This window comes from Streptomyces sp. NPDC048734 (assembly GCF_043198675.1).
Taxonomy (GTDB): domain Bacteria; phylum Actinomycetota; class Actinomycetes; order Streptomycetales; family Streptomycetaceae; genus Streptomyces.
On the sequence record NZ_JBICUZ010000001.1, the window covers coordinates 602,200 to 715,355 of the forward strand.

General features: G+C 72.5%; 101 protein-coding genes, 3 tRNA genes and 2 pseudogenes (2 of these 106 only partly in view). 40 read left to right on the forward strand and 66 right to left on the reverse strand.

Annotated elements, in window-relative coordinates; translation table 11 throughout:
- The 8 genes from ACGFQC_RS02590 to ACGFQC_RS02625 form a co-directional block, all read right to left on the reverse strand.
- Positions 1–32 carry the beginning of a 2-oxoglutarate and iron-dependent oxygenase domain-containing protein gene (locus ACGFQC_RS02590; protein ID WP_363088127.1) on the reverse strand. It extends 940 nt beyond the left edge of the window, so 32 of the gene's 972 nt are visible here — the first part of the coding sequence; its start codon is at positions 30–32; its stop codon lies off the left edge, out of view.
- 56 nt (positions 33–88) lie between these two features.
- Positions 89–1,309 (reverse strand): galactosyltransferase-related protein, encoded by a 1,221-nt coding sequence (locus tag ACGFQC_RS02595; protein WP_363088126.1) that lies wholly within the window; start codon positions 1,307–1,309, stop codon positions 89–91.
- 56 nt (positions 1,310–1,365) lie between these two features.
- A complete protein-coding gene (locus ACGFQC_RS02600) occupies positions 1,366–2,487 on the reverse strand; it encodes a VOC family protein (protein WP_363088125.1) in 1,122 nt (373 codons plus the stop codon).
- On the reverse strand, positions 2,484–3,407 hold the full coding sequence (locus ACGFQC_RS02605) for a sugar nucleotide-binding protein (RefSeq protein WP_363088124.1): 924 nt from the start codon (positions 3,405–3,407) through the stop codon (positions 2,484–2,486). Before ACGFQC_RS02605 ends, ACGFQC_RS02600 begins: the two co-directional genes overlap by 4 nt.
- Complete coding sequence (locus ACGFQC_RS02610; protein ID WP_363088123.1) at positions 3,404–4,468, reverse strand: ROK family protein; 1,065 nt, start codon at positions 4,466–4,468, stop codon at positions 3,404–3,406. Before ACGFQC_RS02610 ends, ACGFQC_RS02605 begins: the two co-directional genes overlap by 4 nt.
- Entirely contained in the window at positions 4,465–5,583 is a 1,119-nt protein-coding gene (locus ACGFQC_RS02615) for a sugar phosphate nucleotidyltransferase (RefSeq protein WP_363088122.1), read from the reverse strand. The genes ACGFQC_RS02610 and ACGFQC_RS02615 overlap by 4 nt, the downstream gene beginning before the upstream one ends.
- Positions 5,584–6,747 (reverse strand): sedoheptulose 7-phosphate cyclase, encoded by a 1,164-nt coding sequence (locus tag ACGFQC_RS02620; RefSeq protein ID WP_363088121.1) that lies wholly within the window; start codon positions 6,745–6,747, stop codon positions 5,584–5,586.
- Between the two features lie 223 nt (positions 6,748–6,970).
- Positions 6,971–7,324, reverse strand: a complete 354-nt coding sequence (locus ACGFQC_RS02625; protein ID WP_363088120.1) for a hypothetical protein — start codon at positions 7,322–7,324, stop codon at positions 6,971–6,973.
- A gap of 37 nt (positions 7,325–7,361) precedes the next feature.
- On the opposite strand from ACGFQC_RS02625, the gene ACGFQC_RS02630 reads away from it, so the two are divergent.
- From ACGFQC_RS02630 to ACGFQC_RS02640, 3 genes are all read left to right on the forward strand, one after another.
- A complete protein-coding gene (locus ACGFQC_RS02630) occupies positions 7,362–7,625 on the forward strand; it encodes a hypothetical protein (RefSeq protein WP_393287597.1) in 264 nt (87 codons plus the stop codon).
- A 642-nt stretch (positions 7,626–8,267) separates the two neighbouring features.
- Positions 8,268–8,942 carry an NUDIX hydrolase gene (locus ACGFQC_RS02635; protein ID WP_363088119.1) on the forward strand — a complete coding sequence of 225 codons (675 nt, stop codon included), beginning with the start codon at positions 8,268–8,270 and terminating at the stop codon, positions 8,940–8,942.
- A 1-nt stretch (position 8,943) separates the two neighbouring features.
- Positions 8,944–10,284, forward strand: coding sequence for an MFS transporter (locus ACGFQC_RS02640; RefSeq protein ID WP_363088118.1), 1,341 nt, complete (start codon positions 8,944–8,946; stop codon positions 10,282–10,284).
- 58 nt (positions 10,285–10,342) lie between these two features.
- Here ACGFQC_RS02640 and ACGFQC_RS02645 read toward each other — a convergent pair.
- From ACGFQC_RS02645 to ACGFQC_RS02655, 3 genes and pseudogenes are all read right to left on the reverse strand, one after another.
- Positions 10,343–10,537: pseudogene (locus tag ACGFQC_RS02645) on the reverse strand (hypothetical protein); the annotation flags it as partial.
- 115 nt (positions 10,538–10,652) lie between these two features.
- On the reverse strand, positions 10,653–12,107 hold the full coding sequence (locus ACGFQC_RS02650) for an FGGY family carbohydrate kinase (protein WP_363088116.1): 1,455 nt from the start codon (positions 12,105–12,107) through the stop codon (positions 10,653–10,655).
- 120 nt (positions 12,108–12,227) lie between these two features.
- Positions 12,228–12,533: a YtxH domain-containing protein gene (locus ACGFQC_RS02655; RefSeq protein WP_363088115.1), complete on the reverse strand. Its 306-nt coding sequence runs from the start codon at positions 12,531–12,533 to the stop codon at positions 12,228–12,230.
- Between the two features lie 159 nt (positions 12,534–12,692).
- Between ACGFQC_RS02655 and ACGFQC_RS02660 the strand changes: the two genes are divergently transcribed.
- From ACGFQC_RS02660 to ACGFQC_RS02670, 3 genes are all read left to right on the forward strand, one after another.
- Positions 12,693–12,765 (forward strand) — tRNA-Asn (locus tag ACGFQC_RS02660).
- Positions 12,766–12,770: 5 nt separating this feature from the next.
- A tRNA-Asn gene (locus tag ACGFQC_RS02665) sits at positions 12,771–12,843 on the forward strand.
- A gap of 168 nt (positions 12,844–13,011) precedes the next feature.
- A tRNA-Ile gene (locus ACGFQC_RS02670) sits at positions 13,012–13,088 on the forward strand.
- A gap of 624 nt (positions 13,089–13,712) precedes the next feature.
- Here ACGFQC_RS02670 and ACGFQC_RS02675 read toward each other — a convergent pair.
- The 4 genes from ACGFQC_RS02675 to ACGFQC_RS02690 form a co-directional block, all read right to left on the reverse strand.
- Positions 13,713–14,498, reverse strand: coding sequence for a class I SAM-dependent methyltransferase (locus ACGFQC_RS02675; protein ID WP_363088114.1), 786 nt, complete (start codon positions 14,496–14,498; stop codon positions 13,713–13,715).
- 94 nt (positions 14,499–14,592) lie between these two features.
- The gene (locus ACGFQC_RS02680; RefSeq protein ID WP_363088113.1) at positions 14,593–15,579 is read right to left on the reverse strand and encodes a transporter; all 987 of its coding nucleotides are present in this window, start codon (positions 15,577–15,579) and stop codon (positions 14,593–14,595) included.
- Positions 15,576–16,487 carry an ABC transporter ATP-binding protein gene (locus tag ACGFQC_RS02685; protein WP_363088112.1) on the reverse strand — a complete coding sequence of 304 codons (912 nt, stop codon included), beginning with the start codon at positions 16,485–16,487 and terminating at the stop codon, positions 15,576–15,578. The genes ACGFQC_RS02680 and ACGFQC_RS02685 overlap by 4 nt, the downstream gene beginning before the upstream one ends.
- Positions 16,484–16,927 carry a GntR family transcriptional regulator gene (locus tag ACGFQC_RS02690; RefSeq protein WP_363088111.1) on the reverse strand — a complete coding sequence of 148 codons (444 nt, stop codon included), beginning with the start codon at positions 16,925–16,927 and terminating at the stop codon, positions 16,484–16,486. The genes ACGFQC_RS02685 and ACGFQC_RS02690 overlap by 4 nt, the downstream gene beginning before the upstream one ends.
- An 82-nt stretch (positions 16,928–17,009) precedes the next feature.
- Here ACGFQC_RS02690 and ACGFQC_RS02695 point away from each other — a divergent pair, with 82 nt between their 5' ends.
- The 6 genes from ACGFQC_RS02695 (at position 17,010) to ACGFQC_RS02720 (ending at position 23,736) form a co-directional block, all read left to right on the forward strand.
- Positions 17,010–18,623 (forward strand): glycosyltransferase family 39 protein, encoded by a 1,614-nt coding sequence (locus ACGFQC_RS02695; protein WP_363088110.1) that lies wholly within the window; start codon positions 17,010–17,012, stop codon positions 18,621–18,623.
- Positions 18,624–18,827: 204 nt separating this feature from the next.
- A complete protein-coding gene (locus tag ACGFQC_RS02700) occupies positions 18,828–19,409 on the forward strand; it encodes a transposase family protein (RefSeq protein ID WP_363088109.1) in 582 nt (193 codons plus the stop codon).
- A gap of 841 nt (positions 19,410–20,250) precedes the next feature.
- Positions 20,251–20,502, forward strand: coding sequence for a type II toxin-antitoxin system Phd/YefM family antitoxin (locus ACGFQC_RS02705; RefSeq protein WP_363088108.1), 252 nt, complete (start codon positions 20,251–20,253; stop codon positions 20,500–20,502).
- Complete coding sequence (locus ACGFQC_RS02710) at positions 20,490–20,888, forward strand: PIN domain-containing protein (protein ID WP_363088107.1); 399 nt, start codon at positions 20,490–20,492, stop codon at positions 20,886–20,888. The genes ACGFQC_RS02705 and ACGFQC_RS02710 overlap by 13 nt, the downstream gene beginning before the upstream one ends.
- A 311-nt stretch (positions 20,889–21,199) precedes the next feature.
- Positions 21,200–22,882 carry an SWIM zinc finger family protein gene (locus tag ACGFQC_RS02715; protein ID WP_363088106.1) on the forward strand — a complete coding sequence of 561 codons (1,683 nt, stop codon included), beginning with the start codon at positions 21,200–21,202 and terminating at the stop codon, positions 22,880–22,882.
- A gap of 590 nt (positions 22,883–23,472) precedes the next feature.
- The gene (locus ACGFQC_RS02720) at positions 23,473–23,736 is read left to right on the forward strand and encodes an SHOCT domain-containing protein (RefSeq protein ID WP_363088105.1); all 264 of its coding nucleotides are present in this window, start codon (positions 23,473–23,475) and stop codon (positions 23,734–23,736) included.
- Positions 23,737–23,784: 48 nt separating this feature from the next.
- Here ACGFQC_RS02720 and ACGFQC_RS02725 read toward each other — a convergent pair whose 3' ends face one another.
- The 8 genes from ACGFQC_RS02725 to ACGFQC_RS02760 all read right to left on the reverse strand — a co-directional run bounded on the left by ACGFQC_RS02725 (position 23,785) and on the right by ACGFQC_RS02760 (position 32,004).
- A complete protein-coding gene (locus ACGFQC_RS02725; protein ID WP_363088104.1) occupies positions 23,785–24,447 on the reverse strand; it encodes a DUF305 domain-containing protein in 663 nt (220 codons plus the stop codon).
- 114 nt (positions 24,448–24,561) lie between these two features.
- Positions 24,562–25,008, reverse strand: a complete 447-nt coding sequence (locus ACGFQC_RS02730; protein ID WP_393287604.1) for a DUF6153 family protein — start codon at positions 25,006–25,008, stop codon at positions 24,562–24,564.
- Positions 25,009–25,315: 307 nt separating this feature from the next.
- Positions 25,316–27,061, reverse strand: coding sequence for a serine/threonine-protein kinase (locus ACGFQC_RS02735; RefSeq protein WP_363088102.1), 1,746 nt, complete (start codon positions 27,059–27,061; stop codon positions 25,316–25,318).
- Between the two features lie 277 nt (positions 27,062–27,338).
- Positions 27,339–28,514 (reverse strand): DUF475 domain-containing protein, encoded by a 1,176-nt coding sequence (locus tag ACGFQC_RS02740; RefSeq protein WP_363088101.1) that lies wholly within the window; start codon positions 28,512–28,514, stop codon positions 27,339–27,341.
- Positions 28,511–28,912: a universal stress protein gene (locus ACGFQC_RS02745; protein WP_363088100.1), complete on the reverse strand. Its 402-nt coding sequence runs from the start codon at positions 28,910–28,912 to the stop codon at positions 28,511–28,513. The genes ACGFQC_RS02740 and ACGFQC_RS02745 overlap by 4 nt, the downstream gene beginning before the upstream one ends.
- A gap of 49 nt (positions 28,913–28,961) precedes the next feature.
- Entirely contained in the window at positions 28,962–30,464 is a 1,503-nt protein-coding gene (locus ACGFQC_RS02750; protein WP_363088099.1) for a tripartite tricarboxylate transporter permease, read from the reverse strand.
- Complete coding sequence (locus tag ACGFQC_RS02755) at positions 30,464–30,997, reverse strand: tripartite tricarboxylate transporter TctB family protein (protein WP_363088098.1); 534 nt, start codon at positions 30,995–30,997, stop codon at positions 30,464–30,466. The genes ACGFQC_RS02750 and ACGFQC_RS02755 overlap by 1 nt, the downstream gene beginning before the upstream one ends.
- On the reverse strand, positions 30,994–32,004 hold the full coding sequence (locus ACGFQC_RS02760; protein ID WP_363088097.1) for a tripartite tricarboxylate transporter substrate binding protein: 1,011 nt from the start codon (positions 32,002–32,004) through the stop codon (positions 30,994–30,996). The genes ACGFQC_RS02755 and ACGFQC_RS02760 overlap by 4 nt, the downstream gene beginning before the upstream one ends.
- 97 nt (positions 32,005–32,101) lie before the next feature.
- Here ACGFQC_RS02760 and ACGFQC_RS02765 point away from each other — a divergent pair, with 97 nt between their 5' ends.
- The 3 genes from ACGFQC_RS02765 to ACGFQC_RS02775 all read left to right on the forward strand — a co-directional run bounded on the left by ACGFQC_RS02765 (position 32,102) and on the right by ACGFQC_RS02775 (position 36,070).
- On the forward strand, positions 32,102–33,745 hold the full coding sequence (locus tag ACGFQC_RS02765; RefSeq protein ID WP_363088096.1) for an ATP-binding protein: 1,644 nt from the start codon (positions 32,102–32,104) through the stop codon (positions 33,743–33,745).
- Entirely contained in the window at positions 33,742–34,419 is a 678-nt protein-coding gene (locus ACGFQC_RS02770; protein WP_363088095.1) for a response regulator, read from the forward strand. Before ACGFQC_RS02765 ends, ACGFQC_RS02770 begins: the two co-directional genes overlap by 4 nt.
- Before the next feature lie 496 nt (positions 34,420–34,915).
- Positions 34,916–36,070: a glutathione-independent formaldehyde dehydrogenase gene (locus ACGFQC_RS02775; RefSeq protein ID WP_363088351.1), complete on the forward strand. Its 1,155-nt coding sequence runs from the start codon at positions 34,916–34,918 to the stop codon at positions 36,068–36,070.
- A 181-nt stretch (positions 36,071–36,251) separates the two neighbouring features.
- Here ACGFQC_RS02775 and ACGFQC_RS02780 read toward each other — a convergent pair whose 3' ends face one another.
- From ACGFQC_RS02780 to ACGFQC_RS02810, 7 genes are all read right to left on the reverse strand, one after another.
- Entirely contained in the window at positions 36,252–37,292 is a 1,041-nt protein-coding gene (locus ACGFQC_RS02780) for a rod shape-determining protein (protein ID WP_363088094.1), read from the reverse strand.
- 198 nt (positions 37,293–37,490) lie between these two features.
- Positions 37,491–40,817 carry an SAV_2336 N-terminal domain-related protein gene (locus ACGFQC_RS02785; RefSeq protein ID WP_363088093.1) on the reverse strand — a complete coding sequence of 1,109 codons (3,327 nt, stop codon included), beginning with the start codon at positions 40,815–40,817 and terminating at the stop codon, positions 37,491–37,493.
- Positions 40,807–41,883: a MoxR family ATPase gene (locus tag ACGFQC_RS02790; RefSeq protein WP_363088092.1), complete on the reverse strand. Its 1,077-nt coding sequence runs from the start codon at positions 41,881–41,883 to the stop codon at positions 40,807–40,809. The genes ACGFQC_RS02785 and ACGFQC_RS02790 overlap by 11 nt, the downstream gene beginning before the upstream one ends.
- 45 nt (positions 41,884–41,928) lie before the next feature.
- Positions 41,929–43,626: a trypsin-like peptidase domain-containing protein gene (locus ACGFQC_RS02795; RefSeq protein WP_363088091.1), complete on the reverse strand. Its 1,698-nt coding sequence runs from the start codon at positions 43,624–43,626 to the stop codon at positions 41,929–41,931.
- The gene (locus ACGFQC_RS02800; RefSeq protein ID WP_363088090.1) at positions 43,623–44,012 is read right to left on the reverse strand and encodes a CU044_2847 family protein; all 390 of its coding nucleotides are present in this window, start codon (positions 44,010–44,012) and stop codon (positions 43,623–43,625) included. The genes ACGFQC_RS02795 and ACGFQC_RS02800 overlap by 4 nt, the downstream gene beginning before the upstream one ends.
- Before the next feature lie 154 nt (positions 44,013–44,166).
- On the reverse strand, positions 44,167–45,663 hold the full coding sequence (locus tag ACGFQC_RS02805; RefSeq protein ID WP_363088089.1) for a carboxyl transferase domain-containing protein: 1,497 nt from the start codon (positions 45,661–45,663) through the stop codon (positions 44,167–44,169).
- Positions 45,660–47,111: an acyl-CoA synthetase gene (locus ACGFQC_RS02810; RefSeq protein WP_363088088.1), complete on the reverse strand. Its 1,452-nt coding sequence runs from the start codon at positions 47,109–47,111 to the stop codon at positions 45,660–45,662. Before ACGFQC_RS02810 ends, ACGFQC_RS02805 begins: the two co-directional genes overlap by 4 nt.
- A 278-nt stretch (positions 47,112–47,389) precedes the next feature.
- Between ACGFQC_RS02810 and ACGFQC_RS02815 the strand changes: the two genes are divergently transcribed.
- The 3 genes from ACGFQC_RS02815 to ACGFQC_RS02825 all read left to right on the forward strand — a co-directional run bounded on the left by ACGFQC_RS02815 (position 47,390) and on the right by ACGFQC_RS02825 (position 50,066).
- Positions 47,390–48,319: a hypothetical protein gene (locus tag ACGFQC_RS02815; protein WP_363088087.1), complete on the forward strand. Its 930-nt coding sequence runs from the start codon at positions 47,390–47,392 to the stop codon at positions 48,317–48,319.
- A gap of 128 nt (positions 48,320–48,447) precedes the next feature.
- Positions 48,448–49,221 carry an IclR family transcriptional regulator gene (locus ACGFQC_RS02820; protein WP_363088086.1) on the forward strand — a complete coding sequence of 258 codons (774 nt, stop codon included), beginning with the start codon at positions 48,448–48,450 and terminating at the stop codon, positions 49,219–49,221.
- Entirely contained in the window at positions 49,218–50,066 is an 849-nt protein-coding gene (locus ACGFQC_RS02825; RefSeq protein ID WP_363088085.1) for an SMP-30/gluconolactonase/LRE family protein, read from the forward strand. Before ACGFQC_RS02820 ends, ACGFQC_RS02825 begins: the two co-directional genes overlap by 4 nt.
- 182 nt (positions 50,067–50,248) lie before the next feature.
- Here ACGFQC_RS02825 and ACGFQC_RS02830 read toward each other — a convergent pair whose 3' ends face one another.
- The 6 genes from ACGFQC_RS02830 to ACGFQC_RS02855 all read right to left on the reverse strand — a co-directional run bounded on the left by ACGFQC_RS02830 (position 50,249) and on the right by ACGFQC_RS02855 (position 57,353).
- Entirely contained in the window at positions 50,249–51,661 is a 1,413-nt protein-coding gene (locus ACGFQC_RS02830; protein ID WP_363088084.1) for an FAD-dependent monooxygenase, read from the reverse strand.
- Positions 51,662–51,923: 262 nt separating this feature from the next.
- Entirely contained in the window at positions 51,924–53,099 is a 1,176-nt protein-coding gene (locus ACGFQC_RS02835) for an MAB_1171c family putative transporter (protein WP_363088083.1), read from the reverse strand.
- The gene (locus ACGFQC_RS02840) at positions 53,096–54,424 is read right to left on the reverse strand and encodes an MAB_1171c family putative transporter (protein ID WP_363088082.1); all 1,329 of its coding nucleotides are present in this window, start codon (positions 54,422–54,424) and stop codon (positions 53,096–53,098) included. The genes ACGFQC_RS02835 and ACGFQC_RS02840 overlap by 4 nt, the downstream gene beginning before the upstream one ends.
- Positions 54,425–54,463: 39 nt before the next feature.
- Positions 54,464–54,973, reverse strand: a complete 510-nt coding sequence (locus ACGFQC_RS02845; protein WP_363088081.1) for a toxin — start codon at positions 54,971–54,973, stop codon at positions 54,464–54,466.
- A 344-nt stretch (positions 54,974–55,317) separates the two neighbouring features.
- Positions 55,318–56,748: an MAB_1171c family putative transporter gene (locus tag ACGFQC_RS02850; RefSeq protein WP_393287614.1), complete on the reverse strand. Its 1,431-nt coding sequence runs from the start codon at positions 56,746–56,748 to the stop codon at positions 55,318–55,320.
- On the reverse strand, positions 56,745–57,353 hold the full coding sequence (locus ACGFQC_RS02855; protein ID WP_363088080.1) for a toxin-antitoxin system, toxin component family protein: 609 nt from the start codon (positions 57,351–57,353) through the stop codon (positions 56,745–56,747). The genes ACGFQC_RS02850 and ACGFQC_RS02855 overlap by 4 nt, the downstream gene beginning before the upstream one ends.
- A 300-nt stretch (positions 57,354–57,653) precedes the next feature.
- On the opposite strand from ACGFQC_RS02855, the gene ACGFQC_RS02860 reads away from it, so the two are divergent.
- Genes ACGFQC_RS02860 through ACGFQC_RS02875 form a run of 4 tightly spaced genes read left to right on the forward strand, consistent with a single transcriptional unit; the run spans position 57,654 to position 62,399 of the window.
- Positions 57,654–59,012 (forward strand): extracellular solute-binding protein, encoded by a 1,359-nt coding sequence (locus tag ACGFQC_RS02860; protein ID WP_363088079.1) that lies wholly within the window; start codon positions 57,654–57,656, stop codon positions 59,010–59,012.
- Positions 59,009–59,950 (forward strand): sugar ABC transporter permease, encoded by a 942-nt coding sequence (locus tag ACGFQC_RS02865; RefSeq protein ID WP_363088078.1) that lies wholly within the window; start codon positions 59,009–59,011, stop codon positions 59,948–59,950. Before ACGFQC_RS02860 ends, ACGFQC_RS02865 begins: the two co-directional genes overlap by 4 nt.
- Positions 59,947–60,843 (forward strand): carbohydrate ABC transporter permease, encoded by an 897-nt coding sequence (locus tag ACGFQC_RS02870; RefSeq protein WP_363088077.1) that lies wholly within the window; start codon positions 59,947–59,949, stop codon positions 60,841–60,843. The genes ACGFQC_RS02865 and ACGFQC_RS02870 overlap by 4 nt, the downstream gene beginning before the upstream one ends.
- Positions 60,844–60,884: 41 nt before the next feature.
- Positions 60,885–62,399, forward strand: coding sequence for an alpha-N-arabinofuranosidase (locus ACGFQC_RS02875; RefSeq protein WP_363088076.1), 1,515 nt, complete (start codon positions 60,885–60,887; stop codon positions 62,397–62,399).
- A 61-nt stretch (positions 62,400–62,460) separates the two neighbouring features.
- Here ACGFQC_RS02875 and chvE (ACGFQC_RS02880) read toward each other — a convergent pair whose 3' ends face one another.
- On the reverse strand, positions 62,461–63,543 hold the full coding sequence (gene chvE / locus ACGFQC_RS02880) for a multiple monosaccharide ABC transporter substrate-binding protein (protein ID WP_363088075.1): 1,083 nt from the start codon (positions 63,541–63,543) through the stop codon (positions 62,461–62,463).
- Between the two features lie 546 nt (positions 63,544–64,089).
- Here chvE (ACGFQC_RS02880) and ACGFQC_RS02885 point away from each other — a divergent pair.
- Positions 64,090–64,749, forward strand: coding sequence for a DUF4360 domain-containing protein (locus ACGFQC_RS02885; protein WP_363088074.1), 660 nt, complete (start codon positions 64,090–64,092; stop codon positions 64,747–64,749).
- 48 nt (positions 64,750–64,797) lie between these two features.
- On the opposite strand, the gene ACGFQC_RS02890 is transcribed toward ACGFQC_RS02885, so the two are convergent.
- Positions 64,798–65,040 carry a DUF397 domain-containing protein gene (locus ACGFQC_RS02890; RefSeq protein ID WP_363088073.1) on the reverse strand — a complete coding sequence of 81 codons (243 nt, stop codon included), beginning with the start codon at positions 65,038–65,040 and terminating at the stop codon, positions 64,798–64,800.
- A complete protein-coding gene (locus tag ACGFQC_RS02895) occupies positions 65,037–65,891 on the reverse strand; it encodes a helix-turn-helix transcriptional regulator (protein ID WP_363088072.1) in 855 nt (284 codons plus the stop codon). The genes ACGFQC_RS02890 and ACGFQC_RS02895 overlap by 4 nt, the downstream gene beginning before the upstream one ends.
- Positions 65,892–66,018: 127 nt before the next feature.
- Here ACGFQC_RS02895 and ACGFQC_RS02900 point away from each other — a divergent pair, with 127 nt between their 5' ends.
- Positions 66,019–66,498, forward strand: coding sequence for an ATP-binding protein (locus tag ACGFQC_RS02900; RefSeq protein WP_363088071.1), 480 nt, complete (start codon positions 66,019–66,021; stop codon positions 66,496–66,498).
- Between the two features lie 34 nt (positions 66,499–66,532).
- Here ACGFQC_RS02900 and ACGFQC_RS02905 read toward each other — a convergent pair whose 3' ends face one another.
- The gene (locus ACGFQC_RS02905; protein WP_363088070.1) at positions 66,533–67,441 is read right to left on the reverse strand and encodes an NAD(P)-binding domain-containing protein; all 909 of its coding nucleotides are present in this window, start codon (positions 67,439–67,441) and stop codon (positions 66,533–66,535) included.
- Between the two features lie 86 nt (positions 67,442–67,527).
- On the opposite strand from ACGFQC_RS02905, the gene ACGFQC_RS02910 reads away from it, so the two are divergent.
- A complete protein-coding gene (locus ACGFQC_RS02910) occupies positions 67,528–67,890 on the forward strand; it encodes a helix-turn-helix domain-containing protein (RefSeq protein WP_363088069.1) in 363 nt (120 codons plus the stop codon).
- 620 nt (positions 67,891–68,510) lie between these two features.
- Positions 68,511–69,371 (forward strand): MerR family transcriptional regulator, encoded by an 861-nt coding sequence (locus ACGFQC_RS02915; protein WP_363088068.1) that lies wholly within the window; start codon positions 68,511–68,513, stop codon positions 69,369–69,371.
- Between the two features lie 283 nt (positions 69,372–69,654).
- Here the strand turns inward: ACGFQC_RS02915 and ACGFQC_RS02920 are convergent, their stop codons facing one another.
- Positions 69,655–70,299 carry a dihydrofolate reductase family protein gene (locus ACGFQC_RS02920; RefSeq protein ID WP_393287621.1) on the reverse strand — a complete coding sequence of 215 codons (645 nt, stop codon included), beginning with the start codon at positions 70,297–70,299 and terminating at the stop codon, positions 69,655–69,657.
- Between the two features lie 320 nt (positions 70,300–70,619).
- Between ACGFQC_RS02920 and ACGFQC_RS02925 the strand changes: the two genes are divergently transcribed.
- The 4 genes from ACGFQC_RS02925 (at position 70,620) to ACGFQC_RS02940 (ending at position 73,378) form a co-directional block, all read left to right on the forward strand.
- Positions 70,620–70,952 carry a hypothetical protein gene (locus ACGFQC_RS02925; protein ID WP_363086940.1) on the forward strand — a complete coding sequence of 111 codons (333 nt, stop codon included), beginning with the start codon at positions 70,620–70,622 and terminating at the stop codon, positions 70,950–70,952.
- A 411-nt stretch (positions 70,953–71,363) separates the two neighbouring features.
- Positions 71,364–71,921 carry a hypothetical protein gene (locus ACGFQC_RS02930; protein WP_363086941.1) on the forward strand — a complete coding sequence of 186 codons (558 nt, stop codon included), beginning with the start codon at positions 71,364–71,366 and terminating at the stop codon, positions 71,919–71,921.
- Positions 71,922–72,000: 79 nt separating this feature from the next.
- The gene (locus ACGFQC_RS02935; protein WP_363086942.1) at positions 72,001–72,537 is read left to right on the forward strand and encodes a hypothetical protein; all 537 of its coding nucleotides are present in this window, start codon (positions 72,001–72,003) and stop codon (positions 72,535–72,537) included.
- Between the two features lie 148 nt (positions 72,538–72,685).
- Positions 72,686–73,378, forward strand: coding sequence for an SMI1/KNR4 family protein (locus ACGFQC_RS02940; protein WP_363086943.1), 693 nt, complete (start codon positions 72,686–72,688; stop codon positions 73,376–73,378).
- Between the two features lie 50 nt (positions 73,379–73,428).
- On the opposite strand, the gene ACGFQC_RS02945 is transcribed toward ACGFQC_RS02940, so the two are convergent.
- Positions 73,429–74,196 carry an intradiol ring-cleavage dioxygenase gene (locus ACGFQC_RS02945; protein WP_363086944.1) on the reverse strand — a complete coding sequence of 256 codons (768 nt, stop codon included), beginning with the start codon at positions 74,194–74,196 and terminating at the stop codon, positions 73,429–73,431.
- A 242-nt stretch (positions 74,197–74,438) separates the two neighbouring features.
- Here ACGFQC_RS02945 and ACGFQC_RS02950 point away from each other — a divergent pair, with 242 nt between their 5' ends.
- Complete coding sequence (locus ACGFQC_RS02950; RefSeq protein WP_363086945.1) at positions 74,439–75,419, forward strand: arabinan endo-1,5-alpha-L-arabinosidase; 981 nt, start codon at positions 74,439–74,441, stop codon at positions 75,417–75,419.
- Between the two features lie 100 nt (positions 75,420–75,519).
- On the opposite strand, the gene ACGFQC_RS02955 is transcribed toward ACGFQC_RS02950, so the two are convergent.
- From ACGFQC_RS02955 to ACGFQC_RS02990, 8 genes are all read right to left on the reverse strand, one after another.
- A complete protein-coding gene (locus tag ACGFQC_RS02955; RefSeq protein ID WP_363086946.1) occupies positions 75,520–77,205 on the reverse strand; it encodes a histidinol-phosphate transaminase in 1,686 nt (561 codons plus the stop codon).
- Between the two features lie 199 nt (positions 77,206–77,404).
- On the reverse strand, positions 77,405–78,574 hold the full coding sequence (locus ACGFQC_RS02960) for an aldose epimerase family protein (RefSeq protein WP_363086947.1): 1,170 nt from the start codon (positions 78,572–78,574) through the stop codon (positions 77,405–77,407).
- Positions 78,575–78,634: 60 nt separating this feature from the next.
- Positions 78,635–79,879 carry a multiple monosaccharide ABC transporter permease gene (gene mmsB / locus ACGFQC_RS02965; RefSeq protein ID WP_363086948.1) on the reverse strand — a complete coding sequence of 415 codons (1,245 nt, stop codon included), beginning with the start codon at positions 79,877–79,879 and terminating at the stop codon, positions 78,635–78,637.
- Entirely contained in the window at positions 79,876–81,426 is a 1,551-nt protein-coding gene (gene mmsA, locus ACGFQC_RS02970; protein ID WP_363086949.1) for a multiple monosaccharide ABC transporter ATP-binding protein, read from the reverse strand. Before mmsA ends, mmsB begins: the two co-directional genes overlap by 4 nt.
- Before the next feature lie 32 nt (positions 81,427–81,458).
- Positions 81,459–82,568, reverse strand: a complete 1,110-nt coding sequence (gene chvE, locus ACGFQC_RS02975; RefSeq protein ID WP_363086950.1) for a multiple monosaccharide ABC transporter substrate-binding protein — start codon at positions 82,566–82,568, stop codon at positions 81,459–81,461.
- 159 nt (positions 82,569–82,727) lie between these two features.
- Positions 82,728–83,699, reverse strand: coding sequence for a hypothetical protein (locus ACGFQC_RS02980; RefSeq protein ID WP_363086951.1), 972 nt, complete (start codon positions 83,697–83,699; stop codon positions 82,728–82,730).
- Between the two features lie 191 nt (positions 83,700–83,890).
- Positions 83,891–84,895 (reverse strand): alcohol dehydrogenase catalytic domain-containing protein, encoded by a 1,005-nt coding sequence (locus ACGFQC_RS02985; RefSeq protein ID WP_363086952.1) that lies wholly within the window; start codon positions 84,893–84,895, stop codon positions 83,891–83,893.
- Positions 84,892–86,052 (reverse strand): mandelate racemase/muconate lactonizing enzyme family protein, encoded by a 1,161-nt coding sequence (locus ACGFQC_RS02990; RefSeq protein ID WP_363086953.1) that lies wholly within the window; start codon positions 86,050–86,052, stop codon positions 84,892–84,894. The genes ACGFQC_RS02985 and ACGFQC_RS02990 overlap by 4 nt, the downstream gene beginning before the upstream one ends.
- A 270-nt stretch (positions 86,053–86,322) precedes the next feature.
- Between ACGFQC_RS02990 and ACGFQC_RS02995 the strand changes: the two genes are divergently transcribed.
- A complete protein-coding gene (locus ACGFQC_RS02995; RefSeq protein WP_363086954.1) occupies positions 86,323–87,210 on the forward strand; it encodes a hypothetical protein in 888 nt (295 codons plus the stop codon).
- 599 nt (positions 87,211–87,809) lie between these two features.
- Here the strand turns inward: ACGFQC_RS02995 and ACGFQC_RS03000 are convergent.
- On the reverse strand, positions 87,810–88,259 hold the full coding sequence (locus ACGFQC_RS03000; RefSeq protein WP_363086955.1) for a MarR family transcriptional regulator: 450 nt from the start codon (positions 88,257–88,259) through the stop codon (positions 87,810–87,812).
- Between the two features lie 143 nt (positions 88,260–88,402).
- On the opposite strand from ACGFQC_RS03000, the gene ACGFQC_RS03005 reads away from it, so the two are divergent.
- A complete protein-coding gene (locus ACGFQC_RS03005; protein ID WP_363086956.1) occupies positions 88,403–89,425 on the forward strand; it encodes an NADP-dependent oxidoreductase in 1,023 nt (340 codons plus the stop codon).
- 157 nt (positions 89,426–89,582) lie between these two features.
- Here the strand turns inward: ACGFQC_RS03005 and ACGFQC_RS03010 are convergent, their stop codons facing one another.
- On the reverse strand, positions 89,583–90,737 hold the full coding sequence (locus tag ACGFQC_RS03010) for a serine hydrolase domain-containing protein (protein WP_363086957.1): 1,155 nt from the start codon (positions 90,735–90,737) through the stop codon (positions 89,583–89,585).
- 236 nt (positions 90,738–90,973) lie between these two features.
- On the opposite strand from ACGFQC_RS03010, the gene ACGFQC_RS03015 reads away from it, so the two are divergent.
- On the forward strand, positions 90,974–91,774 hold the full coding sequence (locus tag ACGFQC_RS03015; RefSeq protein ID WP_363086958.1) for an EI24 domain-containing protein: 801 nt from the start codon (positions 90,974–90,976) through the stop codon (positions 91,772–91,774).
- A 232-nt stretch (positions 91,775–92,006) separates the two neighbouring features.
- On the opposite strand, the pseudogene ACGFQC_RS03020 reads toward ACGFQC_RS03015, so the two are convergent.
- Positions 92,007–92,601, reverse strand: a pseudogene (locus tag ACGFQC_RS03020) (TetR/AcrR family transcriptional regulator).
- A 116-nt stretch (positions 92,602–92,717) separates the two neighbouring features.
- Between ACGFQC_RS03020 and ACGFQC_RS03025 the strand changes: the two are divergent.
- Positions 92,718–95,135: a glycoside hydrolase family 3 C-terminal domain-containing protein gene (locus ACGFQC_RS03025; protein ID WP_363086960.1), complete on the forward strand. Its 2,418-nt coding sequence runs from the start codon at positions 92,718–92,720 to the stop codon at positions 95,133–95,135.
- A 152-nt stretch (positions 95,136–95,287) separates the two neighbouring features.
- Here the strand turns inward: ACGFQC_RS03025 and ACGFQC_RS03030 are convergent, their stop codons facing one another.
- On the reverse strand, positions 95,288–96,259 hold the full coding sequence (locus tag ACGFQC_RS03030; protein WP_363086961.1) for an aldose epimerase family protein: 972 nt from the start codon (positions 96,257–96,259) through the stop codon (positions 95,288–95,290).
- A 15-nt stretch (positions 96,260–96,274) separates the two neighbouring features.
- Positions 96,275–97,162: an SGNH/GDSL hydrolase family protein gene (locus ACGFQC_RS03035; RefSeq protein ID WP_363086962.1), complete on the reverse strand. Its 888-nt coding sequence runs from the start codon at positions 97,160–97,162 to the stop codon at positions 96,275–96,277.
- A gap of 291 nt (positions 97,163–97,453) precedes the next feature.
- Here ACGFQC_RS03035 and ACGFQC_RS03040 point away from each other — a divergent pair, with 291 nt between their 5' ends.
- Entirely contained in the window at positions 97,454–97,948 is a 495-nt protein-coding gene (locus ACGFQC_RS03040) for a DUF3145 domain-containing protein (protein WP_363087358.1), read from the forward strand.
- A gap of 114 nt (positions 97,949–98,062) precedes the next feature.
- Here the strand turns inward: ACGFQC_RS03040 and ACGFQC_RS03045 are convergent, their stop codons facing one another.
- The 5 genes from ACGFQC_RS03045 to ACGFQC_RS03065 all read right to left on the reverse strand — a co-directional run bounded on the left by ACGFQC_RS03045 (position 98,063) and on the right by ACGFQC_RS03065 (position 103,000).
- Positions 98,063–99,355: a beta-ketoacyl-[acyl-carrier-protein] synthase family protein gene (locus ACGFQC_RS03045; protein ID WP_363086963.1), complete on the reverse strand. Its 1,293-nt coding sequence runs from the start codon at positions 99,353–99,355 to the stop codon at positions 98,063–98,065.
- Positions 99,356–99,441: 86 nt separating this feature from the next.
- Positions 99,442–99,690 carry an acyl carrier protein gene (locus tag ACGFQC_RS03050; protein ID WP_363086964.1) on the reverse strand — a complete coding sequence of 83 codons (249 nt, stop codon included), beginning with the start codon at positions 99,688–99,690 and terminating at the stop codon, positions 99,442–99,444.
- A gap of 82 nt (positions 99,691–99,772) precedes the next feature.
- Entirely contained in the window at positions 99,773–100,774 is a 1,002-nt protein-coding gene (locus ACGFQC_RS03055; RefSeq protein WP_363086965.1) for a ketoacyl-ACP synthase III, read from the reverse strand.
- A 16-nt stretch (positions 100,775–100,790) separates the two neighbouring features.
- Positions 100,791–101,705: an ACP S-malonyltransferase gene (locus tag ACGFQC_RS03060; RefSeq protein WP_363086966.1), complete on the reverse strand. Its 915-nt coding sequence runs from the start codon at positions 101,703–101,705 to the stop codon at positions 100,791–100,793.
- Between the two features lie 89 nt (positions 101,706–101,794).
- Positions 101,795–103,000, reverse strand: a complete 1,206-nt coding sequence (locus tag ACGFQC_RS03065; RefSeq protein ID WP_363086967.1) for a helix-turn-helix domain-containing protein — start codon at positions 102,998–103,000, stop codon at positions 101,795–101,797.
- 93 nt (positions 103,001–103,093) lie between these two features.
- Between ACGFQC_RS03065 and ACGFQC_RS03070 the strand changes: the two genes are divergently transcribed.
- Positions 103,094–103,753 (forward strand): pirin family protein, encoded by a 660-nt coding sequence (locus tag ACGFQC_RS03070; protein ID WP_363086968.1) that lies wholly within the window; start codon positions 103,094–103,096, stop codon positions 103,751–103,753.
- A gap of 6 nt (positions 103,754–103,759) precedes the next feature.
- Here the strand turns inward: ACGFQC_RS03070 and ACGFQC_RS03075 are convergent, their stop codons facing one another.
- A complete protein-coding gene (locus ACGFQC_RS03075) occupies positions 103,760–105,580 on the reverse strand; it encodes a protein kinase (RefSeq protein ID WP_363086969.1) in 1,821 nt (606 codons plus the stop codon).
- Between the two features lie 72 nt (positions 105,581–105,652).
- Positions 105,653–106,489, reverse strand: coding sequence for a serine hydrolase domain-containing protein (locus ACGFQC_RS03080; RefSeq protein ID WP_363086970.1), 837 nt, complete (start codon positions 106,487–106,489; stop codon positions 105,653–105,655).
- 111 nt (positions 106,490–106,600) lie between these two features.
- Here ACGFQC_RS03080 and ACGFQC_RS03085 point away from each other — a divergent pair, with 111 nt between their 5' ends.
- Positions 106,601–107,065: a MerR family transcriptional regulator gene (locus tag ACGFQC_RS03085; protein WP_363086971.1), complete on the forward strand. Its 465-nt coding sequence runs from the start codon at positions 106,601–106,603 to the stop codon at positions 107,063–107,065.
- Between the two features lie 72 nt (positions 107,066–107,137).
- On the opposite strand, the gene ACGFQC_RS03090 is transcribed toward ACGFQC_RS03085, so the two are convergent.
- From ACGFQC_RS03090 to ACGFQC_RS03100, 3 genes are all read right to left on the reverse strand, one after another.
- On the reverse strand, positions 107,138–107,998 hold the full coding sequence (locus tag ACGFQC_RS03090; RefSeq protein WP_363086972.1) for a DUF4429 domain-containing protein: 861 nt from the start codon (positions 107,996–107,998) through the stop codon (positions 107,138–107,140).
- Between the two features lie 57 nt (positions 107,999–108,055).
- Positions 108,056–109,273 (reverse strand): alpha/beta hydrolase, encoded by a 1,218-nt coding sequence (locus tag ACGFQC_RS03095; protein ID WP_363086973.1) that lies wholly within the window; start codon positions 109,271–109,273, stop codon positions 108,056–108,058.
- A 185-nt stretch (positions 109,274–109,458) separates the two neighbouring features.
- On the reverse strand, positions 109,459–110,106 hold the full coding sequence (locus ACGFQC_RS03100; protein ID WP_363086974.1) for a TetR family transcriptional regulator: 648 nt from the start codon (positions 110,104–110,106) through the stop codon (positions 109,459–109,461).
- A 112-nt stretch (positions 110,107–110,218) separates the two neighbouring features.
- Here ACGFQC_RS03100 and ACGFQC_RS03105 point away from each other — a divergent pair, with 112 nt between their 5' ends.
- A complete protein-coding gene (locus ACGFQC_RS03105; RefSeq protein ID WP_363086975.1) occupies positions 110,219–111,838 on the forward strand; it encodes an MFS transporter in 1,620 nt (539 codons plus the stop codon).
- 254 nt (positions 111,839–112,092) lie between these two features.
- The gene (locus ACGFQC_RS03110) at positions 112,093–112,401 is read left to right on the forward strand and encodes a small hydrophobic protein (protein ID WP_363086976.1); all 309 of its coding nucleotides are present in this window, start codon (positions 112,093–112,095) and stop codon (positions 112,399–112,401) included.
- Between the two features lie 116 nt (positions 112,402–112,517).
- Here ACGFQC_RS03110 and ACGFQC_RS03115 read toward each other — a convergent pair whose 3' ends face one another.
- Positions 112,518–113,156, reverse strand: partial view of a potassium channel family protein gene (locus ACGFQC_RS03115; protein WP_363086977.1) — the 3' portion only. Its footprint extends 126 nt past the window's final position; the window shows 639 of its 765 coding nt (coding positions 127–765); its start codon lies off the right edge, out of view — the gene reads right to left on this strand; it ends in the stop codon at positions 112,518–112,520.

Consider the following 113,156-nt stretch of genomic DNA (forward strand, 5'->3'; position numbering starts at 1 on the left):
GCGAGGTCCAGGACGGGAACGTGACGTGACATGGCTGTCTGCCTTTCTCACGGGAGGGAAGTCGACGGGGCCGCGGCTGGGGGCGGGCTCAGTCGGCCGGCGCGCCGGCCGGCTGCCGCAGGAAGCGCCCGGCGTCGCCGATCGGTGTGTCCGAAGGACTCCAGCTCAGTGCGGGGATGTGGGCGTTGACCAGTTCGCCGTCCTCGCGCAGCACCGCGGAGGACGGGTGGTACATGTGCAGCAGCGGGTCGTGGTAGTGGTCGAACGCGGAGTGGATGTCCATGCGGTAGGCGAAGTCGTTGTCCTCGCCGCCCCAGCCCTCGAAGCGTTCGTCCATGCCACCGATGCGGTGGAAGGCGCTGGTGCGTACCCAGACGCAGCAGCCCGGAGGCCGGCGCAGGACGAAGGCGCGCAGTCCTTCGGCGTCGCACTGGTCGTGGCCCTGCCACAACCGCTGGTCGATGGCCCGGGAGGTCGACGTCTCGTCCAGGCACCACATGTCGCGGTAGCTGAGATGGCCCATCACCCCGGGCCGCTGGAAACGGGCGGCGTTGCGGGCGACGAAGTCGCGGTCCGCGAGGGCGTCGGCGTCCAGGATGCACACGACCTCGGCGCGGCCGGGGGCGTTGACGACGCCCACGTTGACCGCCCAGGACTTGTTGAAGGTGCCCGGCTTGTACGCGAAGAGGTAGTCGTCGGTGTACGGCAGCACCGCGTCGCGCCAGCGGGGGGTCTCGTCCGTCTCCACGACCACGACCCGGTAGAAGCCGCGGGGCGCGGACTGGTCGCGCAGGGCCTGCAGACAGGCCAGCAGATTGCGCAGGCGCAGCCCGGGACCGCGGTCGCGGAAGGGGATCACCACCAGCACCTCGGGGGTGTCGTCGGCGCCGAGCCGGGGGCCGGGGGCGCGGGCGCCGAGGTCCTCGGGGGTGCGCGGGTCCTGACCGGTCGCGGTGTAGTCGCGGCCCAGGTGGTAGCCGAGGCGGGAATTGGCCTCGGCCTGCCAGGCCCGTTCGAAGAGTGCGGTCAGGGCGGGGGAGGGGCCCTGCTCCGCGGCCTTGACCAGATGCCGGGCCAGCGCGTGGTGCACACCGGGGTCCGCGGGCCGCTCCCGCAGCTCGGCGGCGAGACGGCCGACGGCCTCGTCCCCGGTCCGCCCGGCGGCCTCCACCACGGCCCTGCGGCGCTCCAGGCCGCGTTCCCAGTAGAAGACGCTGGCCTCCCGGGCCTGGGGGTCGGCGTCCACGGCGAGCGTGGTGACGACGGACGCGGCCAGCGTCTCCGGGTCGGTCGGGGTCAGGGTGTCCACGGGCGTCCTTTCCGTTGGTGGTCCGCCGTCGGTGCCGCGGCGGGACGTGGGCGCTGTCACCGGTCCCGCCACCGAAGACCGTGGGCGGCACGACGGCGCGCCGCGGTGCCGCGCTCGTAGGGGAGTTCACCGTCGGGCATGCGGACCACCTCGACGTACAGTCCGACGGCGGTGCGGACGTACACCCAGCGGTCGCCGGCGAGCGGACCCTCGTCGATGGTCTCGGGACCCCCGAGCACCTCGCAGCCGGGGTGCGCGGCCAGGTACGCGGCGGCGGCGTCGACGTCGTCGACGTACAGCGCCAGGTGGCTGCCGCCGACGTCGCTGTTGCGCGGGCGGCGGGCACGGGCACCGGGCAGGCCCTGGTAGCAGTCGAGTTCGATGTTGTCGGTGGGTCCTGCCCGCAGCGCCGACCGGTGCAGGACGCCGCCGGCCGGGACGCCGAGGGCGGCGGCGAGAGAGGGGTCGGTCAGGTCGTACGCGGTACGGCCGAGGGGCTCGGCGCCCAGCACCCGGACGAAGAAGTCCTCGGCGGCGTCCAGGTCGGCCACCCCGTAGGTGAGGTGGTCCACCCCCCGGACCGTGGGCAGGGCCCGGGGCGCGGCGGTGCCGTCGTCGCGGTTGGTCCAGGGCCCGGCGTGGGTGTGACGGCGGGCGGCGCCGGGTGCGTGGGGCGGTGTCGACCGCAGTTCGAGGGGGACGCCCAGGGGAGTGCGCACCCGGACCCAGCGCGCACCGGCCGACGGGCCGGGCACGTCCGCGGTGCGGACCGGACCGAGGGCGTGGCCGTGGCCGCGGGCGCGCAGTGCCGCCAGCGCCGCGTCGACGTCGTCGGCGTACAGGCCGAAGTGCGGGGCGCCCGGGTCGTGCGGACGGGGCGGCCGGGCGACGTGGTCGGGCGCCGTGTACCGGAAGAGTTCCAGGTTGGTGGTGGGGCCCAGGCGCACCAGGGCTATCTCGGCGGCCGCCCGGGGATGCACGTCGAGGTGCTCGCGCATCCAGTCGTCGTCGTGCGCGAGCGGGGGCAGCCGGTAGACGAGTTCGCCGCCGAGCACGTCGACCGTGTAGCCGACGGCGGCGTCCAGGTCGGGCACGGTGAGGGCGAAGTGGTCGATCCGGCGGGCGGTGGGCACACCGGCCACCGGACCGGTGACGTGCGCTGCCGTGTCCGCGCTCACGCGGTGCTCCTCTGCTGCGGGAGGACATGACGGGTGAGCAGGAGCCGGGTGGCCTCGTGGACCGGGCGCGGGCTCAGTGCCGAGGTCGCGGGGTGGGTGGCGAGCAGCTCGCTGGACAGGCAGGTGGACGGTGGCCGGTGGGCGTAGCGGCCGTCGGCGCGGGCCTCGGGGACGACCCGTGCGGCGGGCAGGCCGAGACCGGCGGCGATGTCGGCGGCCCAGTCGGCGCGGGAGACGCGGTCCGGGCCGGCCAGGTGCAGCAGCCGGGGTACGGCCGGGGCGGCGAGCAGGGCGCGGGTGGCCTCGGCGACGTCGTCGACCAGGATGGGAGTGGTCCACTGGTCGTGGGGGGCGCGTACCGTCTCGCCGGCCCGCAGCCGGTGGACGCAGGCGGCGAAGAAGTTCAGCCACTTGGGAGTGTCGGCGGCTTCCCAGCCGTAGATCAGGCTGACCCGCAGCAGGACGGCACCGGGGAGCGCGGACAGGATGTCCTCGGCCGCGAGCTTGGCGCGTCCGTAGGCGTTGGCGGGGTTGGTGGGGTCGGACTCGGTCGAGGTGACGGCGGTGCCGTCGAAGACGTTGTCGGTGGAGACGAGGACCACCCGGCGTTCGTCGGCCGCCCGGGCGACCAGGCGGGCCGCGCCGGCGTGGCCCGCCATCGCCTCCTGCGGGTGGCTCTCGCACCACGTGACGTCGGAGGGGCCGTGCACGAGGACGACGCTGTCGGCGCCGGTGCGCTCCAGGACGGCGTCGAACGCGCCGGGCACGACGACGTCCAGGGCGACCCAGGGGGGTGTGGTGGGGGCGCCGTCGTCGAAGGGCGGGGTGCGGGAGGCGAGCACGGCCTCGTGGCCGTGGAGGAGGAGGTCGCGGGCGATGGCACGGCCGACGAAGCCGCTGCCGACGATCAGGGCCTTCACCGGTCACCTCCGGTGCCCGCGGTCGCGGGCAGGGTGTGGGCGATCATCCTGGCCATGCCGATCAGGCAGTGGTCGTCGTCGGCCGCGCCCAGGGCGAGCATGTCGCGGATCTGCGGTTCGTCGATCCCGAAGCAGCCCAGGCGGGTGAGCTGGTCGCCCAGCAGGCGGATGAAGTGAGGGCCGACGGCCGTGGCGAACCCGCCGATGAAGAGGTACCGGCGGATACCGATCGCGGTGAAGACGCAGTTCACGGCCTGGGCCAGGGGCAGCAGGCAGGCGCTGAGCACCTCGGTGGCGAAGGGGTCCCCGGCGCGGACGGCCCGGGCGAGGGCCTCATTGGTGATGCCGCTCGGGTGGTGGGCCGCGGGCACGGCGAGCGCGGAGGCGGCGAAGCCGCGCGGGTCGTCGGCGGCGGCGCGGCGGGCGGCCAGCAGAACGCCGCGGCCCGAGGCGATGCCGCCGAGGTGGCCGCGTCCGCCGCATTCGCAGGGCACGGCGTCCTCGCGGGGATCGACGCGCCAGTGGCCGATCTCTCCGCCGTGTCCGGCGTCGTCGACGAGCACCTCGCCGTGCCGGAACACCTTGTGCCCGATGCCGGAGCTGACGGTGATGAGGCAGAAGGGATCGGTTTCGGTGGCGGCGTAGCGCCAGGCCGCGGCGGTGATGTCGTTGGCGACGACGACGGGGACGGGCAGCCGCCGCGCGAGGATGTCGCGGATGGGCAGCGGTGCGGCCGCGCCGCCCCACAGGGTGGGACCGGCGAGGACCGTGCCGTCCTTGGTCAGGGGCCCGGCGAAGGAGACGCCGACGGCGTCCGCGCGGGCTCCGTGCGGGGAGCGCAGGTACTGCTCCAGTTCACCGGCGAGCTGGTCGACGACCCGGTCCTGCAGGGCCTGGGGCGGCAGCGCGCGGTGGCGGTCGATGCCTTCGGTGGGTATGCGGCGCACGGACGCGGCGTCCAGAGCGCCGTCGGTGGTGCGGCCCAGGCGCAGGGTGGTGCCGCCGAGGTCGGCGACGACGTACTCGCGGGGACCGACCGTGGCCGGGGGTGCGGTGGTCACCGGCTGACACCTCCGAGGGCCGGGGCGGGTTCGCAGTGCTGCACGGTGCCGTTCTCCAGCACGATGGCGGTGGCGAGGTCGGTGCCCGCCGGGACGCGGGTGCCCGGCAGCAGGACGCAGTCGCGGACCCGGGCACCGGGTTCGACGCGTACGCCGGGATAGACCACGCACTGTTCGACGTGCCCCTCGTTGACCAGGTCGTCGGCCACGATGCTGGCGCGCACGCCTTCCCCGTGGCCGACGTACCGCCGGGGGACGTCGGGGCGGACGGTCTTCGGCAGGTCGGCCAGGGTGAGGGTGGGCGGGTCGGCGAGCAGACCGAGGTGGGCGCGGTGGTAGCGCTCGACGGTTCCGATGTCCTCCCAGTAGCCGGTGACCTCGTAACCGCGGATGCGTTCGCCGGCGGCCAGCATGGCGGGGATGACGTCCCGGCTGATGTCGTGCTGCCAGTCGGTGCCGTCGAGGCGTTCGAGGTAGCGGTGCAGGGTGGGTGCGTCGAAGACGCAGAACGCGGCGAACACCAGGTCGCTGGTGGGGTGCTGGGGCTTTTCCACGAACTCGGTGAGGTTGCCGGCCCCGTCGAAGCCCACCATGCCGAACAGGTGCACCCAGCGTCGTTCGATGCGCTGGTAGGAGACGGTCAGTGCCGCGCCGTCGGCGCGGTGCCGGCGGATCATGTCACCGTAGTCGAAGCGGTAGACGTGGTCGGCGTGCAGGACCATCACTTCGGAGGTGTCCGGGCCGAAGACGTGGGGCGCCTTGCGGATCAGGGCGTCGGCGGTGCCGCGTTCACCCGGCCAGGTCCGTTCCGGCAGGGCGTGCGGAAGCGGCCCGGTGGCTTCGCGGTATGCGGCGTCGTACGGTCCGAAGTGCACCCGGAAGCCCTCGGTGGTGCGGTTCCACACGGTGTGCAGGTCGTCCATGAGCTGCCGTTCCTCGTACTGCGACAGCAGCAGCACCTCGTGGAAGCCGGAGGCACGGGTGTTGGCGAGGCTGAAGTCGATGAGCCGGCTGGTGCCGCCGAACGGCACCAGGGGCTTGAGCCGGCCGTGTCCCAGGGGACCCATCCGGCGGCCCTCGCCACCGGCCAGCAGTACCGCGCGTACGCCGTCCACTCAGACCTCCCGGCCGGCGGAGAGGGGCGCCCGCACCGTGTGGCCGCCGATGTCGCGCAGCGCTTTGACGGCGGCGTCGAGTTCGTCGTGGGTGACGTCGTTGACGAAGCGGACGTTCCCGATGCCGTCGGGCAGCGGCAGCAGCTGCTTGCCGTCGCGGTGGCGCACCGTGTCGTCGAGGCCGTGGGTGATGAGTTCGGTGGTGCACACCGGGTGCCAGGTCGGCAGGCCGAGGTCGGCCATGACGTCGAGGACGCGGCGCAGCCCGGTCTCGTCGAGCAGGCCTCGCCGGTGGGCGAGGACGGAGCTGAGCGCCATGTCGATGCAGACCGCCTCGCCGTGCAGCAGTTCCGGCAGTGCTCTCATCTCGACGGCGGGGGAGAAGGAGTGGCCGAAGTCGACCAGGCGCTGCAGGTCGTGTTCCCAGAGGTTGGGCGCGAGTTCCTCCAGCATGCCGTCGATGGCCAGCCGCATGACCTCGGTGGCGACCCGGTCGCCGTCCGTCCCGGTGTCGGCCCGCATCCGGTCGCGGACCAGGCGGGAGCCGTGAGCGGCGAGGTGCTCGAACAGCTCGGCGTCCTTGACCATGGCCATCTTGAGGATCTCGGCGAGGCCGTTGCGCACGTGGCGGGCGCTGAGGGTGCCCAGGAACTCGCGGTCGATGAGGGTGACGGCGGAGGGGTGGTAGGTGCCCAGGCGGTTCTTGTGCTCGCGGAAGTTCACTCCGGTCTTCGCGCCGATGGCCGCGTCCACCATGCATATCAAGGTGGTGGGGACCCGGATGTAGGGGGTGGAACGGCGGTACAGGCTGGCGGCGAGGCCGACCAGGTCGGTCAGGACGCCGCCGCCGATGGCGATGACGGGCTCGCGGCGCCGGGAGACGCCGAAGGAGTCCATCGAGGAGACGATCTCGAAGACGGTCTCCATGCTCTTGACGCCTTCGTGGGCGTCGATGACGCACAGACCGTACTCGACGCGCTGGTTCTGGAAGTACGCGTGGATGCGCGGCCCGTACAGGCCGTACACGGTGCTGTCGACGACGACGAGCCGGCGTCCGGGCCGGGCCGCTTCGGGGATGCCCGCCTCGGCCAGCGCCGGATTGTCCGGATCGAGGAGCCCGGGGCTGAGGAGCACCTCGTAGGCGACTTCCTTGCTCGTGCTCACCCGCCACCTGTGCGGGGTGGCCAGGGCCGAGGGCCCGGGGTCCGGCAGTACGGCCTGTAACGCGGAATCGGACGGGAGCGTCATGTCGGTACGCCTCTTGTCTGCGTCAGGGCACCTCGGTGCCGACTGGGGAGTGCCGAGGAAACGGTCACGACACGCACCGTTCCACGGTGAACGGCGGTCCTGGCACCTCGTGAATGTCGGGCGGAGTGGGGGTGGGACGCTACACGCCGGGCGGGGCCGTGGCGGCTGCCGTGCGGCTGCCGAGCAGGCGCCACCAGGTGAGCGAGATGCTGTCGGGGTCCAGGCAGGGGGGCTGTGCCATGGACCGCTGGGCCTCGCGGAACGCGGCAACGGTCACGGCGATGTCGTCCGACTCGACGGTGAACAGGGCGAGATGAGTCCCGTCGTCGGCGGACTCCGCGTCCGGGCCGGCCAGCGGGGCGCACCGTTCGGCGGTGACGAATCCGGGCACCCGCAGGACCTCGTCGAGGTGGAAGTCGTCGTACCAGCGGTGATACTCAGCCTCCCGCCCCGGTGCCGGACGGGTGCTGACGATCAGCAGGAACCTCACCACTTTGCCTCTTTCGGGAAACGCCGGCCTGCGGTGTCTTGTGACGATCGTCGTCGGCCCACCGGGAAGTTCGGTGAAACCCTGTGACGCGGATTCCGATCCGAATCGTCGGTTCCGTACCGCGACGGTCCTGCCGGTTACAGTCCTTGCGCTGTTCGCAGAAGTGAATTCCATGGGTGACGGGATCGCTGATGGATCTTCGCGTCAATTCATTCAAGACAATGCCGCAGTCAATAGTCAAGAACGGAACCGTCGTATTTCAGCCAGCCCTCTCCGGGTGGTGAAGGTTGAACCAACGGTGTGACCACATCCTTCTCCGGGTCGCCCTGGTAAAGGTGCAGGACGGAGCGCCTACGGAGGTTTGGCCGATATGAAATCCCCGTATCGTTCATTCCTCGAACGAGGGCCACCATGCTCGTTTGTGATGGTTCGACAGGTCGAACAAATTCGCCTGGCATATTTCAGCCACTCATCCCCGGAAGCGTTGCGCAGGGTCGTGAGAATGGCTTTGACTGCTGGTGGGGCGGACTCAGGGGCAAGGGAGCCCGTCGAACGCGTCGAACCGTCCGCACCCCTTCCGTGGTGACCGCCCCGACTCGGCGGTTCGAACGGCATGCCCGCGTCCCGTCCGGTCGGCAGTCGGAGATCGTCCCCCTCTTCAGGGGCGCAACCGCGGCCGGCGCGGTGGCGGAGACATGCGCCGAGTCGGAAGACGTCGGACGTGCACAGAGGAGCGAAACATTTCGCAGAACCGTCCCGCAGGGGCTCACTGCCCCCTTCGGTATCCACTCGCCCCGCTCTCGGGTGGGGGCGGCCAGAACTTTCTGACGGGGAATCGTTCAGGAATCACCCCTGCGAGGTTCACCGCGCGGGCCGCATTATTCATTTACAACGGTGAATTCACTGTGAAATCCATCTTTCCGGGCGAGACGAGGTCGATACGGCGATGACGGACCCCTGGACGGACCCCCGTGAACCCCACCGCCCCGCCGCCCGCCGCCCCGCCGGTGCGCCCGAGCGCCTGAAGTCGCGGGTGGCCTACCGCAACGCGTGGATGACGGTCCGTGAGGACGTGCTGCGTCACCCCGACGGCTCGGACGGTCTCTACGGGGTCGTGGACAAGCCGGACTTCGCGCTGATCGTGCCACGCGAGCGGGACGGCTTCCACCTGGTGGAGCAGTACCGCTATCCGGTGGGCGGCCGGTTCTGGGAATTCCCCCAGGGCTCATGGCCGGGGGAGACGACTCCGACCACGACGGACGCGCCACCGCGCGACGGCGCAGCCGACGAGGGCCCCTCGGCGGACGCGCTGGCACTGGCCCGCGCCGAACTGCGCGAGGAGACCGGGCTGGTGGCCGGCACCCTCACCTGGCTGGGGCGGCTGCACGTGGCCCACGGCTACTCCTCACAGGGCTGTCAGGTCTTCCTCGCCGAGGACCTGACCCGCCACGCACCGAGCCGGGAGACGACCGAGGCCGACATGGCCCAACGCTGGGTGGACGCCGGGACACTGGACCGGATGGTGGCGGGCGGCCGGTTCGTGGACGCGCCGTCGCTGGCGGCCCTCGCACTGCTGCACCGGCATCCGCTCGGCAGACGCCGCACCGACGAGAGCGGATGACATGACGAAGGACAGGCCGGCGGACACCTCCCCCGGACAACCCGCCGGTTACCTCGCTGTGCTGACGACGCCCGGGGCACCGCGTCCGGCGGTGTGGTCACTCGTGGGCCGGTTCGGATTCGCCGGATCCAACCTGGCGCTGCTCACCTACGTCCAGGCGGTGACCGGATCGTTCGCGTTCGCCGGGGCGATGATGGCGCTGAGCCTGGCCGGCACCGCGCTGACCGGGCCGGTGCAGGGCCGGCTCATCGACCGCTTTGGTCCCCGGCGTCCGCTGCTCGCGCTGAGCGGCGCCCACTGCGCGGTGAGCGCCCTGCTGGTACTCGTCGTGAGCCGGCCGCACGGCTCGATGACCCACACGGCACTGCTCGGCGCGGCGGTGCTCGCGCAGAGCGCCACCCAGCCCATGGTGGCGGTCGCCTCCCGCGCCATGTGGCCGCGGCTGCTGCCGCCGGGCCCGCGGCGCGAGACCGCGTTCAGCTACGAGACGGTGACGACGGAGGCGTGCTACCTGCTGGCACCGGCCCTCAGCGTGACGCTGGCAACCCTGCTGTGGCCGGGCACCTCCCTGGTGTGCACGGTGGTCCTGGTGGCGGGAGCCTCGCTGGGATTCGCGACCGCACCGGTCGTACGAGCGTGGAGCGACGCGCCGCACCAGGACACATCGCCCCCGCCCGGCCGGCCGGAGGAAGGGACGACGGCGCCGGACCGCCACGTGGTGGACCGCCGACCGGTGCTGCGCCTTCCCGGCATGCCCCCTTTGCTGGTGGCCGCCCTTGGTTTCGGGGTCGGCGTCGGGTTCGTCACGGTGACGACGACCGCGGCGGCCGACGCGCTGGACGCCTCCCGCTACACAGGACTGCTCCTGGCCGCGTGGTCGGTCAGCTCGGTCCTCGGAGGCCTGGTGTACAACCGGCGCCCCTGGCCGCGCTCACCGGCCGTACGGCTCCCCCTGCTGACGGCCGCCTTCGGGCTGCTCCTGCTGCCCGCGCTGGCCGGCGGTGTGCCCGGCATCGCCGTCGCCCTGGTGCTCAGCGGAGCCACGCTGGCCCCGCAGCTCACCGCGCAGACGATCCTGCTGGACCGGCTGGTGCCCACGTCCCGGATCACCGAGGCGTACAGCTGGGTGACGACCCTGGTGGCGGCTGGGAACGCGGCGGGCCAGGCGGGGAGCGGTGTGCTCGTCGAGCGGTTCGGCCACCGGACCACCTTCCTGATCTGTACCTGCCTCATCCTGGTCTTCGCCGCACTCGTGGGCAGCCGCCGGCGCCACATGGCCGGCGCGCCCGACCCGTTGGAGCCGTCCGCCGAGACTCAGAAGTCAGCTCATCCGGCTCGGTAGGCCGCCTCTCGTGGAAGGGCTCGTCGAGCGGCCGGCGCCGGATGAGCTGGGGGAGTTGTTCCAGTCCCTGATCGTGGGGTTCCTTGATCCTGCTGGTGACGAAGACCTCGTGGTCCGTCGAGAGGCCGAAGGCGATGCGGGACGTCGACACGGTCGTGGTCGTTTCCATCGGCTGCGCGGTGAAGCCGGGAAGGGAGGAGAGGTCGCCGTCCCGGAAGATCCAGGTCATGACGCCGAGGGTGGCTGCCACGGTGGGGGCGCAGTCGCAGTCCTGATCCACGGCCGAGTACGCACACTTCTCCGAACGGCCGGATCACCCCGACGGCCACGCCCGGCCGAGGCGCATCGACAAGATCGTGCCACGGGCCCTACGAGCGGAACGCGGTGGGATGCGTCTGCTCCCGCACCGACACGTACTGCTGCCGCACGGCCTGCCCCACGGCCAGTTCCTCACCGGGGTCCAGCACCTGCGCCGCCGGACCGGGCCAGGCCGGCGGAGTGCGCGGATCGAGCGTGCCCTGCGACACCCCGAGCGCCCAGGCCGCCTGCCGCGCCGCCCCGAGCGCCGCGTAGTCCGCGGGCTGCGGTACGACGACCTGCGCCCCGAAGAGCGCGGGTGCCGCCGCCTGCACGGCCGGCAGTTCGGCCGCCGCACCGAGCAGGAACACCCGCCGCACCTCGACGCCCCGGCCGCGCAGCACGTCCAACGCGTCCGCGAGCCCGCACAGCATGCCCTCGAACGCCGCCCGCGCGAAGTGCTCCGGCTTCATCGACTCGCGCCGCAGACCCGTCAGGGTGCCCGCCGCGTGCGGCAGACTCGGCGTCCGCTCACCCTCCAGGTAGGGCAGCAGCACCAGTCCGTGCGACCCCGGGGTCGACTTCACCGCCAGATCGGACAGCGTCTCCAGATCGGCCACGCCGAGCAGCTCGGCGGCCCCGCGCAGGGTCCGTACGGCGTTCAGGGTGGTGACGACCGGCAGGTGCATGCCGGTCGCGTCCGCCAACGAGGTGATCATGCCGCTCTTGTCGACGAGGGCCGCGGGGTGCACGGCCATCACGGACCCGGAGGCGCCCAGCGACACCACCGCGTCCCCGAGGCCGATGCCCAGCCCGAACGCGGCGGCCATGGTCTCGCCGGTGCCGGCCGAGATCAGCAGGCCCTCCGGGGTGGTGCCCGCCGCGTCGGAGGGGCCGATCACCTCGGGCAGCATGGCCTGGTGACCGAGCGCCAGCTCCACCAGCTCGGGCCGGTAGCCGCCGATGGCCGCCGACCAGTACCCGGTCCCGGAGGCGCCGCCGCGGTCGGTGGTGCGGCGCACCGGCCGCCCGAGGAGCTGCCACACGAGCCAGTCGTGCGCCTGGAGCAGCACGGCGGTGCGCAGCGCGGCGTCCGGCTCGTTCTTCGCCAGCCAGCGCAGTTTGGTCACCGGCTGCGCGGCCTGCGGCACACAGCCGACCGCCTGCGCCCACGCCTCCCGGCCGCCGAGCGCGTCGATCAGATCGGCCGCCGCGACCTGCGCGCGCTTGTCGCCGCCGACCATCGCCGGACGCACGGTGCCGCCCTGCGCGTCGAGCGGCACGACCGCGTTCTGCTGCGCGGACACGCCGATCGCCTGCACGCCCTCGAGCAGTCCGCCGCCGGCCGCCTCCCCGAGGGAGAGCAGCCAGGCCTGCGGATCGACGTCGGAGGGACGGCCGGCACCGTCGGGACCCTCCACCGGGTGCGGTGCGTAGCCCTGCCTGAGCACGGCCCCTGTGTCCGCGTCGCAGACGACGATGCGAGTGAAATCGGGCGAACTGTCCAACCCGGCGACTATCCCCATGCGCAAAATTCTGCCGCACCGCGGGGGGTGACCGCGTCTGCTCGGCACGCACCGGGGTCTTTCGGTCGGCCAGGGCCCGCGGGCCCGGCCTGATCCGAACGGGAGGCCCTGCGGGAGGCCCTAGGGATGACTGGTGCCCCAGTCGTCCGACCCGTCACTGTGCGCGGTCCGGTCCCGCAGGGAACGGACCCGGCCCGCGACCGACTCGGGCACCCGGTCCCCGACCTTGTCGCTGACCGCGTGGTACGCCTTGCCCGCGAACTGGCGGCCCTGTTGGGCCGCCGACTCCGCCGTGTTGCGCACGGCGGGGTTCTGCGCGACCTGCCGCGCGGACTTCTTCAGCTGTTCGTAGCGCTCCCGCCCGGCCTTCGTGCCGAGCACGTAACCCAGGGCGAGTCCGACGACGAACGTGAGCCGGTAGCGCATGACGGCCACCCTTTCCTCGTGTAGGTCTGCGGTGCGGCATCGGTGCCGGAGGGAACCGATTGGCGGAGCACCCCCCTGCTTGCGCTAATGTATGTGTCGCAGCGAGCGTCCGCCCCCTGGCGAATACCCAGGTAAGGGCGTTCGATGCGAACGAGGCATTCCTCCGTAGCTCAATTGGCAGAGCAGCCGGCTGTTAACCGGCAGGTTACTGGTTCGAGTCCAGTCGGGGGAGCTCGGTCCTCCGTAGCTCAATTGGCAGAGCAGCCGGCTGTTAACCGGCAGGTTACTGGTTCGAGTCCAGTCGGGGGAGCATCGTGATCGAGGACCCTTAGGGGTCCTTTTTCATGTCGCCGGGAACCGGGCAGGTGGCAGCGCGGTCCTCATGGTCATGCGGCGTCGGACCAGGCGGAGCGTGAGATCGTATGAGCGGCTATGCTGCGGCAGACGGCGCGCACACGTGTACGCGACACGCCGCTATGGGGCGGTAGCTCAGCCGGTTAGAGCAGCGGACTCATAATCCGTCGGCCGTGGGTTCGAGTCCCACCCGCCCCACCATGCACCCCTGTGAACTGCGGAAACGTCTCAGTGGGGGTGCGGATTCAGGACTTTGGGCGAACGTACTGAATCCGCTGCTCGTGACTTCGACCCCGTCGTCCCTATGGGGTACTCGAGACCTCTCTGAACTGCACGGATGCGCTCGAGGGGTGCCGGAGAGGTGACGCGGGCGGCGTCTTTGAGGGTGCGCGTGCCCAAGTTGGGACGCTGATGGGACGCAGGGAAACGGAAGCGGGTGCGGGTGGCTCAGGTAGCTATGCCGCGACCGTGTCGGGCGAAGCCCGTCGCCGAGCGGCCAGCGGGCGTGGCCGTCGGGTCAGGAGCTCGCCATAGGCCTGCAGCGCCCCCCAGGGGGTTGACCATCGCTGGTAGCAGCTGCGTTCTGCGTGCCTCTCTCAGGAGGCGACCGCTCCGCTCCCGGGCAAGGGAGATCGCCACACACGGCACAGCGGGGGTGTCCGCCCTGGCGGCATCGGCCCGTCCGCACGGTTCGTCCTCGATCGCGGGATGCAAGGCGAGTGTCCGCGGGAAGCGCCGTACGTCTCCGTGTTCTTGCATCGTCTCGCGTGTTTCCTCGTTCTTCTCAGGGTGTCAGGGCGATCCTTCTCCGCGCGAGGCCAGAGGTCAGCGGCTGACGCGTATCTTCGACTGGCCGTGCGGGCGTTCCTCCCAGTCGTCCATGAAGCAGGCATGCAGGCCGTGCTTGCGGGTCAGGGCCAGGAGGGTCTCGGTGCGGTAGTAGAAGTCCTCGCGCAGAACCTGGTGTTCGGCGCCCTCGGTGCGGTCGAAGGTGAAGTCGAAGAACCCGGTGTCGGTCAGCACCCGGCCGACGTGGGCGAGGCACTCCTCGATGACGTCCAGCGGCGAGTGGGAGAAGACGCTGTGCGCGTGGATGACGTCGAAGTGGTCGCTGGGCAGGAAGTCCAGGGTGAGGTCGTCGGTGATGGTCAGGTGCGGCAGCTTGTCCTGGAGGTGGCGCTCGGCGAGAGTCCTCTTGGCGGCGATCAGGATGTCGGGCGAGATGTCGATGCCGTAGTAGTGGCCGGCGTCGAGGTGGTCGATGAAGCGCCAGCCGCCGCGCAGGTTGCCGCAGCCGATGTCGAGCATGCGGTGCTCGGGGCGCAGCCCGTGCTCGGTGAGGTAGTCGAACTGCATCTGCCCGAGCGCCAGCCAGCGGTCATGGGTCTGACTGCCGACCGCGGCTTCGGGGTTGCGGCGGGTGTCGGAGGCCATGACGGCCCGGTAGTAGCCGACGTGGTCGGGGTGCTTCAGGCGCAGCCAGGCGTCCCGGCCGGCCCGGCTGAGGTATGGGGCGACGCGGCCGGGGTGGCGCAGGGCGTAGCCGACCTTGTGGGTGAGGGCGGCGCGGTTGTTGCGCAGTTTCTTCGGTGACTTGGCGTCTGCGGGCATGGCGAAGCGACCTCCGTGCAAAGGGGCCCCGGGTGAGGGGATGAAGGGGTGCGGGACGAAAGGGGTATGGGGTGTTACAGGTGACGCAGCATGGTCAGACGCGGCGGCGCAGGAGCAGCATGGTGACAGCCGTGAGCAGGAGGGCGAGGCCGCCGAGAAGGGCTGTGTCGGTCCACTGGAAGGTCCAGTAGTCGCTGGCCGGGTTGGCCTCGTAGAAGCGGGCGACGTAGCCGTGCTGGGCCATGCACTCCTTGAGCTGGGCGCTTGAGGGGAAGGGGCAGTTCATTACGTCGTCGTGGCGGCCGGAGGCGGTGATCAGCCCGTAGTGGCCGGTCGACCACTTCTCGTCCATGGGTGGCTTGGGGATGCTGCCGGCGCTGGTGTAGGTGTGCGGCGGGACCAGCAGGCGGGTCCTGTGCGTCCACTGCAGCAGGAGGGTCGTCGCCCCTGTCACCAGGAGGGTCAGACCCATCGCGGCCAGCACCCGGCGGGCCAGCAAACCCAGCAGTGTGCCGGCCGCCAGGCCGAACAGGGCGGCTGCGACGACACTCGGGCCCGAGCCGCTCAGGGCGGTGTTCTCGTACCAGAACAGGCCGTAACTCCGGTCCGCGGCCGGTTGCCACCACCACGCGAACAGCCCCGCGAGCACGCCGGAGACGGCCACCGTGGTTACCGCGGCGAGCGCCATCCGGGAGGCGAACCACCGGCCGCGGCTCACGCCTTGGGCGAGGACCATGCGGTGCGTGCCCAGTTCCCGGTCGCGGCCCAGCAGGGGCGCGCCCCAGAAGACGCCGATGATGACGGGCAGCACGATGTTCAGCGTGCCGAGGTACTTCAGCGGCTCGATGTCCAGCAGCAGGGGCATGCCGGTGTCGGACTGCGTGCAGTACAGCGGTCCGGTGCCGCAGTGGTCGAACAGTCCGCTGTGCAGGGCGTCCAGCATGCCCGAGCGGTTGTACGCGGCGATCGCCGCGGCAGTGGCCAGTGCGGCCGCGCCGACGCCGACCAGCACTCGCTGCTGACGCCAGGCGAGCCAGAGGGAGCCGTGCCAGAGAGAGCCGGTTCGGAGGGAGCCGTTCACGCCGCCGCCTCCGTCCGCCCGGCGCCGGCCGGGCGCAGCGTGTCGTTGGCCTGCAGGTAGCCGATCAGGATGTCCTCCAGCGTGGGCCGCTCGGCGTGCCAGTCGCCGCGCAGTGGTCCCTGCTGTCGTATCAGGGCGGTCAGCTGTCGGCCACCGGCGCGGCGGTGGACGACGGTGTGCCGTGCGGCCAGGGCGTCGGCCTGGTCGGCGTGTCCGGTCAGTACGGTGTGGTTCTCGCGCAGCGCCTCGGCGTCTTCGCTCAATTCGATGCGCCCGTCCCGCAGGACCAGTACCCAGTCGCAGGTCTGTTCCAGTTCGGGCAGGACGTGCGAGGACAAGACGATGCTCGTGCCGCGCTCGGCGGCCTCGGTCATCAACGCCGCCATGATCTCGCCCCGTGACACGGGGTCGAGGTCGGCCATCGGCTCGTCGAGCAGCAGCAGTTCGGGCCGCTTGCCGAGCGCCAGGGCGAGCGCGACACGGGTGCGCTGCCCGGGGGACAGTTCCCCTACGCGGGCGGCGAGTGCGATGCCGCCCTCGCGGGCGGTCCGCTCGGAGGCAGCCTGGTCCCATGAGGCGTTCAGCTTCTGCCCCATCCGCAGGGTGTCCGCCACGGTGAAGCGGGGGTAGAGCGGTTTGTCCTGGGTGAGCAGTGCGACCCTGGCGCGGGCCCCGGGCGTGCCGGGTGCGGTGTCCAGTACCCGTATGTCCCCGGTGCGGGGGCGTAGCAGGCCGCCGGCCAGGTGCAGCAGGGTGCTCTTGCCGGCGCCGTTGCGTCCGACGAGGGCAGTGATACGGCCCCTGGGCACGGTGAACTCGCAGTCCTGCAGGGTCCAGCCGCCGCGCACCCGATACCGGAATCCGAGTCCAGTGGCGCGCAGCGCGGCCGGCGCGTCAGGCCCGGTCATGCTTCCTCCATTTTCTGCTCCCGGTCGCCCGGGGAGTGCTCGTCTTGCTTGCTGTCGTGGGCGTCCAGGGCGGCTGCGACCAGGGCCAGGATGTCGGCCCTTTCTAAACCCGCCGCCCGTGCGCGTGCCGTCCAGTCGGTGAGTTCCGCGCGCAGGGGTGAGTCGTTTTCCGCGCCGGGCCGGGCGAGCGAGCGCGTCACGAAGGTCCCCAGACCGCGGCGCAGTTCGACCAGGCCGGCCTGCTCCATGTCGCGGTAGGCCCGCAGCACGGTATTGGGGTTGATGGCTGTCGCCGCCACCACTTCCCTGGCCGTGGGCAGCTTGTCCCCGACCTTCAACGTGCCCATCCGCAGCGCCCGTTCGGTCTGCTCCACGATCTGCACATAGGCGGGAACGCCGCTGCCACGGTCGATCCGGTACTCGACCACATCACCTTCCATGAGCAACAGTGTGCTTGTATTAATGAATTAATACAAGCATGGTGGAGGCGTTGCCGGGATGTCAAACAGGAGCACTGCAGGTGTGGCCCGCGTAGCCGCCGCCGTACTGACCCTCGCCGCGGTGGCCCAGCAACTGCTGCTGGCCGCGGGCCTGGGCAGCCTGCTGCCCGGCTGGCAGCCCTGGCCCTTCCTCCTGGGCGCGGCCCCCGCCTGGTGGCTCGCCCGCCCCCGGTGGCGGCGGGCGGACCCACCCCGGCCGCTGGTGGTGGCGATGCGTGTGCTGCGCCGGATACCGGGCGCGGCATACCTGGTGGCCGTGCTGGCCCTGACGGCCGGAATCTGGGCCGCACTCCAGGATCACGAGCCTTATCTGGGACACGAGGAGGCCGTGTACGCCAACAAGGCCCGCTCCTGGGCCGGCGGCACCCCCGACGCAGGCTGGGGCCCCTACCGCCCCCTCGGCCTCCCCGTGCTGGGGCGCCTGGCGCTCACCGTCCACGACGACGTGGGCAGCCTGCGTGCGGTGGCCCTGCTGCTCACGCTCTTCACCCTCACCGCGACCTACGTCGTCGCAGCCCGCTGGACCACGCCCCGCCGCGCCGTGGTGGTCGTCCTTCTCCTGCTCTCCGGCCTCGGATTCCTGCGCCGCGTCCCGGAGTTCCTCAACGACATCGGCACCACCGGCCTGCTGCTGATCGTCGTCTTCCTCCTCACGCGCGCCCAGGAAGTACGGCGCTCCCACGCCCTGCCCGTCGCAGCCGCCGTGGCGGTGGCCGCCTTCTACCTGCGCTACGGCAGCGTGGGCAACCTCCTGGCGATAGCTGGGGCCGCGCTGTTCGCCTACGGCCCGCGCGCCTGGCTCGCCCAGGGCCGCCGCCTCGCCGCAGCACTGGCCATCTTCACCCTCGGCCTGCTGCCGCACTTCGTCCACGCCACGCAGGTCACCGGATCCCCGCTCGGCCTGATCCTGTGGGCCGGCTCCCAGGCCAACCGCACATACGTGGGCGACGGCCTCGCCTACTACCTCGCGATCTTCCCCTACCGCCTGGCCGGAGACCTGGGAGCGGTCGTGATGACCGGCGGACTGCTCCTGGCGGTACGCGCCCTGCGCGACGGAGACGGTGGGGCGCGCGCCACACGCCGTGTGTTCCTGGGCTCGACGTCCGTCCTCGTCTTCGTCGTCCTCGGTCTGGTGACGGACGGAGAACCGCGGTTCGTCCACCTCCCGGTCATCCTGCTCACCCTCCTGGGGGTCGAGGCCCTGGCGGAACTGACCGGGCGCAGGAACAGGAACAGGGGCCTGCTCGCCGCCGTCGCCGGACTGGCCGGCCTGACCACCGTCGGCACGGCCCAGGTTGTGGCCCACGCAGCGATGCCCGGCCCCGACCGCCTCAGCCGCTCCACCGTCCCGGTCGCCGAGCGGCTCGCGACGGACGTCCCCTGCCTCCTGGTCACCGGCTACGAACCGGAGATGGGCTGGTACTCGGGCTGCGACGCGGTCACCTACGCCCAGTACCGCCGCACGACCCCGCCCCCGGGAACCCACGCGACCCTGGTCCTCTTCGAGCACGGCCGCCTGCAACCGGACGACGCCGCCCTGGCCCGCCTCATCGGCGACCGCGGCGCCACCGTGCACACGACCCCCACGGACGGCGCGCTGGGCACGGCGACAACGATCACACTGACTCCCTCGTGACGCCGGTGGGGACGGTGGGACCCCTGCCGTCGTACCGGAGCTTCCTGAGCGAGCAGGCTCTCGAGCCCTGACCGCTCTACTGGGGCCGGCCCGGGGCATCGTCCTGCCGCGAGCGGCGCTGTACGGCCTGGTCCAGCTCTCACGCTCCACCGTCTCCGGCAGTGACTGCCCCAGCGCCCAGCCGATCACCATCTCGGCGACCGCGTGCAGTTTGATGTTGAGTTGCTGTCGGCCCGTGCCCCGCGACTGGACCGCGCCCTGAAGAAAATCGCCCGAAAGGGTGGCGTCGTCGTCCTGCTCGACGGCACCCTCGTCCGCACCCGCCGACGCACAGGGAACGAGAACCGGCCGAACTATTCGGGCAAGCACAAGGCCCACGGCCTGCTGTTCCTCGCCCTGACCGACGAGACGGGCAACCTGGTCTGGATCTCGGCGGCGAAGCCGGGGCGCTTCAGCGAGATCACCACCGCCCGCCACAACAGGATCACCACCCACCTGCGGGAGGCCGGTCTGGGCGCTGTGGCCGATCTCGGCTTCGTCGGCCTGGACGACGACCCCGACGACCCGGTCATCGTCACCGGCCGGCGGGCGACCCGCGGCCATCCACTCACCGACGCCCAGAAGGAGGCGAACCGGCTGGTCAGCCGTGAACGAGCGGCCAACGAGCACGGCTTCGCCGACCTGAAGAACTGGCGGATCCTCACCAAGGTCCGCATGAACGCCCGACACGCGACCACGCTGCTACGGGCGCTCCTCGTGCTGACGAACGCCGAGGTCCACCGCTGACGGACGATCACCTCCTACCGATCACACCTCCGACCGGCACGAGCATCCCACCCGCGGCCCACGCCAGACCCGGGACCTGCAACTTCAGGTTGAAACGCGCTCATTGGAGGAGGGTGAACGGACTCGGGTTCTGAGGAGCCATGGTGCGTTGGAAAGGGAATCCGCTGCGAGCGGGTCCGGAACCTGTCTCCGAGCTGGCGAAATCGCCCGACTCCCCGGTGTTTCTGGCCGTCTGGGGGCGATGTCGGGACGCAGCTGGGACGCAAGGATAGGAACGGACTGACAAAGACTGAGACACGAAGACACGGCGCACCCAGTCTGACCAGCAAAAACGTCATGAAAGGACGTTTATTGGCAAGGACCGCCAAGATCCTCAAAGGACTCATAATCCGCCGGCCGTGGGTTCGAGTCCCACCCGCCCCACCAGTAACATGCCCTGAGCTGCGGAAACGTCTTTTCAGTGCCTCTGGGGCGCCTACTCGGCCCCAACGGAGAGAATCCGCTGCTCACAAGTAGAGCCTCACATGTCACGGCGGGTGTCTGGGTACCCCTGTCAAGGCTCTGACCTGCGGCGATATAGAAACAAACTCGGCTGCTGGAGGTTACGCAGGGAAGCCGAAAGCAGGATCCAGGGGACGTGCAGGGGGCGCGAGGAAATGGAGCGGGCCCGCAGGAAGCCGGCGGCCTGACCGTCGGCGCCTCCGCTGTCCTCCCGCCCCAGCCTGCCGGGCACCGCTCTCCGGCCGCTCTTCGGCTTGAGATGTCACACGTCAAGCAGGGGAGGTCGTCAGAGGCTCGACCCTGCCTTGTCGGGTATCAGATTCTCTGAGAACATGAGGTCATGAAGACGATGACCGCTACCGAAGCATCACGGAACTTCGCCTCCGTGCTGGACAGCGCGGAACGCGGCGAAACCATCGTGATCACCCGCGGGGGCAAACGCCTGGCCGTGCTCGGCCCGGCGCCCAAAGCCACGGGCCGTGCGGTGAAGGATGCCCTCCTGCCCTACGTCGACACCCTCGACGACGCCTTCGAGCGCGATGTGATGGCCACCCGTGATCTGCTGACCCTGGACGATCCGTGGAACGACTGATCCTGGACACCGGCGTATTGATCGCGGTCGAGCGCCGGAAAGTCGTCCTCGACCATGTACTCGCGGACGATGACGACCCGGTGATCGCCGCTATCACAGCCGCGGAGTTGCTCCAGGGCGTCGAACTGGCCGACGACACCAGCCGGCTTGCCCGCCAGTCATTCGTCGACGCCGTCCTCGCCACGGTTCCGGTCGAGGAGTACACAGTGGACATCGCGCGAGCTCATGCGCGACTGCTCGCCCACGTCCGCAGGGCCGGCCAGCCCAGGGGAGCCCACGATCTGATCATCGCGGCAACCGCCCTGACCACCGCACGCACAGTAGTCACCTACGACAAGCGAGCGCGCTTCGACGACCTTCCCGGTGTTCGTGTACGTAGGTTGTGACGGGCCCGGGCGATCGGCCGTTGACAAGTGCGCCTGCCTCAGCCGTCGGCTGCCCACCGAGTGACGGGAGTTGTGGCGTGGCACGTGGTTTCCTTTGTCATCGCCGTGACTCAGTGGTGCGCACTGAGGCCAGCAGCCCCACCAACGCCAGGCACATCCACCCCCGTGAGATGGGCGAAAGCGGCGGTGTGGGTTAGACCGCGGTCCACAGGAGGCCCGCTACGGCGCTGACGCCGAGGCATCAAGGGGGCGGGCGGACCGACGGGTCGATCGGGTCTCCAAGAGCTGCCGATCCGCGGTTGAATGCCGGTGTGGCACGGAAAGTGGTGGGATTCGGCGAGGACGATCTGAGGGTACTGGCCGGGGCTCGGTCCTTCGAGCGGGGGCTGGGGTATCTGGACGCGGTGAGTGGTCTGGATGTGGGGGAGGGCTCGGTCACCGCCGTGGTGCACGGTACGGATGTCTACGAGGTGGAACTCACCCTCGGCGGGGGTGACGGGATCTCGGGATGGTGCGATTGCCCGTACGGGCAGGGGGGCAACTTCTGCAAGCACTGTGTGGCGGTCGGGTTGACCGTGTTGCGGCGGGCGAAGACGATTCCGCAGCAGCGGGCCGCGGCGCGGGCACGGTCTTCCGGCTTGGAAGCGTGGCTTTCCGGGCTGTCACGCGACCAACTCCTGGTGCTGGTGCGGGAGCAGGTCGCCGAGGACCGGGAACTGCGCCGACGTTTGGAGCTGCGGGCAGCCGCTGCTCGCACTGACCTCGGTACGGTCCGGGATCGGATCATCGCGCTGATCGATCCGCGGCCGTTCGCCCGGTACGGGTACATCGAGTACGCGGATGCCTCCGGCTACGGGCGACAGGTCGCCGAGGCGGCGAGTGCCCTGCGCGCCTTGACCGCCGACGGGGAGGCCGCGCAGGCGGTCGCTCTGGCCGAGGAGGCGCTCCGGGTGCTGGGAGAGACGTACGGGGAGATCGACGACTCGGAGGGCGTGGTCGGGGAGGCCGCCGCCGCAGTGGCGGAGGTCCATCTGGAGGCCTGCGGGGTCGCACGCTCCGATCCGGAGCGGCTGGCGGAGTGGCTGGTAGGACGTCTACTCGCCGACGACAGCGATGTGACGGACCTGGATCCGCTCGACTATGCCGACGTGCTGGGGCCGAGCGGACTGGCCCGCATTCGACAGCTGGTGGCTGAGGCACTCAGGCGCAGGCCGTCCGGCTGGGCGGAGCGGTATCTGATGGAGCGCCTGGTCAAGGCGGAGGGCGACGTCGACGCACTGGTCGCCCTGTATGCGCAGGACCTCGATCCGTCCGGTGCCACCCACCTGCTCATTGCCGAGGAACTGGAAACGGCGGGCCGCGCGGAAGAGGCACTCGACTGGGCCGAGCGGGGACTGCGGGACTGTGCCGCCGAGACGCACATCGACAGCCGTCTGGTCGAGCATGTATGCGTCCGGTACGCGAAGACGGGGCGGGTGGCGGACGCGTTCGCGGTGCGCCGGGACCGGTTCCGTGTCGAGGGGTCCCTCGCCGCCTACCGGCAGCTGCGCTCCGCCGCCTGGGCGGCAGGCTGCTGGGAGGTCGAGCGCGCGGAGGCGCTGGCCATCTTGAGGGAGGACGCCCGTCGTGAGCGCGGCGGCCGGTACGGCGGGTCCGTGCTGATCGACGTACTGATCGACGACGGCGACCTGGACGCCGCCTGGCGCGAGGCGGCCGACCGCGCGGACGACCGGCAGTGGGAGCGACTCGCCGACCTGTCGCGCGAGATACGTCCGGCCGAGGCACTCGGCGTGTACCTGCGGCTGGTCGAGCGGTCGAAGGAGCCGACCGGGGATCATGCCTACGAGCACCTGGCCGGGTTGCTCCTGGCGGCCCGTGACTGCCATCGCGCCCTGGGGACCGAGGACGCGTTCACCGGGTATCTCGCCGGCCTGCGGGCGGAACTCAAACGCCGACGCAAGCTGATGAGCATCCTTGACCGGCACGGGCTGTGAAAGGGCTCCGGCAGAGGGCTCATCGGCGATGGGAGAACGACAGGGACAGAGTCCGGCTCTCCCCGTCGGAAGGCCTGAGCGGCCGTCAACCCTGTTGGTGGCGCGGGCATGGGCGGGCAGGCCCGCGCCGGCCTTCGGATCGGGGAAGGCCCCACGGGAGGCGCGCCAACCGGCCTCCCGCCGGTCGAGGACCAGCTCCACCGGCGTTCCCTGGCGGACCTTGATCAGGTGAGGGCTGTGGCCGCCCCGCTCCGTCGCCTCCACCCGCCGCACCCCGCCCTCCTGCCGGGCCGCTCCACCCCGACACGGCGGGGACCGAAGAAGCACCGGCCCGGCGCGGCGGGCAGTACGGCGGACGTCAGGACGACGACGATGCCGAGGACACCCGTGGGCCGCTCGCCTCCCTTGCCGGCCTCCGTCCGGCCTGTGTCCGGGTGCCCCCCGCCGGGCAAGGGCCGAACGGCCCAGTGGTCCTGGACCGTCCGGCCCCAGATCTACCGCCCTGACCGGAGGGACCATGTGGGTGAAGGCGAGAAGTCCCGGGGCCGTCCGGCCCTCGTTCGCCGGTACGCCGAAGCAGGTGAGTGGCGATGATGTTCTGGTACGACCACGACGTCGGCGGGTGGGGCTGGTTCGCGATGTCGGTCGGCATGATCCTGTTCTGGGCCTTGGTCATCACGGTCGTCGTGCTGTGCATCCGCGCCCTCGGCAGCCCCCGGCAACACGCCCACATCCCGGCCCCGCCCACGCCGGACGGCATCCTCCGGGAGCGGCTGGCCCGCGGGGAGATCGACGAGGAGGAGTACCGGCGCCGCCTGAGCGCGTTGCACGCCGGCCCTCTCACCAAACCCTGAGGCCCGGGCCCGCGTGGACGCGGGCCCGGGCCCCGCACGGTGGTGTCGTCAGCTCTTGCCGAGGAGCTCGTTCATCTCCTCGATCTCGGCGTTCTGCGTGGTGATGATGTCCGCGGCCATCTCCTTGGCCGGCGTGTACCGGCCCTTCTCCCGCTCCGTGGTGGCCATCTCCACGGCCCCCTCGTGGTGCTCGACCATCATGGTCAGGAACATCGAGTCGAAGCCCTTGCCGGACTCCCTCATCAGCTCGTCCATGTCCTCGGTGTCCATCATCCCGGGCATGCCCGGGCCCGAGGACTCGTCCGTGCCGTGCATCGAGTGGTCCATGCCGGGCATGGACGTCGGCACGTCCTCACCCCAGGCCTTCAGCCACCCGGACATGGCCGTGATCTCCGGGCCCTGCGCCTTCTCGATCCGCGCGGCGAGGTCCTTGACCTCGCTGGAGGAGGCACGGCTCTCGGCCATCCGGGCCATCTGAACGGCCTGCTCGTGGTGCGGGATCATGCCCTGCGCGAAGGACACGTCCTGGTCGTTGTGTGCCTCGGTGGTGGTCGCGGCGCTCGCCGAGGCCGACTCCCTGGCCGCGGAGCCGGCGCCGGCTCCGGAGTCGGAACCGCCGTCGTCGCTGCCGCAGGCGGCGAGGACGAGAGCGGCGGTGACGGCCGCCGTGCCGAGCGCGGCGCGGCGGATCAGGGAACGGGTGCTGGTCATGCGGGAACTCCTGCGGTGTGCGAAGGGGCGCGCGAAGGGCGCGGGACGTGGCGGAGGGCCGTACGCCTGGCCGTTGCGATACACGCGGCGGCGGCGATACGGCTCGGAACCGGCCTATATCCGCAGGAGTTGCAGTTCGGCGAGTGAGGGAGGCGCGCGAGCGTCCTCCGGTCCGGTCGCCGTGGACGAGCGGCTGCCCACCGGTTCCCCCGCCCGGCCGGTGGGGTCGAGTGCCGGTACGGGGAGGAGCGGGCCCGCGCCCACGGCGCCCGAGGAACACGTCGGATCGGCGTGCTCCGCGTGCCCGCGGCCGTCACCGCCGCCGTGACAGAGGTGTTCGGCGCTCACCACCGCCGGGTCCGCGTGCTGCGGGGCGGCGGGGGAGTGGGAGGCGTGCCAGGAGTGGGAGGCGTGGGAGGGGGGTGGGGAATGCCGGCCGGCGGTTCCGCCCGGTGCGAGGCCGTGCATGCCGAACAGGCCGATCAGCAGCCCGAGCACCAGCAGTGCCGGCCACCACCCCGCGGGTGATGACGCTCGGAGGTGCTGTGCACGGGCTGTCACAGCCCTCATGTTACGCAGGCCCGTCGGCTCCGCCGCCGGGGGAGCGGTCCGTTGGGCCGACTGCGCGACCCCGAGCCGCCGGTGCCGTCGGAAGCTGCCGACAGCCGACTGTCGGCAATCGGCCTCGGGCTCCGGCCCCCGCCGGGGGCCGGAGCCTGAAGCCGACTCCTCCCGTCAACCCCGCAGCTGCTCGGTCAGGCCCGGCTGGCTCATGACGGCGCCGGTGTCCAGGCGGCGGTTGCGGGCGGCGAGGCGGTCCACCTGCACCGGGGGAGAGGAGGCGGGAGCGGGAGACGGTGTCGGGCCGTCAGTCCTCGGCGCGCAGGGCCGTCCAGGTGGCGTGGTCGACGATGCCGTCGGCGGTCAGTCCCCGGTCGTTCTGGAAAGCGCGTACGGCGGTTTCCGTGCCGGAGCCGAAGTCTCCGTCGGCGTCGCCGAGGCCGTAGCCGCGCTTCGTCAGCACGCACTGCACCTGCAGGACGCGTTTGCCGGTGTCGCCCCGGCGGGTGCGGCCGCTGCCGGAGTAGTGGGTGCAGTCGGTGTTCCAGGGCGCGGTCACGGGTTCCGCGGCGGGGCTGCTCGGTGCCGGGGCGGGGGTGGGGCCGGTGGAGGCGCCGGGGCCGGCCGGTGGGGTGGCGGGGGAGGCCGTGCGGCCGTCGGAGGAGGGGGAGGCGGCGGCGAGGGGGCCGGAGGTCTCGTCGGTGGAGCCGTCGGGGCGGGCCGCGCTGCCGCCCCTGGTGGACGTGCCGCTGAGGGCGTCGCGCGAGAGGGGAGAGGCGGTGCCGCCGCCACCCGCACCGGGCCCGGCGGGGGCGGTCGCGACCGGTCCGGGAGAGTCGGCCGTGGCGGGGTCGTCCCGGCCGGTCAGGGCGTAGAGGCCCGCGGCGGTCAGACAGAGGACGAGGGTGGCGGCGCCGGCCAGCAGAGGCTTGCGGCGCCGGCCGTCGCGAGGGGCGCCGGGCGGGTGCGTCGCCGCGGGGGAGGGCGTCGGCTCCGCGGACGGGGAGGACGGGGAGGACGAAGAAGGCGGAGGGGGCGGCGCCGGGGTCGGGCGGCCTAAGCGGGCCCTGCGGTCGACCGGGAGGCGGAACAGCACCTCGTACGCCCGCTGCCGGGCCAGGACCCTGCCGCCGAGCGGGTCGGGCCAGCCGGGCGGGCCGGCGTGCCGTGCGGCCGTCCGCAGGAGTTCCGCCGGGGTGGGGCGCCGGCCGGGCTCCTTGGCCAGGCAGGCCGACAGCAGTGCGCCGAGTGCCGGGTCCGCCGACGAGATCCCGCCGAGCAGTTCCCGGTCGGGTTCCTCGAAGGCCACCCGGTGCATGACGTCGACGCCGGTGCCGTCGCCGAACGGGGCCCGTCCGGACGCCGCGAAGACCAGCGTCCCCGCCAGCGAGAACACGTCCGACGCCGGTTCGGAGCGGCCCGTCCTGAGGTGCTCCGGTGCCATGTAGGCGGGCGTGCCGACCCGGTTGCCGGTGCCGGTGATCGAACTCGCCTCCGCCGCCCTGGAGATGCCGAAGTCGATGACGTGCGCGCCCCGGAGGGTGAGCAGGACGTTGGACGGCTTGAGGTCGCGGTGGACGATGTCCGCGGCGGCGAGTTCGCACAGGGCCCGCGCGAGGTGCTCCGCGACCTGCCAGACCGTGGCGGTGGCGAGCGGGCCGTCCTCCCGCACGGCCTGCGCGAGGTCCGGTCCGGGGAGGTACTCGGTGGCCATCCACAGCAGTTCGTCCCGGAAACCGGTGCCGCACAGCTTCGGCGCGTGCGGGGTGCGCAGCCTGGCGTGCACGGCCGCCTCCCGTTCGAACCGGCGCCGGAACCGGGGGTCCTCCGCGTACTCCGGCCGGATCACCTTCAGGGCGACCAGGCCGGGACTGTCGTCGACGGGGCGTGCCAGGTAGACGCGGCCCATGCCGCCGCTGCCCAGCCGGGCCGACGGCACGTAGGGACCGACCTGTTCGGGGTCGTCCGGACGCAGGGGGGAAGCGCCTGCCTGCCGCAGCGCGGCGGCCTCGCTCGTCGCCGGGTCCGATGACGACGGCCGCTGATCCGACACGTGTGTTCCCCTAAGTGGTCTTCGACGTACGTCAGTTCGCTTTCGTGGAGTGTGAAGAGGCTAGTGCAGCATCGGGCGGCGTTCGCCCCGTCGGGCACGGTCGCCGGTCGCCGGCCGTCGGCGGGACGGTCGCGCGGGGCGGTGCGGCGGCGGATCGTGCCGACCGCGTCGGCCGCACGGGGAGAGCGACGCGGAGACGCGGTGTCACGCACGCGCGGCCGGCTCCGCCCGATGGGGGACGGAGCCGGCCGCGCGGGGGAAGGACGATCCGCGGGCACTACGCGGTCAGGGAACGGCCGGCCTCCTCCGCCGGGGCCGGCCGGACCGCCCCGGCCGCCTCGAGCGCCTTGTTGCGGCGCACGGACGACAGGAACGAGGCTGCGATCAGGACCACTCCGATCAGACCGGTGACGATCTCACTGATCTGGTGCTCCACGGTGACCAGCAGGATCACGGCGAGGGCGCCGATCGCGTAGTGGGCGCCGTGTTCGAGGTAGACGTAGTCGTCCAGGGTGCCCCGGCGGACCAGGTGGATCGTCAGCGACCGGACGTACATGGCGCCGATGCCGAGGCCGAGCGCCATCCAGAAGATGTGGTCGGTGATGGCGAAGGCGCCGATCACCCCGTCGAACGAGAAGGAGGCGTCGAGGACCTCCAGGTACAGGAAGAGGAAGAACGCGGCCCTGCCCGCCAGGCCGACCGCCGAGACCGGCCGGCCCCCGGCCCCGGCCGCCTGCGCCGTCCCCTCCTTCTCCCTCTCCTGCTCGTCCCCGTCCCCGTCCTCGTTCTCGTCCTCCTCGAGCCTGTCCTCGAAGTGGGCGGAGAGGCCGCCGACCACGAGGTACGTGACCAGACCGGCGACACCCGAGAGCAGCACGGTGGCCGACTTGTCGGCATGGCCGGTGCTGACGTGCGCGTGGGTCGCGAAGGTCGTCGCCGTCACCGCCAGGACGATCAGCGCGACGCACACCGACAGCATGTCGACCTTGCCCAGCCTGGCCAGCGGACGTTCCAGCCAGGCCAGCCACGCGATCTCCCGCTCCTCGAGGACGAAGTCCAGGAAGATCATCAGCAGGAACATGCCGCCGAAGGCCGCGATCGCCGGGTGGGCGTCGGTGACCATGCCCTGGTACCGCTGCGGCTCGTCGAGGGCGAGCCGGACGGCCTCCACCGGGCCCACCTCGGCGCTGATCGCCACGATCACCACCGGGAAGACCAGCCGCATGCCGAACACCGCGACCAGGATGCCGAGGGTGAGGAAGATCTTCTGCCAGAAGGCGTTCATCTTCTTCAGGATCCCGGCGTTGACCACCGCGTTGTCGAACGACAGCGAGATCTCCAGGACGGAGAGGATCAGGACGATCCCGAAGGCCTCCCAGCCCCACTGCCACGCCGCGAAGGCGAGCCCGAGCGCCGTGACGGCGAACGACCAGCCGAACGTCCTCAGGATCACGCCGGACCCGCCGCCTTCACCGCGAGGACCGGGCACCCGGCGTCCAGCAGGATCCGCTGCGCCGCCGATCCCATGATCAGCTTGCCGACCGCGCTGCGCCGCCGCAGGCCTATCACCACGAGGGACACGTCCGCCCCCGCCGCCAGTTCGACGATCTCCTCGGCCGCGTCCCGGCCGCCGAGCACCTGACGGACGTCGAACTCGACGCCCAGCGCGGCCAGGTCCTCGCGGACATGGGCCAGTTCGGGCTCCTGCGCGAACCGCGGGTCCACCGTGGCGTCCCCGCGCGAGGTGTTCACCACCAGCAGCCTCTCGCCGCGCAGCCGGGCCTCGTCGATCCCCGCCCGCAGCGCCGCCTCCCCCTCGGGTGAGGGCACGTATCCGACCAGTACGGTCATGTCGGCTTCTCCTCCTGCCCCTTCGGGCACTCTTCGCTCACACGGGGGTTCACGCGGGGGCCTCACGACGCGGGGGACGGACCGCGAACCGCCGGACCAGCGGCCAGGCCAGCACCAGCACGATCACCGCGTAGACGGTCCAGGACACCGGTCCGCCCACCAGGCCGGACAGCTCGCCGCCGGACAGCTGGAGGGAGCGCCGGCCCTGGAGTTCGGCGCGCGGGCCGAGGATCACGCCGACGATCAGCGGCAGCACGGGCAGTCCGAACCGCCGCATCGCGAAGCCGAGCAGGCCCAGCACCAGCAGCAGGAACAGGTCCAGCGGCTGGGCGTTGACGGCGTACGCGCCCATCGACGCGAAGAACAGGATGCCCGCGTACAGGTAGGGGCGCGGGATCCGCAGCAGCTTCGCCCAGGCGGGCGCGAGCGGCAGGTTCAGCAGGAGCAGCAGCAGGTTGCCGACGAACAGGCTGGCTATCAGCACCCACACCAGGCTCGCCTCGCGTTCGAACAGCAGCGGTCCGGGCTGGATGCCGTACGACTGGAACGCGGCGAGCATGACCGCGGCGGTCGCGTTGGTCGGCAGGCCGATGGCCAGCATCGGGACCAGGGTGCCGGCGGCGGAGGCGTTGTTCGCCGCCTCGGGACCGGCCACCCCCTCGATCGCGCCCCTGCCGAACTCCTCGGGGTGCCGGGACAGCCGCTTCTCGGTGGCGTACGACAGGAAGGTGGGGATCTCCGCGCCGCCGGCCGGCAGCGCGCCGAACGGGAAACCGTACGCCGTGCCCCGCAGCCAGGGCTTCCACGACCGCTTCCAGTCGGCCCGGCCCATCCACGGCCGCCCGACCGGGACGACCTCGGCCGGCCTGCGCCGCAGATGCGCGGCCACCCACAGCGCCTCGCCGACGGCGAAGATGCCGACGGCGACGACGACCACGTCGATGCCGTCCGCCAGCTGCGGGACGCCCAGGGTGAGCCGCTGCTGCCCGGAGACCGCGTCGATGCCGATCAGACCGATCGTCAGCCCCAGCAGCAGCGAGATCAGACCGCGGACGCGGGAGGAGCCCAGCACGGACGTGACCGCGATGAACGACAGCAGCATCAGGGCGAAGTAGTCCGGCGCGCCCAGACCGACCGCGAAGTGGACCACGAAGGGGGTCACCAGCACCAGCAGCAGCGTGCCGACGGTGCCCGCCACGAAGGAGCCGATCGCGGCGGTGGCCAGGGCCTGCGCCGCCCGGCCCGCCTTGGCCATCTTGTTGCCCTCGATGGCCGTCACCACCGAGGACGACTCCCCGGGGGTGTTCAGCAGGATGGAGGTGGTCGAGCCGCCGTACATGCCGCCGTAGAAGATTCCGGCGAACATGATGAACGCCTGGACCGGCTCCATGCCGTAGGTGATCGGCAGCAGCAGGGCCACCGTCATCGCCGGGCCGATGCCCGGCAGGACGCCCACCGCGGTGCCGATGACGACGCCGATCAGCGCCAGCAGCAGGTTCATCGGGGCGAGGACGTCCTCGAAGCCCTGCATGAGGTTGTTCAGGTTGTCCATCACAGGATTCCTTGCAGGACACCGGCCGGGAGGTTCACACCGAGCCCGATCGCGAAGGCGTAGAAGGTGGTGAGGGACAGCGCCACCGCGATCAGCAGGCTGCGGACGTAGTGCCGGTTGCCGAGGGCGAAGGCCGTGCCCCAGAAGAGCAGCGTCCCGCTGATCACCCAGCCGAGCGGCTCGATCAGCACCGCGTTCACCAGGAACACGCCGGTCAGCAGCAGGACCGTGCGCCAGTCGCTGCCCTGGGAGAGGTCGACGTCCTCGCCGGCCTCGGGCTCACCGCGGCCGCCGCGGGCCACGTCGACGGCGTACAGGCCGGCGACCAGCACGAGCAGGACGCCCAGGATGAGCGGCACCGCGCGCGGCCCGACCGGGTCGGTGCCGCTGTCGACGTGCGGGATCCCGAACGCGTCGACGATCACCGCGGCGCCCAGGAGGGCGACGAACGCGCACACGCCGTACTGCGCGCGGTCCCCGCCCTCCGGCGGACGGGTGTCCCGCGTGCCCAGCTCGTCCGCCGGGGCGCTCATGCCAGCCCGAGCTCGGTCAGCAGGCCGGCGACGGACTCGTCCTGGTTCTTCAGGTACGAACTGAACTCGTCGCCGGTGAGGAAGGCGTCGGTCCAGCCGCGCTTGGACAGCTCGGTCTTCCACTGCTCGGAGTCGTGCATCCTGGTCAGGCTGTCGACCCAGGTCTTCTTCTGCGCCTCGGTGATCCCGGGCGGGGCGACGATGCCGCGCCAGTTGGTGAAGACCAGGTCGATGCCGGAGTCCTTCAGCGTGGGGGAGTCCTTCACCGCGTCGATCGGCTTCTCGCTGGTCACCGCGAGGATCCGCACCTGGCCGGCCTCGACCTGGTCGAGGAACTCGCCGAAGCCGCTGGCACCGAAGGCGACCTTGTCGCCCAGGATGGCGGGCAGCAGCTCACCGCCGCCGTCGTAGCCGACGTAGTTGACCTGCTTCGGCTCGATGCCGACGGCCTGCGCCAGCTGCATCGGCAGCAGGTGGTCCGGGCCGCCCGGCGAGGAGCCGCCGCCCACCGCGACCTTCTTCGGGTTCTTCTTCCACGCGGTGACGAGGTCGTCGATCGTCTTGTAGGGGGAGTCCTTGGACACCACGATCGCGCCGGCCTCCTCGATCAGCTTGGCGATCGGGGTGGTGTCGGTCAGGGTCGCCGACGACTTCGAGGTGTGGGCGGCTCCCACGACCCCCAGGCCCATCTGCATGGCCAGCTTGCCGTTGCCCTTCTCGTTCACCAGGCGCTGCAGGCCCACGGTGCCGCCCGCGCCGGGCAGGTTGTACACCTGGACGCCGGAGGCGACCTCGGAGTCCTGCATGACCTGGGCGACGGTGCGGGCGGTGGTGTCGTAGCCGCTGCCCGGCGTGTTGGGCACCATCAGGCGCAGACCGGACACGGGCTTGTCGCTCGCGCCCGCGCCGTCCGAGCCCTCCTTCTCGGCGGTGGCGCCGCAGGCGCTGACGGCGAGCATCGACACGGTGGCAAGCGCGGTGAGAAACGCGGCTCTGCGAGATCTCATGGCTCATCTCTTTCGCTTGGGCGAGTCCGGCGCCATGATTGTGCGATTCCCGGGACAGCCCGTCTGCCTTGTGTCAGCATTGAAGGTTGAGTTCATAGTGGTCGTTGCGTCACGTCGCCATACGCTCGCCGGTGAGCTGCTGGTACTGCAGCTCGCCATCGTGGTGGTCGTGCTGGTCGCGGTGGCCGCGGTCTCGCTGGCACAGTCCGAGGCGACGTTCGACCGGGTGGAGGGACGCCGGGTCACCGCCCTCGCCGAGGAGATGGCCGGAAACCCCCTGTTGCGCAGCCAGCTCGCCGGCCCCGCGCCCGCCGAGACCCTCGCGCCGCTGCTGCAGACCAGGCTGACCCAGTCGAACGTCTCCTCCGTGACGGTCGCCGACGCCCGCGGCGAGATCGTCGCCGCCACCAACCCCACCCTGGTCGGCACCCGGCTGCCGGTGTCGGGCCACAGCGTGGCCCAGGCCCGCGGCTGGTCCGGGGAACTGCCGGTGGGCGGGGTGCGCGAGCTGGTGGCCCAGGTCCCGGTGCTCGGCGCCGACCCGGACCACCTCGGCGAGCACCTCGGCACCGTCATGATCGGACGGGGTTCACCCACGGTCTGGCAGCGCCTGAACGGCGCCTCCTCCTATCTGCTCGCCTACCTCGGCATCGCCAGCGTGCTCGGGGTGGCCGGCTCCTGGCTGCTGGCCCGGCGCATCAAACGCCAGACCCTTGGCCTCGAACCGCGGGAGATCGCCGGCCTCGCCGAGCACCGCGAGGCCATGCTGTTCGGGATGGCGGAGGGGGTGGTCGCGCTCGACCCCCACCTCAGGCTCACCCTCGTCAACGAGGTCGGCCGCGCACTGCTCGGCCTGCCCGAGGACTGCGTCGGCAGGAGCCTGGCCGAGCTGGGCGTCGGCGGCAGGCTGCACGACGTCCTGTCCGGGACCGGCGGGGAGCACCGGGACGAGGTGGTCCTGCGCCGGGGACGGGTGCTGGTGATGAACCGGATGGACGTCACCAAGGACGGCCGCCGCCTCGGCTCGGTGACCACCCTCCGGGACCGCACCGAACTCGCCCAGCTGGAGCGTGAGCTGGGGTCCTTCCGCAGCAGCACCGAGTTGCTGCGCGCCCAGGCCCACGAGTTCTCCAACCAGTTGCACACCATCTCCGGCCTCATCCAGATCGGCGAGCACGACGAGGTCGTACGGTACGTCCGTGCCCTGCGCAGACACCGCGAGTCGCTCGACCTGACGCTCACCAGCCGGGTCCGGGACCGGGCCGTCGCCGCGCTGCTCATGGCCAAGTCGGCGCTCGCCGCGGAGCGCCGGGTCGGGCTGCGGATCTCCGAGCGCACCGCTCTCGACAAGCTGGAGCCGACGGACTCCGCGGACGTGGCGACCGTCCTCGGCAACCTCGTCGACAACGCCCTCGACGCGGCCGCTCCGGCCGCCGGCGACCACGACGGCGAGGCCTGGGTGGAGGTCGAACTCCGCCAGGACGCCTCCAGCGTGGAGATCGTCGTACGGGACTCGGGGCCGGGCGTGGCCCCGGAGCTCGCGCAGGAGGTGTTCGGGCACGGGTTCACCACCAAGGCCGCACAGGGCGGCGACCGGGGGATCGGCCTGGCGCTGACACGGCTGGTCTGCACCCGCAGAGGGGGCGAGGTGTCGGTGTCCAACACGCAGGAGGGCGCCATGTTCATCGCGTGGATGTCCGTGGGCCGGCCGGCCGACAGGGAGACGGAGGAAGTTCGATGATCGACGTACTCGTGGTCGAGGACGACTTCATGGTGGCGCGGATCCACCGCGGGTTCGTCGACGGCGTCGAGGGATTCCGCGTCGTCGGCACCGCGGACTGCGGCGAGCGGGCGCTCACCGCCGCCGCCGAGCTGGAGCCCGACCTGGTCCTGCTCGATCTCTATCTGCCCGACATGTTCGGCCTGGACGTCGTCCCCCGGCTGCGGTCCGCCGGCCACGACTGCGACGTGATGGTGATCAGCGCCGCCCGGGAGGCGGAGGCGGTGCGCAGCGCGGTCCGCCACGGAGTCGTGGACTACCTGCTGAAACCGTTCGACGCCGAGGAGCTGCGGGACCGGCTGGAGCGGTACGGCACCCGGCGCGGCGAACTGGGTGCCGGGGTCGTGCGCGGACAGGCCGACGTGGACCGGGCACTGGGCCGGGTCGCGGCCCCGGCGGCGGCGCCCGCCCTGCCGAAGGGCATGAGCGTGGAGACCTCGGAGCTCGTCGAACGGGCGCTGCGCACGGCCGGGGGCACCCTCTCCGCCGCCGAGTGCGCGACCCTGGTCGGCATCTCCCGCGTCAGCGCGCGCCGCTACCTCGAACACCTCGCCGTCACGGGCCGCGCGGTGGTCTCCCTGCGCTACGGGCAGGCGGGCCGGCCGGAACGCCGGTACCACTGGCACGCCCGCTAGGGTCTTTCGTTCGGATCGGGCCGGATCAGGGAGCGGGGTCCGGTGCCGGGGCGCCTCCCACGCCTTTCGGGCGGTGGGGGAGCCTCGCAGGGCGGAGGAGGGAGTCGGGGCGGAGCCCTGGCGGCCGACGGCAACGCGGCGGTGGGGGTGCCTCCCGCTCGGGCGAAGCCGGGAGTGGGGGAGCGGTGCCAGGGCCCGCGAGCCCGGCGTGATCCAAACGACAGGCCCCAGGTGTGTTGACCGGGCCGGCCGCCCGCACCCCCCGGCGGCACCGGGTGCCGCCCGCACGGCAGCGCCCGGCACCGCGTGCACCTTCCCGTGCGGTGTTCCGGTGGGGAGTTGCAGCGCGTGCGGGACGGGCGTTCCCTGGAAGTACCAGTGGGAGCCAGAGCGCCCGGGGCTGCGAAACGGACCGAGGGGCCGTTGGCGCGTGTCGGCGAGGGCCTCGGTCAGGGCGGTCCGTCGTCACCCGGCGTTCGACGCGGAGGTGAGCCAGGTGAAAGCCGTCGTCTATGAGAAGCCCTTCAGTGTCACCGTCAGGGATGTCGAAGATCCACGCATCCAGCATCCGAACGACGTGCTGGTACGCGTCACGTCCTCCGCCATCTGCGGCTCCGACCTGCACATGTACGAGGGGCGGACGGCGGCCGAGGCGGGCATCGTGTTCGGGCACGAGAACCTCGGCATCGTCGAGGAGGTCGGCCCGGGCGTGACCTCCCTGTCCGAGGGCGACCGGGTCGTCATGCCGTTCAACGTCGCCTGCGGATTCTGCAAGAACTGCCTCGCCGGGAAGACCGGCTTCTGCCTGACGGTCAACCCCGGCTTCGCCGGCGGCGCCTACGGCTACGTGGCCATGGGGCCGTACACCGGCGGGCAGGCCGAGCGGCTGCGGGTGCCGTTCGCCGACTTCAACTGCCTGAAGCTGCCGCCGGGCGACGAGTTCGAGACCGATTTCGTGCTGCTCGCCGACATCTTCCCGACCGGCTACCACGGGTGCGAACTCGCCCAGGTGTCCCCCGGCGAGAGCGTGGCCGTCTTCGGTGCCGGCCCGGTCGGGCTGATGGCCGCGTACTCCGCGATGCTGCGCGGTGCGGCGAAGGTGTTCTGCGTGGACCGGGTGCCCGAGCGGCTCGCCAAGGCCGAGGAGATCGGAGTCGTCCCGATCGACTTCACCCAGGGCGATCCGACCGAGCAGATCAAGGAACAGACCGGCGGCGAGGGCACCGACAAGGGCGTCGACGCCGTCGGCTACCAGGCCCAGGCGCACGACGACACGAGCCACGAGGAACCCGCCGTCGTCCTCAACACCCTCGTCGAGACGGTCCGGCCGACCGGCATGCTCGGCATACCGGGTCTGTACGTGCCGTCCGACCCGGGCGGACCCGACGAGCACGCCAAGCACGGCCAGCTGCTGGTCTCCATCGGCAAGATGTTCGAGAAGGGCCAGCAGATGGGCACCGGCCAGTGCAACGTCAAGCGGTACAACCGCCAGCTGCGCGACATGATCACCGCGGGGCGTGCGGAGCCCAGCTTCGTGGTCTCCCACGAGATGTCGCTGGAGGAGGCGCCGATGGCGTACGAGAAGTTCGACCAGCGGATCGAGGGCTACACCAAGGTCGTCCTGCACCCCGGTCACGCGCTCGCGGCGTAGGACCGGGCCGGACGCCACACGCGCTCGCGGCGTGGGGCCGTGCGGCGCACCGTATGACCGGCGCACGGCCGCCGGCCGGCCGGGAACGGGGTCGCGCCGGCCGCCGTGCGCCGGTCACGGACTCCTGAGGGAAGCCCGTGACCGGCGCACGGTCACACGGCACACGGTGATCGACGGTCCGTCAGGCCGTCGCGATGGGCTGCAGCGTGAGGGGCGCGATCCTGCCCTCCAGCATCGCGCCCAGGCCCTGGGCGGCGCAGATGTCGGGCCGCTCGGCGATGTGCACCGGCATGCCGGTGGCCGCACGGAGCATCTGGTCGAAGCCGGGCAGCAGGGCGGATCCGCCGACCATCATGATCCCGCGGTCGCCCAGGTCGGCCACCAGGTCCGGAGGGCACTCCCGCAGCACCCGTCCGATGCCGTCCAGGACGGCGGTCAGCGGAGTCTCGATGGCGTCCCGCACGGCCGCGGTGTCGATGCGCACGGACCGGGCCAGGCCGGTGGCCACGTCCCGGCCGTGGATCTCCGTGGAGGCCGGGCCCTCCGGGGTGAGGCCGTTGCCGGACAGGGCCAGCTGGAGCGGCCGTACGGACTGGCTCGGGAGCACCAACTCGTGTTCGTGGCGCAGGTGCTGGACGATCGCGTGGTCCACGGCCTCGCCGCCCACGGGGATGCGTTCGGCGGTCACGATCGAGCCGAGGGAGAGGACGGCGACCTGGGTGGCGGCCGCCCCGCACACCATGATCATGGTGGCTTCGGGCCGTTCCACGGGCAGCCCGCAGCCGACGGCGGCGGCGATGAGGGTGTCGACGAGTTCGACGCGCCGGGCGCCGAGCCCGACGAGCGTCTCGACGGCCGCGCGCCGGGCCAGCGGGTCGGCGTCGTGCGGGGTGCAGGCGGCGGCCCGCAGGAACGGCTTGCGGCGCAGCTGACGGCGGATCTTGTCGCCGATCAGGTGCCGCAGCATGCGCTGTGCCATCTCGATGTCGACGACCGTGCCGCCGGAGACCGGGCGGATGACGCGGATGTAGTGCGGGGTGCGGCCGGTCATCTTCTCGGCGAACTCGCCGACCGCGATCAGCGCGCCGGTGCGGGTGTTCATGGCGGCGACGGACGGCTGGTCGACGACGAGGCCGGCCCCCTTGACGTACACCCGCGTCCGCGCCGCGCCGAGGTCGACGGCGAAGTGGCAGCGGCGCAGCTGCTCCAGGCTGGTGGTCATGGAAGGTCCTCCCGAGAGCGCAGGCCGTGGCGGCCGCCGGGCCTTCGTGAGCGGGCCGCCGGGTGGTGACCCTCCTTCGCATCGTGCGGGGGCGGGAGGACGGGCGCCCGCTGGAGGGGGCCGGGCGGGGAGCCGCCGAACGGGGGGTTCGCCGCCCGTGGGCGGTTCGACCGCCGCCCCGTGCCCCCGTGCCGGGGCCTACCGGGCGCGCGCCGCCTCCAGCACCTCCGTCAGCGACCGGACGGTCACCCGGCACCCGGCGGCCCGCAGCTCCTGCTCCACGGTGGGGCTGCGCGCGAGGCCGACGAACCGCAGACCCGCCCGCTGGGCGGCGGTCAGCTCCGCCACCGTCGTCCCGACCAGCACGGCGTCCGCCGCCCCGACGTCCAGGGACCGCAGCGCCCCCAGCACACCTCCGGGGTCCGGCATGAGCGGCGCCGGATGCGGACCGCGCCCGTGGACGCCGTCCAGCGGCAGCCGGTACGGCTCCACGTAGCGGCGTACGGCCTCCTCGCACACGTCCGTCACCACGGCCACCCGCCGGCCCGACTCGTGCAGCGCGCGCACCAGGGCGACGCAGTGGTGGGTGGTCGGCGCGTGCGGGACGGCCGCCAGTTCCAGTTCGTCCAGGCGGGCCCGCAGCAGGGGCCCGAGCGGGGCGCGGGCGTACACGCGCAGCACGTCCAGCGGATGCGCCGGCGCGTCCCGCGCCGCCGGGGCGGACGGCGGAAGGTCCGCCGACGCGTCCCGCGGGCCCCGCTCGGCGGCGGCGACCGCCAGCAGGTCCAGCGCGGCCCTGCGCGCCGTCGACGCCGTGAACAGCCGGGCCACCGGACCGTCGAAGCCGAGCAGCACGGCGTCGGCGCCCGCGAGGAGGCCGGTCGGTGAGGACGCGCCGGCCGGGGCCGGCCGCGGTGACGCGGGCGGCGGCGCCCACTCCGGGGCCAGCCGCACCGTGCAGCGCACCGCGAGCCCCGGCACCGGCCACCCGCCCAGCTGTGCGCCGAGCGCGCGCTCCGCCCCGGCCGCACGGCGCGGTGAGTGGTGACGGGTGACGCGCGGCGCGGCCTGGAGCAGGTGGGCGAGGAGCCGGTCCGCGACCCCCGTGGTCTGTGCCCGCACGAAGGCCACCGGGTCCTCCACCCGCCAGGTCAGCTCGGCGGTCCCCACGAAGTCGCCCTTGCCGGAACTGGGCAGCGACACCGTACGGGTGGCCTGCCGCGGCGTGAGGTCGACCTCGTAGTACGTCAACGGCCGCGGCAGGCGCCCGGCGTGCGGGTCGGCCGGGTCTAGGAGGGCGGGCGGGCGCCCGGACGCCAGGTGCACGACGGCGGACCGGCCCGGCACGGGTGTGCCCGGCCGGTCGGGGCCCCTGGCGATGAGGGGGCCGCGCACCAGGTCCCGCTCCTCCTCGGCGGGTGGCGCGGGCAGCGGGCAGTACCAGGCGAGCGGCGGGGCGTCGGGGGCGGCCCCGTACAGCGGGCGGAAGCGGTGCGGTCCGGCGGCGGCGGAGCTGTCGGCGAACGCCTCGTAGAGGGCGGGCGGGACGAGCACCAGCACCGGGGCGGACCCCTGCGGGGGCGGGGGCGCGGTCCGCGGCCCGTCCCGGAAGGTCACCCGCAGCGGTGGCGCCGCCGCCCGGCCGGTCAGGGGCCCCGGCAGCCAGCGCAGGGCCGCCGCCAGCACCGGCAGCAGGAAGACGCCGGGACCGACACGGACGCGGTAGCCGTCGGGCCGCACCAGCACCTCGTACTGCTGCGGGGTCAGACCGCCGCGGGACAGGACCTGGTGCACGGCGTACTCGAGGCTGATCCGCGCCTCGGGGCGGGTGCCGAGGTCGGTGCCGGTCTCGAACAGCAGGGTGGGCCGGGCCGTGGCGTCCCGGTCGCCGTCCGGCCCGGGACCGGCGGGCTCCGGCCGCACGGCGTCGCCGGTGCCCGGCCCCAGCCGCCGTACGGTCTCCTCGGCGACCGTCGCGAACGCCGCCCCGCCGTCCCCGGTGCCGGTCCGCGCGCGGAACTCGCCCGCCGCGCGGCCCGCCCGGTCGTCGATGAGGCGGCCCATCCGTTCCAGGAGGTCGCGGGTGCGGCCGCGCGCGGTGCGCGGGAGGGTCCGCACGAGCAGTTCGCCGACGCCGGGGCGGAAGGCGTACGAGCCGGGCGGGCCCGGCACCGCCGTGAGCATGCCGCTGAGGATCACCTCGGCGAGGTGCTGCGGGCGCGGGTCGCGCTCCACCGCGCGCTGCACCAGGCGCATCACCGGCACGGACGGGTCGGCCAGGGCCAGGTGACCGGCGAGGCGGAAGGCCTCCGGGGAGGCGGTGGCGCGGAACCGCAGGACCAGGTCCTGCGCGGGCAGGCCCGCCGGATCGGCCGCCGGGTCCCGCTGGGGCGGCGCCGGGGCCAGCCAGGCCGCCGCGCCCGGGGTGCGCGCGCCGCCGGGCCCGGCCACCAGCGCCGCCCAGTGGGCGAGCCAGGGGGCGCCCGGCTCCAGGACGGGCAGCGCGACGGCGGCGGGGTGCGGGCGGCCGGCCTCGGGGTCGTACGGGGTGAAGGCGAGGGCGGTGGCCGGGGCCGCCGCGCCGGGGGAGGACAGCACCCCGGGCTCGGCCGGGAGGGCCGTGGCCGGCCACAGCCGCTCCGGCAGCGGCTGGACGACGGCCAACGGCATCCGGGACGCCCAGTGCCGCAGCGTGGCGTACCAGCGGGTGCCCGCCGGGCCGGGCCGCCACTGCGGGCCCATGCAGTCGCTGACGACCAGGGTGAGCGTCCGCCCGTCCGCCGGGGCGGGCACGTGCCGGGCCCGGCCGTCGGGACCGGCGGGGTGGAGCGTGACGGTGCGGAAGACGCCCGACTGGGCCAGCACGGCGTGCAGTTCCCGCACGAGCGGGCGCCAGACCGGCATGGTCGGACCGGTGTCGTGCACGAGGGCGAGGCGCAGCCAGCGCTCGCGCGCCGGGCGCAGCACGGGGAGCCAGACGTCCGGGTGCGCGCCGAGCCGGGCGATGCGGTCGGCCGTCGCCCGCTCGTCCAGCAGGCGGGCGCGGGCCGCCGGCACCGTGCGCTTCAGCGGGCGCAGGGCGCGTTGGAGGGCGAGGGGGCGGGGGAGCATCGCCGGCGCGGGGGCGAGCAGGGGGGCACCGCCGTCCCGCTCGCCGCCGTTCCGCTCGCCGCCGTCCTGCTCGCCGGGGGGCGGCGGGGCCGGGGACGGCAGGTGCAGGGGGACGCGGGAGGCCCCGGCCGGGGGGTGCGGTGGGGGCGGTGGTCCGGCCGGGGGCGGGGCGGGCGCGGTGGCCCCGTCCCGGCGCGGCGGCGCGGGAGCGGGCGGCACGCGCTCCTTCGGCCGCTTCCCGGCCGTTGGGCCCTCCTGCGACCGTGCGGCCAGCCACAGCAGTTCCGCCAGTTCGCGCGGGGTCGGCGGGGTCCCGCCGGCGGCCGTCAGGAGCGCGGCGAGCCGGCCGACGGCCGTGTCCTCGCGCCTTTGCGGTGTCCCGCCGGACGCCGTCGGCGGGTCCTCAGAAGCCATCGCCGTCCGCCGTCGCGCTCAGGTACGGCATCAGTTCGTCCGCGAGGGCGTCGCGGGAGTCCGCGTCCAGCCCGGCGACGCCCGTGAGGTAGAGGGCGTTCAGCAGCTGGTCGGTGGCGAGTTCGCCGTCGGCGGCGCGGGCCAGGAAGCGGTTGATGAGGTGTTCCGCCTCGCCCGCCGGGGTGTCGAGGTGGGCGCGGACGATCTCGGTGAGCTGCTCGTGGTCCGGGCGCCGCAGCCGCAGCCGGACGCAGCGGCGCAGGAAGGCGGGCGGGAACTCGCGCTCGCCGTTGCTCGTCAGCACCACGAACGGGAAGGCCCGGCAGCGCACCCGGCCACGGGTGACCGCGACCGGCGCGTCCGTGCCGTCGGCGAGGACCCCGGCGGTGGCGCCGTCGCCGGATCGGCTTGCGGCGCGCATCAGTTCGGGGATCTCGTACTGTCCCTCCTCCAGCACGTTCAGCAGGTCGTTGGGCAGGTCCAGGTCGCTCTTGTCGATCTCGTCGACGAGGAGCACGCGGGGGCGGCCGTAGGGCAGCAGGGCCGTGCCGAGCGGGCCGAGCCGCAGGTGTTCCTCGACGTCGGTGCCCGCGGGCGGGCCGTCGTCCGGCCGGCCGCTGCCGGACGCCTTCGCCCCGGGAGCCCCGTCCCCCGCCCGCCACGCCGCCCGCCGCGCCGCGTACAGCCGGGACAGCGGGTCGTACTGGTAGAGACCGTCGGACAGGGTGGAGCGGCTGGTGATGTTCCAGCGCAGGACCGGGCCGAGCCGCAGTTCCCGCGCCACCGCGTAGGCCAGCGAGGACTTGCCGGTGCCGGGCGGTCCGGTGACCAGCAGCGGCCGGCGCAGCACCAGCGCGGCGTTGACGAGCTGGACGGTCTCGGGGGCGGCCACGTAGGTGCGGGCGCGGTGCGCGCGGTCGGGGGAGACGGCCGCCCCGTCGTCGGTGTCCCGCGGCGGAGGCAGGACGGGCCCGCCGTCGAACGCCCGCCAGGGCGGCGGGGCGGGCAGGTCGTCGATGCCGTCGTGCGGCTCGCTGTTCCCGGTGTAGACGGACCAGTGGGGCATGCGGGATCTCTCCGTGCGGTGGACTCGGCGTGGGGGGCGGGCGGGTCAGGCCACGGGCGATCGGACGTGCGCCCCCGTCTCGCCGTGCGGGTCGGTGAAGACGCGCGGGTCGTCCCACAGCAGCTGGATGTCACGCGCCCAGTGCTCGTCCTCGGCGTCGGCCTCCTCCCGCAACTGAAGGATCCGGCGCGGCAGTTCCGCGGGCGGGACGCCGGACACGCAGCCGTCGAGCTGGTCCAGGAAGGTCTTGCCCGTGCAGTCGGTGCCGCCCGCGCAGGGATCCTCGGGGCCGCTGTCGCAGCCCTCCCGGGACCAGACGACCAGCGGGGCGGGCGCGGTGAGCGTGGTGTCGAAGTGGGCCCGGGTGCGGGGCGCGGCCGGCGCGGTGGCGAACCCGGCGAGACAGGCGTCGGACTGCCGCAGCCGTACCCGCAGCCGGCGCGGCTCCTCGGGCGTGCCGCACTCCACCCGGTGCACCTGGGCGCCGGGCGCGGAGTCGAGCCGGTTCCAGACGCGGGCCAGCTGGTGCCGGGTGCCCGCCCGCCGCCGCGCCTGGTCGGTGACCACGACGGGGTGCACGCAGCCGAGCGGGGTGTCGTCGTCGGGCGCGCTCGCCCAGCGGTCCACGGGCAGGTCGATCCAGTCGCGGGGCAGCGCGAACGCGATCAACTCGTCGCAGCCCGGCGTCAGATACCCGAACGCCGCCTCGATCCGGTCCTGGACGTAGGCGTGCAGCCGGGACTGCGGGACGGTGTCGGACCCGACCGGGTGCCGGCGGCCCCCGCTGTACGCCGACACCTCGACGCTGACCTGGCCGTCGCCCGCGCCGCTGTGCCGCAGGTCGACGAGGATGGGCGACCACCGCGGCGCGGCGGGCGTCTCCACGGGGGCTTGGAACAGCGCCTCCACCTGCGCGGTGAAACGGGCGACGGTGCCGGCCGCGTCCTCGCCGTCGATCTCGCACAGCACGAACAGCGCGGCCGAACGCAGCGAGTCGAAGCCCTCGCGCGGTGGCTCGGGGTCCAGCGGTCCGGCGGCGGCCCGGTAGAGCCGTACGGGGTCGCAGTCCAGGCCGGCGCGCACGGCCCGTTCGACCAGGTCCCGCAGCCGGGCGCGGTCGGCGGTGCGGTGGTCGGAGGTGGGGACGAGCCCGGCGAGGGCGGGCCAGTAGCGGGCCATCACCTCGGTGGGCATCATCCGCCCGTTGCGCACCCCCTGCGCGCCCGCCGCGGCCGTGACCATGCCGACCACCTCACCGGTGTCGACGAGGGTGACCGCGGCACCGCTGAACCCCGGTTCGAGCGGCTGCCCGTCCGGCTGCCAGGCCTCCAGCTGCATCCACTCCCGGTTGAGCAACTGCGGTGCGGTGACCCGGTACTCGGCCAGCGTGCCCTCGTCGAAGCCGAGCGGGAAGCCGTACACGACGAGCTTGCGCGGCCGGCGGCCGTACGCGGTGTCCACGGGCGAGAGCGCCGCCGGGGCGATGTCCACCTCGTGGGCGAGCTCCAGGACGGCGAGGTCGCCGAGGTCGGTGCTGCCGCCGCCCCAGCCGCCCTCGACCACGACCCGGGCCGCGACGGGCGCGGAGCCGGGCCGCTCCGTGAAGGTCACCGCCAGCGCCCCGGCCGGCCCTTCGTGGACGACGTGGGCGCAGGTCAGGACTGTGCGCGGGGTGACCAGGAAGCCTGCTCCGACGACCTGTCCGGCGCACTCGACCCGGGCCTGCCACTCGGCGCTCCTCATGAGGCGGGGGAGGACTCCGGCCGTGCGGCCGCCGGTACGGCCGCCGGTGCGGTCTCCCGCGGCCGGTCCGCCGACGGGGACCAGGTCAGCCTGACGACCAGGTGCCCCTCCGTCGTGCCCTTGGCGATGACCGCGCCCGTCTCGGCCGCCAGCTTCACCCCGAACTCGATCTCCACGCCGTCGGGCCGCAGCGCGCCGTCGCGGAAGACCCGCAGCGCGGACTCCGCGGCCGAGCGCACGCCCTCCAGGGCGCCCTCGAAGGTGCGGGCCGCCCGCACGGTGCCGTCGCCGCGGGCCACCAGCCGGGAACCGGGCCGCTGTTCCTCCACGGCCTCGACGGCGACCACGGCCCCGTCGTCCGTCGTGAACTCCACCACTGCTGCCATGACGCCCCCGTCGTAGCTCTCGAACCGCGTCTTTGCGCGCGGTCATTGTCACGGACGGTACGGGAGATTGTCCTGTTCCCGCTTCCGCCGACCGCGGCCGTCGGCGGAAAACCGCCACACCGCGTCCCGCTCCCTCCCCGGGACACCGCCACCTTCACGGCAGATCCGTGCGGACCACTCCCAGTTCCGCCAAGTCCTTTGGTCGGATGCGGAGTTGTCCGGCCGTCGCCTCGACCTCGCCGGGCGGCCGCTTCAGGATCGCGGCGGCCGCCTCCGGAGCGATGACCGAGAAGTAGCTGTCCGGGGTGGCCCAGGTGCGGCCGGGCGCGGCCAGGGCCAGCGCGCCCCCGGACCCGCCCTCGCCGATCACCAGCGTGGTGACGGGCGTCCGCGCGGTGGCCACCGCCCCGAACAGCTCGGCGATCGCCGCGCCCGCGCCCTGCCGCTCCGCCTCGGCGTCGTTGGCCGCGCCCGGCGTGTCCACCAGGGTCAGCACCGGGATGCCGAGCCGGTCCGCGAGCCGGATCAGCCGGGTGGCGGTGCGGTAGCCTGCGGGCCGGGTCGCGGTTCCGGTCTGGGCGGCGTAGGCGACGGTACGGCCCCGGTGCTCGCCGAAGCCGCACCGCATGCCGTCCGGATCGGTGCCGCCGCAGCGGTCGCCGCCGATCGCGGCGCGCAGACCGAAGTAGGCGTCCAGGTAGGCGTCGGCACGCGGGCGCCGGGGCGAGCGGGCGCGCCGGACGGCGTCCCAGCCGGTGGCCGGGAGGTCCTGCGCCCCCAGGGCGCGGGGCACCGGCGCGGGCTCCCGCGACGGGCGGGTCAGCAGCCGCAGCCACCGCCCCAGCGTCTCCCGCAGCGTTCCCGGCTCCACGACGGCGTCCGCGGCACCCGCCGCGACCTGCGCCTCGGCGGTGTACGCGGCGGGGTCGGCGTCCGGCGGCCGCACCCGCGCCCCGGCGAAGCCGACCTGGGCGCCCGGCAGGGCGAGCACCACGTCGGCGCCCGCCCCCAGGGTGGCCCAGCCGCCGCCGGTGGTCGGATCGCGCAGCACGGCGATCTGCGCCAGCCCGGCCTGCCGGGTCAGCGCCGACTGCCGTGCCACGCGCTGGAGCTGGGTGAGGGCGACCATGCCCTCCTGCATCCGTGAGCCGCCGGTGGCGACCAGCGAGACGACCGGCAGCCGGTGGTCACGGGCGTGGCGGTGGGCCGCCTCCAGCCGGTCGCCGGTGCGTTCGCCCAGCGAGCCGCCCAGGAAACCGAACTCGAAGGCGATCAGCACGGCCCGGGTGCCCTCGACGACGCCGACGCCGCAGACCACGGACTCCGTCTCCCCGGTCCGCTCGGTGGCACGGGCGCGCGAGGCGTCGTAGCCGGGCCAGGCCAGCGGGCCGTCGGGGGCGGACGCGCGCGCCGTGCAGGGTAGTTCGTCGAAGGAGCCGGAGACGCCGGAGACGCCGGGGGCGCCGGGGGAGCTGGAAGGTTCCCGAGAGCCGGAGGCGCCGGAGGAGCTGGAAGGTTCCCGAGAGCCGGAGGCGCCGGAGGAGCTGGAAGGTTCCCGAGAGCCGGAGGCGCCGGCAGCGCCCGGGGAGCCGGGGACGTCGAGGACGAGGGCGAGGATCTCGCGCGCGGAGAGCCGCGGCGGGCCGCTCATGACGGCAGCGCCCGCTTCATGATCTTCCCCATGTCGTTGCGGGGCAGCACGTCGAGGTACCGCACCACGCGGGGCCGCTTGTGCGGGGCGAGCCGCCGCGCCACATGGCCGGCCAACTCCTCCTCGGCAGGCGGCGCGTGCCGGTCGGCGGGCACGATCCACGCCACGATCCGCTCCCCGAGGTCGGCGTCCGGCTCCCCGGTGACGGCGGCCTCCCGCACGCCCGGATGCTCCAGCAGCGCGTTCTCGATCTCGCCGGCGCCGATCTTGTAGCCGCCGCTCTTGATCAGGTCGGTGGCCTTGCGCCCCACGATCCGGACGTACCCGTCGGCGTCCCGCACCGCCATGTCCCCGGTCCGGAACCAGCCGTCGGCGGTGAACGCCGCGGCCGTGGCGTCCGGCCGGCCGAGGTACCCGGTGAACAGGTTCGGCCCGCGCACCTGGATCTCCCCGACGCTCTCGCCGTCGTACGACGCCAGCGGCGTCCCGTCCTCCTCCACGAGCCGCAGCTCCACGCCCGGCAGCGGTACCCCGACCGTGCCCGCGCGGGGTGCGCCGTCGGCGCGCACGGAGGTGTTCATCAGCGTCTCCGTCATGCCGTACCGCTCGACGACCCGCTGCCCGGTCGCGGCCGTGATGCGCTCGTGGTCGTGCACCGGCAGCGCGGCGGATCCGGAGACGAGCAGCCGGGCCCGGCCGAGCGCCGCGGCGAGACCGGGATCGCCGGGGAGGGTCTCGGCGAGCCGGTGGTACATGGTCGGCACCCCGAACAGCATGGTGGCGCCGCCGTCCAGCTCCCGGGCCACCCCCTCGGGGGAGAACCGGCCCAGGTGCCGCACCGACCCCCCGCGCCGCAGCGGCCCCAGGACGCCCAGCACCAGCCCGTGCACGTGGAACAGCGGCAGCCCGTGCACCAGCACGTCCTCGCCGGTCCACCGCCAGGCGTCGGCGAGCGCGTCCAGCGTCGCCGCGACCGCCCGCCGGGGGATGACCGCGCCCTTGGGCGGGCCGGTGGTGCCGGAGGTGTAGACGACGAGCGCGGGGTCCTCGCCGCCCACCGGCACATGGTCGGGGAGCCGTCCGCCGGTGTCCCGCACGTCCACCTCAAGGCGCGGCAAGTCCTGTGCCACGGAAGGAAGTTCTTCTCCGGGTGCGGTCAGGAGGAGCGCGGGTGCGCTGTCGGACAGGATGTGCCCGAGTTCCTTCTCCCCGGACTTCGGGTTGAGCGGTACCACCGGCACCCCGGCCTCCAGCGCCGCCACGACGGCCACCGCCGTCTCCGCCGAGGGCGTCGCCCACACGGCGACCCGTGCCCCGCCGCCCGGCAGCCGGTCCGCCACGGAGCCCGCCGCACCGGCGAGTTCCGCGTACGTCAGGGACCGGTCACCGAACCGCAGAGCCACACGGCCGGACGGCGGGCCGGTCAGGGCCGGGAAGAGAGAGGACACCGGAACACTCCTCGGGCAGGGGACGACTGGGACGTTCCTACCGCATGACCGGCCCGCCCAGTCGGCTCCGGAGGGCGATGCCGGTCACTTCTCCGCCAGGCCCGGTCACGACACGGCTCATGCCGTCCACCCGGCCCGCCGCCCCGTTCCCGTGTCCGTGTCCGTTCCGCCACCGGTGCCGGGGCTTCCCCGAAGGGGAGGGGCGAACGGGTTGCGGCGGTCGCGTGGGCGGCGGTTAGCCTGCGGGTCCGTGCCCGCCAGGAGAATGGAGTCCCGCCGTGCCCCGAGTCGCCCTCGTCACCTACGACCCCCGGCCGGAGCCCAGCAAGGACCGTGACCTGCCGGTCCTGGTGGGGGCGCTGGCGGAGGCGGGGGTGAAGGCGCATGCCGTGTGCTGGGACGACGCCGACGCCGACTGGGCCTCCTACGACCTCGCCCTGATCCGCTCCACCTGGGACTACAGCTGGCGCGCGGCCGAGTTCACGGCGTGGGCGGAGCGCTGCGCCGGGGCGACCCGGCTGGCCAACCCGGCCGCCGTCGTGCGCTGGAACACGGACAAGCGCTACCTCGGCGAACTCGCGGCGGCCGGGACACCCGTCGTCCCCACCCGTTACCTCGCCCCCGGCGACCCGGCCGACCTCCCCGGCGACCACGAGTACGTCGTCAAGCCCACCTCGGGCGCCGGCGCCCGCTACGCCGCCCGCTACACCCCCGACCAGCACGACACCGCCGTACGCCAGCTCGCGCGCATGCACGAGGAAGGGCTGACGGCGATGGTCCAGCCGTACGCGCGGAGCATCGACACGGCGGGGGAGCGGGCCCTGCAGTTCTTCGGGGGCTCCCTGCTGCACGCCAGCCGCAAGCGGGCCGTGCTCGCTCCCGGGACCGCGTTCGACGCGGCCAAGGTCGCGCATCCGGGGCTGGAGCCCTGGATCCCGACGGCGGCCGAACTCGACGTGGCCGAGCGGGCGCTGGCCGCCGTACCGGGCGCGCCCGAGCTGCTGTACGCGCGGGTCGACCTGGTGGACGGTGACGACGGCCGGCCGCGGGTGATGGAGCTGGAACTGGTGGAACCGAACCTCTTCCTCTTCCTGCACCCGGAGTCGGTGCCGCGGGTGGTGGAGGTGATCCTCGAGGCGGCCACCGTCGGCCGGGGTCCTTCCGGTACCGTCCCCGCACCACCGTCCACCGCGGCGGGCCCCAGGTGAACCCGGCGGTGTCCCCTCCCCGGCCATTGCCCGGCGCCGCGCTGTGTGACTAGCCTGTGTTCGTCATGCCGATCGTCTGTTGAAATTTCGAACACAGGCCTGAGACGAACCAAGGGAGGGGGCCGGCCGTGGGACGACTCGTACCTGCCGTTACCCGGGCTCTCGACATCCTCGAGCTCTTCCTCGACGGGGACGGCACGCTCTCCGCCCCCGACATCGTGCGCCGGCTCCAACTGCCGCGCACCACCGTGCACGAGCTGGTCACCACGCTCGCCGCCCGGTCTTACATCGTCACCGTGCCCGGACAGCCCGGACGCTACCGCCTCGGCGTGCGGCCGTACCAGCTCGGCAGCCGGTACGCCGAGCAGCTCGACCTGGCCGCCGAGGGCCAGCAGGTGGCCCGTACCGTCGCCGAGACCTGCGACGAGACGGTCCACGTGGCGATCCTGGAGGGCACGGACGTCATCTACATCGCGAAGGTCGACTCCACCCACGCCGTGCGCATGGTGTCGGCGGCGGGCCGGCGCCTGCCCGCGCACTGCACCTCCGTCGGCAAGATGCTGCTCGCCTCCCTGCCCGACGCCGAGCTGGCCGCACGGATCCCCGACGACGCCGACCTGGTCGCCATGACGCCCAACAGCATCACCGAACCGGGCGCCCTGCGGGAGGCCCTGGCCCAGATCCGGGAGCGGGGCGTCGCGGTCGAGAGCCGCGAGTCGAACCCGGACGTCAGCTGTGTGGCGGCCCCGGTGCACGACCGCACCGGCCGGGTCGTGGCCGCGCTGTCGATCTCCGTCCCCATGATCCGCTGGAGCGACGAGCGCCGCATCGAGCTGGAGCAGCTCGCCGCCAAGGGCGCGGCCGAACTGTCCGAGCACCTGGGCTACCGGAGCGCGGCATGACCGACACGTTCGACGTCGCCGTCCGCGCGGAGGCCGCCCTCGGCGAGGGTCCCACCTGGGACCCGGCCGGCGGCCGCCTCCTCTGGCTCGACATCCTCGGCTCGCGCCTGCACACCTACGACCCGTCGACGGGCCGCCGCACGGTGCGCGTCACCGACCAGCACGTGGGCGCGGCCAAGCCCCGCGCGGGCGGCGGTCTGGTCCTCAACCTCCGGGACGGCGTGGGCCTCCTGGACGAGGACGGCGGCTTCCGCTGGCTCCACCACGAGCCGGTCCCCGGCCGCCGCGCCAACGACGCGGCCGTCGCACCGGACGGCTCGCTCTGGGCCGGCACGATGCGGTACGACGAGGCGCCGGGCGGGGGGTCCCTGTCCCGCGTCACCGGGGACGGCTCGGTCTCCGTGATCCTCGACGATGTCGCGGTGAGCAACGGGACGGGCTGGAGCCCCTGCGGCACGCTGATGTACTACATCGACTCCCCGACCCGCCGCGTCGACGTCTTCGACCACGACGGCGGCCGGGTGACCGACCGTCGCCCCTTCGCCGTGATCGAGGAGGGCGCCGGCTTCCCCGACGGGCTGACGGTCGACGCCGACGGATGCGTGTGGGTGGCCCTGTGGGACGGCGCGGCGGTACGCCGGTACACCCCGGCGGGCGCGCTGGACCGGGAGATCCGGTTCCCGGTTCCCCGCGTGACGGCCTGCGCGTTCGGCGGGCCCGGCCTGACCGACCTGTACGTCACGACGGCCCGCGTGGGCCTGACGTCACCCCACCCCCTGGCGGGCTCGCTCCTGGTCGTCCCCGACGCGGGCAAGGGCCTGCCCCAGCCGGCGTTCGCCGGCTGAGGCGGTGGCGGCGGGGCCTGTCCCGCCGACGGGGCGGGAACCGGGCCAGGACCGTCGGCCGGGTCGGGGCGGGTCCTTCGGCCGGGTCGGGTCCGTCAACAGGGCCGGGTCCGTCGGCCGGGGAGGCCTCGTCCGGGGTCTCCCCGCAGGTCGTCCGAGGTCTCCCCGCAGGTCGTCCGGGGTCACCCCGCCGCGGTGCCGGCGGCCTCCAGCTCCCGCAGGATCTGCCGCTCCGCGCCGGTCAGCGGCGGTCCCGCCGCCGCCCGCAGCGCCGGACCGCTCAGGGTCGCCAGCAGCGCCGACGGGCGCAGCAGCCGTTCCGGTCCCGCCGTCAGGCTCGTGACGTCCCACAGTGCCGCCGCCGCGTCGTACGACCCCGTGGCCGTCCGCATCACCCGCCGGGTGAACCGGGTGACCAGCCGGTCCGCGACGGTGGGGGCCCCGCCCCGCGTTCCGGGGAACCAGACGTCCTGGCTGACGGCCATGGTCCAGGCCGCCTCGACCGACGACGCGGCCCCCCGCTGCACCCGCCGCGCGAGCCCCGCCGTGCCGGTCCCGCCGGCCTGCCGCAGCTCCCGGCCCAGCACCCGCGCGCCGAGCGCGGCCACGGACATGCCCTGCCCGTAGGCGGGGTTGAAGGTGGCCAGCGCGTCGCCGAGGACGACGAACCGTTCGGGCCACTCCCGCGCCTTCTCCAGGTAGCGCCGGTGGTTGCTGGTGCTGCGGCTGACGTGGATGTCGGTGAGCGGTTCGGCGCCCGAGATCAGCCGCCCCACGATGGGGTGCGGCAGATCGAGCGTGTACCGGAGGAACCCGTCGGGGTCGGACGGCGGTTCGCCGCCGCCCCGCGTCCCGGCGAGGCTGACCATCCACCGGTCGCCCTCGATGGGCAGCACCATGCCGCTGCGTCCGGGCAGTCCCTGGTAGGGGTTGGCCTGGATGATGGTGAGCGGGAACCGCCCGGCCCCTTCGGGGGTGCGGTAGATCCGCGTGGCGTTGACGAGGCCCGCGTCGACCGTCTTCTCCCGGATGCCGGAGATCCCCAGCTCCCACAGCCAGTTGACGACCCGCGACCCGCGCCCGCTCGCCTCGACCACGAAGTCGGCGTCGATCACCTCGTCCCCGTCGGGGGCGGAGACCCGTACACCGGTGACGCGCCGCGCGTCGCCGGTCAGATCGAGCACCTGGCCCTTGCGGATCCGGGCTCCGGTGTGGGCCAGTACGGCGCCCCGGACCGCCCAGTCGAGCAGCGCCCGGCTGCAGGTCATCATCCGCGGCCCCTCGTGGCGCCAGCGCCGGAACCAGCCTTCGGGCGTGAGGGCGACCATGCCGGAGCTGAGGGACACCTCGCGGGCCCCGGCGGCGAGCAGGTGCTTGCGCATGTCGACACCCGGCACGAGGTCCTCCATGGCGGCGAGTCCGCCGGCCATGAGGAGGTGGGCGTGCCGGCCCTGCGGCAGGCCCTTGCGGTGTCCGGGTTCGTCGGGCAGGTCGTCCCGTTCCAGCACGGTCACTTCGTCCACGACGCTGGACAGGGCCGCCGCGGCCAGCATGCCGGCCAGACCGGCACCGATGACGACAGCTCTACTGGACATGGGGCTCCTCGTACTCGGCCGTGAAGGCACACAGGGCGGGCGGGGCGGGCGGCGCAGACGGGGCGGACAGGGCCGACGTGATGGGCACGGCGGGCATGGCGGATACAACGGGCACGGCGGGCACGGCGGGTGTCTCGGGTGGGGCAGGCCTCATGGAGGCGGACATCAGGCCACCGCGGGACCGGCCGCACGGCCCGTGCGCCGCGAGGGGACCCGCCCACCAGGCCGTTCAGCCGTGAGGGCTCGCCACCGCACCCGACATTCAGCCATGGAAGGCTTTCACCGTACCTTCACCCGCCGTGTCCGGCACCGGAGTTCGGGCCAGTTCCCGCGCCAGCTCCACCAGCCCGGCGGCGCCGGAGACCTCGGTGGCGTGCAGCCGGTGGGTGCTCGCCGTCGCGCACGGCGCCTCGCGCGCGGCGGCCCGCCGGGCGGCCTCGGCGAGCATGGCCGCCTCCGAGGCGATCCGCGCCTCGTGCGCGCCGCGGCCCTCGCCGAGGGCGGCAGCGAGCGCCCGTGCCCGGACCCGGTCGTCGAAGTAGGGGGCGAGGGCGAGGAGCGCGTCGTGGATGGCGACCTCCCGCCAGTGCAGCCGCTCCTCGGGCAGCCGCCACCAGGACACGGGCGGCTTGGGGGCCACCGACACGAATCCCACGCGGGCCCACAGCGGCAGCAGCCGCCGGTGGTCCCGCAGCCCGCGTCCGTGGGCGACGGCCGCCGGCAGCAGCCGGGGCAGCACGTAGCCGGCGGAGCAGAGCAGGGCGCCGAGGGCGGCCATCGGCGGGGCGACGCTGGTGGACAGGAAGTCGAGGTCGTGGCCGGTCCAACGGGCGACGACGGCCGTGTACTTGGTCAACTGGAAGCCGACCAGGTCCAGCAGCGCGCCGACGAGGATCAGCAGCAGCCCGGTGCGCAGCAGGCCGGTGACCTCCCGGGCCCACTTCACGCACACCACGGCCATCGCACCGATGGCGGCGGTGTGCCCGAGCAGGTAGAGCACGATCATCTCGCGCATGTACGGCGTGTTCGCGTAGTAGGTGTCGAGGTCGGTGAGCCGCTCGACGGGCGCGTCGGCCAGCGCGAACAGCACGATCACGGCCACGATCAGCGGCCCGTACACGGCGATGCCGCGCAGCACCTGCCGCCGTACCCGCTCGGGCGGCCCGCCCCGCCAGTAGGCGAGCAGGATCAGCAGCGAGCAGCTGTACGCCGAGAGCATGCCGTACGTCAGCGGGGCGCCGAAGTTGGGGATGCCGGTGAGGTCGTTGACGGCGGCCAGGGTGACCGGCGCGGAGCAGACGAAGACGAACGCGCCCAGGGTGATCGCGACGCAGGTGGAGACGGTGAGGGGGTTGGGCGCGGCCGAGCGGGGCCGGCGGAACAGCACGGCGGCGGAGAGCAGCAGGACGGCGCCGGCGAGGTAGACGACGAGGCTCACGCGGTCGGCCTCCGTTCGGCGGCCACCGGCCGGGCGTTCGCCCCCGCCCCCGCCGCCTCCGTCACGGCACCCGTCACGAACCCGGGCACGGGCTCCGCCGCCCCGGCCTCCGGTACGGCTTCCGCCGAGACGTCCGTCACGGCCACCGGCACACGATCGGGCACGGCCCCCGGTACGGCGGTACGGACGAGGGGTTCGCCGGCGAGCGCGTCGGCGATGCGCACCAGCGCGGCCGGGTCCGGCGCCCGCTCCAGGAACCAGGCGGACTCCCCGGCACCACGGTCGCCGCCGCCCGGCCCGGCGTGTGCCTCCTGCCGCACCGCCGCCGCGACGACGGTCGCCCAGGCCGTCGCGGCGGCCCGCTCGGCGTCGCCGGTACGGCGCAGGGCGGCCCGCAGCGTCGCGTCGTACAGCTCGCGGTCGACGTAGGCGTCCAGGTGGGTCAGCGCGTTGTGGATGCTGGTGCGGCGCCACACCAGCCGGGTGGCCGGCCGGGCCCAGCACGGCCGGGGCAGTCGCAGGGCGTGGCGGGTGAGGACGCCGTCCAGTTCGCGTTCCAGGGGTTCGAGGCGGGCGTAGGTGCGCCGGGTCCGCCGCCATTCCGTCAGCCGGGGCCCGGCGAGCGGGACGAGGACGCCGACGACCGTCATGACCGCGCCGAGTCCGGCCGCGACCGGGGAGGCGTCGGTGACCAGGGCGGACCAGTCGTGGCCGGTCCAGCGGGCGGCCACGGCGGCGAGCCGGGCCAGGCTGTACACGACCCCGCACAGCGAGCCGAAGCCCAGGGTCACGAGGCCCGCCCGCAGCCAGCCCCGTACGTCACGGGCCCAGCGCAGGGCGGACACGGTGGTGACGCCGACGGCGGCGAGGTGCCCGAGCAGGTAGAGCACGATCATCTCGCGCAGGAAGGGCGTGTTCGCGTAGTAGGTGTCCAGGTCGACGCGCCGCTCCACGGGCGCGTCGCCCAGGACGAACATCGTGACGATGCCGAGGACGACCAGCGCGTACGCCAGGATCCAGCGCCGGGCCGTCCGGCGCACCCGCGGTCCGCCCCGCCAGTGCACGATCAGCACCTGGGAGGCGGCGCTGTACCCGGTGATCGCGGCGTACGTCAGCGGCGCGGCCAGGTTGGGGGTCGCGCCGAGCCGGTTGACGGCGCCGACCGTGGGCGGGGCCCCGAGGAGGAAGCAGAGTCCGGCCAGGCCGAGCACCGCGCAGATGGACCGCAGGTAGGGGTCGTGCCGGTGGCGCAGCAGGTCGGGGGCCCGCACCAGCAGGCCGAGCCAGAGGACGGCGCCGCTGACGTAGTGGGGTAGGCCGTTCACCTTCGGGGTCCGTTCATCTGCGGGTTCTGCGGGCTCCGTTCACCTGCGGGTGCCACGGTAGTTGAGGGCCGCTCCGATGCGTCCGGCGATGTCCTGGGTGTCGTCGCCGCGGTCGGCGTACACGGAGTCGGCGGACGCCTCCAGCCAGGTGCGCAGCCGACGGCCCATCAGCATGCCGAAGCGGTCGGCCTCCTGCTCGTCGGAGAGGGTGAAGTCGCTGCGGGCGGCGGCGGCCGGAGCGCCACCGGGGACGGCGTCGGTGCGGCGCCGGTGCATGTGCCACACCTCGTGGCAGAAGATCACGATCTGGTGCCAGACGGCGGCCCGTTCGTCGATGACGACGTCGTCGTGGTCCTCGCCCTCCAGCCAGAGGCCGCTGGCGGTGTGCGGTGGGAACACCGCCCGGTGCACGACGATCTCCCGGCCCCGCCAGCGCGCGGCCGCCGCGACGACCGCGTCGAACAGGACCTCGGGTTCGGCCGGGACCGGCACCCGGATGGGAGCGATGAGGGTGTCGGCGAGGCGACGCATCTCCCTGTTCGTACGCACGGTTCTCCCCGTGGCTGCGCGGGCGTTCGGTCCGTGCAATATGCCAAGATCTTCGCCGTTTCAGCTACCTCCGCCTGCGCGGGCGGGGGGAATTCGGCGTGAACTCGGCCGGGAGGAAGCGGCTGTAACGGATGAACGGGGTACGGCGCTCCGAGGTCGTTGGCCGAAAAGCTCCGGTGCCCGGTGCCCGCTCCCCGTGGCTCACCTGGTGCGGCCCGCACTCCGCCCACCAGATCCGGCCTTTGTCGAGGGGTGTGCGGGACCGGTGGACGCCGGATGGAGAAGCCGCGCCCGCCGCACGTCCCCGGCTTCGTCCGTGTCGCCCTCACCCGTGTCGGCCCCCCTCACCGGACGCCGCCCGCCGGGGCGTCGGGGCGGGCCCCGCCGGTCGGGGTGCCGGCCCGGTCGGTCGGGGTGCCGGCCCGGTCGGCGTCCGCCACGGCAGCCACCTCCCGCCCTGCAGCTCCCTCCCGCGCCGCAGTCTCCTCCTGTACCGCGGCCCCCTCCCGCGCCGCGGCCCCCTCCCGCGCCGCGACCCCCTCCTGTACCGCCGCCTCCCGCACCGCCCGCACCACGTCCGGTTGTCGCAGCGCACGCGACACCGCGCCGATGTCCCGCAGCAGGTCGGTCGTGTCGGCGTCGCCGTCGGTGTCGCGCTCCTGGCCGCGGCTGCGGGCGTCCGCCGCGTCCAGCACGGTCACCGCGGCGGCCAGCGTCTTCGCCCGGTCCGGCGGGAAGCCGAGGGCGAGGGCGGCCTCGTGGGACCGGCGGCGCAGGTCCTCGTCGACGAACCGGGCCAGCGACAGCAGTCCGTCGCGGATGAACGTCTCCCGGCGGATCAGGCGCAGTTCGGGAGCGGAGCGCAGGACGCGGGGGACACCGCCGCCGCCGACCGTCTTCATCAGCAGGTACAGCGGCCGCAGTTCGCGCACGGCGTCCCTGACCTGCCGGCGGTCGTGCAGGTACTGGCCGGCGTGCGGAAGGATGAAGCCCACCGCGATCAGGATGGCGGACAGGCAGGCCAGCGGCGGAGCCACGGCCGTGCTCAGCCAGTCCAGGTTCCGCCCCGTCCAACGGCTCACCACGGCCGTCACCTTGGCCGCGTCGAAGACCAGCTGGAGGGCGTAGCCCACGCCGAGGAACTTCAGCCCCCAGCGCAGCAGGGCGTCGAGTCCGTCGGCGCGCACCCAGTTCCAGATCAGCGCGTTGGTGACCAGCGTGGCCGTGGTGTGCGCGAGCAGGTAGAGCACGATCAGTTCGCGGGCGTACGGCGTGTTCGCGTAGTACGTGTCGAGGTCCCGCAGCCGTTCCTCGGGCATCTCGGCGAGGGCGAACAGCACCCACAGCGCGGCGATGACGGCGGCGTAGGTGCCCAGGACCCAGCGCATGGCGGAGCGGGTGCGGGCGGAGCGGTCGGACAGGCCGTTGCGCCAGGTGATGATCAGCAGCAGGCACGAGCCGCAGAACGCGGTGAGCAGCGAGTACACCCAGGGCCCGGAGATGTTGGGCACGCCCGTGACCCGGTTGACCCAGGCGATCGTCGACGGCGCGACGAACACGAACACCGCGCAGGCGAGCAGCAGCAGGCCCCCGACCGCGCGCAGCAGCGGGTCGGTCCACAGCCGGATGATGCTGGGCAGTTTGATCGCCAGGGCGGCCGCGAGGATGCCGGCCGGGATCCACCAGAAGGAGGGGTAGAAGTCGTTGACGAAGCTCGCCGGTGTCACGGCCGGCGGTTGGGTGAGCCGTGCCGCCGCGGAGGCCAGGACGCTCAACTCCGGTCACCGCCCCCGCGTCCCCGGTAGCCCAGGGAGCGCTGCACGGGCTCCAGGGGCGCGGCGGTGCCGCCGCCGTTCAGCAGGGGCCGCAGCGCGGCGGCGAGCCGGTGGCCGAAGTCGTCGGCCTGGGACTCGTCCTGGGCGCGGGAGCCGTTGCGGGCGGCGACCGCGAGGGCCACGTCGCGCCACGCGGGCCGTACGGCGAGGGCGCGGGCGGCCGCCGTGCCGGCGGTGTGACGGTGGTCGTGTCCGGCGTGCAGGTGCCACAACTCGTGCCCGAGGATGACGAGTTGCTGTACCTCCTCGGCGCGCTCCTCCACGATGACGAGGTCGAAGTCCTCGAACTCGACCCACAGGCCGGTCACTTCGATCTCGTCGGGGAACCGCTCGAAGCGCAGCTCGACGGGCCGTCCGCCGCGCAGCGCGGCCATCTCCTCGCACAGCGCGCGGGCGATCTCGCGCACTCCGGCCGGCGTCCGGGGCCGGGCCCGCAGCGCGGTGGCCAGTTCGCCCGCCAGGTGGCGCATGGCGGGGCCGGTCCTCGCGCGCCGCAGCGCCGAGGCGATCCGGGCAGCCGTCGTACGCACGCCCGCGTTGTCCATCCGCTCCCCTTTCCCACCGCCCCGCGGCAGCCGCTCCCGAGGCTACGCGGCCGGACGTGTCCCCGTCACGGAGAACCGGGCACCGATCGGGCGCGGAGCGGGAGGGAGGCGGGCGCGCGGCGCGGCGGAAGCGGGCGAAGGGCGGGATCTGAGCGCCACCTTGGCAGAAAGCGCTATCAGTTCCACGCTCGGAGGTTGCCGTGAGTCCTGTCGGAACCATTGACGCGGGGGCGCATCGAACCTACGGTCCCGTTCGAAGTTACGAGCACAATTCGAAATTTCGAACAGTTAGGGCAGGGCATGGGACGACCTGGCCTCAGTCGCAGGCAACTTCTGACCGCCGCCGGCGGCCTGACCGTCGCGGGCAGCTTCGGCTTCGCGGCGCTCGGCACCGGAGCCGACGCGCTCACCTCCGGCGCGGACACCCGCGTGCGGTACTGGAACCTCTTCAGCGGCGGCGACGGGTACAACATGATCGCGATGCTGGACGCCTTCCGCGCGGACCACCCCGGCATCGACGTGAAGGACTCCACCCTCCAGTGGGGCAGCCCCTTCTACACCAAGCTCGCCATGGCCGCGGCGGGCAACCGCGCACCGGACCTCGGCGTCATGCACATGGGCCGGGTCACCGGCTTCTCGCCCGGCCGCCTCCTGGACCCCTGGGACGTCGGCCTGCTCGCCGAGTACGGCGTGCGCGAGGCGGACTTCAACCCCGCGCTGTGGAAGCGCGGCGTCATCGACGGCGAGCTCTACGCCCTCCCGCTCGACATCCACGTCCAGCTCTGCTTCTACCGCAAGGACGTGCTGAAGAAGGCGGGCCTGCTCGGCGCCGACGGGCGGATGGTGCCCGTGACGTCCACCGACGAGTGGTTCGACGTGCTGAAGGAGGCCAGGCGGGCCACCGGGAAGGGGCTCCAGACCATCGGCCTGTGGCTCAACGACCAGAACTTCCAGTGGTGGTTCTTCGTCGCCTTCTACACCCAGCTCGGCGGCACCTGGTTCGACGCCGCCCGCACCGAGGTCACCTTCGACACCGACAAGGCGACCCGGGTCCTTCAGTTCCTGCGCCGGCACGTCACCGACGGGTACGCGAACCCGGGCTTCGGCGGTGGCGCGGGCGCCGAACAGTTCGTCAACGGCGCCCCCTTCGCCTGGGAGGGGAACTGGTCGGTGCCGGTGTTCGACGCCGCGAAGCTCGACTACGGCGCCACCCCGCTGCCGCCCGTCTTCGGCAGGCAGGCCACCCACGCCGAGTCGCACGCCTTCGTCCTGCCGCACCGGTCCGGCCGCGGCGGCGCCACGAACGCGGCCGCGCACCGCCTCGCCGCCTACGTCGTCACCCACGCCCGGCAGTGGGCGGCCGGCGGGCACATCCCCGCCCACACACCGACCCTCTCCACCGCCGCCTACCGGGAGCTGAGCCCGCAGAACGAGTACGTCACGGCGATGGACCACCAGGCCACCGAGCCGAAGGCGTGGTTCGCCGGGTCCACCGGCATCCTCGCCCAGCGCGTCGGCCCCGTCGTCGTCTCCTCGACGACGGGCTCCGCCCGGCCGGCCGCCGCCGCCCGCCGCATGAAGAGCACGCTCACCGAACTGCTCGCCTCGAGGAACCCCATGGACGGCAGGACCGCCGCGCAGGGAGGTGCGGCCGCATGACGACGACCGGTGCCGAGACCGTCGTCCGCCCGGCGCGCGCGAGGACCGCCGCACCGGGCGCCACCGTCCGCCGCAAGCAGGGGCTCCAGCACGGCGGCTGGTTCGTCGCCCCCTTCCTGGCCCTCTTCGCGCTCTTCGTGATCTGGCCGCTGCTGCGCGGCGTGTACCTCAGCTTCACGGACGCCAACATTTCCGGCGAGGGCACGGGCTTCGTCGGCCTCGACAACTACCGCGAGGCCCTCGACGACCCGCTGGTGTGGGACGCGCTCGGCCACAGCGCCTGGTTCACGCTGCTCGTGGTGCCGTGCATCACCCTGCTCGCCTTCCTCCTCGCGATGCTCGCCCACCACATCGACCGCGCCAAGTGGCTGTGGCGGCTGTGCTTCTTCGCCCCGTTCCTGCTGCCGTCCACGGTCGCCGCCAACCTCTGGCAGTGGCTGTTCAACCCCGGCACCGGAATGGTCAACCACGTCCTCGGCATCGACACCCCGTGGCTGACCGACAAGTCGTACGCCATGCTCGCCGTCGTCGTCTGCACCCTGTGGTGGACGGTCGGCTTCAGCTTCCTGCTCTACCTCGCCGCCCTCCAGGGCATCCCCGCCCACCTCTACGAGGCCGCCCGGCTGGACGGGGCGAACGCCTGGCACCGCACGGTCCACATCACGCTGCCGATGCTGCGCCACATCACCGGACTCGTCGTCGCCCTCCAGATCCTCGCCTCGCTCCAGGTCTTCGACCAGGCGGTCGTGATGATGGACTTCGGCACCGGCCCCGAGGGATCGACCCGCACCTTCGTGCAGTACACCCTCGAAGAGGGCTTCACCAGCTACCGCGTGGGCTACGCCTCCGCGATCTCCGTCATCTTCTTCGTGCTCATCGCGGCCGTCGCCCTCGCGCGGATGTGGCTGCTGCGCAACCGTGAGGAGGGCGGCCGATGACCACCGCCGCACAGACCGCACCGCGGAACGCCCCCCGGACCTCCGCACCGGTGCCGGGCCGGCCCCGCAGGGCCTGGTCGCCCGGCCAGATCGTGCTCACCGCGCTCGGCGCGGCCGTCTCCGCGGTGTTCCTCTCGCCACTGGCCTGGGCGCTGCTCACCTCGTGGAAGTCGGAGACCGAGGCCGTCGAGGTGCCGCCGCACTGGCTGCCGAAGGACTGGACCGGCCAGGCGTGGTCGGCCGTCTTCGAGACCGGCAACCTCACCGTCTGGTTCGTCAACTCCCTCGTCGTCTCGGTGTGCGTGACGGCCGTGGTGCTCCTGGTGGCCGCGCTCGCCGGGTACGGCTTCGCCCGCACGGAGTTCCGCGGCAAGGGCGTCCTGATGGGCGTGGTGATGGCGGGCCTCATGGTGTCCCCGGCCGTCCTCGGCGTGCCGCTGTTCACCACCGTCCAGCAGATGGGCATGGTCGACACCTACTGGGGCATGATCCTGCCGCAGTGCGCGCCCGCCGCGATGGTCTACATCCTCTACAAGTTCTTCCAGGGCGTCCCGCGCGAACTGGAGGAGGCGGCGTTCATCGACGGCGCCGGCCGCTGGCGGGTCTTCCTCACCATCGTGGTCCCGCTCTCCCGCCCCGCGCTCGCGGCGGTCGGCATCTTCACCTTCATCGCCTCGTGGAACAACTTCCTGTGGCCGTACATGGTGACCAACAACCCCGACCTGATGACCATGCCCAACGGCATCGCGACCGTCATGAACTCCTACGGCATCCAGTGGGCCCAGCTGATGGCCGGCGGCCTCATGGCGGGCCTGCCGCTGATCGTCGTCTTCGTCTTCTTCCAGCGCCAGATCGTGGCCGGTGTCGCGCACACCGGACTCGCGGGCCAGTGACCACCTCCCCGGACGAAACCGAACCCCTCCGAAAGGACACGATGCGCACCGCCCGCTTCACCCTCGACCCCGCCTTCACCGTCGGCCGGGTCAACCCCCGTCTCTTCGGCTCCTTCGTGGAACACCTCGGCCGCTGCGTCTACACCGGCATCCACGAGCCCGGCCACCCCACCGCCGACGAGGCCGGCCTGCGGCAGGACGTCCTCGACCTCGTCCGCGAACTCGGCGTCACCGCCGTCCGCTACCCCGGCGGCAACTTCGTCTCCGGCTACAGGTGGGAGGACTCCGTCGGCCCGGCCGAGGACCGCCCCCGCCGCCTGGACCTGGCCTGGCACTCGACGGAGACCAACCGCTTCGGCCTCTCCGAGTACATCGCCTTCCTGAGGAAGATCGGCCCGCAGACCGAGCCCATGATGGCGGTCAACCTCGGCACCCGCGGCGTCGCCGAGGCCCTCGAACTCCAGGAGTACGCCAACCACCCCTCCGGCACGGCGCTCTCGGACCTGCGCGCCGCCCACGGCGACAAGGACCCCTTCGGCATCCGGCTGTGGTGCCTCGGCAACGAGATGGACGGCCCCTGGCAGACCGGTCACAAGACGGCCGAGGAGTACGGCCGGATCGCCGCCGAGACCGCCCGCGCCATGCGCCAGCAGGACCCCGGCGTCGAACTCGTCGCCTGCGGCAGCTCGGCCCAGTCGATGCCGACGTTCGCCGCGTGGGAGGCGACGGTCCTTCAGGAGACGTACGACCTGGTCGACCACATCTCCCTGCACGCCTACTACGAGCCGCACGACGGCGACGTGGACTCCTTCCTCGCGTCCGCCGTCGACATGGAGTCCTTCATCGAGAACGTGGTGGCGACCTGCGACCACGTCGGCGCGCGGCTGAAGTCGAAGAAGAGGATCAACCTCTCCTTCGACGAGTGGAACGTCTGGTACATGTCCCGCTGGCAGGAGCAGGCGACGACGTTCGCGCAGGACGACTGGCCCGAGGCCCCCCGCCTGCTGGAGGACAACTACAGCGTCCTGGACGCCGTCGTCTTCGGCTCCCTGCTCATCGCCCTGCTGCGGCACGCCGACCGCGTCACCGTGGCCTGCCTGGCCCAGCTGGTCAACGTCATCGCGCCGATCATGACCGAGCCGGGCGGCCCGGCGTGGCGCCAGACGACGTTCTTCCCGTTCGCGCAGGCGTCGCGCCACGGGCGGGGCGAGGTGCTCGACGTCCGGGTGGACTCACCGACGTACCGGACGGAGAAGTACGGCGAGGCGGACCTGCTGCACGCGACCGCCGTCCGCGCGGAGGACGGCTCGGTGACGGTCTTCGCGGTCAACCGCAGCCGCACCGGGGCGCTCCCGCTGGAGGTGACCCTGAACGGCCTCGGGGTCTCCCGCCTCGTCGAGCACAGCGCGCTCGCCGACGCCGACCCGGACGCCCGCAACACGCTCGACGATCCCGAACGGGTCGTCCCGCACGCGGTGGACGGTACGGCGGTCACGGACGGGACGCTGCGGGCGACGCTGGAGCCGCTGTCCTGGAACGTGATCCGGCTGGCCTAGGAACCGGCCGGCCCGCAGACGGTCTCCCCGGCCCGGCGGCCGGGGAGACCGGTGGCCGCCGCTACTTCAGCTCGTCGGCGGTGTAGTAACCGGCCAGGACGGAGCTGTAGTTGCTCTTGTCGACGCTCGCCGGCTGGAGCAGGTAGGCGGGCACGGGCTTCACGCCGTTGTCGTAGCCCCTTCGGTTGTTGATCCTCGGCGTCCTGCCCTTGAGGATGTCGTCGGCCATGTTCGCGGCGACCGTGGCCAGTTCGCGGAGGTCCTTGTAGACGGTCTGTGACTGCTCACCCGCGATGATCGACCGCACCGAGGCCAGTTCGGCGTCCTGACCGGTGACGATGGGCAGGCGCTTGCCGTCGGAGCCGTAGCCGTACGACTTGAGCGCGGACAGGATGCCCAGGGAGATGCCGTCGTACGGCGACAGGACCGCGTCGACCGTCTCGCCGTTGTACGACTTGGACAGGATGCGCTTCATGCGCGACTCCGCGGTCGTCCCGTCCCAGCGCAGCGTGGTGATCTTGTCGAGCTTGGTCTCGCCGGACCGGACGACCAGCCGCTTGCTGTCCAGGTACGGCTGGAGGAGGTACATCGCCCCCTCGTAGAAGTACTTGGTGTTGTTGTCGTCGGGCGACCCGGCGAACAGCTCGATGGTGAACGGGCCCTTGCCGTCCTCCAGGCCGAGGCGGTCGATGATGTGGAGGGCCTGCTGCCGGCCGACCTGCTCGTTGTCGAAGGAGACGTAGTAGTCGACGTTCTTGCTGCCGAGGATGAGCCGGTCGTAGGAGATCACCGGAATGCCGGCGTCGGCGGCCTGCCGGAGCACGCCGGTCAGCGACTTGTTGTCGATGGCCGCGATGATCAGCGCGTCGACACGCTGCTCGACCAGGTCCGCGATCTGTGTGACCTGGGCCTGCGGGTCGTCGTCCCCGTAGACCAGCTTGGTCCGGTACCCCTTGGCCTCGAGGTCCTTGACCATGCTCTTGCCGTCGGTGAGCCAGCGCTCGGAGGACTGGGTCGGCATGGCGATCCCGATGGTGCCGCCGTCGGAGCCGGAGCCGGCCGCGCTCTCCTCGCCGCACGCGGCCAGGGCGAGGGCGAGGGAGGCGCCGGTGATGATGCCGAGGGCGGCTCTTCGAGTGCGCATGGTGATCGTTCCTTGTTCTTCTCGTCGTTGAGGGAGCCAGGTACGCAGGCGTCCTGCGGGGTCCGGGCGCGCTGGACGGGCCGGGCCGCGGGGAGAGGGCGCGGCGTGAGAGCGGGAGACGTGCGGCGGTGCGGCCGGGCATCCGGGTCTGGTCGACGCTCGTGACGCCTCTGCCGGTGTGCACCTGTGGGTACGTGCGACCGCCGCGCTACGGCATTCCGGTCACACGGGTGCTGATCCGGTGGTGCTCAGGGTGCTTGCCTTCCGCCGTTCGAAATCTCGACACAGGGTCGGAATGTTTGCGTGACCCTAGGAGCGGGTGCGCGGGGTGTCAACGGTTTGAACAGGAACGGTCACAGAGAAGAAGGAAACCGGGTTGCCGGTGTGAACGGGACGAGGTGAATGGCCGGAGTTAGGTCTGGGCGCGCCCCAGGCGGCTCCCTACGCTGCGAACGCCCCGGCCCTTCACAGCAACTCCATTGATTGTTCATAGAGTTGGCGCGGCGGGCTCCGGGCGCAGCCACCCCCCGATCCCAGGGAGAGACCATGACAGGTGGGCTCCTTCTGAGCGGTGCCGTCGCCGCTCTCGTCACCTCCGCGCTTCCCGCGCACAACCCGTCCACCGGGTTCGTCGACCCGCCCCCGGACAAGATCGTCATCAACGTCGCCACCGTGAACGGCTCCGGCTGCCCGGCGGGCACCGCGGCCGTCGCCGTGTCCGAGGACAACACCGCCTTCACCGTGACCTACAGCGACTACCTCGCCCAGGCCGGCGGCAACTCCGACCCCACGGCGTTCCGCAAAAACTGCCAGCTCAACCTCGTCGTCCACGTCCCGCAGGGCTTCACGTACGCCATCGCCAGCGCGGACTACCGGGGTTACGCCCTGCTCCAGCCCGGCGCGAGCGCCGTGCAGCGGGCCTCGTACTACTTCCAGGGCTCGTCCGGCACGGTGTTCAAGAACCACACCTTCACCGGCGCCTACGACGACAACTGGCAGGCGACCGACTCGACCGACTGGGCGCAGCTCGTGTGGGCGCCCTGCGGGGTCCAGCGCAACTTCAACATCAACACCGAGCTGCGGGTCAACGCGGGCACCTCGGCGCCGGGCAAGGTCAGCTTCATGACCATGGACTCGACGGACGGCGACATCAGCACGGTGTACCACATGGCCTGGAAGGAGTGCCCCGGCAAGTCGGGCAAGTGAGGTGAGCGGAAGGGGCCGCCCGCGCGGGTGCGGTCGGCCCCTTCGTGCTCACCTGCCCGCGTGGGCGACGAACTCCGCCCAGGCGGCGGGAGAGAGGGGGAGCTGAGGGCCGCGCTTGTCCTTGGAGTCACGGACGTGGACGTGGTGGGGGAGGGCGGCGACCTCGACGCAGTCGCCTGAACCGCCGCTGCTGTAGCTGGACTTGCGCCAGTCCAGTGCGACCTCGATGCAGTTGTCGCCTGAACCGCTGCTGTAGCTGGACTTGAACCAGGCAAGTTCGGACGTGCTCATAGGTCTCCTCGCATCCGTCGCAACAGGCTCACGGAATCCTGGATGGCGAGAGCCTGCGAACGAATCCTGGCATACCTGTTCTGAAGAACGCTGATCCCTTTCGCGTCGGAGATGAGGTGCCCGCTCTCCTGGCCCTCGCTGTATCCGAACCACCTGTTTTTCGGGGTTTCCAACAGGGCGATGGGGCCGTGCAGCCCCGCGTGGGAGGGCTGGACGAGGGGCATGACCTGGACCTCCACATTCCGCAACTCCGCCACCTCCAACACGTGGTCGATAGTTTCTCGGGTGACGTCGATGCCCCCGGTCTGCCGCAGCAGCACATGCTCCTCGATGATGAAGTTGAACGCGGTGTTCGGGCGTTCCCACAGCAGCTTCTGCCGGTCCGCTCTGGCCGCCCAGTTGGCCTCGATCTGCTCGTCCGCCAGTGGCGGCAACTCGTCGGCGAACAACTGCCGTGCGTAAGTCTCGGTCTGCAAAAGTCCGGGGATCATCCTGCACTCATAGTTGAAGAGGCCGACGGCCAGCTTCTCCATCGAAGCCCACCGCCGGAACCAAGCCGCCAACCCTGGTTGCCGTACGAGATGCTCAGCCGCCCGCCTCAGCGCGCTCGTGTTCCCCAGAACCCTCTCCGCCGCCTCGACGAAGTCCACGTCCGGCATCCGCCTGCCCAACTCCACGGAGGCCACCGTGTGCTTGGAGAAGCCCACCAGCCCGCCGAACTCCTCCCGGCTCAGCCCGTTGAACTCGCGCAGGGCCTGGACCACCGCGCCGAACGTCCGCAGACTGTCCGACGACTCCGGCTCGCCGCTGCCCGTGCCCGCACCCGTGCCCACCGTCCCGTCGACCGCCATGGTCACCTCCCGCACCCCATGGTCACGCCCCGTGACGAGTACTGTCCACCCCGTGACCGCGTACGCTCGCGCAGCGTACGCGCATCGGGCCTGGTGAACCCCTGTGTCGACCCGTCACATTGGCGGCATGACAGTACGTCCCACCCCCCAACCCCTGGTTACCGTACGTGTGTTCACACAGCGGCTCAGTGCCACGCCGAGGGGCGCCCGCCTGGCCAGGCACCTCGCGCTGCACCAGCTGGAGCGCTGGGGCATCCCGCACGGCACGGACGTCTCCGACGCGGTCGAGGTGATCGTGGCGGAGCTCGCGGCGAACGCGGTGACGCACGGCCGCGTACCGGGAAGGGACTTCGAGCTGCGGCTCCTGCTGATCCCGGGAAGCGTCCGGATCGAGGTCACGGACACCCGTACGGGCCCGCGCCCGCCCGGCCCCGGCGCCGTACGCCCGCCGTGCCCGCTCGGCGAGGCGGGACGCGGGCTGCTGCTCGTGGACGCGGTCGCCGCCCGCTGGGAGGTGGTGGACCGCACGCCCGCGCCGGGCAAGACGGTGCGTGCGGAGGTGGACGTACCGGGCTGGCTCGGCATCGCGCGAAGGGCCGGTGCCTGAACCGGGGGCGGGAACCGCCCGCTCCCGCGTTCGGTCAGCGCGGCCCTCGGATGCTGTCGATGATGCGGGTCCAGTTGTCGCCGCCGTGGCCGTTCTCGATCGCGCGCCGGTAGTGGGCCTGCACGGCGAGGGGGAGCGCGAGGTCGAGTCCGAGCGAGGTGCTGGTCTCGACGATGTGGTCGGACGTCGCGCCCATCATGGTGACCGTGCTCAGCTCGCCGGGGTGCTCTCCGGCGTCCAGCGCGGCGCCGGGCTCCTTCTCGCCGGCCCTCAGCATGGCGCCGATGGAGTCGGTGAAGGAGAGCAGCTCCGGCAGTGCCTCCGCGGCCTTCATCCCCGCGGTGCCGAGCATCGAGGTGGCGTGCATCAGGCCGGACAGGGTGGTGAGGAACACGGCGAGCTGGGCCTGGTACATCATCTGGGCGAGGCCCGGATCGTCGCCCAGGTACCTGGGCGCGCCGAGCCGTGCCAGGGCCGCCCGGTGGTCCTCCATCACCTCGGTGGGACCGCTGTAGTAGACGTGGGCCGCCTCCGTGCCGACCATCGGCGCCGGGACCATGACGCCGCCGGTGAGGAAGGCGGCGCCGTGGCCCGCCGCCCAGGCCGCCGCCTCGCGGCTGCGGTCGGGCGTGTCCGAGCTGAGGTTGACCAGTGTGCGGCCGGTGAGTGCCGCGGTGGCGCCGTCGAGGATGTCGTACATCGCCCGGTAGTCGGTGAGGCTGAGGATCACGAGGTCGCTCGCCTCGACGGCCTCGCCGGGTGTGGTCGCGAGCGTGGCCCCGTCGGCGACGACGCCGTCCGCCCGGGCGGCGGTGCGGTTCCAGACGGTGACGGGGTGGCCGGCGGTGAGGAGGGCACGGGTCATGGCCTGACCCATCGGGCCGAGCCCGATCACGGCGACACGGCTGTTCCGGCTGGTGGTGAGGTGCTGTTGTCCGTTCACCCCTCCATGCTCGGACAGCGCCACTAGGCTCGGAAGTACCCACTATTTTCTGCGGTACTTACCTTTCAGTAAGGGGGGGAGCGGTGATGGCCAAGGCGCCCAGACGCGGGCCGTACCTCTGCGGCATCGACGCCGCGCTCGACGTGGTGAGCGGCAAGTGGAAGGGGCTGATCCTGTGGGAACTCGACACCCACGGCGTACGCCGCTTCGCCGAGCTGCGCCGGGCTCTGGCCGGGGTGAGCGAGAAGATGCTGACCCAGCACCTGCGGGAGATGGAGGAGGACGGCCTCGTGCACCGGAAGGTCTACGCCGAGGTCCCGCCGCGGGTGGAGTACTCCCTGACTGAGCACGGACGCACCCTCAACGAGGCGATCGGTCCGCTCTACGACTGGGGGCGGGAGCGGATACACCGCGAGGGCTTCGAGGTGGTGACGGCGGAGACCCCGTAGGGACCGGGCCTGTCGCGAGAACCTCCGACGGTGTCCCCGAGGTGCTTGCCGCGGTCGCGTGAGGCGCGGGCGCTCTCCCCACGAGTCCAGCCGCCGTCATCGCACGCCCGCCGCACGCCCGCCGCCGGCCTGACGGCGGACGCGGCGGCGACGGCCGTGGCCAGTGGATCGCGGGCCGCGCGGCCCGGTCATCGCCGAGGCCCGGCACGCGTACGACCGACCCACCCCGACCACGACATCCGCTGACAGGCTGCCGCATTGCATCGAAGGGATGCCGGGGGTGGACACCAGCGTGCGGGCCGGACTGGAGCCGCTGCGCGGGAAGCCGGTCAGGCCGGCCGACCGCGGCTGGCTTCGGAAACTGCCCGACGGCCGGTCCACCACCCGCCTGTGACCAGGGACGCTGCCGCCCTGATGGCACTCGTCGATTGAATTCCCCACCCCGCAGGCTGTTCCCCAGGTCTGCCCGTCCGGTACGTCCTCTCTCCCCGTGCAGCGGTCCGTACGACTTTGATGGTGCGGGAGTACAGGCACGCGCCCCCACGACAGAGGGGTTTGCATGTGCCGTAGCGGCATGTGGTCCAGTAGGCGGCGAGCACGACATCGAGAGGTTCCCTCGCATGCCCCTTCCTGCGATTCCCCGCCGGGTCAAGATCGGTGACGCCGCCGCGTTCGCCGGGACCACACCCCGCGCCATCCGCCACTACCACGCCATCGGACTCCTCGACGAACCGGAACGCGGCAGCGATGACCGCCGCCGCTACGGATACGACGACATGGTCCGCCTGCTGTGGATCCGCAGGATGGCCGATGCGGGTATCTCCCTGGATGACATCCACGCCGCCTTCAAGGGCACCACCTGTATCGAGCAGTCCCTGGCCCGCCTGGAGGAGTCCCTCGCTTCCAGGGCTGCCGCCGTCGAGGCCCAGCGGGCCGCCGTGAACCGTCTCCGCGAGGTGGGCAGCCCCCTGGGCCTGCTCTCACCGCTGGTCACCGGCCGCCTGCGCGATCTACCGCCCGGAGCCCTGCGCTCCGCCGACCTCGACACCCTCCTGGTCACGGAGCGCATGTTCGGCCCTCTGGGCGCCGCTGTCCAGGCCGACCGGTTCATCGTCCTGGCCATCCACCCCGAGCTGCGGGCCGAGGAGGACCGACTGGCCGAGGCCGAGGCGGCCCTGGACGACGCCACGTCCCCCGACGACCCCCGCATCGAGGACCTGGCCGCCCAGCGATGTGATCACGAGACCGCCCTGGCGGCCGCCGTCGAAAGATCCGGCCTGGAAGAGGCCCTCGACGTCCTCCTGGACCGGGAGGACGAGCACGCCGGCGAGGAAGAAGACGGGGCGAGGACGAGCGTGGTGGAGGCCATCGGCAAGATGCCGTACGACTTCTCCCCGGCCCGCGTCCGGTACGAGGAACGTGTCATCGAACTGTTTCACTCGGCCGATCAGGACGGCGACAGGAACCCACGGACCTGCTGACTGGCGTCGGCGCCCGGAGCGAGCCCGACAAGAGCAGCCCGGAGTGGTGCGGCGCGAGTGTAACCCCGTTGCCCCCGGCGGCCGTTGGAATTGTGTGACGAAAACCGAAGAGTGCGCCGAGGGCACCTGATACGACAGCAACGGAACAAGTCCTCTGCGCCAGTACCCGGACGGCCGCCGCCCGCCGGACACCCGCCGCGCGGGCGCGCACGGTCGCGATCCGGCCGCGCCGGTACGGACGCCCGCCTCGCGGGCACGGCACGAACCCGGCCGGGCCCTCGCGTCACCTTCGCCAGAACAGGTGGTGCGTCACGCCGCTCGGGCTGGGTACGACCTCCCGGTGGAACCGGTCGAGCAGCTCGTCGGGGGAGTCCCACAGGCGCAGTCCGGACCCGAGTTTCACCGGCGAGACCGCCACGTGCAGGGTGTCGACGAGGTCGGCGTCGAGGAACTGCCGGACGGTGGTGATCCCGCCGCCGAGCCGGACGTCCTTGCCGCGCGCCGCTTCCCGCGCCCGTTCGAGGACCGTGGCCGGGCTGCCGTCGACGAAGTGGAACGTGGTGTCGGAGAGCGTGAACGACGGACGCTCGTGGTGGGTCATGACGAACACCGGCGTGCGGAACGGGGGCTCCTCGCCCCACCAGCCGCGCCAGTCGTGGTCCTGCCAGGGTCCTCGCTGGGGCCCGAACTTGTTGCGTCCCATGATCTCGGCACCGATGTCGCGCGCGAAGTCCCGCGTGAAGTAGTCGTCCAGGCCCCGGCTCCCCCCGGGGTCCGTGCGCATGGGCCAGCTCGCCGTGGCTCCGGCCCAGGCGAACAGCCTCTCGGGGTGATCGTGGCCGAACGGCCGCTCGGGACTCTGGTGCTCACCGGCCCCGATCCCGTCATTCGAGACGCAGAAGTTCATCACTCGCAGCAGTTGATCCACGGGTTTCCTCACCAGGTCCTGTCGTGCCGTCGTGCGGCGGGGTGCCGCACACCAAGACGTCGAACGGGGAGCGGCCGGATCGACAGCCGCCGACAACTTTCTCCAGGGCGCGTCCGGAAGTCCACGAACCGCGGCCACCGCGGCCACCGCGGCTCCGAGGCGAAGCTCGGCAGAGCCTGTGCGAGCCCGTGCGTCCGGTCGGCGGGCCGCTCCGCTCGGTCGGGCGCGGAGCCCGGACGGCGTACTCCCGCATGCAGAACCGGGCCGGCGCTGATGCAGTGGCACATGTCGCTTGTCCCCCAGAACCCTGGAGAACAGTCATGATGTCTTTCCGTCGGGCCGTCACGGCCACCGCTCTGGCAGTCGCCGCCGTGACGGCGAGCGCCGGTGTCGCTTCGGCTTACGGCCAGGACACCGAGCACCACCGGAGTGACGGGATCACCCAGGAGGTGCTGAACGCCCAGTGCAACGACCTCACCAGCCAGTTCGGCGCGGTCAACGTCAACCAGGGCCCGGTGTGCATCGACTTCGGCTCCGGCGACGGTGAGTACCGGGAGTCCGACACGGGCGAGACGAGTATCGCGTGCAACTCGGCCGTCACGCAGATCGGCCTGGTGAACGTCAACCAGGGCCCGGTGTGCATCCGCTTCTGAGCCGCCGGTGACCGCCTCCCCCGGCGGCGTCCGGTGCTCCGGACGCGGCAGCCGTGTCGGCTTCGGCCCACGGCTCTGCCGCGTCCGGGACACCGGATCTCGGGGGGAGAGAGAAAGACGGTCGGGCGGCGGTCGCGCGGCCAGCGTCGGCGCTTTCGCCGGGGCACCGCGCTCATCGACGAGGGGACGCTGATCCCCACGTGAGCGCGGATCGCCCCACACCGTCACGGCACTGATCCCCATGTCCGTCGGTCGGCAGGAGGCGGAGCCCCGGCTTCCGACGGCGGCGGCTGCGTCGGGTGCGACGGAATCGCCTCCGGGAAACTCTTTCGGTATTTATAGGTTTAAAATACGCATAACAGGAGAGTTCGACAATCAAGGCATGCCGTTCCCGTGAGGGGGTCGTGTCCGATGTCGACAGGGACGCTTCTTCTGGTTGTCATCGCCGCCGTGCTGGTCGTCGCGGTGATCGCCGTGGCGGCTTCGATGCTCATGCGCCGCCGCAAACTCCGCGAGCGCTTCGGTCCGGAGTACGACCGGACCATGGAGAACGCCGACAGCCGTAGCGCCGCCGAGCGCGAACTCAGGGAGCGCGAGAAACGGCACGACTCCCTGGACCTCAAGCCGCTGGACGGCGCCACCCGTGACCGCTACGCCCGGGAGTGGAACGGCGTCCAGGAGGAGTTCGTGGATCGCCCGGAGGACGCCGTGCACGACGCGGACCGCCTGGTGACGTCGCTCATGCGGGAGCGCGGCTATCCGACGCAGGACTTCGACCAACGGCTCAAGGACCTGTCGGTCGAGCACGGCCGGACGCTGGAGCACTACCGCGCCGCCCATGACGTGGACGAGCTCAGCACCCGGCACCAGGCGACCACCGAGCAGCTGCGGGGCGCCATGGTGCACTACCGCTCGCTGTTCGACGAGTTGCTCTCCGACAACGGCCAGTCCCGGCGGGCCACCGCCTGAGCACCGGCCCCTGCCCGACACTCGTTCCCGTGGATTCCCGTCCCACCGGGCCTTCCGGCGCCCGGGGAACGGAGGAGAGATGCAACGCGATCCCGTACCAGGCCCCGGCGGCGACAGCTCCGCATCCGCCGCTTTCGCTCGTCCCGGCAGCCCGACGGCCGGGGAGACGCCGGACGCGCAGGGTGGCGTTCCGACCTTCCCGGGCGACAGCGCACCCACCGCCGACCCGCCCGTGGAGCGCGGGGAGGGATTCGGCGGCTCCCCCGACGCCCCACCCGCATCCACGGACGCCGACCCCGTTGCGCAGGATCGTGGTGGAGGGGGGAGCGACACCGGCGAGGACGATGCTCAGCAGCTCATCAGCCCAGGGGACGAGGAAACCTTCCGCGGGCGCTGGCAGGAGGTCCAGAACAGGTTCGTCGACGACCCCCGCGGCGCCGTGGACACCGCGGACGCCCTCGTGTCGGACCTCATGCGGCAGCTGACCGCGACGTTCACCGACCACAAGCGCCGGCTCGAGGACCAGTGGAACAAGGGCGAGCAGGCCGACACCGAGGCCCTGCGGATCGCCCTGCACCACTACCGCTCCTTCTTCAACCGCCTGCTCGGCGGCTAGTAGCGCTTCGTCGGGTTCTCAGTCCGGGTTCTGTTGCGGGGCACACGTCGGCCCCACCGGCCACGGCGCAGGGCGGCGCGTCCCGGGCACCGGCCCTCCTCGGGAAAATCCCGTGCCGGTGCGGTGCGCGTCTCTCTACCGTGTGCCCATGAGCGAGGACATGTGGGCGGGAGTGCGGGAGCGGGTGCTGCGAATTGCCGAACACCCGCAAGCCGAGAAGGTCTTCGGGACGCGGGGGCACGGCTTCCGCCTTGGCCCGGTCATGGACGAGGAACAGCTCCGGTCGCTGGAGTCGGCCCTGGGCACCGGTCTGCCCGCGCAGTACCGCGGCTTCCTGCTCCACGTCGGACGAGGGGGAGCAGGCCCTCACTACGGCCTGATGACACCGGTCTTGAAGGACGGCGGGTGGCAGTGGCGCGGCGTCGGGCTCGCCTACCCGGGGCAGCCGACCACCGCCGAGTTCGCCGGACGGCCCTTCGCGGCCGAGGCGTTGCAGAGCGAGCTGGACGCGCTCGACGCACAGGAGCCCGAGCGGGACGCCTTCCCGACCGAGGAGGCGTTCCGCCGCGCGCACGCGGCCTGGGACGCGCGCTACGAGGAGCTGTACGACGCCCAGGAGGCGGGCGCGGTGTTCCTCGCCGAGCAGGGCTGCGGCTACACGTCGCTGCTGGTCATGACGGGCCCGCACCGGGGCGCCGTCTGGGAGGACCTCAGACCGATGGACCGGGGGATCGAGCCGACCGGGCACGACTTCGCCCGGTGGTACCGCGCATGGCTGGAGCGCACCGAGCAGCAACTCGGCATCACACCGGCCGCATCGGCCTCCGGGGCCGATGCCTGACCGCCCGCCGACCGGGCGCCGCCGTATCCGCGGCGGCGCCCGGCGCGGGGTCAGCGTTCGACGCCCAGGGTGAGCGTCCCGGTGTAGCCCGCGGCGGGGGTGCCGCCCAGGGCGGTGAGGGTGAGCAGGCCCGAGGCGGCGCCGCCCTCGTCGTAGATGGAGTCCTGGGCGAGGGTGGTGCGGGTGACCGTGTTCGTCGAGTACGGCGAGACGCGCGCGACCGCTGTCGTGACCGTCTCGCTGAAGAAGAGCTGGCCCGTGTGGAGCTCCTGACCGCCGGTGAAGGAGCCGTCCGAGGTCAGGGTGACGTTCGTGTGGACCTTGACGTGGATGTGGACGCAGCGGCCCCGGTACCAGCCCGGGTAGACGGTCGTGATCGCCGCGACGCCGCGGGCGTCGGTGAGCACGCCGCCGCGCAGGAAGGTGCCGCTGTCGGGCTCGTCGTGGCCGTTGTTGCCGACGAAGCCGGAGTACTCGCCGAGCGCGTCGGCGTGCCACAGCTCGACCAGGGCGCCCGGGAGCGGCACGCAGGTGTCGTCGTCGACGACGGTGAGGTTCAGCTTCAGCGGGATGCCCGCCTTGCCTTCGGTGATGTCGGCGCGGACGTACTGTCCGTCGAGGTAGTAGGGCCCTTCGGTCATCTCCTTCGTGAGGGTGCACACGGCCGCCGCGGCCACGGGGGCGGTGTCCGGCGCGGCCGGCGCTTCGGGGGATGCGGCGGCCGCGCCCACGGCCAGGGTCGCCGCGGTGGCGCCGGTGGCGATCAGCACGGCCCGGCGCCCGACGGGGTGATGGGGTGTACCCGAGGTGTCTGTCATGAGCACGGCACCGTAGGGAGCGTTCCTGTCGGCGGGCTGTCAGTTGGGCAAAGTGACGGTCCGTCAAGTCACTTGCAGGACAGGGGTTCCGGCGGCCGCTCGGCGGTGCGGGAGTTCTCGCAAGGGTTTCGGCGGCCGCGCGGACCATTGACGCGCAAGGGGTTCGATTCTACGGTCCCGTCCGACGACGCGACTGTCGTTCGACATCTCGGACGACGCACCCCCACCGAAGGAGCGTCCGCATGAGCCGCATCCCCCGCATCCCCCGCAGGGCCACCCTGCTGGCCGTCCCGGCCGCGGTGATGCTCGCCCTGACCCCCACCACCGCCTCCGCCTACCCCAACCCCGGCACGGTCACCGGGTCCACGGTCGTCCACGACCCGACGATGATCCGCACCTCCGCCGGCCGGTACCTCCTCTACGCCACCGGCGGCGGCCTGTCCCACCGCACCTCCACCGACCGCATCGCCTTCGGCGCGGGCGGCGACGCCTTCGCCACGAAGCCGGGCTGGTGGTCCTCGTACGGGGCGACCGAGGCCTGGGCGCCCGACATCTCCTACCAGGGCGGCAAGTACCTGATGTACTACGCCGTCTCCACCTTCGGCTCCAACAGGTCCGCCATCGGCCTGGCCGGCTCGACCACCGGACTGCCCGGCTCCTGGAGCGACTACGGGACCGTCTACACCTCCACCACCTCCAGCGACCACAACGCCATCGACCCCAACCTCTTCGTCGACGACGACGGAAAGTGGTGGCTTTCCTTCGGCAGTTGGTGGACGGGCCTGAAGATGATCCAGATCGACCCGGCCACGGGGAAGCAGCTGTCGGGCAACACCACCCGCTACTCCCTCGCCTCCCGCCCGACCGGGACCAAGGCCGTCGAGGCGCCGTACGTCGTCAAGCGCAACGGCTACTACTACCTCTTCGCCTCGTACGACACCTGCTGCGCCGGCACCGGCTCCACCTACAAGGTCAAGGTCGGCCGCGCCACCGGCGTCACCGGGCCGTACTACGACAAGAACGGCGTCGCGCTCATGAACAACGGCGGCACGCCGGTCCTGGAGTCGCACGGGCGCTACATCGGCCCCGGCGGCCAGTCGATCATGAAGGACACCGACGGCGACCTGATCGTCTACCACTACTACGACGGCAACGACAACGGCACCCCGAAACTCGGCATCAACCTCCTGAACTGGAGCAGCGGATGGCCCGTCGCCTACTGACCCCCGTCCAAGGAGGCGCCGCCCCTCGGACGGGAGGGCTGGAACCGGGGCCGGTGCCCACCTGCCACCCGACCGGGTGAGTTGAGGACCGAGGGCCGGGTCAGCCCGCCTGGCCCATTCCGGCCGGACTGGGCCAGCTCTGGGCGTTCGGCCACCCCGTCGTCGCCGCGGGCGACAACCCGTTCGTGCCCCGCACCTGCGCGGCCGTCAGGCCGCCGCGGGCCGGCACCCCCGGCGGGGTCGGCCCACCGGGTCCGCCCATCGGCCCGGCGGCCGGCGCGGTCGGCAGGGGCGCGGCCATGGGCGCCGGGGCCGGAGCAGACGGCGGCACCTGCATCGGCGGCGGCACCGGTGCCATGGAGGCCGCCGCGGCCGCCGCGGGCACGGGTGCGGGCGCAGGCGCAGGCATGGGCGCGGGCATCGGTGCCGGCGTCGGAACCGACTGCGGGAACACCTGCGCCGCGGCCGGCACCGGCACCGGCATCTGCGCGGGCGGCGCGGCCGGCGCGGGCGCGGGCATGGGCATCGGCGCCCCGCCCCCCAAAGCCTGCGCCTGCGCCGCGAGCCCCTGCACGCCCGCCCCGTTCGTCGCTCCCACCAGCCGGTCCACCGCCGCCGTACCCGAGCTGTAGGAGGTCCCGTTGCCCGGCTCCGGTACGGCGGCTCCCCTCCTGGTCCCGTAGAGCACCTGTTCCAGGCCGGACACCAGGCGACGTACGTCCACCTGGGGGCGCACCACGAGCCGCAGGAAGCGGCTGGAGGAACCGATCTTGTTGCCGCACTCGCGGACCAGGATCCGGTGCTCGGTGAGCAGCCGGTCGCGCACGACCGTCCCCTCGGCGCCGACGGGAAGGCGGACGAAGAGGAAGTTCCCCTGGGAGGGGTACACGGTCAGGCCGGGCAGCGCGGAGAGCTGGCTGGCCATGTCGAGGCGGTCACGGCGCACCTGCATCAGGCTCTGCGCGTACTCGGGGCCGTGCTCCCTCAGCATGAACACCACGTGCTCGGCGAAGGAGTTGAGGTTCCACTTGGGCAGCATGGAGCGGACGCGGCCGGCCAGGGCCGGGTTGGCGACGAGGTAGCCGAAGCGGATGCCGTGCAGGCCGAAGTTCTTGCCGAGGCTGCGCAGGACGATGACGTTCGGGCGGAGCATCGCCTCCTGGACCACCGAGGGTTCGCTCTCCGCGTCGGCGAACTCCAGGAACGACTCGTCGATGACGATCAGGTCCAGGTCGGCCATCGCGTCCATGAACTGCACGACGGCGTGCTTGTGCAGGAACCCGCCGTCGGGGTTGTTGGGGTTGCAGATGACGGCGACACGGGTGCCGCGCGCGCGGATGAACTCGGCGTACTGCGCGAGGTCCAGGGCGAAGCCGCTGGACTCCTGGAGCGGGAACATGTCGACCCGCTTGCCGGTCTCCATGGGCTGGTCGGTCCAGCGGCCGAAGGTGGGGACGGGGACGGCGAGGGACTCGCGCACCAGCAGGTGGTCGATCCAGGTGATCAGCTCGGTGGAGCCGTTGCCCATCGCGACGGCCTGCGGCGGGAGCTGGAGCAGGCTGCACAGCTCGGCGGTGATCGTGTCGGCGCTGCTCGGGTAGTACGTGATGATGTCCCGCAGCCGGGCCGACATGTCGTCGAACATCTGCGGCGTGGGGAAGTACGGGTTGCAGGGGATGCAGAAGTCCACCGGGCCGCCCCCGTCGCCGCCCTCCCGCGTCAGCGCCGCCATCGACGGGCTGTGCGCGGCGGTGCTGCGGAACAACGAGGTGACGTTGTCGGCCATGGAACCTCCGTATGGGGCGGGCCCGGCGGGGACGACCGGGCCCGTCGTCATGTGGGTGGCCCGCGCGGGGGAGCGCGGGCCACCTCTTCATACGGACACTGCGGTGGCGGTGTTCAACCGCCGGGGAACCGGGGGGAAAATGTGTGCCGGCTGTGAAGACGCGGCCACCGGCCGGGGGCGGACCCCCGGTGACGGCGCGTCAGCGGCCGAACGAGTGGACCGTCGTCGACCGGTACGTCCGCCCCGGCCGCAGCACCGTCGAGGGGAACGACGGCTTGTTCGGCGAGTCCGGGAAGTGCTGCGTCTCCAGGCAGAGCGCGTCGCCCTGGCGGTAGACGGTGCCGCCGCTGCCGACGAGCGTGCCGTCGAGGAAGTTGCCCGAGTAGAACTGCAGGCCGGGCTCGGTGGTGGAGATCGTCATCGTGCGGCCCGAGGACGGGTCGCGCAGGGTGGCCACCGGCACGGGACGGGCCGTGATCCCCTTGTCGAGGACCCAGTTGTGGTCGAAGCCCTGGCCGTACAGCACCTGCTGGTGGGCCACCCGGATGTCCTCGCCCACGCTCTTGGCGCGGCGGAAGTCGAAGGGGGTGCCGGCCACCCTCGCCAGCTCGCCGGTGGGGATCAGCCCCGGGTCGACGGGCGTGTAGCGCGAGCCGGCGATCCTCAGCCGGTGGTCGTGGATCGAGCCGCTGTTCTCACCGGCGAGGTTCCAGTAGACGTGGCTGGTCAGGTTGACGACGGTGGCCTTGTCGGTGGTGGCCTCGTAGTCGACGCGCCAGTCGCCGTGCCGGGTGAGGGTGTAGGTGACCTTCACCCGGAGCGTGCCGGGGTAGCCCATCTCCCCGTCGGCGCTCGTGTGGTGCAGGCGCAGGCCGACGTCCGATCCCCTGGTGAACGGCTCGACGTCCCACACCCGCTTGTCGAAGCCCTTGGATCCACCGTGCAGGGTGTTCTCGCCGTCGTTGACGTCGATCTGGTGGGCCGTGCCGTCCAGAGTGAAGCGGCCCTTGCCGATCCGGTTGCCGAAGCGGCCGATCAGCGCGCCGAAGTACGGCGACTTCGCGACGTAGTCCTCGAGGTCGTCGAAGCCGAGGGAGACGTTCGCGTGCCGGCCGTGCCGGTCGGGGATCTCCAGCGACTGGACGATGCCGCCGTAGGAGAGGACCTTCAGGCGCGTGCCGCCGTTGGCCAGGGACCAGCTGTGCACCTCGGTGCCGTCGGCGAGGGTGCCGAACAGCCTCTTCGACGGCGCTCTGCCGCCGGTGGGGTGAGCGGTGCCGCCGGTGGCGTGTGCCGTGCCGCCGAGCGTGCTCGCGGCGATGCCCGCGGCCGCGGCTCCCGCGATGACCGTGCGTCGGTTCAGTTCCATGTGCGGCTCCCTTGATAGGGGTGGGCCCCGCCGGCTGCTCCGGCGGGGCCCGGACCCGACTTACGAACCGGACTTGCGCTTGTTCCACACGTCGAACCCGACCGCGGCCAGCAGGGCGAGGCCCTTGATGACCTGTTGCCAGTCGGTGCCGACGCTCAGGAGGTTCATGCCGTTGTTCAGCACACCGAGGACGAGACCGCCGATGATCGCGCCGAGGACGGTTCCGACACCGCCGCTCATGGACGCGCCACCGATGAACGCCGATGCGATGGCCTCGAGTTCGTAGTTCAGGCCCGCCTTCGGAGAGGCCGCGTTGAGGCGGGCGGCGACCACCAGACCCGCCAGGGCCGCGAGCACGCCCATGTTCAGGAAGACGTAGAAGGTGACCTTCTTGTCCTTGACACCGGACAGCTTCGCGGCCGGCAGGTTGCCGCCGATCGCGTAGATGTGCCGGCCGAAGATCGAGTTGCGCATCACGTAGCCGTAGCCGACCACCAGCAGGCCCAGGATGATCAGCACGATCGGGGCGCCCTTGTAGCTGGCGAGCAGCAGGGTCACCACGAGCAGCGCGGAGACGATCGCGACGAGCTTCAGCAGGAAGATGTTGCGCGGCAGGATCTCCAGCGAGAACTCCTGCTGGCGCTTGCGGTCCCGGATCTCCTGGAGGACCACGAAGACGATCAGGACGGCACCCAGCAGCAGGGTGAGGTTGTGGTAGTTGGTCTCGGGGCCGGTCTCCGGCAGGAAGCCGTTGCCGATCTTCTGCAGGCCGCCGGGGAAGGGACCGAGGGTCTGCCCCTCCAGCAGGATCTCCGTGACACCGCGGAAGGTCAGCATCCCGGCGAGGGTGACGATGAACGACGGTATGCCGAGGTAGGCGATGAAGAATCCCTGCACCGAGCCCGCCACGGCGCCCACGACCAGGCACAGCACCACGGCGACGGGCCAGGAGACGTCGTGCTGCACCGTCAGTACGGCCGCGAAGGCGCCGACGAACGCGGTCAGCGAACCGACCGACAGGTCGATGTGGCCCGCGATGATGACCAGCATCATGCCGATCGCGAGGATCAGGATGTAGCTGTTCTGCAGCACCAGGTTGGAGACGTTGCGCGGCAGCAGCAGGTCGCCGTCGGTCCACACCGCGAACAGCGCCACGATCAGGCCGAGGGCGATCAGCATGCCGTACTGGCGCATGTTGCGGCGCATGCCGTCCAGCACCAGCTGGAGCAGGCCCCCGCCCGCCGCGCCCCCGCTCTTGCCGGGCGGCGCGGGGGCCGGGCTCTTGGCGGTCACATCCGTGCTCATCGGGTTACCTCTTTGTCCTTCGTCATCTGACGCATCAGCGATTCCTGCGTGGCCTCGGCACGCGGGAACTCACCCGTCAGCCGCCCCGCGGCCATCGTGTAGATGCGGTCGCACATGCCGAGCAGCTCCGGCAGCTCGGAGGAGATGAAGACGACCGCCTTGCCCTCGGCCGCCAGCTTGTCGATGACCGTGTAGATCTCGTACTTGGCGCCCACGTCGATGCCGCGCGTGGGCTCGTCCAGGATCAGCACGTCGGGCCCCGCGAAGATCCACTTGCTGAGGACGACCTTCTGCTGGTTGCCGCCCGACAGCTTGCCCACCGGCTCGAAGACGGTCGGCGCCTTGATGTTCATGGACTTGCGGTACCGCTCGGCGACCTGCCGCTCCTCGTGCTCGTCGACCACACCGCGCCTGGCGACCTTGCCCAGCGCGCTGAGCGAGATGTTGCGGTTGATGGTGTCGATGAGGTTGAGGCCGTAGTGCTTGCGGTCCTCGGTCACGTACGCGATCCCGTGCTTGACCGCCTCCGGGACGGTCTTGGTGCGGATCTCCGCGCCGTCCTTGAGCACCGTGCCGGCGGCGTGCCGGCCGTACGTCCGCCCGAAGACGCTCATCGCGAGTTCGGTGCGGCCGGCGCCCATCAGGCCCGCGATGCCGACGATCTCCCCGCGCCGCACGTGGATCGACACGTCGTCGACCACCTTGCGCTGCTGGTCGATCGGGTGGTGCACGGTCCAGTTGCGGATCTCCAGGGCCGGGGCCGCGCCCTGCTCGGCCTCGTGCGGGGTCCGCTCGGGGAAGCGGTGGTCCAGGTCGCGGCCCACCATCGCGGAGATGATGCGGTCCTCGGTGGTGTCCGCGGCCTTCACGTCGAGGGTCTCGATGGACCGCCCGTCGCGGATGATCGTCACCGAGTCGGCGACCTTGCGGATCTCGTTCAGCTTGTGGGAGATGATGATCGAGGTGATGCCCTGGTTCTTCAACTCCAGGATCAGGTCGAGGAGTTTGCCGCTGTCCTCGTCGTTGAGAGCCGCGGTCGGCTCGTCGAGGATGAGCAGCTTCACCTCCTTCGACAGCGCCTTGGCGATCTCCACCAGCTGCTGCTTGCCCACGCCGATGTCGGCGACGCGGGTCTCGGGGTGGTCGCTCAGACCGACCCGGCGCAGCAGCTCGGAGGCGTGCCGCAGGGTCTGGTTCCAGTCGATCAGCCCGCGCTTGGCGTGCTCGTTGCCGAGGAAGATGTTCTCCGCCAGCGACAGGAACGGCACCAGCGCCAGCTCCTGGTGGATGATCACGATGCCGTGCTGCTCGCTCGCCCTGATGTCCTTGAAGTGGCAGACCTCTCCCTCGAAGAGGATCTCGCCCTCGTAACTTCCGTGCGGATGGACGCCGGAGAGCACCTTCATCAAGGTGGACTTGCCGGCGCCGTTCTCCCCGCAGATGGCGTGGACCTCGCCCTGCCGGACGGTCAGTGAGACGTCCGACAGCGCCTTGACGCCGGGAAAGGTCTTGACGATCGAGCGCATTTCCAGGACGGGTCCCGCCATGGTCGTGCCTTCCAATCCTTAGGGGGCGGGGGCTACTTGAGCTGGTCGGCCGTGTAGTAGCCGCCGTCGACCAGGACCTTCTGGTAGTTGGTCTTGTCGACGCTGACCGGCTCCAGCAGGTAGGCCGGGACGACCTTGGCGCCGTTGTCGTAGGTCTTGGTGTCGTTGACCTCGGGCTCCTTGTCGTTCAGGACCGCGTCGACCATGTTGGAGGCGACCTTGGCCAGTTCGCGCAGGTCCTTGTAGACGGTCTGCGTCTGCTCGCCGGCGATGATCGACTTCACCGAGGCCAGCTCGGCGTCCTGGCCGGTGAGGACCGGCAGCGGCTTGTTCGCGGAGCCGTAGTTGTCCGACTTCAGCGCCGACAGGATGCCGATGGAGATGCCGTCGTACGGGGAGAGGACCGCGTCGACCTTCTCGGTCTTGTACGACTTGGTCAGGATGTCGTCCATGCGGCGCTGGGCGGTGGCGCCGTCCCAGCGCAGGGTGGTCACCTGGGTGAGCTGGGTCTGGCCCGACCGCACCACGAGCTTCTTGCTGTCGATGTACGGCTGGAGCACGCTCATCGCGCCGTTGAAGAAGTACTTGGTGTTGTTGTCGTCGTTGGAGCCGGCGAACAGCTCGATGTTGAAGGGGCCCTTGCCGCTCTTCAGGCCGAGCTTGTCGACGATGTAGTTCGCCTGCAGCTCGCCGACCTTGGAGTTGTCGAAGGAGGCGTAGTAGCTGACGTTCTCGCTGCCGAGGATCAGGCGGTCGTAGGAGATGACCGGGATGTCCGCGTCCTTGGCCTGCTGGAGCACGTTGTCGAGCGACTTGTTGTCGATCGCCGCGACGATCAGCGCCTCGACGCCCTGCGCGATCAGGTTCTCGATCTGCGAGACCTGCTGGTCGGGCTTGTCCTCGCCGTAGACCAGCTTGGTCTTGTAGCCCTTGGCCTGGAGGTCCTTCTCCACGTTCTTGCCGTCGGAGATCCAGCGCTCGGAGGACTTGGTCGGCATCGCGATGCCGATCGTGCCGCCCTTGGCGTCGCCGCTCTTGTTCTCCTCGCTGCCGCCCTCGCCGCTCTGGCCGCAGGCGGACAGGGTCAGGGCGAGGGAGGCGGCGCCGGCGACGGCGGCGAGTGCGGCTCTGCGGTTACCCATGATCATCATCCTTGATGTGTGTGCAGGGTTCGGTGTGCAGGGACTCGGTCTGTCTCGCGGTGCGACGGCGCTCCCGGCAGGTTCCCCGAAGACCGAGAAAGGGGTGTGTGGGATTCTGCGCGCCTGTGTCGTCTTCTGTGAAGCAGGGTTTCCGTAACGTTATGACTGGATGTCGAACCTGTTGAGTTCGCCGGGCAGCCGGGAGCCGAGCGGTGCCATGTCCCCGTCCGCCCCGTGCCGCGCCAGCAGGTCGAGGGCCAGCCGGCCGCGCCGCACCCGCTCCTTCGCGGTGGACAGCGTCACCTCGCGCAGGTGGTGGCCGTACGGGTAGATGGCGGGGGCCTTGGAGAGGCCGAACTTCAGGTACAGCGGTGCGCCGCGCCGGATCAGCTCGGCGACCTCGTACATCCGCACGTACCCGCCGAGATCGTCGGGGGCCTCGATGTACATGTCCATGGGAGCGGCGGACACCCGCCGGATCTCGGTGAGGTGATCGAGCGTCAGGTCGCTGGGCACGTTGACCGAGTCGGCGCCCAGCCGCTCGTAGACCGCGTAGGCGGCCGGGTTGACGGGGCCGATCAGCGCCGAGACCTTGAGCGTGGTGTCGGCCGGGATGAGGCCGGCCGTCCGCGCCCGGTGCAGCGTCCACAACACGCCCTCGTCGGCGACGAGGAGGCACTTGACGCCCAACTCCGTTGCCCGCACGGCGTCTTCGACGCATCCGGCGACCGCGTCGTGGCCGCGGGCCCGCAGGCCCCCACCGCGCGAGTCGGTACGCGTCGAGCCCCCGATGTCCCACGTGCCGCGCGGACCCGTGAACAGGCACAGCTCGATGTCGCGTTCGTTCGTCGCGTCGACCATCTCGGTGATCTCGGCGTCGGTCAGCATCCACACGCCGCTGCCCTGGCTGATCCGGTGGATCGGCACGTCGAGCCGTGAGGCCTCCTTCAGGACGACGCCCAGCGCCTCGGGACCCTCGCACGAGGGGATCTCGGTGCGCCAGCGGCCGCCGCCCGGGAAGGAGTGGGTGGAGGTGTCGGCGGGGTCCGGGGCGGGCGCGCCCAGTCCGAGCGCGGTGAGCACCTGCTCACCGGGTCGACGGGCGGCCGTAGCGGAAGCGTCGGTCGTCACAAGCTGTCCTTCGTGTTCGATATGTCGGACGAGGTTCGCGGCTCAAGGCGTGGGGGGCGGAGGCGTACGCCGGTGCGAAGACCGTCAGGTCGCCCCGCACCGGCGTACGGCTGGGGTCTTTCGTTCGGGTCGGGCTGGAGCGGGGAGCGGTGCCGGGGCCCGCGAGCCCGGCCTGATCCGGACGGAAGACGCTAGGGGCGGAGCAGCACCTTGCCCACCTTCGGATCGCCGGAGCCGACCAGCCTGATCGCCTCGGAGAACTCGGCGAGCGGCAGCTCGTGCGTGACCAGCGGCAGCGGATCGAGCAGCCCGGCCCCGAACACCCGCACCGTGTGCGACCAGGCGTCGGGCGGCGCTCCGAAGACGGTGTGCACCTCCAGCTGCCGCACGACCAGGTCCGTCGGGTCCAGGCCGTCGGCGCCCGGACCGGGGATGCCCGTCAGGACCAGCCGGCCGCCGCGCCGGAGCAGGGCGGCGGCGGTGCGGGCGGCCGAGGCGGACCCGGCGGTCTCGATCACCACGTCGAAGTCGTCCGGCAGGTCCTGGTCCCTGGTGCGGAAGTCGGTGGCGCCGAACCGCCGGGACAGCGCCTCCCGGTCGCCACGGGTGCCGACCACCAGCAGCTCGGCCGGCGAGCCCGCCCGCAGGAACTGCACGGCGAACATGCCGAGCGTCCCGGTGCCGACCACGGCGACCCGCTCGCCCGGCAGGGCGTGCGCCTTGATCGCGGCGGCCGCGATGCAGGCGGCCGGCTCCAGCAGGGCCGCCGCCGTGAGGTCGGCGTCCTGGGCCAGCACGTGCAGCAGCCGGGCCGGCAGGGTCAGCGTGGCCGCCATCGCGCCCGGCTGGGTGAAACCGGTCTCCTCGTACCCGTGCGAGCACAGCGTCGTCTCACCCGCGTGGCAGCGGTCGCACACCTGGCAGTTGCGGAAACCCTCTCCGACCACCTTGCGGCCGACGAGCGAGACCGGTACCCCGGCGCCCACCGCCTCGACCGTCCCGGACCACTCGTGGCCGGGCGTGAGCGGGTAGCGGACGTACCCCTCGGGCCGGTTGCCCTGGTACACCTCGCGGTCGCTGCCGCAGATGCCCACGGCGTGCACCCGCACCAGCGCCTCACCGGGCTCCGGCGGGCGGGGCGTGTGCGCGGTGAGCCGGTGCTCGCCGGGCGCCTCGACGACGACGGCGGTGCTCACTGCCCGGTGCCCTTCGGCTTGCGCTGCTCCCAGCCGTCGGCCCACAGGTCGAAGCGGGCCTGCTGCTGGGGGAACTCGGCGGCGGCGTCCACGTCCAGCTCGACCCCGAGACCGGGGGCGTCGGAGAGGTGGAAGTAACCGTCGACGACCTGCGGGGCCCCCTTGACGACCTTCTTGATCTCCGAGTCCGCGAAGTCGTTGAAGTGCTCGAGGATCTTGAAGTTCGGGGAGCTGAACCCGACCTGGAGGGAGGCCGCGGTCAGCACCGGCCCGCCCACGTTGTGCGGGGCGACCAGCATGTAGTGCGTCTCGGCGGTCGCGGCGAGCTTGCGCGTCTCCCAGATGCCACCGATATGGCCGACGTCCGGCTGGATGATGTCGACCGCCTGGCTCTCGAACAGCTCGCGGAACTCGATCCGGTCGTGGATGCGCTCACCGGTGGCCATGGGGATGTCCACCTTGGCGGCGACCTTCTCCAGCGCCTTGAGGTTCTCCGGCGGGACCGGCTCCTCCAGCCAGGCCGGCTTGAAGGGCGCCAGCTCGTTCGCCAGCCGGACCGCGGTGGACGGCGAGAACCGGCCGTGCATCTCCAGCATCAGCTCCGCGTCCGGCCCGATGGCGTCGCGCACGGCCTCGATGAGGGAGACGGCGTACAGGGTCTGCGCGTGGTCCAGCTCGAAGTGCCCGGTGCCGAAGGGGTCGATCTTCAGCGCCTTGTACCCGCGCTCCATGACCTGCTGGGCGGCCTTGTGGTACGCCTCCGGCGTGCGCTCGGTGGTGTACCAGCCGTTGGCGTACGCCTTGACCTTGTCGGTGACCTTGCCGCCGAGCAGCTGCCAGACGGGGACGCCGAGGGCCTTGCCCTTGATGTCCCAGCACGCCATCTCGACGACGGCGATACCGGACATCACGATCTCACCCGCCCGGCCGTAGTCGCCGTACTTCATGCGGCGCACGAGGTCCTCGACAGCGAACGGGTCGGAGCCGAGAATGTGGTTGGCCTCGGCCTCTTTCAGGTAACCGAGCAGCGCGTCGGTGTGGCCCAGCATGCGGGTCTCACCCACACCCGTGATGCCCTCGTCGGTGTGCACCTGGACGTAGGTCAGGTTGCGCCAAGGCGTCCCCACCACGTGAGTGCTGATTCCGGTGATGCGCACGGAAGTTGCCCTTCAGCTGTTCGAGATTTCGTCACACGTTCGAAATGTTGGCGTGACAGTAAGGACGCGGTGAGGGGGGTGTCAATGGGGTGAACGCAGACAGGTTTCGACAGTTTCGGACGGGACTTTCGGTACGGGGCGCGGCCGGCGGTTCCGGACCCGCCGGGGGTGGTAGCTCAAGGTAGCCAAACCGGAACAGTCGGTTCCCCGCACAATCTTCACAGTCGGCGCTAGGAACTTCATATGCCGGGAACTTAGTCTTCCCGCGTCATGGACTACTGCCACCCGTGCCGACGGCACCTCAACGGCGCCCTCGCCTGCCCGGGGTGCGGCACCCCTGCCGACCGGCTGCCCGCGCGTCAGCAGGAGGCGTACGAGCCGGAGCCGTACGCCCCTCAGGCCCCCTTACTGGAGGAGCGCGGCCCTGGTGCGGACCGGGGCACCCCCGAGGTCCCCGAGGTCCCCGAAGTCACCTACGCCGAGGCTGAGTTCGGTGCCGGTGCCGGTGCCGCGCCCGACGCCGAGGGTGATTCCGCGGCCCCCGCCGCCGGACGCCCCCGCCGTCGTGAGCAGAGCCGCGGCCGGGGCGGCGGGGGACGCGGGCCGGCCGGTGAGGGTCCCGCCGAGGGCGAGGCGAGCCGTCGCGATCGCAAGGCCGCCGCGCACCGCCGCCGTCGTCGCCGCACGCTCCTCGTCGCGGCCGGTTTCCTGCTCGCCTCGGGCGGCCTGAGCCTGGCCGAACTCGGCATCGACGCACCGGGGTTCGGCTCCTCCTCGAACCCGTCGGCGGCGGGCGGGGAGTCCTCGCGGATCGAGTCCGAGGAGTCGCCGGACGCCACGGTCGAGCCCGTCGACGACACGGAGGGAAGCGGCGAGACGTCGGCCTCCCCGTCCTCCGACCCGTCGGCCTCGGCCTCGGCCTCGACTTCGGCCTCCGCCTCGGCGTCACCTTCGGCATCGCCCGACGAGTCGCAGACACCGCGGGGCGACGAGGAGCAGGACCCCCAGACGGCACCCGCCCCCGGCACGCCCCCCGCGGCCTCCACTCCGGCGGACTCCGGCACCGGCACCCCCACGGCGGGCCCCACCACCTCCGAGCCGAAGCCGGAACCGTCACCGTCGGAAACGTGCGACCGGTTCCTGTGGTGGTGCACTTAGTGCTGTGACCTGAGAGGTTCACCGGCTCGCGACGCCCGGCACGGCGTGCCCCCGGCCTTCGGCCGGGGGCACGCCCGCGCCGCGTCGTGGCATCACCCGAGTGCATCCGAGTGCATCCGAGTGCATCCGAGCACATCCAGTACGCGGGCAATGCTCCGCCTTGCGATGCTCCCCCACTGCCCGAACGGCGTGGGAGGTGCCCCCGGCGCCGGACGCCGCGAGCTTTCCGGCAGACCTTTCCGGTCACAGCACTGGCAACAGCGGCTCCCGCAGAGCCTGTCGCCGCTCCGCGGTGCGGCCCGGCGGCAGACGGGCCGGGGAGGGCGGCGAGGCGCGCCGCCGGGCAGGCCCGTGACGGTCCTGCGGGCGTGTTCGGCTTCGCCCAGGACGACGTAGGCGGTCGGTGCGACCTGCGCGCACCCGCCCCCGGTGCCGCTCCTGCCCCCGGTGCCGCTCCTGCACCCGGTACCGTCCCCGGTCCGGGGCCCGTCCTCGGCCCGGGGCCCGCCGTCGAGGTGGCGGACGCCTCGGCTCCAAGGCGCGCCGACGGTGCGATGGCAGGCAGTCCGCCCCGGACGGGCGGTGCCCGGCCGTCCGCCCTATCGGGTCTCGTCCGTGCCCAGCATCCCGCGCAGCAGACCCCGCAGCGCCAGCCGCTCCTCCTCGGCGAGTCCGGCGAGCGGCTCGCGGGCGAACCGCAGGTTCTCCCGCAGGTCCTTGGCCGTCCGGCGCCCCTCGTCCGTCGCCGCGGCCAGCTTCACCCGGCGGTCGGCAGGGTCGGGCCGGCGTTCCACCAGGCCCCGGGCCTCCAGGCGGTCGACGATGCCCGTCACGTTGGACGGCTCGCACTTCAGTTTCACCGCCAGCTTCCGCATCGGCAGCGGCTCCAGGGAGAGCAGGCTGAGCAGCCGGGCCTGCGCGCCGGTGAGGGAGTGTCCGGCGGCGGCCTCCTCGTAGTCCTGGTGGAACCGCGCCACGACCTCGCCGATCAGCTCGACGACCTCCAGGGTGAGGGGGTCGGGCCGACGGGTCTTCTGGGGTGTGGACATGGTTTCCAGGGTACCCGCTTACTTGACATCATGAAATATCCAGGCGCATGGTTGTTTCAGGTACTGAAGTATTTGCGCCGTGCGCGCCCGCAGCACCCGCGCCGCACCGGCGCACGCCGCACCAGCACACAAGGAAGGGCTCCATGTCCGACACCCCCGCGCTCCCGTCCGTCAGCCGCGAATGGCGCCTGCTCAGCCGCCCCGTCGGCTGGCCCAAGGCCGAGGACTTCGAGCTGGCCGAGGCGGAGATCCGGCAGCCCGGCCCCGGCGAGGTGCTCGTCCGCAACGCCTACCTCTCCGTCGACCCGTACATGCGCGGCCGGATGAGCGCCGCCAAGTCCTACACGGCCCCCTTCGAGCTGGGCAAGGCCATGCAGGGCGGCGCGGTCGGCGAGGTCGTCGTCTCGCACGCCGAGGGCATCGCCGTGGGCGACCACGTGCTGCACTTCGGCGGCTGGCGCGAGTACGCCACGTTCAACGCCGCGCAGGCCGTCAAGGTCGACCCCGAGGCCGCCCCGCTCTCCGCCTACCTGGGCGTCCTCGGCATGACCGGCCTCACCGCCTACGCCGGCCTGCTGCGCACCGCCGCCCTCAAGGAGGGCGACGTCGTCTTCGTCTCCGGCGCGGCCGGCGCGGTCGGCAGCCAGGTCGGCCAGATCGCCAAGCTCAAGGGCGCCTCGCGGGTGATCGGCTCGGCCGGCTCCGACGACAAGGTCAAGCTCCTGGTCGAGGAGTACGGCTTCGACGCGGCGTTCAACTACAAGAACGGTTCCGTGAGCGAGCAACTGCGCGCGGCCGCCCCGGACGGCATCGACGTCTACTTCGACAACGTCGGCGGCGACCACCTGGAGGCCGCGATCGGCTCCCTGAACGAGGGCGGCCGCATCGCCGTCTGCGGCATGATCTCGGTCTACAACAACACCGAGCCCGCCCCCGGCCCGCGCAACCTCGCCCGCCTCATCCAGACCCGCGGCCGCATCGAGGGCTTCCTCGTCGGCGACCACTACGACCTCCAGCCCCAGTTCGTCCAGGAGGTCGGCCCCTGGGTCGCCTCGGGCGCCCTGAAGTACCGCGAGACGGTCGTCGAGGGCATCGAGAACAACCTGGAGGCGTTCCTCGGAGTACTGCGGGGCGACAACACGGGCAAGATGATCGTCAAGCTGTAACCGTCCGCTTCATCCCCGACCGGATCGGGCGGTGCGCGGACGAGGGACCGGGGGCCGGGACGCGGCCCCCGGGTCCGGGCCAGGACGGGAAGGGGCCCCGGGCCCGGGACGGGAAGGAGCGGCATGGGCGCCCCCCGCCCTCACCCCAGGACCCACGTCACCCCAGGGCCCGCGCGGCCCCGTGCACCGCGGCGACGAACCTCTCGTTCTCCACCGCCGCCCCGCCCGGGAACGCGAACCGCCGCCGCGTGTAGCCGTAGGCGATCCCGCTCCGCGGATCCGCGAAGCCCTGGCTCCCCGCCGCCCCGCTGTGCCCGAAGGCCCCCGCCCCCAGCACCGGATACCAGGTGTCCGCGGTCGCCTGGAACCCCAGCCCGTACGACTTGTGCGCCCGCGCCACCAGGTCGTACCCCACGGAGTGGAACTGCGCGAACTCCGCCGCCGTGTCCTCCTTCAGCAGCGGCGCCTTCCCGCCGACCTCGCTGATCGCCGCCGCGTACATCGCGGCCAGTCCGCGCGCCGAGGCGACGCCGCCGACGGACGCCGGCCCCTTCGCCCGGACGAGCGGATCGTTCGGCAGCGTCTCGAGATCGGTCGGCTCGGCGGCGTGCCGGTTGAAGGCGACGCCGGCGAGGGTGTCCGGCCCGTCCTGCGGCGAGGCCCGCAGCGCCCGCTGCTCCGCGGTCGGCGCCATGGCACGCGTCGACCGGAACCGCGGCTCGTGCGCCCCCGGCAGCCCCAGGAAGAGGTCGAGCCCGTACGGCGCCCGCACCCGCTCCTCGTACACCTCCTGGAGCGTACGGCCGGTCGCCCGCCGTACGACCTCGCCGCTGAGCGCCCCGATGACCAGCGCGTGGTAGCCGAACGCGGTGCCCGGACGCCAGAACGGCCGCTGGTCGGCGAGCCGTTCGGCGATCTGCCGGTCGTCCGCCAGCTCCTGCCGGGAGAACCCGGAGTCGGTGCCGACCACGCCGGCCCGGTGCGCGAGCAGGTCGCGCAGGGTCAGCGCGCCCTTGCCCTCGGACGCGAACTCGGGCCAGTAGTAGGTGACTTTCCGGTCCAGCTCCAGCGTCCCCTCCTGCACCAGGAGCGCCGCCACCAGATGGGCGGCACCCTTGGACGACGAGAACACGCCGTAGAGGGAGTCGGCGTCCGCGCCGTCCCCGGCCCACAGGTCGACGACCCGCCGGCCGTGCACGTACACGCACAACTGGCCCTCGTAGTCGGGTCGTTCGGTCGCCACGAAGGCGGCGAACTCGTCCCGCACCGTCTCGAAGCCCGCCGCGACGGTGCCATGGATCTCCTGGGTCATCCGCTCTCCTCCACCAGACCGCTGCTCGCGTGCGCCGTGGTCAACCGTGCTTCCGGGTGCTCCCGGGTGCTTCCGTCGATCGGTACGGCGAGGCCTACCCGTTCGACTCAACGGCGGCGGGCAGGTGTTTGGTGTCGTGGATAGCCCGGATGGCGTAGGGGCGGCCGGGCGCGGGACCGGCGGGCGCGATCCCCGGCGGCTCCGATGTCATGCCCGCGCCCCGATAGAATCCGGCCATGCGCGATCTTGGGGTGGGATTCGGATATCTCCTGAAGGGCCACCGCTGGGTGGCCCGGCACGGGAAGCAGTACGGGTTCGGGCTCGTGCCCGGCCTGATCACGCTCGTCCTGTACGTGGGCGCGCTGGTGGCGCTCGGCGTGTGGGGCGAGGACTTCGTGGGCTGGGCGACCCCCTTCGCCGACGACTGGTCGAGCCCCTGGGGCGGACTGTTCCGCGGGTTCCTGACGGTCGTGCTGTTCGCGCTCGGCCTGCTGCTCGCCGTGGTGACCTTCACCGCGGTCACGCTGTTGATCGGCCAGCCCTTCTACGAGAGCCTCTCCGAACGGGTCGACCGCGACGTCTCGCCCGACGGCTCGGCCCCGGTGTCCGGACTGCCGCTCTGGCGCGAACTGTGGATCTCGGCCCGCGACAGCCTGTGGGTCCTGCTGCGCGCGCTGCTGTGGGGCGTGCTGCTCTTCGCACTCGGCTTCGTCCCGTTCCTCGGCCAGACCGTCGTGCCGGTGATCGGCCTCTTCGTCACCGGCTTCTTCCTGACCGAGGAACTGACGTCCGTCGCCCTCCAGCGCCGGACCGTCGACGCCCGGTCCCGGCTGGCCCTGCTCCGCTCCCGCAGGACCCTCGTCTGGGGCTTCGGCACGCCCCTCGCGCTCGCGTTCCTGGTCCCCTTCGTCGCGGTGTTCCTGATGCCGGGCGCGGTGGCGGGCGCGACGCTCATGGCGCGGGACCTGCTGGGCGAGGAGACCGTGGGCGACGACGACCGCGAGGAGCCGGCCGCCACCGTGCCGCCGCCGCACTGACGGCCACGGCCGCCGCCGCACACTGACCGCCACGGCCACGGCCGCCCGCACCCGCGCGGCGGTGTCCGGCGGCCGGTGGCGCACGGGCCCACGGTCCGGCACCGCCCCCGGCACCGGCCGCCGCCCCCGCCGGCCCGCACCGGAACACGGGCGGGTGGAGACGGCCGTCGGCGGCGTGCGCGCGGCACGAACCGGCCGCGCCCGGGGCCGTCCGGGCCGTCCGGACCGGCCGTCAGTCCACGCCCTCGCCCAGCAGGCGCAGGAAGTCGCGGAAGGCGCCCGGCATGTCCACCGACTCCGGGTCCAGGAGCCACTGGTACTGCAGGCCGTCCATCACCGCCACCAGCAGCGGAGCGGTCCGCTCCGGGGTGAGGCCGTTGGGCAGGCGGTCGCCGTACTCGGCGCGCAGGACCGCCGCCGTGCCGGCCCGCACCTGCCGGTACCGGTCGGTGAAGTACGCCCGCGCGGGATGCCCCTCGGTGACGCTCTCGCCGAGGAGGGCGGAGAAGGTCTGGATGATGCCGGGCCGCATCGCGTTGTACTCGACCAGCGAGCACAGCAGGTCGATCCGCCACCGGGTGTGCGGCATCGCGTCCCACTGGTCGCGTTCCTCCAGCACCGCGACCAGCAGCGCGTCCTTCGTGGGGAAGTGGTGCAGCAGCCCCTGCTGGGTCAGCCCGACCCGCTCGGCCACCGACGCCAGGCTCGCGCCCCGGTAACCGCGTTCGGCGATCACCTCCAGGGCCGCCCGCACGATCTCCGCGCGCCGCTCCTCGCTCCTGGTCGTCCTGGTCGTCCTGGCGTCCATGTCGGTCACCGTACGACATCACCGGCCGTGAAGGTAACGGCAGCGTCTCGAAACCTACCGCTCCACAGGCGGTCGATGCACGATGGGGAACAACACCGCACAGCACCGCACAGGAATTCAACGAGGAGGCCCGCGATGGCGGACATCGAGGCGGCCGTCGAGGCGGCCCTCGGCAAGCTCGACCTGGACGCGAAGACCCGGCTGCTGGCCGGCCAGGACATGTGGTCCCTGCCCGCCCTCCCCGAGATCGGCCTCGCCTCCCTCGTGATGTCCGACGGCCCGATCGGCGTCCGGGGCGTGCGCTGGACCGCCGACGACCCGTCCGTCGCGCTGCCGTCCCCGACCGCCCTCGCCGCCACCTGGGACCCCGGCCTCGCCCGCCGCGCCGGGGTGCTCCTCGCCCAGGAAGCCCGCCGCAAGGGCGTCCACGTCCTGCTCGCCCCGACCGTCAACCTGCACCGCTCCCCGCTCGGCGGCCGCCACTTCGAGGCCTACAGCGAGGACCCCCACCTGACGGGACGGATCGGGACCGGGTACGTGAGAGGCGTGCAGGAGGGCGGCGTCGGCACCACCGTCAAGCACTTCGTCGCCAACGACGCCGAGACCGACCGCTTCACGGTGAACAACCTGGTCGGCGAGCGCGCCCTGCGCGAGCTGTACCTGGCCCCCTTCGAGGCCATCGTCGCCGATGCCCGCCCGTGGGGCGTCATGACCGCCTACAACACGGTCAACGGCACCACGATGACCGAACACCACCACCTGGTGAACGGGGTCCTGCGCGGCGAGTGGGGATTCGACGGCTTCAACGTCTCCGACTGGACGGCCGCGCGTGACACCGTCGGCGCCCTCCGCGGCGGCCTCGACGTGGCGATGCCCGGCCCCGCGACCGTCTACGGCGAGGCCCTCGCCCAGGCGGTGCGCGACGGCCGCCTCGACGAGCCCGAGGTCGACGACGCCGTACGCCGCGTCCTGCGCCTCGCCGCCCGCGTGGGCGCCCTCGCGGACGTCGAACCCGCCGTCCCCGTGCCGCCCGCGCCCGTCCACGGCGAGTCGCTGGCCCGCGAACTCGCCCGCCGCTCCTTCGTCCTGGTCCGCAACGAGCGCGCCGTGCTGCCCCTGCGGCCCGGCCGCACCGTCGCCCTCATCGGCGCCGCCGCCCGCGACGCCCGCGTCCTCGGCGGCGGCTCCGCCACCGTCTTCCCCGCCCGCGTCGTCTCCCCGCTCGACGGCCTCACCGCAGCCCTCCCCGAGGGCGCCCTCAGCTACGCCGTCGGCGCCGACCCGACCACCGAACTCGCCTTCGCCGGAAAGGGGTTCACCCTGCGGGCCGTCTGCCGCGACGCGGCCGGAACCGTCCTCGGCACCGGCTCGGCCCCGGGCGGGCAGATCCAGTGGATGGGCAACGACCTCCCCGACGGCGTCACCTCCGACACCCTGCACACCGTGGAGCTCACCGGCACCTTCACCCCGCGCGCGAGCGGCCGGCACACCTTCGGCGTCAAGGGCGTCGGCGCCTTCACCCTCGCCGTCGCCGGCACCACGTACTTCGACGGCACCCAGGAGCCGGCCGACGTCAGCGACCCCTTCGAGGCGGCCTTCGGCTCCCCGGTGCCCCGCGCCGAGACCGAACTGACCGCCGGGGAGACGGTCGACGTCTCCCTCACCTACGTCGTCCGGTTCCCCGAGCGCCTGCCGCTGAAGGTCGTCGCCTTCGCGCTCGCCCACCAGGAGCCCCCGCGGGACCCGGACGCGCTGATCGCCGAGGCGGTCCGGGCCGCCCGCGCCGCCGACACCGCCGTGGTCGTCGTCGCCACCACCGAACGCGTCGAGTCCGAGGGCTTCGACCGCACCGACCTGCGCCTGCCCGGCCGCCAGGACGACCTGGTGCGGGCCGTGGCCGCCGCCAACCCGGACACCGTCGTGGTCGTCAACTCCGGCTCCCCGGTGGAACTCCCGTGGCGCGAGGACGTCGCCGCCGTGCTGCTGAGCTGGTTCCCCGGCCAGGAGGGCGGCGCCGCCCTCGCCGACGTCCTCACCGGCGCCCACGAGCCCGGCGGGCGCCTGCCCACCACCTGGGGCTCCCTCGCCGACGCCCCGGTCACCCGGGTCACCCCGACCGACGGCGAACTCCCCTACGACGAGGGCGTCTTCATCGGCTACCGCGCCTGGGAGAAGGAAGGCCGCACCCCGGCCTACCCCTTCGGCCACGGCCTCGGCTACACCGACTGGACGTACGACTCGGTCGAGACGGACGGGACGAACGTCGCCGTCCGCCTGCGCAACACCGGCGGACGGGCCGGCCGCGAGGTCGTCCAGGTCTACCTCGCGCCCACCGAACCCGACGCCGGCCGCCCGGCCCGCTGGCTGGCCGGCTTCGCCGGCGTCGAGGCCGGCCCGGGGGAGAGCGCCGAGGCCGTCGTCACCCTCCCGCGCCGCGCGTTCGAGATCTGGGACGAGGCCGCCCGGCGGTGGTCCTTTGTGAAGGGTTCGTACGAAATCCAGGTGGGTAGGTCTCTCGCGGACCGCAGGATCACCGCGACGATTAACGTCTGACGCGGGCCCCGCGCCCCAAGAGCAGCCCCGGTCCGGGACCTGACCCCTGGACCGGGGCTATGCACGTCCCGGCGCCGCGCCCGCCGGACCGGGAACCCCCGCGCCTACCGCGCCAGGGGCCCGTACGCCCACCGCGCCGGCATCCCGCAGGCCTACCGCGCCGAGAACCCGTACACCGTCTCCGAGCGGTACACCTCGCCCGGCCGCAGCCCGGTGCTCGGGAACTCCGGCCGGTTCGGGGAGTCCGGGAAGTGCTGGGTCTCCAGCGCGACGCCCGCACCGGGCCCGAACGGCTCGCCCAGGTGGTCGGCGGTGTACACCTGGACGCCCGGCTCGGTCGTGGCCACCGTCAGCACCCGGCCGGACGCCGGGTCGTACAGCTCGGCCACCTCCACCGGCCCCTGCGTGACGCCCTTGTCGAGCACGAAGTTGTGGTCGAGGCCCCCGCCGACCTCGCGGGCCGTACGGAAGTCGAAGCGGGTGTCCGCCACGTCCGCCTGCTCACCGGTGGGGATCAGGCCGTCGTCGACCGGCGTGTACCGGGAGGCGGCCAGCCGCAGTTCGTGCCCGCCCGCGCTCCCCGCGCCGTTCAGGTTGAAGTAGCTGTGGTTGGTCAGGTTCACCACCGTCGGCTCGTCCGTGACCGCCTCGTACACCAGCCGCAGCGCCCCCGACGCGTCCAGCGTGTAGGTGGCCGTGACCTCCAGCCGGCCCGGGAAGCCCTCCTCGCCGTGCGGGCTGACCCGGCTCAGCCGCAGCCCGTGCTCGACCGGCTCCACGTCCCACACCCGCTTGTCGAAACCGCGCGCCCCGCCGTGCAGCGAGTTCTGCCCGTCGTTCGGCTCGAGGGCGTAGGTCACCTCGTCCAACGGGAAGCGGGCCCGGGCGATCCGGTTCGCGTACCGCCCGACCAACGCGCCGAGATAGGGCTCCGGATGCGTGAGGTAGCCGTCCAGGTCGGCGAACCCCAGCACCACGTCCGTACCGCGCCCCTCCCGGTCCGGGACCTCCACCGACTGCACGATCCCGCCGTAGGACAGGACCCGAACCCGCACGCCCGCCCGCTCCAGGGTCCAGCGGTGCACGGGGGTGCCGTCGGAAAGTGTTCCGAAGTGTTCGCTCATGGGGGAAACCCTAAGTCACGCGTCCGGGGCGGTGATCCGACGATAGGCGATCTCGGCCAGCCTGGCCTGCCCGTTCGTACTCGGGTGGAACCAGTCCCAGTGGCTCAACTGGTCGGTCCCGAAGCGGAACTCGTACACCGCGCCGCCGTCGAACCGGCACCGCGCGTCCTTGGCGCAGACCTCCTCCAGCACCGTGTTGTAGTCCGCCACCCGCTGCCGCACGGTCTCCCGCCGCAGATTCGCCGCCGGGTCCAGCGCGTCCGCGTCCCCCAGCATCGACGGGCAGATCCCCAGCTTCCACACCTGCTTGCCCAGCACGTTCGTCCGCCCCTGCGACCACAGCCGCTTCAGGTCCGGCACGCTCGCCACGTACACCTGCGCCCTCGGCGCGGTCCGGCGCAGGGTGCGCAGCGCCTCCTCGAAGCCCGCCCGGAAGTCGGCCACCGGCGTCATCGCCTCCGCCGTCACCCGGCAGGCGTCGTTGGCCCCCGCCATCACCGTCACCAGCGCGGGACCGCGCGCCGCCGCCCGCGCCATCTGCGCCGGCAGATCCGCCATCCGCGCCCCGCTCACCGCGTAGTTCCAGCTGTGCGTGGCCGCCCTCGCCCCCAGCAGCCGCACGGCCACACTGTTCACCTCGCCGCTGTCGCCGGTCGCCCAGGACACCTCGGGGCAGTCCGCCAGCACCGAGCACGCGTCGAAGCCGCGGGTGATGGAGTCGCCCACGGCGGCCAGCGAGGCGGGGCTGGTGTCCCACACCGGGGTCGGCGACGCCGAGGGCCTCGCCTTCCGCTCCCGCGCGCCCGGCCCGTCCCCACCCGGCGCGTCGCAGCCGGCCGCGCCCAGCACGACCGCGGCCGTCACCGCGGCCACGGCCCGCGAGCGGTGGCTTGGCTTCCGCATCCTTCGGTGTCCCCTCGGTCGTCCTGCTCGTCCCGCTCGTCCGGCTGTTCCCCGGCCGGACGATCCGCCGCCCCACCCATGACAACGTCCGGGAGTTCCCGAGCCGACCGGAAGCAACGGATCAGGCCCGTACAGGCGTCCTGCCGGGTGAATGGGGGCCCTTCGGCGGCCCCGGACCGACGGTACGTCACACTCCTCGCGCCGTCGCACGGTAGCCTCGCCATCAACGTGGCTGCCGCCACAGCCGCCATGCCAGCCAGCAAGACCGTCCTGCTCTGTCCGGAGGTACCGGTGACGACACGTGGAGTTCTGTACGTGCACTCCGCGCCGCGCGCGCTGTGCCCGCACGTCGAGTGGGCCGTCGCCGGGGTGCTCGGCACACGCGTCAGCCTCGACTGGATCCGGCAGCCCGCCGCGCCGGGCACCTGGCGCTCGGAGTTCTCCTGGCAGGGCGAGGCCGGCACCGCCTCCAAACTCGCCTCCGCCCTGCGCGGCTGGCACCTGATGCGCTTCGAGGTCACCGCCGAGCCGTGCGCCAACGCCGAGGGGGAGCGCTACAGCTGCACCCCCGACCTCGGCATCTTCCACGCCGTCACCGGCATCCACGGCGACATCCTCATCCCCGAGGACCGCCTGCGCGCCGCCCTGACCCGCTCCCAGCGCGGCGAGACGGACCTGGAGGCGGAGGTCGCCAAGCTCCTGGGCAAGCCCTGGGACGACGAACTGGAGCCGTTCCGCTACGCCGGCGAGGGCGCCCCGGTGAGGTGGCTCCACCAGGTCGTGTGACCCGAGGCGCCCCGGGCGGGGCACCGAGCGCCAAGAACACGAAGAACGCCGAGAACGCCAAGAAAAGGGGCCCCACCTCCCGGTGGGGCCCCTTCACGCACGTACAGGCGGTTCTCAGACCGTCCGGAACGCCAGCACCACGTTGTGCCCGCCGAACCCGAACGAGTCGTTCAGCGCGGCGATACGGCCCTCCACGGGCAGCTTGCGCGCCTCGCCGCGGACGATGTCCGCGTTCGCCTCGGCCTCGGGGTCGAGGTTCTCGACGTTGATGGTCGGCGGTGCCACCCGGTGGTACAGCGCGAGGACCGTCGCCACCGACTCCACACCGCCGGCGCCGCCGAGCAGGTGACCGGTCATCGACTTCGTCGCCGAGACCGCCATGTGGTCGGCGTCGTCGCCGAACACCTTGCGCAGCGCCTTCAGCTCGGCCACGTCACCGGCGGGCGTCGACGTCGCGTGCGCGTTGACGTGCACGATCTCCGCCGGGTCGAGGTCGGTGCTGTCCAGCAGGTTCTGCAGGGCGTGCGCGATGCCGCGGCCCTCCGGCTCCGGCTGCACGATGTCGTGGGCGTCGGCGGAGATGCCCTGGCCGACCGCCTCGGCGTACACCCGCGCCCCGCGCTTGGCGGCGTGCTCGGCGGACTCCAGGACGATCACACCGGCGCCCTCGCCGAGCACGAAGCCGTCGCGCGCGGTGTCGTAGGGACGCGAGGCGCCCTGCGGGTCGTCGTTGTTCTTGGACATCGCCATCATGTTGCCGAACGCGGCGATCGGCAGCGGGTGGATGGCCGCCTCCGTGCCGCCGGCGACGACGACGTCGGCGCGGCCCGTACGGATCATCTCGACGGCGTAGCCGATGGCCTCGGCGCCCGACGCGCACGCCGAGACCGGCGTGTGCACACCCGCGCGGGCGCCCACGAGCAGACCCACGTTGGCGGACGGGCTGTTCGGCATCAGCATCGGCACGGTGTGCGGGGAGACGCGGCGGACGCCCTTCTCCTTCAGCACGTCGTACTGGTCCAGCAGGGTCGTCACACCGCCGATGCCGGAGGCGATGACCGCGCCGAGCCGGTCCGGGTCCACGGAGGCACCCGACGCGGCGTCGGACGTCCCGTCGGCCGTCCTCGGCGCGAAACCGGCGTCCTTCCAGGCCTCCTGAGCCGCGATCAGCGCGAACTGCGCCGAGCGGTCCAGCTTGCGGGCCTGCGGCCGCGGGATGACCTCGGTGGGCTCCACGGCGATCTGCGCCGCGATGCGGACGGCCTGGTCGGCCGCCCAGTCCTGCTCCAGGGGCGTGACGCCGGACTTGCCGGCGATCAGACCCTCCCAGGTAGAGGCTGCGTCGCCACCCAGCGGTGTGGTTGCGCCGATACCGGTGACGACCACGGTGCGATTGGTCGGGCTCACGGGAATTCTTTCTCCAACGATCGGGATTCAGCGGCGCCACCGCCGGGTGGCGGGGCAGGCCGGATCATCCGGCCCCAGCAGTGGCTTTAGGCCTGGTGCTTGAGGATGTAGTTCGTCGCGTCGCCGACCGTCTTGAGGTCCTTGACGTCCTCGTCGGGGATCTTGACGTCGAAGCGCTCTTCGGCGGCGACGACGACCTCGACCATGGACAGCGAGTCGACGTCCAGGTCGTCGGTGAAGGACTTGTCCAGCTGGACGTCCTCGACCGGGATGCCGGCGATCTCGTTCACGATCTCCGCGAGACCGGCGACGATCTCTTCCTGAGTGGCGGCCATGTCGGCGCTCCTTCGTTGGTGTTCCAGAGGGTGTGGCATTGGGTGTCTTCCGTCCCGGACCGCGTGATCCGGCACGGAGTGCCTAGGGGAGGGTAACGACCGTCGCGGCGTACACGAGACCCGCCCCGAATCCGATGACGAGCGCGGTGTCGCCGCTCTTGGCCGCGCCGGTCGCCAGGAGCCGCTCCATCGCGAGCGGGATCGAGGCGGCCGAGGTGTTTCCGGTGGTCCGCACGTCACGCGCGACCGTGACGGACTCCGGCAGCTTGAGGGTCTTCACCATCGAGTCGATGATCCGCTCGTTGGCCTGGTGCGGGATGAAGACGTCCAGGTCGGCGGAGCTCATCCCGGCGGCGTCCAGCGCCTGCTGGGCGACCTTCGCCATCTCGAACACGGCCCAGCGGAACACCGCCTGGCCTTCCTGGGTGATCGCCGGGAACTTCGCGACCTCGCCGTCGCGGTAGTCCGTCCACGGCACGGTCTGCTTGATGGTCTCCGACTTGTCGCCCTCGGAACCCCACACCGTCGGGCCGATCGCCGGCTCCTTCGACGGGCCGACCACGACCGCGCCCGCGCCGTCACCGAACAGGAAGGCGGTGGCCCGGTCCTCCAGGTCGGTCAGGTCGGACAGCCGCTCCACGCCGATGACCAGGACGTACTCGGCGGAGCCCTCGACGATCATGCCCTTGGCGAGCGTCAGGCCGTAACCGAAGCCCGCGCAGCCGGCCGAGATGTCGAAGGCTGCGGCCTTGTCCGTGCCCAGCTTGTCGGCGATCTCGGTGGCCACGGCCGGGGTCTGCTTGAAGTGCGACACGGTCGAGACGACCACGGCGCCGATCTGCGCGGCGGTGATCCCGGCGTCGGCGATCGCCTTGCCGGACGCCTCGACCGACATGGCGGCGACGGTCTCCTCGTCGTTCGCCCAGTGCCGGGTCTCGATGCCGGAGCGCGAGCGGATCCACTCGTCGGAGGAGTCGATCGTCTCGAGGATCACCTCGTTGGGCACCACCCGGGTGGGCCGGTAACCGCCCACGCCGAGGATGCGCGCGTACGGGGCGCCCTTGCTGGGCTTGATCTTCGCCATGCTCGTCGGCTCCTTGTCAGGCACTGTGCTCGGCGATGACCTCGCGGGCCGCGTCGAGGTCGTCGGGGGTCTTCAGCGCCAGCGTCTTCACGCCGGGCAGGGCGCGCTTGGCCAGACCGGTGAGCGTACCGCCGGGGCACACCTCGATCAGCGCCGTCACGCCGAGCTGCCGGAAGGTCTCCATGCACAGGTCCCAGCGGACCGGGTTGGCGACCTGGCCGACCAACCGGTCGAGGATCTCGGCGCCGGTGGCCACCGTGCGCCCGTCCTTGTTGGAGACGTAGACGATCTCCGGGTCGGCGGGGGACAGCTCCTTGGCGGCGGCGGCCAGCGTCTCGACCGCGGGGGCCATGTGGTGCGTGTGGAACGCGCCCGCGACCTTCAGCGGAACGACCTTGCGGACGCCCTCCGGCTTGTCCTCGTTCAGCGCGGCGAGCTGCTCCAGCGTGCCCGCGGCGACGATCTGTCCGGCGCCGTTGACGTTCGCCGGGGTCAGCCCCAGCTTCTCCAGGTGCGCCACGGAGACCTCGGGGTCGCCGCCGAGCAGCGCCGACATGCCGGTCCCGGTGACCGCGGCGGCCTCGGCCATGGCCAGACCCCGCTTGCGCACGAGGGTCAGCGCGGCGGTGTCGTCGAGGACGCCCGCGAAGGTGGCCGCGGTGATCTCGCCGACGCTGTGACCCGCGACCGCGCCGGGGGCCGCGTCGCCGAGCGCCGCGGCCGACAGGATTCCGGCCGCGACCAGCAGCGGCTGCGCCACGGCGGTGTCACGGATCTGGTCCGCGTCGGCCTGCGTGCCGTAGTGGGCGAGGTCCAGTCCGATGGCGTCCGACCACGCGCCGACGCGGTCGGCGGCGCCGGGCAGTTCGAGCCAGGGGGTCAGGAAGCCGGGCGTCTGTGCGCCCTGGCCGGGAGCGACGAGTACGAGCACTCTCACACTCTCTCTTGGGGACGGGCACGGCCGCCCGTGGGGACAGGGACGAAGAACGGCAGGGGGTTTTGTGGGCCCCCGACAAAACGCTAGCTCTTGGGGTCTCCGTCGACGAGACGTCCCAGGATCAGCGCGATGCGCAAGGTGAACGCAGAGCGTACATCCGACGGCGACCAGCCGGTGACGTCAGTCACACGTCGAAGCCGGTAGCGCACGGTGTTGGGGTGGACGAACAGCATCCTCGCCGCACCCTCCAGACTGGACGCCTGCTCCAGGTAGACGGCGAGCGTCTCCAGGAGCGCCGAGCCCGCCTCCTCCAGCGGTCTGTAGATCTCCTCCACCAACTGCTCGCGCGCGCCGGGATCACCGGCGATGGCGCGCTCCGGCAGCAGATCGTCCGCCAGCACCGGGCGCGGCGCGTCCTGCCAGGCGGAGCACGCCTTGAGCCCCGCCGCGGCGGCCTGCGCGGACCGGGTCGCGGCCAGCAGGTCGGGCACCACGGGGCCCGCGACGACCGGCCCCGCCGCGAACGGCCCGATCAGGGACTTGGCCACGGCCATCGGGTCGTCGCTGCCACCGGCGATGACGACGAGGCGGGAGCCGAGCACCCCGGTGAGCACCTGGAGCTTGGCGTGCCGCGAGGCCCGCCGGATCGCCTCCACCGTCAACTCGGAGTCCCCGTCCGGCGCCGTTCCGAGGACCACGCACACGTGCTCGGGCGCGTTCCAGCCGAGGGCGGCGGCCCTGCTGACGGCCCCCTCGTCGGCCTCCCCGCTGAGCACGGCGTTCACGACGAGCGACTCCAGCCGCGCGTCCCACGCGCCGCGCGCCTCGGCGGCCTGGGCGTAGACCTGGGCGGTGGCGAACGCGATCTCGCGGGCGTACACCAGGAGCGCCTCGCGCAGCACGTTCTCGTCGCCGGGCGCGGCGACCTCGTCGATCGCGCTCTCCATCACCTCGATGGTGGTGCGCACCATCTCGACGGTCTGGCGCAGCGTGATGGCCCGGGTCAGCTCGCGCGGCGCGGTCCCGAACACGTCGGTGGAGATGGCCTGCGGGGCGTCGGGACGCCGGAACCACTCCGTGAACGCGGCGATGCCCGCCTGGGCCACCAGCCCGATCCAGGAACGGTTCTCCGGGGGCATGGCCCGGTACCACGGCAGCGTCTCGTCCATGCGCGTGATGGCCTGGGCGGCGAGGCTCCCGGAGGACCTCTCCAGCCGCTTCAGGGTCGCGAGGTGCGTGTGGGCGGTGGGCGCTGCGGCACGGTTGTCGTGGGTTTCGGGTTCGGGCACGTGCACAAGACTGCCTCATCGGGACCCGCGCGTGCGTGGCCGGGTCACGGGTGCGGTCACCGTCCGGCCGGCGGCGGGTCTACCGTGGTCGGCGTGATGGACGTACGCCGCGCCGACGAGCGCTACCCCGGTGGGGACCCGGCGGCCGGCATCGGGACCCGGCACGCCTTCTCCTTCGGCCCCCACTACGACCCCGGCAACCTCCGCTTCGGCGCCCTGATCGCCTGCAACGAGGAGCGCCTGGCGCCCGGCGCCGGCTTCGACGAGCACCCCCACAGCCACACCGAGATCGTGACGTGGGTGGTCGAGGGCGAGCTGACCCACCGCGACTCGGCCGGGCACGAGACGCGGGTGCGTCCCGGCGACGTGCAGCGGCTCAGCTCGGCGGCCGGGGTGCGGCACGTCGAACGCAACGACGGCACCGGGACGCTGACCTTCGTGCAGATGTGGCTGGCCCCGTCGGCGCCGGGCGGCGAGCCGTCCTACGACCTCGTCCGCGGCATCGCCGACGCCACGCCGTACGCCGTCCCGGAGGCGGGCGCGATGCTGCACGCACGGCGGCTGGCGCCGGGGGAGCGGACCGCCGTGCCGGACGCGCCGCGGGTCTACGTCCACGTCGTCGGCGGCGCCGTCCGGCTCGGCCCGCACGAGCTGGGGCCGGGGGACGCGGTGCGCGCCGCCGACGAGAAGGACCTGGAGCTGGTGGCCGGGGCGGGCCCGGCCGAGGTGCTGATCTGGTCGATGGAGGCCTGAGCGGGCCTACTCCCCGGCGTCGGGGTCCTCCGCGTTGCGCCAGACCGTGATGTCCACCGACACGTAGTCGCTGGGGTCGTTCTCCGGTGCGCTGCCCTTGAAGGTGACCAGGGCGATGTGGCCGGAGGAGCTGTGCACGCACATCTGCGATCCCTTGGACACCTGGGAGAGCTTGATCTCCTTGGTGTACCGGGTCTCGGCGCGGCAGGTCGCCAGCGAGCCCTTCTGGGCGTTGTTCAGCAGGACGACCTTCTCGCCGCTGCTGCCCAGCAGGGGATCGCTGTCCCAGCCGCCGCCGTCGTAGTAGTAGAGGTCGCTGTCCGACTCGTAGCGGGGGCTGCTGCCGTCGGGGGCCTCGAACGGCTTCGGCGGCGAGTCCGCGAACCGCACCGAGTAGCTCTCGGGGATGTTGACACCCCGGTAGGTGACGGGGGTGGGGTCGGGCTGCGTCCGGGTGCTCCCCGAGCCGGTGCCGCTGCCGGTGCTCCTGCTGGTGCCGCCGCCGGTGGCGGAGCTGTCCCCGTAGGAGTCCGACGAGTCGTCGAGGTCCCCGAGGGCCGACACGCAGCTGCCGAGCCAGAACAGGCCCATCACCACCCCGGCGGCTATCCCGATCCATTTGCCGGCCTGGTTCTTCTTCGGCGGCGGCAGCGGCCGCCAGGCGGGCTGCTGGTGGGCGAAGGGCGGCCGCGGCGCGGTCGGGGGGCCGTACGTCGGCGGGAACGGGGCCTGCGGCCGGGGCAGCGGGACGACGGGGCCGAACGAGGGCGTCGCCGGCACCTGCGGGGCGGCGGTCGTGGGGGCCGCGTGCACGGACGGGGACGCCGGGGTGTGCAGCGCCGGGGTGTGCGGGGTCGGGGTCGGGTCGGCCGGGGTGGCCGGCACCGTGGGCGTGGGGACGGCCGGGGCCGACGCCAGCGCGGCCGACGCCGACACCCGCTGGGTGATCTGCGCGGCGATGGCCTCCGGCAGCCACGAGCCGGACTGGCGCAGCGGCGTCGGCGACGCCTCCTGGCACAGGGCGATGATCTCGGCGGGGGAGGGGCGCCCGGCCGGGTCCTTGGCCAGGCAGCGGGCGATGAAGCCGAGTTGCTCGCCGATCCCGTCGAGGTCGGGTTCCTCGTGGACGATCCGGTACAGCACCGCGTGCGAGGGGCCGTCCCCGTACGCCCCGGTGCCGCGCGCCGCGAACACGGCCACCTGACCGAGGGCGAACACGTCCGAGGCGGCCGTGACCTTCTTGCCGGCGGCCTGCTCGGGCGACATGAACGCGGGGGTGCCGATGGAGACGCCGGTGCCGGTCAGCGCGGTGGCGTCGGCGGCGCGGGCGATGCCGAAGTCGATGACCCGCGGACCGTCGGAGGCGAGCAGCACGTTGGACGGCTTGAGGTCACGGTGGACGATGCCCGCCCGGTGGATCACCGACAGCGCCTCGGCCATCCCCGCGAGCAGCAGCAGGACCGACCCCGCCGGCAGCGGCCCGTGCTCGCCGACGGCCGCGGCCAGCGAGGGCCCGGCCACGTAGGCGGTGGCCAGCCAGGGCCGCTCGCCCTCGGTGTCGTAGTCGATGACCGGCGCGGTGTAGAGGCCCTGCACGCGCTGCGCCGCCTGCACCTCCTGGCGGAACCGGCGGCGGAACTCGGGGTCCTCGCCCAGTTCCGGACGGATCGTCTTGAGCGCGATGGGGTGCCCGCCGGGCGTGTACGACAGGTACACCGTGCCCATGCCGCCCGCGCCGAGCCGCGCCGCCAGCCGGTAGCCCGCCACCGACGTCGGGTCGCCGCTCTCCAACGGGCGGAAATGGCCGCCCCGTTGCACGCCTGTCATTGCTCTCCCCCGAGATCCGCGCAGTGGGTCCTGTGTGCAGAGGGAGGTTAGCGGAGGGGAGCGGCGCAGGGATCAGCGGGCGGGACCGGAGCCCCGCACCTCGCCGAGCACCGCGTCCGTGAACACCGGCCACGCCTCGACGGCCCACGGCCCGAACGCCCGGTCCGTCAGGGCCACGCAGGCCGCTCCCGCGTCGGGGTCGACCCACAGGAAGGTGCCGGACTGCCCGAAGTGCCCGAACGTCCGCGGTGAGGACGAACCGCCCGTCCAGTGCGGCGACTTGGAGTCCCGGATCTCGAAGCCGAGCCCCCAGTCGTTGGGGTTCTGGTGCCCGTACCCCGGCAACACGCCCTTGGTGCCGGGGTACTGGACGGTCATCGCCGCCGCCACCGTGCGCGGGTCCAGCAGCCGCGGCGCCTGCACCTCGGCGGCGAACCGCAGCAGGTCCTCGACGCTCGACACGCCGTCCTTCGCGGGCGAGCCCTCCAGCGAGGTCGCCATCATCCCGAGCGGCTCCAGCACGGCCTGCCGCAGGTACTCCGCGAACGGGATGTCCGTCGCCTTCGTGATGTGGTCCCCGAGCTGCTCGAAACCGGCGTTGGAGTACAGCCGCCGGTCCCCGGGCGGCGCGGTCGTGCGGTGCTCGTCGAAGGCCAGCCCGGAGGTGTGCGCGAGGAGGTGGCGGACGGTCGCCCCGGGCGGCCCGGCCGGCTCGTCCAGCTCGACCGCCCCCTCCTCGTACGCGACGAGGGCGGCGTACGCGGTCAGCGGCTTGGTCACGGAGGCCAGCGGGAAGCGCCGGCCGACCGGGCCGTGCGTGCCCAGGACCGTGCCGTCGGCCCGGACCACACCCGCCGCGGCGGTCTCCACCGGCCAGTTCTCGATCAACGCCAAGCTCTTCAAGGACATGACGTCGAGACTAAGCGGCTCGCGGCGACAGCCGCATCGAGGGGTCGCCCTGTCGATTTCTCACCGGGTCCGCTTGCTTCGAGTGTGCTCAAAGGCCCTAGTTTTGAGGTCATGACGGTGATGGAGACCCCGGGTACCAGGACCGACAGCTGTGCCGCCACACCCCGGGCCGACCGGCGCCCGGACGGCCAGGACAGCTACACGATCAGCGAGGTCGTCGCCTTCACCGGCCTGACGGCGCACACCCTGCGGTGGTACGAGCGGATCGGCCTGATGCCGCACATCGACCGCTCCCACACCGGCCAGCGCCGCTACAGCAACCGCGACCTCAACTGGCTCGACCTCGTCGGCAAGCTGCGGCTGACCGGCATGCCGGTCGCCGACATGGTGCGGTACGCGGAGCTGGTGCGCGAGGGCGACCACACGTTCACCGAGCGCTTCGAGCTCCTGGAGGCGACCCGCCGGGACGTGCGGGCGCGGATCGCCGAGCTCCAGGACACGCTCGCCGTACTCGACCGGAAGATCACGTTCTACTCGGACGCCACCCAGGCGTACGAGGCGGAACGGACCCGATGACCGGCGGGCCCCCGCGACGGGACCCGGCGGCGCCCGCCCCGGGGCGGGCGGCCCTCTCCCGGCGGACGCCCCTCACAGCTCCGCGAGCAGCTCCGCCTTCTTCGCGGAGAACTCCTCGTCGGTGACCAGCCCGGCCCGGTGGAGTTCGCCGAGGTGACGGATCCGCTCGGCCACGTCCGCCGGGCCGCGGCGCGGGCCCGTGGCCGCCATCGCCGCCACCGGGGTCCCGGGGCCGCGCCCGCGCACCGCGGACAGCACGGCCGCCGCGAACGGCAGCGACTCGTGCACGGCGCCGTAGCCCAGCCCGAACACCACGGAGGCCGGGTCCTGGTCCGGCTGCGCCGGCAGGTCCTGCGCACGCAGCAGCCGCAGATGTCCCTCGAAGACCTCGGGGGAGCGCCACTCCACCCCGCTCAGCTCGGACACGGCGAAACTCTGGTCGCCGGCCTTCCACTTCGCGGACGAGGCGCCCGTCCAGAACCAGCGGAACCGCACGGTCCGCCCGTCGAAGGACGCCTTCGCGTCGTACGCCTTGAACGACAGCGGCACCTTCGGCGCGGCCACCAGGAACCTCTCGGCCGGCCCGGACTCCCTCAGCCCCGCGCGCAGCTCGTCGGCGTAGTACTCCGCGAGCGCGTCCCGCTCGGCGGGCAGCACCAGCCGGTACGGGTCCGAGGGCTCCTTCAACTGCCCCGCCGCGGCCTCGGTCAGCGGATCGGCGCCGGGCCGCGGCGTGATGCGCAGCACCACCGTCCCGCGCTTTCCCGGTTCGAGCGTGACCGCCTCGATCGCCGCCAGCGGGATACGGCGCTCGCCCAGCGCGGAGAACAGCTTGGGTGTGCGGATACCCCGTTCGTAGCGGATGAGGACGGAGTCGGACTCGAACTCCCAGGCGGCATGAAATCCGGCCAGTACGTCACCCATGCGGCTCATCGTATGCGGCACCCGCTCCTTCGTCCCCTCCCCGCGCGCACCGCAATTCCTGCGTCTCTACGCGCGTCCGGCCGTCGTCGTGCCGGACAGATCCTCCCGGCACGCGTCATTCCCGTCGGCGCACCGCACCGCGTCGTAGGCGCCGGTACCGATGTCCGCGAAGTTGCGCAGGCTGTCCGTACCGGGCACGAAATAGCCCCCGTGGCCCTCGGCCTCGCGGGCCGACAGCACCCGCGCGCCGAATCCGGACGCCACCGGATCCTCGCCGTGCCCCAGGCCGCCCAGTTCCAGGTACGGCACGTCCTGCACCCAGTCGTCGGAGTCCCGCATCGCCCACACCCGGGCGTCGGTGTCCAGCTGCGCGGCGTTCTCCACCCGCATCCCGGGGCTGCCGGCGACGGCGATGTCGGCCACCCGGGCCGGCAGGGTGTGCGCGGCGACCCCGCACACCACGGAGCCGTAGCTGTGGCAGAACAGGGAGACGGGGGAGTCGCCGGGCAGCCCCCGCACCAGGGCGTTCAGTCGTACGGCGCCGCGCTCGGCGCGCATCGCGGTGGCCGAGTCGATGCCGAGCCCGGCCGGCGAGGTGTAGTCGGCCCAGGCGATGACGGCCGTCCGCGTCGTGGGGCGCACCTCGCGCTCGGCCGCGTACAGCGCCTTGGCCATGCCGACGGGCGCCGAGTACCTGCGGTCGGTGCGCTGGAAGGTGAGCAGCGCCGTGTCCACGCCGGGGACGACGACGGAGACGCGTTCGGCGCGGTCGAGGTCGCCGAACACCTCGGCGGCCCGGCCGGTGCCCTCCGGGTCGAAGGCGAGGATCTGACGGTCGGCGTCGGTCATCGACGCGAAGCGCTGCATGCGCCGTCCGGCCTCGTGCTGCCCGGCGGACGAGAGCCGTTCGTCCCGCATCCGGGCCCGCTCGATCCGGATCTGCTCCTGGAGCGCGATCCGGTTGGCGCGGTAGCGCAGCCCGATGGGGGCGCCGTTCATGTTGCCGACGGCGAGGGGGTAGCGCTCGGCGAGCCCGGCGCGCTGGGTCGCGGTGAGCGAGGCGAAGAACGCCGAGAGCCGGGCCGGGGCCGCCTGCGGGTCGGGCAGCTGCCGCCCGGCGACCCGGCCGCGCTCCCACGCGGTGAGCGAGGCCTTGAGCGCGGTGGTTCCCCCGTGCCGGTGCACGGCGGTCCAGCCGGTGGTCGCCAGCATCACGAACACCACGGCCAGTGCGAGCAGCGCGCGCCATGCCGTCAGTTGTGGGGAGGTGTCGAAGGAAGTCACTGGGAGGACACACTAGGAGAACGAGAAGGTCTCGGGCGACATGAGTGACGCGGATCACGTTTTGCCCGGGGTGTCGACTGGGCATACGACCCCTCAGGCTCTATGTCCTCCGTCGGCCGGGCGGGGTTTCCACGCGGCGGCGCACACCCGCGGCGGCCCGCCGCCGCACGCCGGCGGGCCGTACCTCACGGTCCGGCGCGCCAGCTTCCCAGCAGGGCCGGTCCCACCTGATCGAGGTGCCGGGACGTCAGGTCGCGCATCCCCTCCGGGCTGAAGTCCCCGCTCGTGGCCCACTGCCGTTCCGTCACCCGCATCACCGCGCCGAAGAGGGCCACCGCCAGCCGCGGCCGGGGGTCGGCGTCCACGTCGAGCCCCTCCCGTTCCGCGAGCACCCGCGCGATCGCCTCCTCGGTCTCCGCGGAGCGCCGCAGATGGGCGGCGAGCAGGACCGGGGTCGACTCGATCACCCGGTACATGCGCAGGTACAGCTCGACGGGCACGATCGACTCGACGGCCTCGCTGAGGGAACTCCAGCCCTCCAGGACCGCCTGCCGCAGGGCCTCCATCGGCGCCTCGTGGGCCGGGCGGGCCCGCACCCCCTCGACGAAGCGCGCCACCGTGACGCCCTCCAGGGCGAGGGCGGCCTCCTCCTTGCCGGCGAAGTGGCGGAAGAAGGTGCGCTGCGAGACGCCCACGGCCTCCGCGATCTCGTCGACGGTCGTCCGCTCGTACCCCTGCGAGGTGAACAGGCCGACGGCCGCCCGCAGCAGCTCGTCACGGGTGCGGCGCTTCTTCATCTCCCGCAGCCCCGGCCGCGGCGCGGTGGTCTCCATGCGCCCTTCTCCTTCCGCCGGCCGCCCTTCGGGCGAAGGGCGGGTGACGTGTCAGTTGCCGACTTGTGAATCAGTTTGTCATCTGTCAGTGGCTGTCATTAGCCTCGAACGCATGACTAGTCAGACCACCATCGACACGACGGGACCGGCGGACGAGTCGCCCTCCACCCCGTCGGACCAGCCACCGGCCAAGGGGCTGCGCGGCCACCCGTGGTTCACGCTCATCACCGTCGCCGTCGGGGTCATGATGGTGGCCCTCGACGGCACGATCGTGGCCATCGCCAACCCGGCCATCGCCAAGGACCTCGGCGCGACCTTCGCCGAGGTGCAGTGGATCACCAACGCCTACTTCCTCGCCCTCGCGGTCTCCCTCATCACCGCGGGCAAGCTCGGTGACCGCTTCGGCCACCGCCAGACCTTCCTGATAGGCGTCGTCGGCTTCGCCGCCGCCTCCGGCGCGATCGGCCTGTCCGACAGCATCGCGTTCGTCGTCGTCTTCCGCGTCCTGCAGGGCCTTTTCGGCGCCCTGCTCATGCCGGCCGCGCTCGGTCTGCTCCGCGCCACCTTCCCGGCCGAGAAGCTCAACATGGCCATCGGCATCTGGGGCATGGTCATCGGCGCCTCCACCGCCGGCGGCCCGATCCTCGGCGGCGTCCTCGTCGAGCACGTCAACTGGCAGTCGGTGTTCTTCATCAACGTGCCCGTCGGCGTCCTCGCCGTCGCCCTGGGCGCGGTGATGCTGCTCGACCACCGTGCCGAGAACGCCCCCCGCTCCTTCGACGTCCTCGGCATCGTGCTGCTCTCCAGTGCGATGTTCTGCCTCGTGTGGGCCCTCATCAAGGCCCCGGAGTGGGGCTGGGGAGACGGCCTGACCTGGGCGTTCATCGGCGGTTCCGCGCTGCTGTTCGCGGGCTTCGCCGTCTGGGAGAACTTCGTGGCGGAACCGCTCGTTCCGCTGGGCCTGTTCCGTTCGGTGCCGCTGTCCGCCGGTGTCGTCCTCATGGTCATGATGGCCATCGCCTTCATGGGCGGCCTCTTCTTCGTGACGTTCTACCTCCAGAACGTGCACGGCATGAGCCCGATCGACGCCGGCCTGCACCTGCTCCCGCTCACCGGGATGATGATCGTCGGTTCCCCGCTCGCGGGCGCGATGATCACCAAGGTCGGTCCGCGCATCCCGCTGGCCGGCGGCATGGTCTGCGTGGCGGTCGCCATGTTCGGCATGTCCACCCTGGAGAAGGGGACCGGCAGCCTGGCGATGTCCGTCTGGTTCGCCCTGCTCGGCCTCGGCCTCGCCCCCGTCATGGTCGGCGCCACCGAGGTCATCGTCGGCAACGCCCCCATGGAGCTGTCCGGAGTCGCCGGCGGTCTCCAGCAGGCGGCCATGCAGATCGGCGGCAGCCTCGGTACCGCCGTCCTCGGCGCCGTCATGGCCTCCAAGGTCGACAGCGACCTGCCCGGCAACTGGACCGACGCCGGCCTGCCCGCACTCACCCCGGACCAGCTGGGCCAGGCCTCCGAGGCGGTCCAGGTGGGTGTGGCCCCGGTCGCGGAGGGCACGCCCCCCGAGATCGCCGCGAAGATCACCGACGTCGCCCACGACACCTTCATCTCCGGGATGAGCCTCGCGTCGCTCGTCGCGGCCGGGGTCGCGGCGGTCGCCGTGTTCGTCGCGCTGCTCACCAAGCGGGGGGAGAACGCGGAGGCGGGTGCCGGGGTCGGTCACATCTGACGGGACCCCGGCCCTGACGCGACGTCAGGGGGATTTCCCCGTCGGGGTGACGACGCCCGGGGCTCCTCGTCCCCGGCGCGCGCCGCAGGTCGCAGTGGGACAGGCCCTCCGGACGGGAGGGCGGCCGGGGCCGCGGCGCGCTGCCGGAGGGGCGGCGCGCCCACGCCCCTTCGCCCGCTCGTCGCCGGCTGCTGCATAACCGGCGTGAAGGGGGTACCCGGACCATCGAAGCAGCCCCAGGATCAAGGGAGTTGATGATGGCCGGCTTCGGACACGGAACGCGCAGGCACCCCCGCTCACGTGGCCGGACGTGGTCAGGGAGCGGGCCGGACAGCGCGACGCTCGGCATCATCGGCCTGGTCTGCGCGGTCGCCGGATTCTTCGCACTGGGGATCGTCCTCGGTCCCGCGGCGATCGTCTGCGGCTGGTTGGCCATGGGCCGCAGCTGGGCGGGTCCCCGCCCGGTACCGGCCCTGGTCGCCGTGGTCCTCGGCGCGATCGACACACTGCTCGCGCTGGTGTGGCTCTCGGGCGCGGGAATGACGGGCAACGGACTGCTGTGAGGTGAGGACGCCCGCGGGGGCGTCCCCGCCCCCGCCGCCCCGCCCGTGGCCCGCGGCCGCGGACCACCGCGGGCTCCGGCTCCGGCCCGTCCGGCCCCGCCCTCGGACGCCCGCCCTCAGACGCCGGACGGGCTCTTGTGGCCGACCGAGTCCGGCGGACGGGACCGCAGGGCCGCCACCTCCGCCCGCAGGGCGCGCACCTCGTCCGTGAGGGTGCGGATCGCCTCCGTGTGCTCGCGCTCCTCCCGGTCGTCCTTCTCGAACCGCTCGATGAACCACGCGGCGATGTTCGCGGTGACCACACCCAGCAGCGCGATCCCGGACAGCATCAGTCCGACGGCGATCATCCGCCCCAGTCCCGTGGTCGGCGAGTGGTCCCCGTACCCCACGGTCGTCATCGTCGTGAACGACCACCACAGGGCGTCATCCAGCGTCCGGATGTTCCCTTCCGGGGACTCCCGCTCGACCGACAGCACCGCGAGCGAGCCGAAGATCAGCAGTCCCGTCACGGAACCCGCGACGTACGTCGTCAGCCGCACCTGCGAGGCCATCCGGGCCCGCTGCCCCACCAGCAGCAGGGTCGACACCAGCCGCAGCAGCCTGAGCGGCTGGATCAGCGGCAGCAGGACCGCGAACAGGTCCAGCCAGTGCGTACGGAAGAACACGCGGCGTTCCTCGGCCAGCGCCAGCCGGACGGCGTAGTCCACGGCGAAGGCCGCCCACACCCCCCACTCCGTCCAGGCGCACGCGGACCG

Bases quoted from the DNA above. Each gene is read 5' to 3' on its own strand.
- ACGFQC_RS02875 (WP_363088076.1), top strand. From the start codon at position 60,885: ATGCGCACCGCCCGCTTCACCCTCGACCCCGCCTTCACCGTCGGCCGG.
- ACGFQC_RS03110 (WP_363086976.1), top strand. From the start codon at position 112,093: ATGATGGCCGGCTTCGGACACGGAACGCGCAGGCACCCCCGCTCACGT.
- ACGFQC_RS02955 (WP_363086946.1), bottom strand. From the start codon at position 77,205: ATGGCCGACAACGTCACCTCGTTGTTCCGCAGCACCGCCGCGCACAGC.
- ACGFQC_RS02725 (WP_363088104.1), bottom strand. From the start codon at position 24,447: ATGACCAGCACCCGTTCCCTGATCCGCCGCGCCGCGCTCGGCACGGCG.
- ACGFQC_RS02760 (WP_363088097.1), bottom strand. From the start codon at position 32,004: ATGAGATCTCGCAGAGCCGCGTTTCTCACCGCGCTTGCCACCGTGTCG.
- ACGFQC_RS03035 (WP_363086962.1), bottom strand. From the start codon at position 97,162: ATGCGGAAGCCAAGCCACCGCTCGCGGGCCGTGGCCGCGGTGACGGCC.
- ACGFQC_RS03105 (WP_363086975.1), top strand. From the start codon at position 110,219: ATGACTAGTCAGACCACCATCGACACGACGGGACCGGCGGACGAGTCG.
- ACGFQC_RS02925 (WP_363086940.1), top strand. From the start codon at position 70,620: ATGATGTCTTTCCGTCGGGCCGTCACGGCCACCGCTCTGGCAGTCGCC.
- ACGFQC_RS02935 (WP_363086942.1), top strand. From the start codon at position 72,001: ATGCAACGCGATCCCGTACCAGGCCCCGGCGGCGACAGCTCCGCATCC.
- ACGFQC_RS03085 (WP_363086971.1), top strand. From the start codon at position 106,601: ATGACGGTGATGGAGACCCCGGGTACCAGGACCGACAGCTGTGCCGCC.
- ACGFQC_RS02860 (WP_363088079.1), top strand. From the start codon at position 57,654: ATGGGACGACCTGGCCTCAGTCGCAGGCAACTTCTGACCGCCGCCGGC.
- ACGFQC_RS03030 (WP_363086961.1), bottom strand. From the start codon at position 96,259: ATGAGCGAACACTTCGGAACACTTTCCGACGGCACCCCCGTGCACCGC.
- ACGFQC_RS02830 (WP_363088084.1), bottom strand. From the start codon at position 51,661: ATGTCCAGTAGAGCTGTCGTCATCGGTGCCGGTCTGGCCGGCATGCTG.
- mmsA (WP_363086949.1), bottom strand. From the start codon at position 81,426: ATGGCGGGACCCGTCCTGGAAATGCGCTCGATCGTCAAGACCTTTCCC.
- ACGFQC_RS02825 (WP_363088085.1), top strand. From the start codon at position 49,218: ATGACCGACACGTTCGACGTCGCCGTCCGCGCGGAGGCCGCCCTCGGC.
- ACGFQC_RS02655 (WP_363088115.1), bottom strand. From the start codon at position 12,533: ATGCGCTACCGGCTCACGTTCGTCGTCGGACTCGCCCTGGGTTACGTG.
- ACGFQC_RS02640 (WP_363088118.1), top strand. From the start codon at position 8,944: ATGACGAAGGACAGGCCGGCGGACACCTCCCCCGGACAACCCGCCGGT.
- ACGFQC_RS02690 (WP_363088111.1), bottom strand. From the start codon at position 16,927: ATGGAAGGTGATGTGGTCGAGTACCGGATCGACCGTGGCAGCGGCGTT.
- ACGFQC_RS02890 (WP_363088073.1), bottom strand. From the start codon at position 65,040: ATGAGCACGTCCGAACTTGCCTGGTTCAAGTCCAGCTACAGCAGCGGT.
- ACGFQC_RS03055 (WP_363086965.1), bottom strand. From the start codon at position 100,774: ATGGCGAAGATCAAGCCCAGCAAGGGCGCCCCGTACGCGCGCATCCTC.
- ACGFQC_RS02790 (WP_363088092.1), bottom strand. From the start codon at position 41,883: ATGCCCCACTGGTCCGTCTACACCGGGAACAGCGAGCCGCACGACGGC.
- ACGFQC_RS02900 (WP_363088071.1), top strand. From the start codon at position 66,019: ATGACAGTACGTCCCACCCCCCAACCCCTGGTTACCGTACGTGTGTTC.
- ACGFQC_RS03075 (WP_363086969.1), bottom strand. From the start codon at position 105,580: ATGACAGGCGTGCAACGGGGCGGCCATTTCCGCCCGTTGGAGAGCGGC.
- ACGFQC_RS03005 (WP_363086956.1), top strand. From the start codon at position 88,403: ATGTCCGACACCCCCGCGCTCCCGTCCGTCAGCCGCGAATGGCGCCTG.
- ACGFQC_RS02795 (WP_363088091.1), bottom strand. From the start codon at position 43,626: ATGAGGAGCGCCGAGTGGCAGGCCCGGGTCGAGTGCGCCGGACAGGTC.
- ACGFQC_RS02675 (WP_363088114.1), bottom strand. From the start codon at position 14,498: ATGCCCGCAGACGCCAAGTCACCGAAGAAACTGCGCAACAACCGCGCC.
- mmsB (WP_363086948.1), bottom strand. From the start codon at position 79,879: ATGAGCACGGATGTGACCGCCAAGAGCCCGGCCCCCGCGCCGCCCGGC.
- chvE (WP_363086950.1), bottom strand. From the start codon at position 82,568: ATGGGTAACCGCAGAGCCGCACTCGCCGCCGTCGCCGGCGCCGCCTCC.
- ACGFQC_RS02770 (WP_363088095.1), top strand. From the start codon at position 33,742: ATGATCGACGTACTCGTGGTCGAGGACGACTTCATGGTGGCGCGGATC.
- ACGFQC_RS03080 (WP_363086970.1), bottom strand. From the start codon at position 106,489: ATGTCCTTGAAGAGCTTGGCGTTGATCGAGAACTGGCCGGTGGAGACC.
- ACGFQC_RS02685 (WP_363088112.1), bottom strand. From the start codon at position 16,487: ATGACCGGGCCTGACGCGCCGGCCGCGCTGCGCGCCACTGGACTCGGA.
- ACGFQC_RS02635 (WP_363088119.1), top strand. From the start codon at position 8,268: ATGACGGACCCCTGGACGGACCCCCGTGAACCCCACCGCCCCGCCGCC.
- ACGFQC_RS02915 (WP_363088068.1), top strand. From the start codon at position 68,511: ATGCCCCTTCCTGCGATTCCCCGCCGGGTCAAGATCGGTGACGCCGCC.
- ACGFQC_RS02870 (WP_363088077.1), top strand. From the start codon at position 59,947: ATGACCACCGCCGCACAGACCGCACCGCGGAACGCCCCCCGGACCTCC.
- ACGFQC_RS02960 (WP_363086947.1), bottom strand. From the start codon at position 78,574: ATGGAACTGAACCGACGCACGGTCATCGCGGGAGCCGCGGCCGCGGGC.
- ACGFQC_RS02855 (WP_363088080.1), bottom strand. From the start codon at position 57,353: ATGGACAACGCGGGCGTGCGTACGACGGCTGCCCGGATCGCCTCGGCG.
- ACGFQC_RS02745 (WP_363088100.1), bottom strand. From the start codon at position 28,912: ATGACCGTACTGGTCGGATACGTGCCCTCACCCGAGGGGGAGGCGGCG.
- ACGFQC_RS02865 (WP_363088078.1), top strand. From the start codon at position 59,009: ATGACGACGACCGGTGCCGAGACCGTCGTCCGCCCGGCGCGCGCGAGG.
- ACGFQC_RS02755 (WP_363088098.1), bottom strand. From the start codon at position 30,997: ATGAGCGCCCCGGCGGACGAGCTGGGCACGCGGGACACCCGTCCGCCG.
- ACGFQC_RS03000 (WP_363086955.1), bottom strand. From the start codon at position 88,259: ATGTCCACACCCCAGAAGACCCGTCGGCCCGACCCCCTCACCCTGGAG.
- ACGFQC_RS03090 (WP_363086972.1), bottom strand. From the start codon at position 107,998: ATGAGCCGCATGGGTGACGTACTGGCCGGATTTCATGCCGCCTGGGAG.
- ACGFQC_RS02940 (WP_363086943.1), top strand. From the start codon at position 72,686: ATGAGCGAGGACATGTGGGCGGGAGTGCGGGAGCGGGTGCTGCGAATT.
- ACGFQC_RS03010 (WP_363086957.1), bottom strand. From the start codon at position 90,737: ATGACCCAGGAGATCCATGGCACCGTCGCGGCGGGCTTCGAGACGGTG.
- ACGFQC_RS02750 (WP_363088099.1), bottom strand. From the start codon at position 30,464: ATGGACAACCTGAACAACCTCATGCAGGGCTTCGAGGACGTCCTCGCC.
- ACGFQC_RS02705 (WP_363088108.1), top strand. From the start codon at position 20,251: ATGAAGACGATGACCGCTACCGAAGCATCACGGAACTTCGCCTCCGTG.
- ACGFQC_RS02650 (WP_363088116.1), bottom strand. From the start codon at position 12,107: ATGGGGATAGTCGCCGGGTTGGACAGTTCGCCCGATTTCACTCGCATC.
- ACGFQC_RS02785 (WP_363088093.1), bottom strand. From the start codon at position 40,817: ATGGCTTCTGAGGACCCGCCGACGGCGTCCGGCGGGACACCGCAAAGG.
- ACGFQC_RS02805 (WP_363088089.1), bottom strand. From the start codon at position 45,663: ATGAGCGGCCCGCCGCGGCTCTCCGCGCGCGAGATCCTCGCCCTCGTC.
- ACGFQC_RS02910 (WP_363088069.1), top strand. From the start codon at position 67,528: ATGGCCAAGGCGCCCAGACGCGGGCCGTACCTCTGCGGCATCGACGCC.
- ACGFQC_RS02720 (WP_363088105.1), top strand. From the start codon at position 23,473: ATGATGTTCTGGTACGACCACGACGTCGGCGGGTGGGGCTGGTTCGCG.
- ACGFQC_RS02930 (WP_363086941.1), top strand. From the start codon at position 71,364: ATGTCGACAGGGACGCTTCTTCTGGTTGTCATCGCCGCCGTGCTGGTC.
- ACGFQC_RS03025 (WP_363086960.1), top strand. From the start codon at position 92,718: ATGGCGGACATCGAGGCGGCCGTCGAGGCGGCCCTCGGCAAGCTCGAC.
- ACGFQC_RS02885 (WP_363088074.1), top strand. From the start codon at position 64,090: ATGACAGGTGGGCTCCTTCTGAGCGGTGCCGTCGCCGCTCTCGTCACC.
- ACGFQC_RS03050 (WP_363086964.1), bottom strand. From the start codon at position 99,690: ATGGCCGCCACTCAGGAAGAGATCGTCGCCGGTCTCGCGGAGATCGTG.
- ACGFQC_RS03015 (WP_363086958.1), top strand. From the start codon at position 90,974: ATGCGCGATCTTGGGGTGGGATTCGGATATCTCCTGAAGGGCCACCGC.
- ACGFQC_RS02945 (WP_363086944.1), bottom strand. From the start codon at position 74,196: ATGACAGACACCTCGGGTACACCCCATCACCCCGTCGGGCGCCGGGCC.
- ACGFQC_RS02950 (WP_363086945.1), top strand. From the start codon at position 74,439: ATGAGCCGCATCCCCCGCATCCCCCGCAGGGCCACCCTGCTGGCCGTC.
- ACGFQC_RS02995 (WP_363086954.1), top strand. From the start codon at position 86,323: ATGGACTACTGCCACCCGTGCCGACGGCACCTCAACGGCGCCCTCGCC.
- ACGFQC_RS02800 (WP_363088090.1), bottom strand. From the start codon at position 44,012: ATGGCAGCAGTGGTGGAGTTCACGACGGACGACGGGGCCGTGGTCGCC.
- ACGFQC_RS02780 (WP_363088094.1), bottom strand. From the start codon at position 37,292: ATGACCACCAGCCTGGAGCAGCTGCGCCGCTGCCACTTCGCCGTCGAC.
- ACGFQC_RS02895 (WP_363088072.1), bottom strand. From the start codon at position 65,891: ATGGCGGTCGACGGGACGGTGGGCACGGGTGCGGGCACGGGCAGCGGC.
- ACGFQC_RS03100 (WP_363086974.1), bottom strand. From the start codon at position 110,106: ATGGAGACCACCGCGCCGCGGCCGGGGCTGCGGGAGATGAAGAAGCGC.
- chvE (WP_363088075.1), bottom strand. From the start codon at position 63,543: ATGCGCACTCGAAGAGCCGCCCTCGGCATCATCACCGGCGCCTCCCTC.